This is a genomic window from Diaphorobacter sp. J5-51 (assembly GCF_001023515.1).
In the GTDB taxonomy this organism is placed as follows: Bacteria; Pseudomonadota; Gammaproteobacteria; order Burkholderiales; family Burkholderiaceae_C; genus Diaphorobacter; species Diaphorobacter nitroreducens.
The window spans coordinates 1-113,052 of record NZ_JSYI01000054.1 but is presented as its reverse complement, the minus strand read 5'-3'; the positions used below and the strand labels follow the sequence as shown (position 1 = coordinate 113,052).

Genomic DNA, 113,052 nt, shown 5'->3' with positions numbered 1-113,052 from the left:
ACGATCAGCGCCACGGTGATGGCCGCGAACGTGCCCTGGAAGGCGATGAACACGTATTCGGGAATGGTCGCCAGCGCACCAAAGGTTTCCTGGCTCACGCCCTTCAGGAAAAGCTTGGACAGGTCGCCCACGAATTGGCCCTCGCCGGAGAACGCGAGGCTGTAGCCATAGATGGACCACAGCAGCGACACCAGGGCAAAGATCACGAACACCTGCATCAGCACGGACAGCATGTTCTTGGTGCGGCCCAGCCCCCCGTAGAACAGGGCCAGGCCCGGGATGATCATCAGGATCACGAGCAGCGTGGAGGTCAGCATCCAGGCGGTGTCGCCCGAGTCCACCTTGGGCGCGGCGGGCGCCTCTGCCGCGGGGGTGGGTGCGGGTGCCGCAGCAGGTGCTGCGACGGGCTCGGCAGCGGGCGCGGGTGCGACGGCCACTGGCTCCGAAGCCGTTGCGGCCGCGTCGGGTGTCTGGGCCAGCGCGCCGGCGCCACCGGCCAGCAGGCTTGCACCGATCAGTAGGGAAGCAAATAGTTTTTTCATGGCAGATCTCTGGGTCGGGAGGGACGAATGCCTGTGCGGCGCGCGCTCACAGGGCTTCCTGGCCGGTCTCGCCGGTGCGGATGCGCACCACCTGCTCCAGGTGCGCCACGAAGATCTTGCCGTCGCCGATCTTGCCGGTGCGGGCCGCGCCTTCGATGGCCTCGATGACGCGTTCCACCAGCTCGTCGGCCACGGCGGCCTCGATCTTCACCTTGGGCAGGAAGTCCACGACGTACTCGGCGCCGCGGTACAGCTCGGTATGGCCCTTCTGGCGGCCGAAGCCCTTCACCTCGGTCACGGTGATGCCCTGTACGCCGATGTCCGACAGGGACTCGCGCACCTCGTCGAGCTTGAAGGGTTTGATGATGGCGGTGACCATTTTCATGATCGGTTCCTTGTCGAGAGTTAAAGGGTCTTGGTGAGGGAGACGATCAGGCGGGCCTTGTTGGCATCGCCGAAGAAGCCCTTCTTGTTGGCTCCAGCAACCGCCGCGGACAATGACAGGCCGGCGCCGAAGTCGTAGGCGCCGCCCACGCTGTAGTCCACGTAATTGGGCACGCCCAGGTCCTTGATGTCGCTGGCAAAGCGCGTGTAGCCCACGGACGCCTTCAGCGTGACGCTGGGCGCAACCTCCTGCGCAAACGCCAGGTTCAGGTAGCCCGTGTTGCGCCCGCGGTTGCTGGAGGTCTTGGCGCCCGCCCAGCCGAAGTAATCCTTGGACACGGTGTGCGAGTACTTGGCCGTGAACGGGCCGTACGTGGCCGCGCCGTACAGCTCGGTGGTGTTGCCGCTGGTGTTGCCCGGGTACACATACGTGAGCGCGCCCACATCCAGGTCCACCTCACCGGCCTTGAATTTGTAGCCGCCGTAGAAGTCGGCCTCGATGGAGTTGCCGGACAGCCAGTCCACGCTGGAGTTCCAGTTGCCCACGTAGAAGCCGCTGTCGCCAAAGCTGTAGTCGAACCCGCCCTGGATGGCCGGGTTCACGGCCTTGATGCGGTTCACGTCCTGGTCCTGGCCGCGGAACTTGTAGTTGCTGGTCAGCGACACATTGGCAGTGAGCTGGGCGCTGGCAAGGCCCGGTACGGCGACGGCCGCAAAAGCGAGGGTCAGGGTCTTGAGGGAAAAGCGGTGCATGGTTCCTCCAGTGTTGGGCGACGGTTGACACCCCCTCAATGCATGGACCGTGCCACCCCGAAATCCGCCCCGCGACGGCCTGCCGGGTACCATCCTGAGGCATACGTGCAGTCACAGGGGTTGCAGCCCGGCGCATTTCGCACCAGCCTGGTGCAGGGCGGCCCCCTGGCGCATCCGTCGCCATGGTTGCACGCACATGCCTGGGGAGATCCGTTGCGATGAGTCTTGCTTTGGTGCAAAGCCGCGCCCTGCTGGGCCTGCACGCGCCCGCCGTTACTGTGGAAGTACACCTGGCCAACGGGTTGCCCAGCTTCGCGCTGGTGGGCCTGGCCGATGTCGAGGTCAAGGAGGCGCGCGAGCGCGTGCGCTCCGCGCTGCAGAACGCCGGGCTGGAATTCCCGGCCAACAAGAAGATCACCGTGAACCTGGCGCCGGCCGATCTGCCCAAAGACTCCGGCCGCTTCGACCTGCCGATCGCGCTGGGCATCCTGGCCGCGAGCGGGCAGATCGACGCGGCCCGGTTGGACGGCTGGGAGTTCGCCGGCGAGCTATCGCTGTCGGGCCTGCTGCGCCCGGTGCGCGGCGCCCTGGCGACCAGCTTGGCGCTGCGCGCGCTGGCGCAGCCCGTACGCACGGTGCTTCCCCCCGGCAGCGCCGAAGAAGCTGCGCTGGTGCCGGGCACCGAGATCTACCGCGCGCACCACCTGTTGGACGTGGTGCGCCAGTTCGTGCCCGTGCCCCCGCCGAACGATGATGGCGCGGACGACGGCGGTTGGCAGCGGCTGCAACCCGCGCCGCCGGCCCCGGCCACCGATGGCCCGGACCTGGCCGACGTGAAGGGGCAGGCCGCGGCCAAGCGCGCACTGGAGATCGCTGCCGCAGGCGGGCACGGGCTGCTGCTCGTGGGGCCCCCGGGCTCGGGCAAATCCATGCTGGCCCAGCGTTTTGCCGGGCTGCTGCCCCCGATGGGGGTGGAGCAAGCGCTGGAGAGCGCGGCCATTGCCAGCCTGGCCGGGCGCTTCAGCCCCGCGCAGTGGATGCAGCGCACCACAGCCAGCCCGCACCACAGCTGCAGCGCGATCGCACTGGTGGGCGGGGGCTCGCCGCCGCGCCCGGGCGAGATCTCGCTCGCGCACGAAGGCGTGCTCTTCCTCGATGAATTCCCCGAATTCGCCCGCAGCGCCCTGGAAGCGCTGCGCGAGCCGCTGGAGAGCGGGCGCATCACCATCGCCCGGGCGGCGCAGCGCGCCGAGTTCCCGGCGCGCTTTCAGCTCGTGGCGGCCATGAACCCCTGCCCCTGTGGTTTTGCGGGCTCGCACCAGCGCGCCTGCCGCTGCACACCCGACCAGATCGCGCGCTACCAGGGCAAGCTCAGCGGCCCGCTGCTGGACCGCATCGACCTGCATGTGGAGGTGCCCGCGCTGCCGCCCGAGGAACTGCTGGGCGCCCCGCCCGGCGAACCCAGCGGCGCCGTGCGCGAACGCGTGGCCCGCGCGCACGAACGAGCGCTCCAGCGCCAGGGCAAGGCCAACCAGGCATTGCAGGGTCAGGAGCTGGAACAGATGGCGGCGCTGGACGCGCCGGCCGCGCGGTTCCTGCAGGCCGCGGCGGCGCGCCTGGCGTGGTCGGCGCGCAGCACGCACCGGGCCCTCAAGGTTGCACGTACTATTGCCGATCTATCGGGTTGCGAGACCGTGGGCGCCGCCCATGTGGCCGAAGCCGTGCAATACCGGCGCGCCCTGCGCGCACCGGCGTGACGCGCCACCGCTGCCCTTCCTTGTTTGAATCCTCCTGAAGATCCTATGAAAAACCTCAGCATCGGCACCCGCCTGGGAGGCGGCTTCGCCCTTGTCCTGCTGCTGATGGCCCTGATGACGGCCTTTGGCGTATGGCGCCTGCAGACCGTGGCGCAAGCCACCAACGAGATGACGCAGCAACCCTTGGCGGTAGAGCGCATGATCAGCGACTGGTACCGCTACGTGTACAGCGCGGCGCGGCGCACCTCGGCCATCGTCAAGAGCACGGACCCCTCGCTCGGCCAGTTCTTCGCGGCGGACACCGCCACCTCCACGCGCGAATCGGCCGAGCTGCAAAAGCGTATCGAGACGCTGCTCACCAGCGACGAGGAAAAGGCCCTGTGGGCCGACATCCAGAAGGCGCGCGTGACCTACCTGTCCTCGCGCGACCAGGCCGTGAAGGCCAAGGCCGAGGGCCAGCTGGAGGAGGCCGAACGCCTGCTCACCCAGGTGTACCTGCCCGCCACCGACCAGTACGTGGCGCTGATCCAGCGCCTGCTGGACATGCAACGCTCCCGCATCGACGCCACGGCGCAGGGGATCAATGTCACCTATGGGCAAAGCCGGCTGTGGCTGATCGTGCTGGGCGTGCTCGGCCTGGGCGCAGGCGCCCTGTGCGCATGGTGGCTCACACGCGGCATCACGCGGCCGCTGGCGCAGGCCGTGCAGGTGGCGCGCGCCGTGGCGGCCAACGACCTCACCAGCCGCGTGCAGGTCGATTCGCGCGACGAGACCGGCCAGCTGCTGCAGGCGCTGCAGGAGATGAACGCCAGCCTGTCGCAGGTGGTGGCGCGTGTGCGCTCGGGCACCGACGGCATCGCCACGGCGTCCAGCCAGCTCGACGCAGGCAACCAGGACCTGTCCTCGCGCACCGAGGAGCAGGCCAGCTCGCTGCAGGAAACCGCCGCCTCGATGGAGCAGCTGACCAGCACCGTGCGCCAGAACGCCGACAACGCGCGTCAGGCCAACCAGTTGGCCTCCTCCGCCGCGCAGACGGCCACGCAGGGCGGCCAGGTGGTGGCCGGCGTGGTGCAGACCATGGGCGCCATCAACGCCAGCAGCCGCAAGATCAGCGACATCATCGGCGTGATCGACTCGATCGCCTTCCAGACCAACATCCTGGCGCTGAACGCCGCGGTGGAGGCCGCACGCGCCGGCGAGCAGGGCCGCGGCTTTGCCGTGGTGGCCGGCGAGGTGCGCGCACTGGCACAGCGCAGCGCGGCTGCCGCCAAGGACATCAAGGGCCTGATCGGCGACTCGGTCGCCAAAGTGGAGGAAGGCTCCCACCAGGTCGAGGAAGCCGGCCGCACCATGGACGCCATCGTGCAGAGCGTGCAGCGCGTGAGCGACCTGGTGGCCGAGATCACCGCCGCCAGCCAAGAGCAGAGCGCGGGCATCGAGCAGGTGCACCAGGCCATCACGCAGATGGACCAGGTCACGCAGCAGAACGCCGCACTGGTGGAGGAAGCCACCGCCGCCACGGGCTCGCTCAAGGCCCAGGCTGGCCAGTTGGCCCAGGCAGTGAGCGTGTTCCGCGTGGAAGGCCTGCAGGCCGCCCAGACGGCAACGGCAGCGGCAGCGCCCGCCCCCCTCCGCCGGCCCGCACCGGCCACAACGACCACAACGACCAAGCCCGCCGCAGCAGCGCGCACGCTGGCGGCGCCCGCCCGCCCGCCGGCAGCGGCCAAGGCGGCCCCGGCCACCGCGCGCCACAGCGACGACGATTGGGAAGCCTTCTGAGCGCCCCGGGCGGGGATGCCCCATCCGCCCCGTTTTGCTACGTTATTTATAGCTGTTAGCGCTGATTTAACAAGCGCTACAGCCCAAAAATGCAGTAAAGCAACCAGGCGCAGCCCCGCTGCCGGGCGTCAAACGAACATGCCGCCCGATGCCTCGATGCGCTGCGCGTTCACCCAGCCCGTGCCCGGCTGCAGCAGCGCAGCGATCACTCCACCGATGTCGTCCGGCAGGCCCACGCGGCCCAGCGCGGTCTGGCCGGCGATGAAGGCGTTGAGCTGCGCGTTGTCGCGCACGGCGCCGCCGCCAAAATCCGTCTCGATCGCGCCAGGCGCCACCACGTTCACGGCAATGCCGCGCGCGCCCAGTTCCTTGGCCAGGTAGCGCGTCAGCACCTCCACCCCGCCCTTCATCGCCGCATAGGCCGCGTAGCCCGGTAGCGCGAACCGCGCCAGGCCCGACGACACGTTCAGGATGCGCCCGCCGTCGTTCATCAGCGGCAGCAGCTTCTGTGTGAGGAAAAACACGCCCTTGAGGTGGATGTTGACCATGTCGTCGAACTGCGCCTCGGTGGTTTCCATGAAGCTGGCATACCCGCCCACGCCCGCGTTGTTCACGAGGAAGTCGAAACGCTCGCGCTGCCAGTGCCGCGCCAGCACGTCGCGCATCTGGCCTGCGAAAGCGGTGAAGGTGGCGCTGGCCGCCACGTCCAGGGGCAGCGCCACGGCGCGGCGGCCGAGGGCCTCGATCTCTGCGACGACGGCCTGCGCCTCGGCGGCCTGGCTGCGGTAGGTCAGGATCACATCGGTGCCGGACCGCGCCACGTGCAACGCGGCATTGCGGCCCAGTCCCCGGCTGCCGCCGGTGATGAGGGCGATGGCCGGGCGGGCGGCCATGCCGGCGGTGGCCGTAGAGGAGGAAGAAGATGCGGCGTGGGTCATGGCGGGAACCTTTCAGTGAGGAGTGAGAAGCAGTGAGCGAACTCTATTGATCCGCGCTGCATCCATAAATCACTGAAAATTGATCGCATCGTTCTTTTGATACGAACAATGAGCCCGTTTGACCGCATGCACATCTTCGTCCGCGTGGCCGAGCTGGCCAGCTTCACGCAGGCCGCCGAAGCGCTGGGCATTCCCAAGGCCAGCGCCTCCACCGCCGTGCAGCAGCTCGAAACCCAGCTTGGCACGCGCATGCTGCACCGCACCACCCGGCGCGTCCAGCTCACGCAGGACGGGCAGGCCTATTACGAGCGGTGCAAGGATCTGCTGGCGGACGTGGACGAGCTGCAGTCCATGTTCCAGCACCCCGACGGCGCCGGCCTGAAAGGACGCGTGCGCATCGACATGTCCACCGGCATGGCGCGCAACGTGGTGGTGCCCCGCCTGCCCGAACTGCTGGCGCGCCACCCCGGTCTGGAGGTGGAGCTGAGCAGCACCGAGCGCCGCGTGGACGTGGTGCGCGAGGGCTTCGACTGCGTGCTGCGCACGGGCGCCGTGGTGGACAGCAGCCTGGTCGCGCGCCCGCTGGGGCTGGTGCGGCTGGTCAACTGCGCCAGCCCGGCCTATCTGCGCGCGCATGGCACGCCACGCTCGCTCGCCGACCTGCCGGGCCACCGGCTGGTGCATTTCGTGAACACGCTGGGCGCCCGCTCTGCAGGCTTCGAGGCCGTGGTGGATGGCGCACTCGTGCTCACCCCCATGCAGGGCGCCCTCACGGTGAACAATGCCGAGGCCTACATGGCCGGCTGCCTGGCGGGGCTGGGCCTGATCCAGGTGCCGCACCTGGGCGTGGTGGACCTGCTGGCGCGCGGCGATCTGGTCGAAGTGCTGCCGCAACTGGCCGCCCCGCCGATGCCGCTCACGCTGATGTACGCCAACCGCCGCAACCTGCCGCGGCGCGTGCGCACGGTGATGGACTGGCTGGCGCAGGTGGTGGCGGAGCATCTGGCGCAGGTGGCCGCCGCCTGAACGGCCTGGCCCCCACGTGTCCCTGGGCCGCTACACGCCCAGGTACTGCCGCCGCGCCGCGGCGTCGCCCGCCAGCTGCGCCATCCCGGCGCTGTACACGATGCGGCCCTGCTCCAGCACGCAGGCGCGGTCGGCCACGGCCTCGGCGAAGGGCAGGTTCTGTTCGCTCAGCAGGATGCCGATGCCCTGCGCCTTCAGCGCGCGGATGGTGCGCGCCATCTGCTGCACGATGACCGGCGCCACGCCCTCCGAGGGCTCGTCCAGCAGCACCAGCAGCGGCTGGCCCATGAGGGTGCGCGCCACGGTCAGCATCTGCTGCTCTCCGCCGCTCATGCGCCCGCCGGGGCGGTCGGGCATTTCGCCCAGGTTGGGGAACAGCGTGAACAGCCGCTCGGGCGTCCACAGCGGCGCGGGCGTGCCGTCCGGCCAGTGGCGGGGCTTTTGGCGGCCCACCTCCAGGTTCTCCAGCACTGTGAGGTCGGTGAAGATGCGCCGATCCTCCGGCACGTAGCCCAGGCCGCGCCGCGCGATGGCGTGCGGCGGCTGGCGGTCGATGCGCTGGCCCAGGAATTCGATGCGCCCGCTGCGCCGCTCCAGCAGGCCGGCAATGCCCTTGAGCGTGGTGGACTTGCCCGCGCCGTTGCGCCCCATCAGGGCCACCACCTCGCCGCGCCCCACGTTCAGCGACACGCCGTGCAGGATGTGGGCCGCGCCGTACCAGGCGTGCAGGTCTGCCACCTCCAGCAAGGGTGTTTTTGCTGCCAAAGCCTTGCTGGGCAAGCGCAAGGCGCTATCGTTTTGATTCGTCATGCGGACTCCAGCGCCAGCCCCGTGCCCAGGTAGGCGGCCTGCACCCGCGCGTCGTCCTGGATCTGCTGCGGCGTGCCTTCGGCCAGCAGCTGGCCGCGCACCAGCACGGCCACGCGGTCGGCCAGGCCGAAGACCACGTCCATGCTGTGCTCGGTGAACAGCACGCCCATGCGCCGCTCGCGCGCGATGCGCTGCACCAGCTGCATGAGCGCCAGGCGCTCGGCCGGTGCCATGCCGGCGGTGGGCTCGTCCATCAGCAGCAGCGCCGGGGCGTGCGCCAGCGCCATGGCCAGCTCCACGCGCTTGACATCGCCGTAGGCCAGCGCGCTGCACGGGCGCTGCGCCTGGGCAGCCATGCCCACCTGCTCCAGCAGCGCCAGGGCATCGTGCGGGCGGTGCGCATCGGCACGGCGCCACCAGCGCCAGGCGTGCCGGTCGTGCGACAGCAGCGCCATCTGCACGTTCTGCAGCACGGTGAAGCTGGCAAAGGTCTGCGCGATCTGGAAGGTGCGCCCCACGCCGCGCCGCCAGACGGCGCGTGGCGCCAGGCCGGTGATGTCCTGGCCCTGCAGCAGCACGCGCCCCGCATCGGGCAGGAGCTGCCCGCCCACCAGGTTGAAGGTGGTGCTCTTGCCCGCGCCGTTGGGGCCGATCAGCGCCAGCAACTCGCCGGCCTGCAGTGCGAACGACACGCCCTGCACGGCCTGCACGCCGCCGAAGGACTTGCGCAGCCCCTGGACCTGCAGCAGGCTCATGGCGCGCCCTCCTGTGCTTTGTTTTTGATAGCTGCTCGCGCTTTTCCCATCTGCGCAAACCCCGAAATTCCTTGAGGAAACAGCAGCACCAGCAGCAGCATGATGCCGCCCAGCAGCGCGCGCCAGTAGTCGGTACTGCGCGCTACGGTGTCGTGCAGCCAGGTGAACACGCCCGCACCCACCACCGGCCCGGCCAGCTGCTGCATGCCGCCCAGCAGCACCATCACCAGCCCGTCCACCGAGCGCGACACGCCCAGCGCATCGGGCGCCACGCTGCCTTTGGAAAACACGTACAGCGCCCCCGCCAGACCGGCCAGCAGCCCCGCCGCCACGAAGGCGGCCCACTGCACGCCGCGCACGTCGATGCCAATGGCGTCGGCCCGCAGCGCCGAGTCGCGCGCCGCGCGCAGCGCCCAGCCCAGCGGCGCAAACAGCATGCGCCGCAGCAGGTAGATGCCCGCCACGGCCAGCGCCAGCACCAGCCAATAGAAGCCCGCGCCCTGCGCGGCCCACTGCGGCGGCCACACGCCGGTGATGCCGTTGCTGCCGCCGGTGAAACCGTCCCACTGGTAGGCGATGGCCCAGGTGATCTGCGCGAACGCCAGCGTGAGCATGGTGAGCGACACGCCCGACAGGCGCACGCAGAACCAGCCGTACACCAGCGCACCGGCCGCCGCCACCAGCGGCCCCAGCAGCAGCGCCGTGCCCATGGGCCAGTCCAGCCAGCGCACCAGCAGCGCCGCGCCGTAGGCGCCCAGGCCGAAGTACGCCGCATGGCCAAACGAATGCAGCCCGCCCGGCCCCAGGATGCAATGCAGGCTGGCGGCGAACAGCGCGGCAATCGCGATGTCGGTCAGCAACACGGTGGCGTAGCTGCCCGGCTCCACCGCCAGCGGCAGCAGTGCCAGGGCCAGCACCAACGCGCACCAAGCGGCCGTGGCACCCTGCCCCGCCTGGCGCAGCGGCGCCTCGGGCGTGCCCACGCCACGCGCCACGGCCTGCGGGCGGCCCATCAGGCCCCAGGGCCGCCAGATGAGCACGGCCGCCATCACCAGGAATTCCACCACGAGCGTGAGCTGGGGAAAGGCCACCTCCACCCCCGCGACCTCGACCACGCCCAGCCAGATGCACACGGCCTTGAGCTCGGCAATCACCAGCGCCGCCACGAAGGCGCCGGGCAGCGAGCCCATGCCGCCCACCACCACCACCACGAAGGCGGCGCCGATGGTGAGCATGTCCAGTTCCAGGCTGGCAGGCTCGCGCGGCAGCTGCAGCGCGCCGCCCAGGCCTGCCAGCAGGGCCCCCAGCGCGAACACGCTGGTGAACAGCCAGGCCTGGTTCACGCCCAGCGCACCGACCATCTCACGGTCCTGCGTGGCGGCGCGCACCAGCGTGCCCCAGCGCGTGCGCGTGAGCAGCAGCGTGAGCAGCACCAGCACCAGCGGCCCCACGGCGATGAGGAACAGGTCGTAGGCCGGGAAGCGCCGGCCCAGCAGGCCCACCGCGCCCTCCAGGCCCGGCGCGCGCGGGCCGAACAGCTCCTGCGGCCCCCAGAGCCACAGCGCCGCGTCCTTGATCACCAGCACCAAGGCGAAGGTGGCCAGGAGCTGCAACAGTTCGGGTGCGCGGTAGATGCGGCGCAGCAGCAGCACCTCCACCGCCGCGCCCAGCAGGCCCACGGCCAGCGGAGCCAGCAGCAGCGCAGGCCAGAAGCCGAGGGCCTCGCCCAGACGCTCCACCAGGGCATAGGCCAGGTACAGGCCCAGCATGTAAAACGAGCCGTGCGCGAAGTTGACGATGCGCATCACCCCAAAGATCAGCGACAGTCCCGCCGCCACGAGGAACAACGTGGAAGCGCCCGCCAGGCCATTGAGCAGTTGGGCCAGCAGCCCCGAAACATCCATGTCAGTCGTCCATTGCCGCACAGGGCCACCGCAGCCTGCACGGGTGAAGCCCGCAGCCATAGCGCCCGGGTCGCCCCGCGGTAGCGGCCGCGCGTTCCCCCACGGGAAGGGCGCCGGCGCAGAGTCCGGCGGTCACTCGTCCTTGCGCAGCCGCTTCACCTCGGCGTCGCTGGGCTGGTACTTGGCGCCGTCGCGGTAGGTGAAGTCCACCATCACACCCTTGCCCATGCGCAGCGCGGTCTTGCCCACGTAGGCACCCATGGTGGACTGGTGGTCCTGCGTGCGGTAGGTGATGGGACCGAACGGCGTGGCCACCTGCAGGCCGCGGAAGGCGGCGATGAGCTTTTCGGTGTCGGCCGATCCGGCCTTGGCCAGCCCCGCCGCAACCGACTGGACGGCGTTGTAGCCCACCACCGAGCCCGCGCGCGGGTAGTCCTTGAAACGCTTCATGTAGGCGTCCAGAAAGGCCTTGTGCTCGGGGGTCTGGATGGCATACCAGGGGTAGCCGGTGACGATCCAGCCCTCGGGCGTCTCGCTCTTGAGCGTGTCCAGGTATTCCGGCTCGCCCGACAGCAGGCTCACCACGCTGCGGCCCGCGAACAGCCCGCGGGTGTTGCCCTCGCGCACGAATTTGGCGAGGTCGGCGGCAAACAGCACGTTGAAGATCGCATCGGGCTTGGCGTCTTCCAGCGCCTGGGCCACGCTGCCGGCGTCCACCTTGCCCAGCGGCGTGGCCTGCTCGGCAACGAACTCCACGTCCGGCTGCGCGGCCTTGAGCAACTGCTTGAACGTGGCCACGGCCGACTGGCCGTACTCGTAGTTGGGGTAAACGATGGCCCAGCGCTTTTTCTTCAGCGCCACGGCTTCGGGCACCAGCATGGCCACCTGCATGTAGGTGGAGGGGCGCAGGCGGAAGGTGTAGCGGTTGCCGTGCTCCCACACGATCTTGTCGGTGAGCGGTTCGGCCGCCAGGAAGAAGCGCTTCTTCTGCTGCGCGAAGTCGGTCAGCGCCAGGCCCACGTGCGACAGGAAGCTGCCCATGAGCACATCCACCTTCTCGCGCGCGATCAGTTCCTCGGCCGCGCGCACCGCGTCGCCGGGGGTGGCGTTGTCGTCGCGCGTGACCAGCCGCAGTTGCTTGCCCTGGATGCCGCCAGCCGCATTGATCTGCTCGACCGCCAGTTCCATGCCCTTCTTGTAGGGCTCCAGGAAGGCCGGCTGGGCCTTGTAGCTGTTGATCTCCCCGATCGTATAGGCCCCCTGCGCATAGGCGCCACCGGCAAACAGCAGGACGAGCAGGGGGGTGAAGGGCTTGTGCATGGTCGAATCCTTTGCCACAGGTCAGCTTCCGGGCAACGCAACTGTACCGCTGCCACGAGTTTGCCCGACAATGCGCGGGTTTGCCCGCATGGCAGGGGGCAGCCAACGCCCGCACGCGATGCTTGACGGGTGCCGTGGACACAGCGCAAATGTCGGCTTATGCCGAGAGCGCATATCAAAGCCGCGACACTAACGCCACCGGCCCTGCCCCCACGGCTCCCGTTCGCCCTGTTTTCGTTCATTTTTCTGGCACCCATCCATGAGCGCATTTCACGAAGAGCGTGTACTGACCGTACACCACTGGACCGACCGCCTGTTCTCCTTCACCACCACGCGCGACCCGGCGCTGCGGTTCTCCAACGGCCACTTCACCATGATCGGCCTGAAGGTGGACGGCAAGCCGCTGCTGCGCGCCTACAGCATCGTCAGCGCCAACTACGAGGAGCACCTGGAGTTCCTCTCCATCAAGGTGCCGGACGGCCCGCTGACCTCGCGCCTGCAGCACATCCAGGTGGGCGACTCCATCATCGTGGGCAAGAAGCCCACGGGCACGCTGCTCATCGACTACCTGCTGCCCGCCAAGCGGCTGTACCTGATGTCCACGGGCACGGGCCTGGCGCCGTTCCTGAGCGTGATCCGCGACCCCGAGACGTACGAGAAGTTCGAGCAGGTGATCCTGATCCACGGCGTGCGCCAGGTGGCCGAGCTGGCCTACCACGACTACATCACCAAGGAACTGCCCCAGCATGAGTTCCTGGGCGAGCTGATCACCAAGCAGCTCAAGTACTACCCCACGGTCACGCGCGAGCCCTTCCGCAACCAGGGCCGCATGCCCAACCTGATCGACAGCGGCAAGCTGGCCGCCGACCTGGGCCTGCCCGAACTCAACCCGCTGGACGACCGCGTGATGCTCTGCGGCAGCCCGGAGATGCTGGCCTCGCTCAAGGAACTGCTGGAAAAGCGCGACTTCGAGGAAGGCAACACCACGCGCCCCGGCGACTTCGTGATCGAGCGCGCCTTCGTGGAGAAGTGACGCACGCGGCCCTCGCCGCGTCGATTTGCTATCAAAATAGGAGCTATTGGCGCTTACCCACAGGCGATCCAACGCCAATCCCCCCTCAAAACGGCCTGCCCGCAAGCGCAGGCCGCTTTTATTTTCGTAGCACCTGGGTAGCCACTCTCGGCAAGCGCAGGCCCCTGCGCTCAATAGCCCCGGTCCACTACGCGCACCGGCTCCACGCCCGCGCGGCCGGCATCCGCCCCCGGGTCCACGCGCAGGCTCTTGCCCTGCACGCGCACGGCCGTGCCCTCGGCCAGCGGCTGGGCGCGCGTGAAGTTGCGCACCGAACCGTCATCCATGCGCACGCGCATCTGGTAGACCGTGGTGGTACGGGCGCGCTGCTCCACCTTGTGGCCCACGTAGCCGCCGCCCACGGCGCCCAGCACCGTGGCCGCGGTGCGGCCCGATCCCTTGCCGATCTGGTTGCCCAGCACGCCCCCCAGCACACCGCCGGCCACCGCGCCCACGCCCGTGGCCGGCGCGGCCTGCTCGACGGCGCGCACCGACTCCACCCGCCCGCAGGTGGCACACACCGGCGCCGCACTGCGCTGCGCCACGGCCCGCTGCAGCGGTTCGCCGCGCTGGGTTGGCACTGGCGAGGGCGATGCCCCCGGCTGTGGATAGCCCTGTGCATACGTCTGTGGGTCGTCCTGTGGATACGCCTGTGGAGAAGGCGGCGCTGCTGCGCGCCGGGCTGTGGGATTTGCTCCTGAATCGAGAGCTGCCATCGCTTGCTGAGACTGGGCTGGAGGCGCTTTTTCATTCAACACTTCCGCCTCGGGCGTGCGCGGCGCGGTGGCTGCCAGCGTGGCGGCCGGTCCGCCGGCCGCGGAGTCGCCAGCAGGCGGACCGCCGCGCAGGTTCTGCACCAGCAGCGTGCCGCCCAGTGCCAGCACACTCACGCCCAGCACGCCCACGGCGGCCCACAGCCATTTGAGCGAAGCCGCGGACGGGGCTGCGGCGGAGGAAGCAGAGGTGGAATGCATGTGCTCGTCCGGTTGCCAGAAGAAAAGCCGCGGGCTGCGCATGCAGCCGCCACGGCACCGGCGCCAAGGCTAACGCCGGCCCTGCTTCACAAAACCGCGCGCGGCGTAACGGACGTAATCAGCGGTCAACGCCCCGCCGGCGCGGGGGCGGCGGTACGCGTTTCGTGCAGCGCCCGCGCGCTGGCGGCCGAGAACAGCAGCACCGCGGACGAAAAGTAGATCCACATCAGCAGCACCACCAGCGAGCCCGCAGCGCCATAGGCCGACACCACCGCCGCGGTGGACAGGTACAGCGCCAGCAACTGCTTGCCCACCGTGAACAGCGTGGCGCCCACCACCGCGCCGAATACCAGGCAATGCGTGGGCGGCTTGGGGCCGCTGCCGATGCGCATCAGCCCCAAGAACAGCGCCACCGCCACGGCGAAGGCCACGGCCTCATTGACGATCTGCAGCAGCGTGCCCGAGCCGAACGGCAGCCGCGCGCTGGCCCAGGTGGCCAGCACGTTGATGGCCGTGGACAACACCAGCGACACCAGCAGCAGAAAACCGATGGCCAGCACATAGGCCAGGCCCCGCAGGCGCAGGGAGGCCATGCGCCACCACGCCTTGCGCTCGGGCGCGGGCTGACCGTGTGCCCACAGCCGCTCCAGCGCGCTCTGCAGCTCCACAAACACCCCCGTCGCGCCGGACAGCAGCAGCACGAAGCCGGCCACCGACGCGAGGCGCCCCTCGGCCGGCTCCTGCGCGCTGGCCAGCGCCAGGCGCACCACCTCGGCGCCGCGCTCGCCCATCACCCCGCGCACCTGGGCGATGAGATTGCTCTCCAGGTAGGCCTGGTCGATCCACCACCCGAGCACACCCACCAGCAGCAGCAACAGCGGCGCCAGGCTCAGCATGCCGTAGAACGACATCGCCGCGCTCATGCGCAGGCCGTCGGCGTCCAGCCACATCTGCACGGCGCGCACCAGCGGCGCAATGGGCTGCAACACCCGCTGCAGCAGTGGCTGGGCAAAAGATTGGAGGCTCTGCAGGGTCAGTGGCATGGCCCGATTGTGAACAGTGCGGGCCGGGCCCCCTGTCGGCGCAAGCCGATAGCCGGCCGCGCACCGGCTGCCACGGACCAGGTGGACGCTCTTACACTCCCCAGTCTTCACTCACCACGACAGACAAGCATGCAAACGCGTTGCGCCCTGGTCGGCATGCCGGGCTCGGGCAAATCCACGGTGGGCCGCCAGCTCGCCCGCCGTCTGGGGCTTCCCTTCGTGGACCTGGACCAGCGGCTGGAGCAGCGGCTGGGCACCAGCATCCGTGACTATTTCGACCAGCATGGCGAAGCGGCCTTTCGCGACCACGAGGCTGCGCTGCTGGCCGAGCTGGCCGCCCAGCCCGGCGGCATGGTGCTGTCCACCGGCGGCGGCGCCATGCTGCGCGAGGACAACCGCGCCACGCTGCGCCGCGGCTTTCCCCATGTGATGTACCTGCGCGCTTCGCCCGACGAGATCTTCAAGCGCATCAAGCACGACCGCACGCGGCCCCTGCTGCAGGTGGACGACCCGCTGGCCCGCCTGCGCGACCTCTACCGTGCGCGGGACCCGCTGTACCGCGAGGCCGCGCACTACGTCATCGAGACCGGCCGGCCCACGGTGCACACGCTGGTCAACATGATCATGATGCAGCTGGAGATGGCGGCGCCGGGCGACCCGGTGTAGCAAGCGCCCTTCCTCAGACATGAAAAAGGCCCCGCATGCGGGGCCTTGGTTCTCTTGCGGCGCAGAGGCTTACCAGCTGCGCACACGTCCGGTGTCGATGTGCACGAACTGCTCCCGGGCGTAGTAGCCCACGCCGCCCGCCCGCAGGGAGATGGCGGCGTCGCGCAAGTCGCTCAGGGACACGCCGGGCAGGCGCACGTCGATGGCCTTGCCGTCCATGTGCAGGCTGCGCCGCGCCACACCGCCGCCGCGCGTGGTGCGCAGCGTCTCGTTGGTGTGGGGGCTGCGGTAGCCGGAGATCACCTCGAACGGCTGCTGCGTCTGCAGCGTCTGCCGCACGCGGTGCAGCAGGTGGAACAGGTCCGGGTCCATCACGCCGACGTCGCCGCTGTAGTGGTCGCGCAGGAAGTGGTTGAGCGTGGGCAGCGCCGCGGGAACGAATTGTTCGCCCTGGGCGTAGACCAGCGCCAGCCGCTCATGGGTGTGCAGGTGGTTGAAGGCCAGGCGCCGCGCAAGGTCCTGCTCTTCGCTGAGCGACGCCAACGCCGCCTTGGGCAGCAGCACCGCGGCCGCAGCGGCGTGCGCGACGGCGGCGCCGCGCCCCAGGAATAGACGGCGGTGGGGGTTGTGCGGTGGAGCCATGCGCGAAAAACCTCGAAAAAGCGAAAAAACGCGCTATTTTGGACCGATCACCCCGGCAGCACTACCCGCGCGGACCGCATCGTAGGGTTTTGCCGAATGCTGGCGCAGCAGGCTGGCGAGCTTGCGGTCATGGCCGTACAGGTCGCCATAGAAGTGCGGACGGCCGTCCTGCACCACCACGGTGATGTGCGTGATGATGACCGGCACCGGATGCGGCAGCCGTACGAACACGGGCTTGGGCTGCGCCATGGCCGCACGGATGCGCTCCACGGTCCAGGTGGGATCGTCCTGCAACACGAACTGGGCGAGCGCCACCGGCTCCTCGACACGCACGCAGCCGTGGCTCAGGTCGCGCCGGCTGCGGCCGAACAGCGTGGGCGCCGAGGTGTGGTGCAGGTAGATGTTGTCGTTGTTGGGCAGCACGAACTTGATATCGCCCAGCGCGTTCAGCGGCCCCGGGCGCTGGCGTATGCGCGCCTGGCCTGCCAGCACGGCGCCCAGCATCTCGGGTGTGGCGTCGGTGCTCACGCCCGCCGCGCTGACGAACTCCATGCCCTGCCGTGCCAGGTAGCCCGGGTCGCGGCGCAGGCGCGGCACGGTTTCGCCGCGGGCGATGGACGGCGGGATGTTCCAGTACGGGCTGAATTCGATGGACTGCATGTCCTCATCGAACAGCGGCGTGCGCGTATCCAGCGCCTTGCCGACGATGACCGCCATCGACAGGCGCAGCGTGATCCTGCCGCCCGCGTACTCATAGGCGCGCAGGCGGTATTCGGGCACGTTCACGGCAATCATGCGCGGGCCTTGCAGCACGGGCGTCCAGCGCAGGCGCTCCATCTGCAGCGCGATCTGCTCGGCGCGTGCGGCCGGGGGCACATTCAGCGCCGCCAGCGTGGTCGCGCCCAGCACCCCGTCCGCCTCCAGCCCGTGGCGGCGCTGGAAGGCCGTGACGGCCTCGACCAATGCGGGGGTGTATTGCGCCGGCGCGGACGCTGCGGGCGGCTCGCCCGTGGGCTGCGGCGGCAGGTCGCCCAGCGCCACCAGCCGCTCGGCCAGCACGCCCAGGCCCTCCCAGGGCTGGCCCGGCGTGAGCTTGCGGCCCGGCAGCGCGGGCAGCGGCTGCGCCCAGGCAGGGTGAGCGCCCAGCGCGCGGTACTGCGCCAGCAGTGTGCGCAGCGCCGGGTACATGGGCACGCGAGGGATGGCCGCGTCCCGCGCCTGCTGGATCTGGCCGTCGGCCAGCGCGGCCTGCAGCGCGGCGCGCAGGTCGGGCTGGGGGCGGCGGGAGTGGTCGTAGCGCTCGTTGAGCCGTGCCGGGTCGATGCGCCCGCCGTGCAGCTCATACAGGTAGCGCTCCACGGCCTGCGTCAGCTCCTGGTCGAGCGCCACGGCGCAGGCGGCATCCAGGCCGCGGGCGGCTGCGGCCGCCAGCGCATCACTCAGGTGCTGCGCGCCATAGTCGGCCGGCTCCAGCCCATCGGCTGCGGCTTCGTTGAGCCAGCGCACCGCTTCATGCGCAGCCGGCAGGGGGCGCCCGTCAGCCGTCAGCCAGGACGGGTTCGCCCAGGCAACCAGCGGCATCCAGGCCGCCAGCAGCAGGGGTGCAGTGTGGTATGTCAGCAGGCGCAGGTTCATGGGTCGATCTTGGCATGGCCTGCGCCGACCAGGCGCTAAAGCCCCAGATTCGGCGCGAGCGCGCGCTCCACCTCGGCCAGGGGCACTCCGCTGCGCTGGGCCATGTCCTGCACCTGCGCATCGTCGATCTTGCCGACGCTGAAGTAGGTGCTCTCGGGGTGGCTGAAGTAAAAGCCGCTCACACTGGCCGCGGGCGTCATGGCGTAGCTGTCGGTAATGTCCATGTCCACGTCGGCCGTGCCCAGCAATGCAAACAGCGGCTTCTTCACCCGGTGATCGGGGCATGCGGGGTAGCCCGGCGCGGGGCGGATGCCCACGTACTTCTCGGCGATCAGTTCGTCGTTGGACAGCCGCTCGCCCGCCTGGTAGCCCCACCAGTCGGTGCGCACGCGGTGGTGCAGCCATTCGGCACCGGCCTCGGCCAGGCGATCGGCCAGGGCCTTGAGGGTGATGGCGCTGTAGTCGTCGTGGTCGGCCATGAACTCGGCCACCTTGGCATCCACGCCGATGCCGGCAGTGACGGCAAACGCGCCAATGTGGTCGGCCTGCGTGGGTGCGCCACCCTCCGGGCGAGGCGCGATGAAGTCGGCCAGGCAGCGACTGGGGCGCATGCGGCCCTCGGCGTCGGGCTGCTTCTCGGCCTGCTGGCGCAGGCCGTACCAGGTGAGCACGACCTTGTCGCGCGCGGCATCGGCGTACAGCTCGATGTCGTCATCGCGCACGGTGTTGGCGGGCCAGAAGCCCACCACGGCGTGGGCCGTGAGCCAGCGGCCCTCCACGATCTTCTTGAGCATGGCCTGTGCGTCGCGGAAGACGCGCGTGGCTTCCTCGCCCACCACCTCGTCCTGCAGGATGTCGGGGTACTTGCCAGCCAGGTCCCAGGTCTGGAAGTACGGCGCCCAGTCGATGAAGGGCACCAGCTCGGCCAGGTCGATGTTCTTGATCACGCGCCGGCCGATGAACTTGGGCGCCGGCGGCTGGTAATGCGCCCAGTCGATGCGCGTCTTGTTGGCGCGGCACTGCGCCAGCGGCCACACCGGCGTCTTCTTCTTGTTGGCATGCAGGTGGCGCACATGGTCGTAGTCGGCCTGCACCTCCGCCAGGTAGCTGTCCTTTTGCTCGCCCAGCAGGCTCTGCGCCACGCTCACGCTGCGCGAGGCATCGGGCACGTAGACCACGGGGCCCTGGTACTGCGGCGCGATCTTGACGGCCGTGTGCACGCGCGAGCAGGTGGCGCCGCCGATCAGCAATGGAATCTTCTTGATGCGGAAGTACTCGTCCTTGTCCATCTCGCCGGCCACGTACTGCATCTCTTCCAGGCTGGGCGTGATGAGGCCCGACAGGCCGATGATGTCCGCGCCTTCGGCCTTGGCGCGCGCCAGGATTTCATGGCAGGGCACCATCACGCCCATGTTGATGACCTCGAAGTTGTTGCACTGCAGGACGACGGTCACGATGTTCTTGCCGATGTCATGCACGTCGCCCTTCACGGTGGCGATGACGATCTTGCCCTTGCTGGACACGTCCAGGCCGGCGGCTTCCTGCTGGCGCTTTTCTTCCTCGATGTAAGGGATCAGGTGGGCCACGGCCTGCTTCATCACGCGGGCGCTCTTGACCACCTGCGGCAGGAACATCTTGCCCGCGCCGAACAGGTCGCCCACGATGTTCATGCCGTCCATCAGCGGGCCTTCGATCACGTGCAGCGGGCGGCCGCCGCCTTGCACCACGATCTGCTGGTAGGCCTCCTCGGTGTCTTCGACGATGAAGTCGGTGATGCCGTGTACCAGCGCATGCGACAGGCGCTCACCCACGGTTTTCGGGTGCTCGGGCGTGCCGCGCCACTCCAGCTTCTTGCTGTCGTCCTTGGCGGCGCCCTTGGCGGCCTCGGCGATCTCCAGCAGGCGTTCGGCCGCGTCGGGGCGGCGGTTCAACACCACGTCTTCCACACGCTCGCGCAGCTCGGGGTCGAGGTCGTCGTAGACGCCGACCATGCCCGCGTTGACGATGCCCATGTCCATGCCGGCCTTGATGGCGTGGTACAGGAACACGGTGTGGATCGCCTCGCGCACCGGCTCGTTGCCGCGGAAGCTGAACGACACGTTGGACACGCCGCCCGACACCTTGGCGCCCGGCAGATGCTGCTTGATCCAGCGCACGGCCTCGATGAAGTCCACGGCGTAGTTGGCGTGCTCTTCGATGCCCGTGGCGATGGCGAAGATGTTGGGGTCGAAGATGATGTCCTCGGGCGCCATGCCCACCTCGTCCACTAGGATGCGGTAGGCGCGCTCGCAGATCTCGGTCTTGCGTGCGAAGGTGTCGGCCTGGCCCTTCTCGTCGAAGGCCATGACCACGGCAGCCGCGCCGTAGCGGCGGATCAGCTTGGCTTGGCGCTTGAACTCTTCCACGCCCTCCTTCATGCTGATGGAGTTGACGATGCCCTTGCCCTGCAGGCAGCGCAGGCCGGCCTCGATGACCTCCCACTTGGAGCTGTCCACCATCACCGGCACCCGGGCGATGTCGGGCTCGGAGGCAATGAGGTTCAGGAAGCGCACCATCGCGGCCTTGCTGTCCAGCATGGCCTCGTCCATGTTCACGTCGATGATCTGCGCGCCGTTTTCCACCTGCTGACGCGCCACCGACAGTGCCTGCTCGTACTGGTCGTTCAGGATCATGCGCGCGAACGCCTTGGAGCCGGTGACGTTGGTGCGCTCGCCCACGTTGACGAACAAGCTCCCCTCGCCGATGAACACGGGCTCCAGCCCCGACAGGCGCATGGGCGGCACGGCGTGCGAAGGGACGGAAGATGCGGGGGCGGACGACGGCATGGGGCTCACCTGGATAACAAGAACAGACACATCAGGTGAGCGCCGTTGGTACACGCACGGCTGCATGCCGCGGTGGGCCCGAGCCTGACGCCGCCACGCGCGAGCCGCCTGTGCGGCCCCGGCCGGCGGGCGCTGCAGCGCTCCTCGGGAAAGCGTCGAATTCTACGCGGCCCACCTTTGGGGGGCAGGCATATGGATATACCCCCGCGTGCACTGTGCGCCCAGAACGTGGCCCCTACACGGGCCGGTGGTTGGTTCAAGCAAAAACAGACCGCAAGCCAATCACAACAAGCGCTGACAGCTATCAAACAAGGAGCATCAGCCCTGCTCCCGTAACAGTCGCAGCTTGCGGTACAGCGTGCGCGTGCTGACCCCCAGGGCGCGTGCCAATTCGCGACGCGACGCGGCCCCACCCGCCAGCGCCGCGCGCAGGGCCTCGGATTCGATGTCACGCAGGGTGGCATGGTCGGGCTGCTGCGCAGCGCGGGCCGGCGCCGCCGCGGGCGCATCGAACGAGAGCGCGCGCTCGATCGTATGGGCGGTCACCACCGCGCCGTCGGTCAGCAGCGCGGCACGTTCCAGCACGTTGCGCAGCTCGCGTACGTTGCCGGGGAAGGGGTGCTGCGCCAGCCGGCGCAGCGCCGCGGGCGCAAGCACCAGGCCCCGCCCTCCGGCCACGCGCTGCAGGAGCGATTCCGCCAGCAGCGGAATGTCCTGCGGGCGTTCGCGCAGCGCGGGCAGCTGGATGGGAAAGGTGCTCAGGCGGTAGTACAGGTCCTGGCGAAACCGCCCCTCGCGCACCATGGCACGCAGGTCGCGGTGGGTGGCCGCCACCAGTCGGATGTCCGCGCGGCGCAGCTCGGTGTGGCCCACGCGGCGGTAGGTGCCGCTTTCCAGCAAACGCAGCAGCTTGACCTGCATGGTGAGCGGGATGTCGCCCACCTCGTCCAGGAACAGCGTGCCGCCGTGCGCCGCCTCCACCAGGCCGGCGCGTGCGGCATGGGCGCCGGTGAAGGCGCCACGCTCGTGGCCGAACAGTTCGCTCTCGAACAGCGTCTCGGGCAGGCTGGCGCAGTCCACCACCACCAGCGGCCGCCCCGCGCGGGGGCTGGCCTCGTGCACGGCGCGCGCGGCCAGCTCCTTGCCCGTGCCCGACTCGCCCAGCAGCAGCACGCTGGCCTGCGACGGGCCCACGCGCGCGATCAGCTCCAGCACGGCCTGGAACGCGGGCGCGCGCCCGATCATGCCCGGCGCGCCCGGCTGCCCCTGGGCAATGCGCAGCGGCTCCATCTTCTCCAGAAAGTACTGGGGCTGGCCCGCCTCGTCGCGCAGCGGCACCAGTTCGATCTGCACGTATTCCTCACCCGCCGGGGTGTGGTGCAGGTGCAGCACGCGCTCACGCTGACCGCTGAAGAGCGAGCGCGCCAGCGGGCAAGTCTCGCCCGCCTGGTCGCACGGCACGGGTGAATGGTGCGAGACCGCATGGCAGGTGCGCCCCACCACCGGCGCGCCCTGGCCGAACTGGCGACGGTAGGCGCCGTTGGCGGCCACGATGCGGTAGCCGCGGTCGAACAGGATGTGCGGCTCGGGCAGCCCCTCCAGCCAGGAGGCAAGCAGCGCGGTCTGCGCCACCTGCGCCGGGGTGGGAGAAAGATCAGGAGTGTCGGCCATGGTGACATATGGTGTCACAAATGGCATGCATTGGCAGTGTTTCTGCCGTCCACCATGGCAGCGCTGACTCCTTGGGTGGATGTAAGCCTTTGTTCCACATGGAGATTTCGCACGCAGTGCCGCGCAGCCAGGCTGGCACGGCTCTTGAGTCAGGACAAGCAAGCGCGCGGTCCTTTGGCCGCGCCCATCGTGAAGGAATCGCCATGACTGCCCTGCCCGCCTCGTGCACCTGCGCTGCGCCCGACGCAGAACGCCGCACCCTGATCCACGCCACGGCCGCCGCCGGGGGTCTGGCCGCCGTCGGCGCGGCCGTGCCCCTGGTCAGCAGCCTGGCGCCCAGCGAACGCGCACGCTCCCTGGGCGCAGCCGTGGAGGTGGACATCGCCGGCTTGCCGCCGGGCGGCATGCTCACGGTGGAGTGGCGCGGCAAACCCGTCTGGATCGTGCGGCGCACGCCGGAGATGCTGCAGTCGCTGCAGGGGCTGGAGGCACAGTTGGCCGACCCCGCATCGGCCAAGGACCAGCAGCCCGACTACGCGCGCAATACCCACCGCTCCATCCAGCCGGAGGTCTTCGTGGCCATCGGCATCTGCACGCACCTGGGCTGCTCGCCCACGGCCGTGGCCCCGGGCGCGCCGCAGTCCGGCCTGGGCGCGGGCTGGCCCGGGGGCTTCTTCTGCCCCTGCCATGGCTCCACGTTCGACAACGCGGGGCGCGTGTACCGCAACAAGCCCGCACCGACGAACCTGGAGGTGCCGCCGCACCGCTTCCTGAGCGCCACGCGGCTGCTGATCGGCGAGGACAGCGCCAGCGCCTGATCGACCGCCCTTCGCCCAAGACCATCACAACCACGCCCCTTCCATGCCCGCCCCGCAGACCCAGCCCCCCGCTGCCGAACGCGACGTCTACGTCGACCTGTACGAAGCCAAGAAGAAGATCTACCCGCGCGCCATCGGCGGCGTGTTCACGCGCTGGCGCTGGGCACTGGTGCTGCTCACCCAGGGGGTGTTCTACGGCCTGCCCTGGTGGCAGTGGGGCGAACGGCAGATGGTGCTGTTCGACCTGGGCGCGCGGCGCTTTTACCTGTTCGGCCTGGTGCTGTACCCGCAGGACTTCATCTACCTCACCGGCCTGCTCATCATGTCGGCGCTGTCGCTGTTCCTGTTCACGGCGGTGGCGGGGCGGCTGTGGTGCGGCTTCGCCTGCCCGCAGACGGTGTACACCGAGCTGTTCCTGTGGCTGGAGCGCCTGACCGAAGGCGACCGCAGCGCGCGCATGCGGCTGGACAAGGGCCCATGGACCTTCGAGAAGCTGTGGCGCAAGACGCTCAAGCAGCTCGCCTGGGTGTCGGTGGCGCTATGGACCGGCTTCACGTTCGTGGGCTACTTCGTGCCCATCCGCCAACTGGGCGGCGAACTGCTGGCGCTGCACGGCACCTGGCAGATCTTCTGGGTGGGTTTCTACAGCTTCGCCACCTATGGCTTTGCGGGCTACATGCGCGAGCAGGTGTGCAAGTACATGTGCCCGTATGCACGCTTTCAGAGCGCGATGTTCGACAAGGACACGCTGATCGTCACTTACGACACCCAGCGCGGCGAGCCGCGCGCCGCGCGCAGCAAGAAGGTGGACGCCAAGGCCGCCGGCCTGGGCGACTGCATCGACTGCTCGCTGTGCGTGCAGGTGTGCCCCACGGGCATCGACATCCGCAAGGGCCTGCAGTACGAGTGCATTGGCTGCGGCATGTGCGTGGACGCCTGCAACACCGTGATGGACAAGGTGCAGTACCCGCGCGGGTTGATCCGCTACGCCACGCAAAACGGCATGCAAAACCGCTGGAGCAGCGCACAGATGCTGCGCCGCGTGCTGCGCCCGCGCGTGCTGTTCTACAGCGCCGTGCTGCTGGCGCTGTGCACGGCCATGCTGGCCAGCCTGGTCACGCGCGCGCCGCTGAAGGTGGATGTGGTGCGCGACCGCGCCGCGCTCTCGCGCGTGGTGGCGGGTGGGCAACTGGAGAACATCTACCGCGTGCAGGTCATGAATGCCACCGAGCAGCCCCAGCGCTACCGCATCACGGCCAGCGGCCTGCAGGGGCTGCAGGTGGCCTCGGAGCCCGAAGTGGAGATCGGCCCCGCCGAGTCGCGCTGGGTGGCGGTGCGGCTGCAGGTGCCCTATGGCGCCGCGCCCGCCGGTTCGCACACCGTGCACCTGGACGTACAGGCGCTGGGCGACCGGGCGCAGGTGTCGGAAAAGACCGTGTTCCTCGTGCCGCGGTAGGCGCGGCCGCAGATTACAAGCCAAAAGAGCTTTCAGCGCCCTTCTATCAAGCGCTGAAAGCTCCTTATTTCATAGCAACTTCGCTATCAATCCATGCGGATGTTGCGCTCCTTGATCAGCGCACCCCAGCGGGCCAACTCCTTGTCCAGGTGCGTGGCCAGCTGCTGCGGCGTGGTGCCGATGGGCTCGGCGCCGATGGTCTCGAACTTGGCCACGGTATCGGGCTGCTTCATGGCGTCGATCAGCGCGGCGTTGATCTTGTTCACGATGGCCGCCGGCGTGCCCGCGGGCGCGAACACGGCGAACCAGGGCGAGACCTCGTAGCCCGGCACGCCGGCCTCGGCGATGGTGGGGACGCCCGGCAGCGTGGCCGATCGCTTGGCGCTGGTCACGCCCAGCGCGCGCAGCTTGCCCGACAGGATGTGCGGGCGCGCCGAGGTGATGCTGTCGAACATCAGGTCCACCTGGCCGCCCAGCATGTCGGTCACGGCCGGGCCGCTGCCCTTGTAGGGCACGTGCAGCAGGTTCAACCCGGCCATGGAGGCGAACACCTCGCCCGCCAGGTGAATGGAGGTGCCGTTGCCGGCCGAGGCATAGGTGAGCTTGCCGGGGTCGCGCTTGGCATGGGCGATCACGTCGGCCACGGACTTGTCGGTCGTCTTGGCGGTGTTCACCACCAGCACGTTGGGCACGATGGCCAGCAGGCTGATGGGCGCGAAGTCCTTCACCGGGTCGTAGCTCAGGCGCGGGTACAGCGCCTTGTTGGTGGCCATGCCGATGGACGTGATCATGATGGTGTAGCCATCGGCCGGCGACTTGGCCACGGCGTCGGCGCCGATGTTGCCGCCCGCGCCGGGACGGTTCTCGATCACGAAGGGCTGACCCAGCGTGCGGCCGGCCTTCTCGCCCAGCGTGCGGGCAATCACGTCCATGGCGCCGCCCGGAGGGAAGGGCACGACCCACTTGATGGGCTTGGCAGGCCATTGGGCGTCGGGCTGCGCCATGGCGGCAGCGGGCAGCAGGCCGGCGGCGGCCAGGGTGCAGGCGCCCATCAGGGCAATGCGGCGGGAGAAAGTCATGGTGTGTCTACCTCAGGTCCAGGATGTCAGGCGGCGGCCACGCGGTCCATGCGTGCCTCGGGGCGCTGCTCGTCGGCCGACAGGGCCTTTTGCAGCACGAAGTCAAAGCGCACGCGGGTGAACGGCGCGCTGATGCCCAGCGATTCATAGCCGGCGGCGGGCGTGCCCGGCTCCAGCGTGACCACCAGGCCGTCGCGCGTGGCGAAGGCGAAGTCGTCGTCCAGGAAGCTGTCGCCCGGAATGTTGACCTGCGTGGTCAGCGTGCGCAGGCCGTCTGCCACCACCAGGAAGTGGATGTGCGCGGGTCGGTTGCCATGGCGGCCCAGGGCGTCGAACAGTTCGGCCGTGGGGCTGCCCGGCGGGATGGCGTAGCCCGGTGGGATGAAGCTGCGAAAGCGATAGCTGCCGTCCGCCCCCGTGCGGATCTTGCGGCGCAGGTGGTAGGGCGCCTGGTCGGGGTCGAAGTGCGAGTAGCGGCCCAGCTCGTTGGCGTGCCACACGTCCATCAGCGCGCCGGCCACGGGCTGGCCGTCGGTGTCGAGCACGCGGCCTTCCATCACCACCACCTCGCCGCGCGGCGGCTCCTCGCCCTCGTCCAGGCGCACCTCGCGCTCGGACAGCGGCGCGCCGGCCACGAACAACGGGCCCTCGATGGCGCGCGGCGTGCCCGCGGCGCGCTGAGCGCGCTCGTCGGCCTCGTCCATGCGGATGTCGATCAAGCGGTCAAAGCCCAGGCCGGCGGTGATCAGGCCCGTCTGGCCGCTGGCGCCCAGGCGCGTGAGCCAGCCCACGCCGGCCCAGAACTCGTCGGGCGTCACGTCCAGGTCTTCGATGGTGCGGAACAGGTCCGTGACGATGCGCTGCGTGATCTGGCGCACGCGGGCATTGCCCTCGGCCACGTGCACGGTGTTGACGATGTCCAGCAACTGCTGGGCGGTGTATTCGGCCATGTCTCTCTCCTGTGGGATGGAATGTGGGGTAAAGGGGGCCGCGCGTCAGTCGGCGGCGCCTTCCTGCACGATGGCCGACGGATGGTTGGCCAGCGGCGTCACGTGGATGTCCATGTAGGGGAACAGCGGCAGCTGCGACAGCAGCTGGTGCAGCTCGTCGTTGGACTGCACGTCGAACACGCTGTAGTTGGCGTACTCGCCCACCACGCGCCAGATGTGGCGCCAGCGGCCGTCACGCTGCAGGTCTTGCGAGTATTTCTTCTCGCGGGCCTTGATCTCGTCGGCCTGCGCGGCGGGCAGGTCGTGGGGAATCTTCACATCCATGCGAACGAGGAACAGCATCTGGGTTTCTCCTGGCAAAAAAAGGGGTTCAGGCGGGCTGCGCGCTGGCGCGGCCCAGGTCCACGTGCACGGGCGTGAGGCCCTGGCGTGCACGGTCGAAGCGGTCGAGCCGCTCGGGCACCACGGTGAGGCCGAAGCCCGGCCCGTCGGGCAACTGCAGCGCGAAGTCGGAAAGGACCATCTGCTGCTCCACGATGTCGTCCACCAGGAGCTGCGGGCCGAACAGCTCGCAGTTGTGGTGCGTGCCGCCCAGCGTGGCAAACACATGGGCCGAGGCGGCGCTGCCGACGGAGGTCTCCAGCATCGTGCCGCCGTACCAGCCGATGTCGGCGGCGCGCGCCACGTCGGCCACGGCGCGCGTGCGCAGCAGGCCGCCGTGCTTGGCGATCTTGAGCGAGAACACATGGCAGGCGTTATGGCGCGCCAGGCGCATCGCGTCCTGCGGCGTGCAGACGGTCTCGTCGGCCATCACCAGCGCGGTGTGGGGCAGCGTGGCGGTGAGCTGGCGCAGCGCCTCTTCGTTCCACTGGGCCACGGGCTGCTCGATCAGGCCCACGCCGGCATCGATCATCTCGGGCAGGTAGCGGCGCGCGGTGGCGCCGTCCCAGGCCTGGTTCACGTCCACCGTCATGCTGGCGCGGCCGTCCAGCGCGCGGGCGATGCGTGCCACGTGCGCCACGTCGTCCTGCGGCGCGCGCGCGCCGATCTTCAGCTTGAAGATGCGGTGGCGGCGCGCGGCCAGCATCTTCTCGGCCTCCTCGATGTCCTTGGCGGAGTCGCCGCTGGCCAGCGTCCACGCCAGGGGCAGGCTCTCGCGCTGCTTGCCGCCCAGCAGTTGCCACACGGGCAGGCCCAGGCTGCGCGCCACGGCGTCGATGGCGGCCTGCTCCACGGCGCTCTTGGCAAAGCGGTTGCCCTTGCAGGCCAGGTCCATGCGCTGCAGCAACTGCTCGAAGCGGCCCGCGTCCTGGCCGATCACGGCAGGCGCGAGGTAGCTGTCGATGGCATGCCGGATGCTCTCGGGCGATTCCTCGTTCCACGAGGGGCCGCCGATGGTCGCGGCCTCGCCGAAGCCGCTGGCGCCATCGCTCAGCCACAGCTGCACGATCACGGGGCTCTGGCGCTGGATGGCGCCGAACGAGAGCTTGTGCGGGCGGATCGTGGGGATGTCCAGGATGCGTGCCTGGATGCGTTCGATGCGCAGCACGGAAGCGGAAGGAGAAGTCGTCATGGAAAGCGGGCCGTGGCGAAAAAAGCGTTACGGGCCATGACCTTAGCGCTGCCATCGGGGCGAATCCAATGAGATATATTGCAGTTTTTGTTCGACGCCATCGAACAGTCACAGGTTTTAGGGTTAACCCTTAGAACGGATTGCACCCATGGAACTGCGCCAGTTGCGGTACTTCTTGAGCGTGGCCGAGACCGAGCACCTCACCCGCTCGGCGGATGCGCTGTTCGTCACGCAGTCCACGCTCTCGCACGGCCTGCGCCAGCTGGAGGCCGAGCTGGGCGTGCCGCTCTTTGACCGCCTGGGGCGCGGGCTGCGCCTGTCCCAGGCGGGCCACGCCTTTCGCGACCACGCAGCGCGCGCGCTGCAGGAGCTGGAAGCCGGGCGGCAGGCCGTGGCCGACATGAGCGCGCTGCAGACCGGCACGCTCCAGGTGGGCGTGATCCCCACCTTCCTCACGCGCTTCGTGCCCGACGCGGTGGCCGCCTTCAGCGCGCGCTACCCGGGCGTACAGCTCACCGTGCGCGACCTGCGCAGCGGCCAGATCGAGGAGCTGCTGATCGCCGGCCGGCTGGATCTCGGCATCGCCTTCCATCCGGCCAGCCGCGAGGAGATCGAGGCCGAGCCGCTGTTCGAAGAACGCATGCACCTGGTGGTGCACCAGGGCCATCCGCTGGCACGGCGGCGCAGCCTGCGGCTGGCCGAGCTGGCGGGCGTGCCGCTGGCGCTGCTGCCGGCCAGCTTCGCCACGCGCCGGCTGATCGATGCGGCCTTCGCCCAGGCGGGCGTGACGCCGCTGGTGCGCGTGGAGATGGAGTCGGTGGATGCGCTGCTGCAGGCCTGCCGCAGCGGGCCGCTGGCCACCATCGCCGCCGAGCATGCGGCCCTGCACGCGGGCCCCGACATGCGCGCCGCCGTGCTCACCGAGCCGCGCACCGTGCGCCGCGCCGGGCTGCTGTGGCGCCGCGGCGCCTCGCGCAGCGCGGCCGCGCGCGAGTTCGTGGCGCTACTGCGGCCCGCCATCGCACGCACCGCTGCTCCGCCTTCCCTGCAGGGCGGTGTTGCACAGCAAGAGTAAAAAATGGCTCTAGCGCTTACCAGTCAAGCGCAAGCAGCTATGAACTAAGGAGCACCTACCGCTACCCCGGCTGGCGCGGCAGCAGGCACGGCCTGCGCCGATGCCGGCAGGCCGAAGACGCGGTCGAACGCCCAATTGAAGGCGTAGGTGTAGACGAGGAAAAACAGCAGCAGGCCGGCCTCCATCACCGTGGCCTGCCACAGGCTCACGCCGAACCACCAGGCCATCAGCGGGATGAGGACCAACGCCAGCCCGCCCTCGAAGCCCACGGCGTGCACCACGCGCCGCAGTACGGAGCGGCCCTTGACGCGCTGGCGCGCCTCCCAGCGCTCGAACAGGGCGTTGAAGGTCACGTTCCAGGCGATGGCCAGCGCGGACGCGACGACGGCCATCACCCCCGAAGCGCCCGCGCCCTGGCCAATGGCCATGAAGAGCAGGCTGGAGACGATGATCGCGATGATTTCGTAAAGGGTGACAAAGACCACCCGGCGCTTCGGCCCCTGCAGGCCGACCGCATGTGTTGTTGCACTCATGCGGCGCAGTATAGGGAGTGAAATCTGAAGGAAAAAGTCATCTTTTTTCAGAAATATTGATAGATTGGCGCATGACCTTCACTTCCGACAACGTCCTCGTGTTCCTGGCCGTGCTGGACCGCGGCTCGTTCTCCGCCGCGGCGCGGGCGCTGTCGCGCGTGCCCTCGGCCGTGAGCATGGCCATCGCCCAGCTGGAAGCCGAGCTGGACATGCCGCTGTTCGACCGCAGCGGCCGAGAGCCGCGCCCCACGGCGGCCGCGCGTGCGCTGGAGCCGCAGGCACGCGCGCTGGCGGCGCAGCTGCAGCAGCTCAACACCCAGGCGCTGGCGCTGACCCAGGGGCTGGAGGAGCGCCTGACCCTGGCCATTGCACCCGAGCTGCTGGCCGCGCGCTGGCACGGCCCGCTGGCCACGCTGGCGCAGGACTACCCGCTGCTGCAAGTGGAGGTGCTGGCCGCGCCCCAGGCCGATGCGCTGGCCCTGCTGCATGCCGGGCGCGCCCAGCTCGCGCTGGTGTTCGAGCGCCCCAGTCTGGACGGGCGGGAAGACTTCCAGGAGGTGGGCAGCGAAACCCTGGTGGCCGTCATCGCGCCGCAACATCCGCTGCTGGCGCCGCGCGCGGCGGGTGCGGGCCCTGCAGGCCTGCGCGAGGAACACCTGGCCGGCACGCGCCAGATCGTCGTGGCCGGGCGCGACCTGGGGCAGACCGATGCGCGCTTCGTCTATGCGCGCCACCATTGGCGCACCGACAGCCACTTGGCCGCGCTGGGCTTGATCGAGGCAGGCCTGGGCTGGGGCTGGCAGCCGCGCGCGCTGGTGGCGCCGCGCATCGCCGCCGGCACGCTGGTGGAACTGCCCCTGGAGAACCTGAGCAACGGCGCCCAGTTGTGGGTGGACGTGGTCTGGTCGCGCGAGCGCCCGCTGGGCCTGGGCGCACGCCGCTTCGTAGAGTTGATGGCGCGCCAGCGGCCCGGCAGCAGCCCGGCGCCACAATAGCCAGGCACCGACCATCTTGAGGAGCGTTCATGCCCACCTACCTGCCACCCTTTGACATCGCCGACGACGCGCTGGCCAAGCAATGGCGCCAGTGGCAGCCCAAGGACTTCGCCCCGAACGGCGGCAACGGCAAGAACGACAAGAACGGCAAGCACGCCGACAAGGACAACGGCGCGCTGCGCCTGAAGGACTACGACCCTGGCGCCAAGCCCTTTTCCTGCGGCGACAAGGCGCTGGACAAGGCCCGCGTGGAGGAGCTGGCGCTGGAGCTGGACGCGCTGCAGGACCTGCTGTACGCCGACCGCCGCTACAAGCTGCTGGTGGTGCTGCAGGGCATGGACACCGCCGGCAAGGACGGCACCGTGCGCGGCGTGTTCGGCCGCATGAGCGCCCTGGGCGTGCATGCCGTGAGCTGGAAGGCGCCCACCGAGCTGGAGCGCGCGCATGACTACCTGTGGCGCATCCACCGCCAGGTGCCGGGCGCGGGCGAACTCACCGTGTTCAACCGCAGCCATTACGAGGACGTGCTGGTGCCCGTGGTGAACGGCTGGATCACGCCCGAGCAGCAGCGCCAGCGCTATGCGCACATCAACGACTTCGAGCGGCTGCTGGCCGAAACGGGCACGGTGGTCATGAAGTTCATGCTGCACATCAGCAAGGACGAGCAGCGCCAGCGCCTGCAGGAGCGCCTGGACGACCCCACCAAACACTGGAAGTTCGACATGGGCGACATCCAGGTGCGCGAGCAGTGGGACGCCTACCAGCGCGCCTATGAGGCCTTCCTGCCCGCGACGCACACCCCGTGGGCGCCGTGGACCATCGTGCCCGCCGACTCCAAGACGCACCGCAATCTGATGATCGCCAGCGTGCTGCGCGGCGTGCTGCAGCGGTTGGAACTGCGCTACCCACCGGGCGACCCCGCGCTGGAAAATTTCACAGTCAAATAGGGCTCTAGCGCTTGCGCGGCAAGCGCCAACAGCTCCTTTTAAAGGAGCAAATTTCACCAAGACGCGGGCATGGCAAGGTTATGCATCGAATGCATTAGATGGAAACATGGCGGCGTTGGACAGCCCTGGGCGACAGGCATAAAGTGCTTCGCTTGGTAGACATTCCCCAAGGAATTCCGCATGTCCAACACCCCCAACCCACCCCTTCCCACCCACGCGCTGCCGTCCTATCTGGACCCCAACCACCTCGGCCCCTGGGGGGTGTATCTGCAGCAAATCGACCGCGTCACCCCTTATCTGGGCAGCCTGGCGCGCTGGGTGGAGACGCTGAAGCGCCCCAAGCGTGCGCTGATCGTGGATGTGCCCATTGAGCTGGACAACGGCACCATCGCCCACTTCGAGGGCTACCGCGTGCAGCACAACGTCAGCCGAGGCCCGGGCAAGGGCGGTGTGCGCTTTCACCAGGACGTGACCCTGTCCGAAGTCATGGCCCTGTCGGCCTGGATGAGCATCAAGAACGCGGCCGTGAACGTGCCCTACGGTGGCGCCAAGGGCGGCATCCGCGTCGACCCCAAGACCCTGTCGAAGGCCGAGCTGGAGCGCCTGACGCGCCGCTACACCAGCGAGATCGGCATCATCATCGGCCCCTCCAAGGACATTCCCGCCCCCGACGTGAACACCAACGCCCAGGTCATGGCCTGGATGATGGACACCTATTCCATGAACGTGGGCACCACCGCCACCGGCGTGGTCACGGGCAAGCCCGTGGACCTGGGTGGCTCGCTGGGCCGCGTGGAGGCCACGGGCCGCGGCGTGTTCACCGTGGGCGTGGAGGCCGCGCGCCTGACCGGCATGGCCATCGAGGGTGCGCGCGTGGCCGTGCAGGGCTTTGGCAACGTGGGTGGCACGGCCGGCAAGCTGTTTGCCGAGGCCGGCGCCAAGGTGGTGGCGGTGCAGGACCACACCGGCAGCATCCACAACGACAAGGGTCTGGACGTGCCGGCGCTGCTGGCGCACGTGCAGCAAACCGGCGGCGTGGGCGGATTCGCCGGTGCCGAGCCCATGGCCAACGACGCCTTCTGGGGCGTGGCCTGCGACATCCTGATCCCCGCAGCGCTGGAGAGCCAGATCACCAAGGACAACGCGGGACGGATCCAGGCCAAGATGGTGATCGAGGGCGCCAACGGCCCCACCACCCCCGAGGCCGACGACATCCTCAACGACAAGGGCGTACTGGTGCTGCCCGACGTGATCTCCAACGCCGGCGGCGTGACGGTCAGCTACTTCGAGTGGGTGCAGGACTTCTCCAGCTTCTTCTGGACCGAGGACGAGATCAACGCCCGCCTGGTGCGCATCATGAAAGAGGCCTTCGCGGGCGTGTGGCAGGTGGCGCAGGAGAACAAAGTCACGCTGCGCACGGCGACCTTCATCGTGGCCTGCAAGCGCATCCTGCATGCGCGCGAGATGCGCGGCCTGTACCCCTGAAACGGCCCGCTCCGTGCGCAAGGCGGCCTGCGGGCCGCCTTTTTCTTTGCCTGCCCTTCCCGGCCCCGGCGCACGCGCATACGGGACATCGCGGATGACGCGCGCGCACCCCATTTTTATAATCGGCCGTGCAGACTGCCCTTGGCGGCCTGTATGCGCCCTTTTGTTCGGGCAGGCCGCAGTCCCTGTGGCCACCTGGAATCCCGAACCGTCTGCCGGGCGCGTCATCGCGCTGGCCATTCCTACGATGGCCAGTTTCATTGCTCTCCCTGCTGCCTGCGGCAGCGCCACGCCCATGCCTTCCCCGCGAGGGAGCGGCAGGGCGTTTCATCACACAAGGAGTCTCCCCTGGATGCGCATGTCCCAATGCCTGCCTCTCAGTTTTGCCACCCTCGCCGCCCTCGCCCTGCCGGCCACCGCGCAGTCGCAAGTGACCATCAGCGGCTATCTGGACACCGGCGTCTTTCGTGACTACGACAAGACCCGCAAGCTGGGGACGATCCAGCGCAGCCATCTGGCGGTGGCCGGCACGGAAGACCTGGGCGGTGGCCTCAAGGCCAACTTCCGCCTGAGCACACGCTTCGAGCTGGACACGGGGCAATCCGAAGGGGCGGGCAGCAAGCCCTTCTGGCATGACGAATCCACCGTGGGCCTGCAAGGCGGCTGGGGCCAGTTGCGCCTGGGCCGCGCCCTCAGCGCGATGTGGAGCCAGGAATGGAAGTTCGACGCCTTCTCCAACTTCAACCGCATTGCCTCCACCGCCTGGCACATGGCCCACTACTACACGCCGACCGACCGCGCCAGCAACAACGGGGCCGCGGAATACGGGCGCATGACCAACGGCATCTACTACGACTCGCCCACCTGGGACGGCTTCTCGTTCAATGCCAGCGCCGCGACCGAGCGCACCCAGGCACCCGGCCGCGACGGGCGCGGCGGCTCGGTGGCACTGAACTACGACCAGGGCCCGGTGGCCGCCATGGTGGGCTACGAGCGCAACGGCAGCGGTGACAAGGACCTGTTCCTGGGCGGTCTCTACCGCCTGGGCGCCGCCACGCTGATGATGGCCTACGACCACAGCCGCGCGGGGAGCAGCCCCGATACGTCGCGCATGGTGTCGGTGGGCGGCAGCTACGCCCTGGGTGTCACCACGCTGCGCGCCAGCTATGGCCGCCAGCGGCTGAACGACGGGGTGACCCACCACATGGCGTCACTGGGGGCGGAGTACCACCTGTCCAAGCGCACCATGCTCTACGCGAGCCTGGGGCACCAGCGCTACGAACACAACCCCTCGCGCACGGCGTTCGGCGTGGGCGTGGCCCACGCCTTCTGACGCTGCCTCAGAGCACGCGCTGCGCGCGCAGCGCCTGCAGTTGCGCGGCATCCAGCCCCAGCCGCTCGCGCAGCACCTCGTCGGTGTGCTGACCCAGTGCGGGCGGGGCATAGCGCAGGGTGACGGGCGTATCGGACAAGCGCAGCGGGCTGGCGGTGGTCACCACGCGGTTGACCACTTCGCCGGCCGGCGGCTGGGCGCCGGGGTAGCGCTGCTGCTCCACGCGCAGTCCGCGTGCGCGCACCTGCGCATCGTCGAACGCCTGGCCGACGTGGTTGATCGGGCCGCAGGGCACGGCCTTGTCCTCCAACAGCGCGATCCAGGCGGCCGTGGGCCGCGTGCGCGTGAGGGCGGCCATCAGGGGGATCAGCGTCTCACGGTGGGTCACCCGGCCGGCGTTGGTGGCAAAGCGTTCGTCGCCGGCCCAGTCCGTGCCCGCCGCTTCGCAAAAGCGCGCGAACTGCCCATCGTTGCCGATGGCCAGCAGCATGTTGCCGTCCTGCGTGGGAAAGTCCTGGTAGGGCACGACGCTGGGGTGGGTGTTGCCCTGGCGCTTCGGAATGTTGCCGGCGTTGAGGAAGCCCGCACCCTGGTTGGCCAGCACCGCCATGGCCACGTCCAGCAACGCCATGTCGATGTGCTGGCCGCGTCCCGTGCGGTGGCGCGCCTCGAGCGCGCCCAGGATGGCCGTGGTGGCATACATGCCGGTGAACAGGTCGATCACGGCCACGCCCACGCGCATCGGGCCGCCGCCAGGCTCGCCATCGGCATGGCCGGTGATGCTCATCAGGCCGCTCATGGCCTGGATCAGCAGGTCGTAGCCGGCCCGTGGCGCATACGGCCCGGTGTGGCCGAAGCCGGTGACCGAGCAGTAGATCAGGCGCGGGTTCAGGGCCGACAGGCTTTCGTAGTCCAGCCCGTAGCGCTTGAGGCCGCCGGTCTTGAAGTTCTCCACCACCACATCGCTTTGCATGGCCAGCTCGCGGATCAGCCGCTGCCCCTCGGGCGTGGCCATGTCCACGGTGACGGAGCGCTTGTTGCGGTTGCAGGCGGCGAAGTAGCAGGCGTGTTCGCTCGGCTGGCCGTCGGCATCGGGAAAGAACGGCGGGCCCCAGTGGCGCGTGTCGTCGCCATCGCCGGGCTTCTCGATCTTGATCACGTCGGCGCCCATGTCGGCCAGGTTCTGGGTGCACCACGGGCCGGCCAGCACGCGCGATAGGTCGAGTACGCGCAGATGGCCGAGCGCGCCGGCGCGGCCTGCGCCTGGGGAAGAGGAAGAATCAGGGGCGGTCATGGACAGGCGGTGGTTGCCGAGCGGAAGGCGCATGGTACGGCCCGCCCCGGCGCCGCGGCTTTGCATTTGTGAAAGCTGGCGTTCACGCAGGGCCGCCATGGTATCCAGCGCTTTCTACAATGCCGGCCATGGCCATGCATTTCGATCTTGTGGATCTGCGCCTCATGGTGCACATCGCCGACGCCAACAGCATGACGCGCGGCGCGGAACTCTCCTTCATCTCCCTGCCGGCGGCCAGCACGCGCATCAAGAACCTGGAAGAAAGCATCGGCACCAAGCTGCTGTACCGCACCAGCCAGGGCGTGACGCTCACGCCGCCGGGCCAGGCCTTCGTGTCCCACGCGCGCATGGTGCTCGGGCAGATCGAACACCTGCGCGGCGACATGCAGGAATACGTGCGCGGCATCAAGGGCCATGTGCGCGTGTTCGCCAACACCACCTCTCTGGGCGAATTCCTGCCGCCGGTGCTGCGGCACTTCCTGCGCCGCAACCCCGACGTGAACATCGACCTGCGCGAGCGCCTGTCGCACGACATCGTGCGCGCCGTGACCGAGGGGCAGACCGACATCGGCATCGTCGCCGGCCTGGTGCGCACCGAGAATCTGGAGACCCTGCCCTACCGCCGCGACCGGCTGGTGTTGGTGGTCCCCAAGGGCCATGCCCTCGACGGCGAGATGCAGATCGACTTTGCCGACACGCTGGAGCTGGACTACGTGGGGCTGCACGAATCCAGCGCCATCCATGCCTTCCTGCGCCACGCCAGCGACCAGCTGCACCGCCCGATCAAGCTGCGCATCCAGGTCGGCAACTTCGAGACGGCCTGCCGCATGATCGAGGCCGGCGTGGGCGTGGGCGTGCTGCCCGAGTCCGCCGCCAGCCGCCATGCGCAGGCCATGGACATCGCCATCGTGCCGCTGTCGGACGCCTGGTCGGTGCGCGAGATGCAGATCTGCGTGCGCAGCATGGAGGCCCTGCCCAGCTTTGCGCAGGAACTGGTGGACCTGCTGGTGGCCGATGCGCAGGGGCGGCTGCAGCTGGAGTGACCGCCGGAGGGGCAGCGGCCCGTGCGATCTTTGAATGAAATTGGCCTCTAGCCCTTGCTAGACAAGCGCTAACAGCTCACTTTTTTGAATCAAGCGTGGTCGGCGCAAGCCAGTACTTGAAGGTGCCGTGTGCGGTGGCCACGAGCTGGCCGTCCTCGTCCAGCAGCTGGCCCGCGCAACTGCACAGGCTGCGCGTGGCATGCACCACCCAGCCTTCGGCCAGCAGCGCGCCGCGCCCCGGGCGGTGAAAGCGACTGCTCATCTCCACCGTCACCGCGGTCTGCGAGGGCGCCTCGGGCAGCTCGCCCGCGGCGCGCGACATCACGGAATCCAGCAGCGCCATGACCACGCCGCCATGCGCAGCGGGTAACTGGTTGAGCAGTTCCTCGCGCAGGTGCGGCAGGCGCACCTGCACCTTGCCCGGCGGCGCCGGCACCTGCGCGGCGCCGATCAGGCGCATGAAGGCGCTGCGGTCCACCAGCGGCGGAGCCCCGCTCATGCGGCGCGCGCCTCACGCACCATGTTGCGCGCGATGATGATCTGCTGGATCTGCGTCGTGCCCTCGTACAGGCGGAACAGGCGCACGTCGCGGTAAAAGCGCTCGATGCCGTACTCGGCCATGTAGCCTGCGCCGCCCAGGATCTGCACCGCGCGGTCGGCCACGCGGCCGCACATCTCGGTGGCAAACATCTTGGCGCACGAGGCCTCGGTGGAGACGTTGTGCCCGTCGTCGCGGCGGCGCGCGGCGTCGATGGTCATGCACTCGGCGGCGTACAGCTCGGCCTGGCTGTCGGCCAGCATGGCCTGCACCAGCTGGAAGTCGCAGATGGGCTGGCCGAACTGCTTGCGCTCCAGGGCATATGCGAGTGCGTCGCGCAGGATGCGCTGGGCCACGCCCACCGCCACCGCGGCGATGTGGATGCGGCCCTTTTCCAGCACCTTCATGGCGGTCTTGAAGCCGCGGCCCTCCTGCAGGCCGATGAGGTTGGCCGCCGGCACCTTGACGTTGTCGAAGATCACGTCGCAGGTGTGGGCGCCGCGCTGGCCCATCTTTTTGTCGTACTTGCCAAAGCTGATGCCGGGCGTCTTGGCGTCCACGATGAACGAGGACACGCCGCCCGCGCCCTTGTCGGCCGGGTTGGTGCGTGCCATGAGCGTGAACATGCCGGCGTGCGGCGCATTGGTGATGTAGCGCTTGGTGCCGTTGACGATGTAGTGGTCGCCGTCCTTGATGGCCGTGGTGCGCAGCGATGCGGCGTCCGATCCCGCCTCGGGTTCGGTCAGCGCGAACGAGGCGATGACCTCGCCGGTGGCCAGCTTGGGCAGCCACTGGGCCTGCTGCTCGGGCGTGCCATCCATCAGGATGCCCTGCGAGCCGATGCCCACGGTGGTGCCGATGATCGAGCGGAAGGCCGGCGCCGTCTGGCACAGCTCGAACAGTACGCGGCACTCCTCCTCCATCGTCAGCTCCAGGCCGCCGAACTTCTCGGGAATGGTCATGCCGAACAGGCCCAGCTCGCGCATCTCCTGCACGATGGACTCGGGGATTTCATCGGTCTCGGCCACTTCGTTCTCGGCCGGCACCAGGCGTTCTCGCACAAAGCGGCGCACGCTGTCGAGCAGGGCTTCCAGGATGTCTGGGTCGCGGATCATGAGGGTTCTTTCTTCGGTATGCGGGTTCAGAGGGTGTCGGCGGTGCCGAGCACGGCGGTGGACTGGCTGGACAGCGTGCCGCCGTTGCCATGCACCACGGCGGTGTCATGACGCGATAGCTGGCGCGCGCCCGCCTCGCCACGCAGCTGGCGCACGGCCTCGATCAGCGCAAAGATGCCGTACATGCCCGGGTGCACGCACGACAGGCCGCCGCCGTTGGTGTTCACGGCCAGGCGCCCGCCGGGCGCGATGCCGCCGTTCTGCACGAAGGCGCCGCCCTCGCCCTTGGCACAGAAGCCCAGGTCTTCCAGGAACAGCAGGGTGTTGATGGTGAAGGCGTCGTAGACCTGGGCCATGTCCATGTCTTTGGCCTGCAAACCCGCCATCGCGAAGGCCTGGGCGCCCGACTGCGCTGCCGCGGTGGTCGTCAGGTCGGGCATGCAGGAGATCTGGCGGTTCCAGATCGCCGTGGCATTGCCCAGCACATAGACGGGCGGATTGGGCAGGTCGCGCGCGCGCTCGGCGCGGGTGAGCACCAGGGCGCCGCCACCGTCCGTCACCAGGCAGCAGTCGCGCACGGTGAGCGGGCTGGCGATGGGCCGGGCCGCCAGCACATCCTCGATGGTGAGCGGGTCGCGCATGAACGCCTCGGGGTTCTGCTGCGCCCAGGCACGTGCGGCCACGGCCACCTCGGCCAGTTGTTCGCGCGTGGTGCCGAATTCGTGCATGTGGCGCGCGGCGGCCAGCGCATAGGCGGACACGGGCAGCACCGGCTCATACGGGAATTCGTACGGCTGCGGGTCCAGGAAGCGGCGTGCGGCCACGCTTTCCTTGCGCCCGAAGGTGGCCGAGCGCTGCGCGCTGCCGTAGCACACCAGCACGGCCTTGCACTGCCCGGCCTCCAGCGCGCGGATGGCGGGCAGCAGGTGGGCGATGAAGCTGGAGCCACCGATCATCGTGCCGTCCACATAGGTCGGGTTGATGCCGAGGTGTTCGATCACCGGCATGGTCCACATGCTGGCGTTCACACTGCAGGTGGCCAGGCCGTCGATGTCCTGCATGGTCAGCCCCGCGTCGGCCACGGCCGCGTGCGCCGCGCGCACCAGCAGCGTCATGTCGTCCATGCCCGGCGCCTCGCCGCAGCCGTAGGTGGCGGCGCCGACGATGGCTGCGCGGCCGCGCAGCGGCCGGTTCACGGCGGCGGCGTCCAGGGGGGATTGCGGAACGCGGCTCATGCGGCACCCCCTTGCGCTGCGGGCTGGAACAGCACCAGGCCGCGCCCGTCCTTCTGCGCCACGCGGGCCTGCACCCGCTGGCCGATGCGCACGTCTTCGGGCGCCACGCCCTCCACGCGGCTCATCATGCGCACGCCTTCATCCAGATCGATCAGCGCGACGTTGTAGTTGCCCCCCGCGTCCGCCTTGCGTGCGATGGTGGTGGCGGAATACACGGTGCCCAGGCCGCTGGCGCGCACCCAGCGCAGCGGGCTGGCGCCGCAATGCGGGCACAGCTCGCGCGGCGTGAATACGTGGTTCTTGCACTGCGGACAGTGCTGCAGGCAAAAGCGGCCGGCATCCAGCTCGGCCTGGTAGTGGGTCTGTGCGCTCAGGTGCATGGGATTCTTCGAGTCTTCGGAGTACGAGGCACAGCATGCCCCGGCCACCGCATCACTTCAATTCGACAATCTGAAAGGGCGTCTTCGCCGCGGCATCACCCCGGCGTGATCCCCGCCGTCTTGATGACCTTGGCCCACTTGTCCAGCTCGCCGCGCAGGCGCTGGCGCATCTGCTCCTGCGTGCCGGGATCGGCCTCGGCGCCGGCGTCCAGCAGGCGCTGGCGCACGGCGGGGTCTTTCATCGCGGTGTTGAAGTCGGCGTTGATCTTGTCCAGCACGGCCTGGGGCGTCTTGGCGGGCGCGAACAGCGCGGCCCACGAATACGCCTCATAGCCCGGCAGGCCCGATTCCACGCCCGTGGGCACGTCGGGCAGCATGGCCGAGCGCTGGCGGCTGGCCACGCCCAGCACCTTCACGCGGCCGCTCTTGATGTGCTGCAGCGCCGTGGGTGCGTCGCTGAACATGAGCTGCACCTGGCCGCCCAGCAGGTCGTTCATCGCGGGGGCGCTGCCCTTGTAGGGAATGTGCTGCAGCTTGGTCCCCGCCTCCATGTTGAACAGCTCGCCCGCCAGGTGCGTGCCGCCCCCGTTGCCCGACGAGCCATAGGCCAGCGGCGTGCCCTTCTTGGCCAGCGCGATCAGCTCCTGGATGGTGTTGGCCGGCACCGAGGGGTGCGCCACGATGAACACGGGGAACATGGCCGCGAAGCTGATGGGCGCGAAGTCCTTCTCGATGTCGTAGGGCAGCTTGCCCATCAACGAGGGGTTGACCGAGTGGTGGATGGCACCCACGAAGAGGCCGTAACCGTCGGGTGCCTCCTTGGCGGCGGCCGTGGCGCCCACCACGCCGCCCGCGCCGGCGCGGTTGTCGATGACGGTGGGCGTCTTCCAGATCTCGGACAGCCTGTGGCTGAAGACGCGGGCGGTGGTGTCCACCGGGCCGCCGGGCGGGAACGGCACGATGAAACGCACGGGCTTGCTGGGCCAGGGGTCGGCCGCGAGCGCCGCCAGCGGATGGGCGGCGGCAAGCAGGCTGCCGGCGATGAAGTTGCGGCGGGAGGGGGTGGAATGCATGGTGTGTCTCCTATCGTTCAGGTGGTCAGGCCCAAGGCCTGGTCTTTCAGGGTGCGCTTGAGCACCTTGCCATTGGTATTGGTGGGCAGTTCGCTCAGGGCGACGATGTGGGACGGGCGCTTGTAGGGCGCGAGCAGCTCGCGCAAATGGGACTGCATGGCATCGGCATCCAGCGCGGCGCCGGGGCGCAACTCCACAAAGGCCACGATCTCCTCGTTGCCGTCCTCCACCGTGCGGCCCACCACGGCCGAGCGCTGCACGCTGGGGTGGGTGTTGAGCGCGGTTTCCACCTCGGCGGGGTAGACGTTGAAGCCCGAGCGGATGATCATTTCCTTCAGACGCCCCACGACGAACAGCGCGCCGTCGGCATGCATCTCGCCCAGGTCGCCGCTGGCGTACCAGCCACCTTCGCGCATCACCGCGGCCGTGGCCGGGTCGGTCACACGCACCTCGGCCTCGGCCACGGCGTAGCCGGCACTGGTGTCGGGCCGCTGCTCGCCCAGGCGCGTGAGGTGCACCGAACCCGCGTATTCCGACAGGCCGTAGCCGTGGTGCAGCGCCTGGCCGAAGGCGGCCTCCACGCGCTGCTTGAGCGCCAGGTCGAGCGGGCCCGCCCCGGTGTAGAGGTAGCGCAGCGCCGGCGCCTCGGGCCGCTGGATGCCGCGCTCCTGCAGATGCGCCAGCAGGCGCGAGAACAGCGCGGGCGGCCCCTGTAGCTGCGACACGCCATGGTGGGCCAGCGCATCCAGCAGGTCGTCGGGATCGAACTGCGGGCGCATCACGAGCTGCGCACCGGCCAGCAGCGAGCTGAGCAGCGCCGTGCCCAGACCGAAGATGTGGGTCATGGGCACAAAGGCGTAGCTGCGGTCCTGCGGACCCAGCGCACGCGATGCCCCCGACACGCGCGCAAAGTGGATCAGCGCATCGTGCGTGAGCATCACGCCCTTGGGCTGGCCCGTGGTGCCCGAGGTGAAGATCAGCGAGGCGACCGTATCGCGCAGCGCACCTGCCTCGGGCTGCGCGTCCTGGAGAACCGCGCCGTGCTGCATGCCCGGCAGCGCGGAATCGACCGCCGCGAAGCGCTGGGCATGCGCGGCGGCGCTGCGCGATGCCGCAGCCGTGAAGAACACCACGCGCGCATCGGCCTTGTCGACGAAGGCGTCGATCTCGGCCGGTGCCATGCGTGCGTTCACGCCGCAGGACCAGGCGCCCACGCGGCTGCAGGCCAGGATCAGCGCAGCATGCTCGGGGCAGTTCTCGGCCACCACCAGCACGCGGTCGCCAGGGCGCACATCCAGGGCCCGCAGTTCGGCCTCGGCCGTGTCGGTGTGCGCGCCCAGGTCGGCAAAACTCAGGCTGCGGCCGTCCGGCAGATGAATGAAGGGCCGCGCGGGCGCCTCGGCCAGCCAGCGGTCCAGCAGGTGATGGATGCGCTCTGCCATCTCAATCCACGGTGATGCCCTGGGTCACCGTGGCCCACATGGCGCGCTCTTGTGCGCCGCGCTCGGCCAGCTTTTGCGGCGCGCCGGTCCACTCGTCGTAGCCCAGTTCCTTGTAGCGCTTCTTCAGGTCTGGCTGCTGCAGCGCGGCATTGACGGCCTTGTTGAGCCTGGCCACCAGCTCGGGCGACATGCCCTTGGGGCCATAGACGCCATACCAGCCGCCGACGTCAAAGCCCTTGAGGCCCTCGATGCCCGACTCGGCGAACGTGGGCACGTCGGGCAGCGAGGCATTGCGCTGCGGCGAGGTGACGGCAATGGCGCGTACCTTGCCGCTGTGGATGTAGGTGCTGGCCGTGCTGATGATGTCCAGCATCATGTTCAGTTGCCCGCCGATCACGTCCGTCATCGCCGGGGCGTTGCCCTTGTACGGGATGTGGTTCATGTCGATGCCGCTGCGCTTGGCAAACAGCAGCGCGCCCAGGTGGTTGGAGCCGCCCACGCCCGCCGAGCCGTAGGCCAGCTTGCCGGGGCTGGCCTTGGCGGCAGCCACCAGCTCGCGCACGCTCTTGTAGGGCTCGTTGTTGTTGACCACCAGCACGTTGTAGTAGCTCAGGATGGGCGCCACGGGCGTCAGATCCTTGGCCGGGTCGAACGGCATCTTGGTCATCACGTTGGGGCTGATGGTGATGGTGGGGCTGGCGGCAAACCACAGCGTCAGGCCATCGGGCTTGGCGCGCACCACCTCGCTGCCGGCAATGGTGGCGTTGGCACCGGTCTTGTTCTCCACCATGACCGGCATGCCCAGTTCCCTGGACAGCGCCGGCGCAAACAGGCGCGCGCCCTGGTCCACGGGGCCGCCCGCGGCATAGCCCACGATGAGGCGCACGGGCTGGCCGTCCTGCGCGGCGGCGGGCAGCGCAAGGGCAAAAGGCGCCAGCGCCAGGGCGGCCAGGGCGAGGCGGCGGGGGGATGCGGTCATGAAAATGTCTCCTGTCAGTCTTGGGGGGCCGGGGGCTGCGTTGCACGCGCGAACTGCCCCGGCGGAACGGCCACGCACCCGTGGTGCGGCGCGTGAGCAACGGCCGCGATGGTGCCCCCCGGCGGGCCTGGTGTGAATCTGCTTTTGCCGAAGCCGGGCTTCAGGCCTGCTTGGAGAGGGTTTTCCCGCAGGCCCCGCAGCTAGCGGATTTACACCCGCTCAAACACCGCCGCAATCCCCTGCCCACCGCCGATGCACATGGTCTCCAGGCCGTAGCGGCCCTTGCGGCGCTGCAGCTCGTGCAGCAGCGTGGCCAGGATGCGCACGCCGGTGGCGCCTATGGGGTGGCCCAGCGAGATGCCCGAGCCGTTGACGTTGAGCTTGTGCTCGATGGCGTCCTGGTCCTGCCAGCCCCAGCCCTTGAGCACCGACAGCACCTGGCAGGCGAAGGCCTCGTTGAGCTCCACCAGGTCCATGTCGTCGATCTTCAGGCCCAGGCGCGCCAGCAGCTTTTGCGTGGCCGGCACCGGGCCGATGCCCATGTGCGATGGCTCGCAGCCCGCGGCCGCCCAGCCCACCAGCGTGGCCATGGGCGTGAGGCCCAGCTCGGCCAGCTTGTCCTCGGCCACGATCAGGCAGGCAGCCGAGGCATCGTTTTGCTGGCTGGCGTTGCCAGCGGTGACGGTGCCGTTCGGCATCAGCACGCGCAGCTTGGCCAGGCTCTCGGGCGTGACGTCGGCGCGAAAGCCCTCATCGCGGGCAAACGTGACCTGCTCGCCCTTGCGCTGCGGCACCTGCACGGGAACGATTTCGTCGGCAAAGCGGCCCGCCTCCCAGGCGGCCGCCGCGCGCTGGTGGCTGCGCAGCGCGAAGGCATCGGCCTCCTCGCGCGTAATGCCATAGTCGCGCGCCAGGTTCTCCGCCGTCTCGATCATTCCGGAGATCTTGCCGAAGCGCTCCACCGGCTGCGAGCGCTCGCGCCCGCGGTCCAGGCGGTCGTAAAAGCGCACATTGCCCGAACGCGCGCCCCAGCGCATGTCGGTGCTGTAGTACTCGATGTTGCTCATGCTCTCGACGCCACCGGCAATCACCACGTCGGCGGCGCCGCTTTGCACCATCATCGCGGCGGTGACGATGGCCTGCAGGCCGCCGCCGCAGCGCCGGTCCAGCTGCATGCCGGGCACCGATACCGGCAGCCCTGCCTGCAGCGCGGCCCAGCGGCCTACGCAGGGCACCTCGCTGTTGGCGTACGACTGGGCCATGACCACGTCGTCGATGCGGGCGGGGTCGATGCCGCTTCTCTCAACCACGGCACGCACGGTGGTGGCGGCCAGCTCCTCGACGGGCACGGGCCGCAGGCTGCCGCCAAAGGTGCCGACGGGGGTGCGGACGGGGGTGACGATGGCGGCTCTGCGCATGGTGTTGCTCCTTGAAATATGAATGAAAATGGCCGCTAGCGCTTATCTGACATGCGCTAATAGCTATCAAATTTGAAATACCGCGCCACAGCGGCGCAGCGTGTCGTGGGCCTGGCGCTCCAGGTCGGCGCGGTGTTCGGGGGCGGCAATGTCGATCAGCCGGCGCACGCGGCGCGACAGCGTCTGGCCGCGCAGGTCGGCCACGCCATGCTCGGTGACGATCAGGCCCGCGTCGCTGCGCGGCGTGCTCACCGGGCCCGAGAGCTGCGCCACGATGCGCGTCTTGCCCTTGGCGGTGGCGGGCAGCGCCACGATGGGCAGGCCGCCTTTGCTGCGGGCGGCGCCGCGCAGGAAGTCCACCGCGCCGCCCACGGCGCCCACGTAGCAGCCGGCGGCCACCTCGGCGTTGATCTGGCCGGTGAGGTCCACCTCGATGGCCGCGTTGATGGCGGTGAGCTTGTGGCTGGCGGCCAGCACCTCTGGGTCGTGCGTGTAGTCGGTGCCGCGCAGCTCGATCTGTGGGTTGCGGTGCGCCCAGCGGCGTAGCTTCTCGCCGCCCATGAGGATGCCGCCAATGCCCACGCCGGTGTCCAGGCTCTTCCTGGCGTTGGTGAGCACGCCGGCCTCGGCCAGGGCCGCAATGCCGTCGCCCACCGCGCCGCTGTGCAGGCCCAGGTCGCGGTGGCCGTGCAGCGCGGCCAGCACGGCCTCGGGCAGGTTGCCGATGCCCAGCTGCAGCGTGGCGCCGTCTTCCACCCACCCCGCCACATGGCGCGCAATGGCCTGCTCCACCGGGCCGGGCGCGCTGCGGCTCTGGTCCAGCGGCGGGTGCTCGGCGTCGATGAGCAGCGCGAAGTCGCTGGCCTGCAGGTGCAGGCCGCCGTGCGTCCAGGGCACGTCGGGGTGCACCTCGGCAATCACCACGCGCGCGCGCTCGATGGCGGCGGGCAGGTATTCCTGCACCAGCCCCAGGCTGTAGCGGCCCAGCGCATCGGGCGGCGACACCTGCAGCAGCACCACGTCGGCCGGCAGCACCCCCGCGCGGATCAGGCCCGGCAGATGGGAATAGTGGCTGGGCAGGATGTCCAGCACGCCGGCCTGGGCCAGGGCGCGGTGCGGCCCGCCCGCGGCATAGCCGAAGAAATCGATGGCGTCGGCCTGCCCGGGCTGCAGCGTGTCCGACGCGCCGATGCCCACGAACACGCGCAGCCGCCCGCCCTGCGCCAGCGCGTGGCGCTGCTGCACCACGGCGCGTGTGAGCGTCAGCGGCTCGGCCGTGGCCTGGCCCCACCACAGCGTGTCGCCGGGGCGGATCAGTGCCTGCAAGCGTTCGGCCAATGCGCTCATATCAGTCATCCATGGCGCAGCGCGCCACCCGCAACCCATGAAACTGGCGCGACGGCACCGGTCCGATGGCCGCGGAGCAGGCCATGCCAGCGGACGCCGTGGAGCGGGCTTCGCCCGGCCACTGGCGTCGTCCCCCTGGGGGGATGGCGCCGCAGGCGACACAGGGGGGAGTCATTTCGATTTATCCCAGTCGAAGCGCATGGGCTGCTTGTCCTTGAAGCGCTGCACCGCCTCTTGGTGGTATGCCGAGCCGCGGCACACAGACTGCGCATAGGACTCCAGCTCGGCGATGGTGCGCGCGTCGCTCTCGAAGGACTGGTTCATGATGGTCTTGGCCATGCCGATGGCAGCGGTGGAGGCCTCGCCAAAGCGCCGTGCCAGCGCCAACGCGGCCTCGGTCAGCGCGGTGGCGTCGTCCACGATGTCGAACACCATGCCCAGTTGCTTGGCTTCCTCGGCATCGACGGTGCGCGCGGTGAAGACCAGCTCCTTGGCCTTTTGCTGGCCCACGATGCGCGGCAGCAGGTGCATCGCGCCCAGGTCGGGGATCAGGCCGATGCGGCCGAACACCGCGCAGAACTTGGCGCGGCGCGTGGCCAGCACGAAGTCGGCCGCCAGCGCCAGGCTCAGGCCCGCGCCGAAGGCCGGGCCGTCCACCGCGGCGATCACGGGCTTTTCCAGGTTCACGAGTTCGGGGAACCACTGGTGCAGCTCGCGCATGCCCTTGCGAAAGGCCAGGCCGGTGCGGCTGGTGTCCAGCATGGCCGAGATGTCGCCGCCCGAGCAGAACGCGCCGCCCGCGCCGGTGAGGATGACCGCGTGCACCTGCGCGTCGTCGCGCATCTGCGCGATGGCGGCGGCCAGGGCTGGGCGCATGGCCTGGTTGAGCGCGTTGCGTGCCTCGGGACGGTTCAGGGTGATGGTGCCGATGCCGTCCTGCACGGAGGTCAACACGGGGGGTGCGCTCATGGCGTGCTCCAGGGTTTTTGATTCAGAACGAGCTCCAGCGCTTACCTATGAAGCGCCGGCAGCTCACTTTTTGATAGCTCACGCCAGTTCGGCGAAGCCGTGGCTCAGCACCACCTTGTCGCGTTCGAGCACACGGGCGCGCAGCTGCACCTGCGTCGGTTGGCCGGGCACGCGCCAGATCTCGGTCACCAACGTCTCGCCCGGGTACACCGGGGCGGCAAAGCGGATGTCCAGCGCCTTGAGGCGCGCGGGATCGCCGCCACAGCACTGGCGCAGCAGCGCGTGCGCCACCAGGCCGTAACTGGCCAGCCCGTGCAGGATGGGGCGCTCGAAGCCTGCCTTGGCGGCCACGGCCGGGTCGGCGTGCAGCGGGTTGTAGTCGCCCATCAGGCGATAGAGCAGCGCCGCCTCGGGGCGGGTGGGCTGGGTGTCGGTGAAGTCGGGCGCGCGGTCCTGCGGCGTGGGCTGCAGCGCGGGCAGCGGTGCGTCGCTGGGCTGGCCGCCGCCCTGCTGGCTGTAGCCGCCATCCCCGCGCAGAAAGGTCACCTGCTGCACGGTGGCCAGCAGCTCGCCGGCGGCGGTTTCCAGGCGCCGCTCGGTCACCATGATGGCGCCCTTGCCCTCGCCCTTGTCGGTCAGGTGCGTGATGCGGTTGTGGCCCACGACCTCGCCGCTCGCGGGCAGCGGGCGGTGCAGGCGCATGCGCTGCTCGCCATGCAGAAGCTTGACCCAGTCGATGCCCGTGTCCGCCTCGCGCGCCCAGAAGCCCGGGTAGCCCAGCACCACGGCCTGCGACGGCAGAGCGCGCAGGCCGCCTTCCAGCCCCTCGTAGACGAAGGGCAGCGCGCTGGCGTTCAGCGGATCGTTGCCCAGCCCGAGGCTGAGCGCGTAGAGCATGGTGTCGCGCTCGGTGTACGTCTGGCGGATCACGCCAAAATCGCGCGCCTTCAGGTGGTGATAGTCAATGGCCATCTCAGTTGTCCATAAGGTTGTGTATTGCCAGCGCGCCATGCAACTGGCGCGTCCCCAGGCCAGCGGCCACCGCGCAAGGGCCTGGGCTGGCCGCNCCGCCCCGCCGCGCTGGTGGCGTCCCCCTTCCCGCAGCGCGCAGCGATGCGAGAGAAGGGGGAAGGCGCGCAGCGCCTCAGGGGGTTGTTCCCTGCTTACACAGGATCCCAGGAGAACACGTCGCCCGAGCGCTCCATGGGCACGAACGAGGCCTTGAGCGCGGGCATGCCGTGCTCGGCGATGAACTCGGGCGTCCAGCCTTCGCTGCGGTGCACCGAGCGCAGGGGGCGCGGCTGGCTCATCAGGAAGATTTCGTTGTTGCGTACGGCGAAGACCTGGGCGTTCACGTCCTGGGCCTGGTCCGACAGCAGGTACACGGCCAGCGGGGCGATCTTGTTGGGCGTCATCTGCTGGATCTTGGCCACGCGCGCCTGCTGCTCGGGCGTGTCGGTGGGGATCGAGCCGATCATGCGGCTCCACGCAAAGGGCGCGATGCAGTTGGAGCGCACGTGGAACTTCTGCATGTCCAGCGCGATGGACTTGGACAGCGCCACCAGCCCCAGCTTGGCCGCGCTGTAGTTGGCTTGGCCGAAGTTGCCGATCAGGCCCGAGGTGGAGGTCATGTGCACGAAGGCGCCGCTCTCCTGCTCCTTGAAATGGTTGGCGGCCGCGCGGCTCATGTAGTAGCTGCCGTACAGGTGCACCTTGAGCACGGCGTCCCACTCGTCCAGGCTCATCTTGTGGAAGAAGCGGTCACGCAGGATGCCCGCGTTGTTGACCACGCCGTCGATGCGGCCGAAGTGGTCCAACGCGCACTGGATGATGCGGCCCGCCGCAGCGGCCTCGGCCACGCTGTCCATGTTGGCCACGGCCTGGCCGCCAGCGGCCTTGATCTCCTCGACCACCTTCTGCGCGGGGCCGGCGTCGGTGCCTTCGCCCGTGGTGGAGGTGCCGATGTCGTTCACCACCACCTTGGCCCCGGCGGCGGCCAGCGCCAGCGCCATGTCGCGCCCGATGCCGCCGCCAGCCCCCGTCACCACCACCACCTTGTCCTGCACCATCTTCTGCGCCATGTCTGTCGTCCTTTGTTTGCGATAGGAAATCAATGGCTGCGAGCATGACGGCAAAGGGCCGCCCGCGCTATTCGGCAATCGCAAGGGCGGGCTTCGGCCCCATGAAAGCGGCGCGAAGACCCCGGGGGCTTCATGGGCGACGAAGAGGCGCTTTCACAAACGCGGATTGCGCGGGTGTCGGCCAGACCGCACGATGGCGACCATGACCGAACCCACCATCGACACCGCCCAGCTCGCGCACCTGCAGACCTGGCAGGGCCAAAGCGAAACCCTGAGCGACACCCTCACGGCCACGCCCATCGCGGCGCTGTCGGCCACGCTGGACCGCGACGACCCTGCGCCCGCCCCCGGCACCACCGTGCCGCCGCTGTGGCACTGGCTGTACTTCCTGCCGCATGCGCGCCAGAGCGAGATCGGCCCGGACGGGCACCCCAAGCGCGGGGGTTTTCTGCCGCCCGTGCCGCTGCCGCGCCGCATGTGGGCGGGGGGGCGCCTGCGCTGGGAAATGCAGGGAGATGGTGCCAACCCGCTGCAGGTGGGCCAGCAGGTGCAGCGCACCTCCACCATCCAGTCCGTCAAGCACAAGGCCGGGCGCTCGGGTGAGCTGCTCTTCGTGCTGGTGGAGCACCAGTACCGCAACGCGCAGGGCCTGGCGCTCACCGAGGAGCACGACATCGTCTACCGCAGCGCCGCCCAGCCCGGCGACCCGGCGCCCACGCCGCAAAAGCCGCAGCTGGAGGGCCAGGCCGCCTGGTCGCGCACCATCGTGCCCGACGCCGTGCTGCTGTTTCGCTACTCCGCGCTCACCTTCAACGGCCACCGCATCCATTACGACCGCAAGTACGTGACCGAGGTCGAGGGCTACCCCGGCCTGATCGTGCACGGCCCGCTGATCGCCACGCTGCTGCTGGACCTGCTGCGCCGCAGCCTGCCCGGTGCGCAGGTGCTCACGTTCGACTTCCGCGCCGTGCGCCCCACCTTCGACCTGCACCCGTTCAGCGTGCACGGCAAGCCGTCGGCCGATGGCAAGACCGTGGAGCTGTGGGCCCAGGACCACGAGGGCTGGCTGACCATGCAGGGCACCGCCACGCTGGCCTGAAAACTACCAAATCCATAGCTGCTGGCGCTTACCACATCAGCGTCAGAGACCAAAAACACTTGAAAACCACCATGATCCACCAGCCCGACCAGTACCAGGAAATCCGCGACGCCGTGCGCGCCCTCTGTGCCCAGTTCCCCGACGAATATTTCCGCAAGATCGATGAGGCCCGCGGCTACCCCGAGGCCTTTGTCGACGCCCTGACCCAGGCCGGCTGGATGGCCGCGTTGATTCCGCAGGAGTACGGCGGCTCGGGCCTGACCATGGCCGAGGCCTCGGTCATCATGGAAGAGATCAACCGCAGCGGCGGCAACTCCGGCGCCTGCCACGGCCAGATGTACGTGATGAACGCCATCGTGCGCAGCGGCAGCGAAGCGCAAAAGCAGAAATACCTGCCCAAGATTGCCTCGGGCGAGCTGCGCATCCAGTCCATGGGCGTGACCGAGCCCACCACGGGCAGCGACACCACCAAGCTCAAGACCAGCGCCGTCAAGAAAGACGGCCGCTGGGTCATCAACGGCCAGAAGGTCTGGATCTCGCGCATCCAGCACAGCGATCTGATGATTTTGCTGGCCCGCACCACGCCCGCCGACCAGGTGAAAAAGCGCTCCGACGGCCTGTCGTGCTTCCTGATCGACCTGCACCAGGCGATTGGCAACGGCCTCACCGTGCGCCCCATCCTGAACATGGTCAACCACGAGACCAACGAACTGTTCTTCGACAACCTCGAGATCCCCGAGGACGCGCTGCTGGGCGAAGAAGGCAAGGGCTTCAAGACCCTGCTGGACGGCCTGAACGCCGAGCGCACGCTGATCGCCGCCGAGTGCATTGGCGATGGCTACTGGTTCATCGACCGGGCCAGCAAATACGCCAAGGAGCGCGTGGTGTTCAACCGCCCCATCGGCCAGAACCAGGGCGTGCAGTTCCCGATTGCCGATGCCTTCATCGAGCTGGAAGCCGCCAACCTGATGCGCTGGAAGGCCTGCGAGAAGATTGACGCCCACCAGAACGCGGGCGCCGAGGCCAACATGGCCAAGTACCTGGCGGCCAAGGCCAGCTGGGAAGCGGCCAACGTCTGCCTGCAGACCCACGGCGGCTTTGGCTTCGCGTGCGAGTACGACATCGAGCGCAAATTCCGCGAGACGCGCCTGTACCAGGTGGCGCCGATTTCGACCAACATGATCTACAGCTACGTGGCCGAGCACATCCTGGGCTTGCCCCGTTCGTTTTAAATGCAACACCCCCTGAGTCGCTGCGCGCCTTCCCCCTCTCTCGCTTTGCGGGAGGGGGACGACACCCTCGGTGCGGGGCGGCCCTTCCTCGGTGTCCCTGAGGTTGGGTTGCGCCGGTCGCAAGCGCCGCTCACCGCGCTCGTACAGGGAACGACTGACCCATGACAAAAACCATCCGCCCCCTTGACGGCATCACCGTCGTCTCGCTGGAACACGCGGTGGCCGCGCCGTTCTGCACGCGCCAGCTGGCCGACCTGGGCGCGCGCGTCATCAAGGTGGAGCGCCCCGGCAGCGGCGACTTCGCGCGCGGCTACGACCAGCGCGTGAAGGGCCAGTCGTCGCACTTCACCTGGATCAACCGCAGCAAGGAGAGCCTGGCGCTCGATGTGAAGCAGCCCCAGGCCAAGGCCGCGCTACTGCAGCTGCTCAAGACCGCCGACGTGCTGGTGCAGAACCTCGCGCCGGGCGCGGCCGCGCGCATGGGCCTGTCGTACGAAGCGCTCAAGGCGCACAACCCCAAGCTCATCGTGTGCGACATCAGCGGCTACGGCGCGGACGGCCCGTACCGCGACAAGAAGGCCTATGACCTGCTGATCCAGAGCGAGGCGGGGTTCCTCTCCGTCACGGGCACGCCCGAGACGCCATCCAAGTCCGGCATCTCGGTGGCCGACATCGCCGCGGGCATGTATGCCTACACCAACATCCTGTCGGCCCTGCTGCTGCGCGGCAAGACGGGCGAGGGCAGCCACATCGATGTGTCCATGCTCGAAGCCATGGGCGAGTGGATGGGCTATCCGATGTACTACGCCTTTGACGGCGCGCCGCCGCCGCCGCGTACCGGCGCATCGCACGCCAGCATCTACCCCTATGGCCCGTTCGTGGCGGGCGATGGCAAGACGGTGATGCTGGGCCTGCAGAACGAGCGCGAATGGAAGGCCTTTTGCGACGCCGTGCTGCAGCGCCCCGAAGTGGCCACGGACGCGCGTTTTGACAGCAACGGCCAGCGCAACGCCCACCGCGACGCGCTGCAGGCGCTGATCCTGCAAGAGTTCTCCACGCTCAGCGCCGCCCAGGTCGTCGAGCGGCTGGACCAGGCGGGCATCGCCAACGCCCGCGTGAACGACATGGCCGACCTGTGGGCGCACCCGCAGCTGGCCGCACGCCAACGCTGGAGCGAAGTGGATTCCCCCGTGGGCCGCATCCCGGCGCTGCTGCCGCCCGGCGTGAACAGCGCGTTCGATTACCGCATGGACGCCGTGCCTGCCGTGGGCCAGCACAACGCCGCCATCCTGGCCGAGCTGGGCTGGAGCGCCGAGCAGATCGACGCCCTGCAGGCACCGCAACCTCTTTGACGCAAAAACCATAGCTGCTAGGGCCTGTTCACACTATTTTTGCCAGATGCGTTGCGATCAAAAAGGGCCAGGCGCAAGGCGCCAAACGAAGCTGGGGTGCTACCCCAGCGAGGCTTGGCAACGCCGCGAATGGCCCTTTTTGATCGCAACCCGGAGGGAACGGAGTGAGAACCGCGCCATTCGTCGTTGCCCTCCTAGCCAAGGCCCCGGCCTTGGCGTCGTCACGCGCCTAGATTGGCGCGGTTTTCACGCCATTCGCACTGGCAAAAATAGTGTGAACAGGCCCTAGCGCTTGATACGCCTGCCCGGGAGCCCGAAATGAAGCAAGAAACCCAAGTCACCATCCATCCCCTGGCCCAGTTTGCCGCCACGCTGCAATGGAGCGACGTGCCCGCACCCGTGCAGCGCCGCACCGAAGACCTGTGGGTGGACTGGTTCGGCTCCGTGCTGGCCGGCTGCCGCGCGCGGCCCGTGGCCAGCATCACGCGCTTTGCCCTGTCGCAAGGCCCTGCCAGCGGCCCGGCCGAGGTGATCGGCCACGGCGCCACCAGCAGCCCCATGATGGCCGCGCTGGCCAACGCCGCGGCCAGCCATGTGGCCGAGCAGGACGATGTGCACAACGGCTCGGTGTTCCACCCGGCGGCCGTGGTCTTTCCGCCCGCGCTGGCCGTGGCGCAAAGCATCGGCGCCAGCGGCGCGCAGCTCATGGCGGCCTGCGTGGCGGGCTATGAGGTCGGCATCCGCGTGGGCGAATTCTTGGGCCGCAGCCATTACAAGGTGTTCCACACCACGGCCACGGCCGGCACGCTGGCGGCAGCCGCTGCCGTGGGGCGCCTGCTGGAGCTCACGCCCGCGCAGATGCAGCATGCGTTTGGCTCGGCCGGCACGCAGTCGGCGGGGCTGTGGGAATTTTTGCGCACCGCAGCCGACAGCAAGCAGCTGCACACGGCCCACGCCGCCGCGGCCGGCCTGATGGCCGCCTACCTGGCCCAGGACGGCTTCACCGGCGCGCAGGACATCTTCACCGGGCCGCAGGGCCTGGCCGCGGGCATGTCCAGCGATGCCAACCCGGCCAAGCTCACCGAGGGCCTGGGCACCCGTTGGGCCACGGCCGAGACATCGTTCAAGTGGCATGCCTCGTGCCGCCATACGCACCCCGCGGCCGACGCGCTGCAGCAGGTGATGCGCGAGCACGGCCTGGCGCCCGCCGACATCGCACAGGTGACCTGCCATGTGCACCAGGGTGCCATCGACGTGCTGGGACCGGTGGTCTCGCCCACCACGGTGCACCAGAGCAAATTCTCCATGGGCACGGTGCTGGCATTGGCCGCACGCTTTGGCCATGCGGGTTTGACCGAATTCGACGAGCAGTTCCTGGCCCCGGACACTGTGACCTTGCGCGAGAAGGTGCGCATGGTGCTGGACCCCGAGGTGGACGCCGCTTACCCGCAGCGCTGGATCGGCAAAGTCACCGTGCAGACGACCGACGGCCGCACGCTGGCCGGGCGTGTGGAAGAGCCCAAGGGCGACCCCGGCAACACCCTCTCGCGCGAGGAACTCACGGCCAAGGCCCTGCGCCTGGCCGCCTACGGCGGCGCGGTGTCCGATGCGCAGGCCCGGGCGGCCGTGCAGCGCCTGTGGCAAGTGCAGGAGTGGCCGCGCACGCAGCATCTGCTGGGCTGACCGGCGGTCCCGCCTGCGCCGCGGCCCATGATTCCCCCAGGGGCGCAGAAGACGCCCTCTTCACCACCACCGACAAGGAGACACACGCATGACCGCACGCTTCATCCCGATTTCCCGGCGCACCACCTTCGGCGCCATCGCCGCGGCCTGCGCGGCGATGGCCTTGGGCGGCCCTGCCGCCGCCAACACCTGGCCTGAAAAGAACGTCACCCTGGTCGTGCCCTACAGCGCCGGCGGCCCCACCGACGTGGTGGCGCGCCTGCTGGCCGTGCCCATGGGCCAGTCGCTGGGCCAGACGGTGGTGGTGGAGAACACCGTGGGCGCGGGCGGCACGCTGGCGCCCGCGCGCATCGTGCGCTCCAAGCCCGACGGCTACACCATCCTGATCCATCACATGGGCATGGCCACGGCCCCGGCGCTGTACAAGAAGCTGCCCTATGACCCGCTCAAGGACTTCGAGTACATCGGGCAGGTGCTGGACGTGCCCATGACGCTGCTGTCGCGCAAGGACTTCCCCGCCAACACCTTCCCCGAGCTGCTGGACTACGTGAAGAAGAACCAGGACAAGGTGTCGCTGGCCAACGCAGGCGTGGGTGCCGTGTCGCAGCTGTGCGGCATGCTGTTCATGCACCAGGTGGGCGTGAAGCTGACCACCGTGCCCTACAAGGGCGCCGGCCCGGCCATGAACGACCTGATGGGCGGCCAGGTGGACCTGCTGTGCGACCAGACCACGCAGACCGCCCCGGTGATCCGGGATGGCAAGCGCGCCAAGGTGTTCGGCGTGACCACGCCGCAGCGCCTGGCATCCATGCCCAACATTCCCACGCTGGACGAGCAGGGCCTCAAGGGCTTCGACGTGAAGGTGTGGCACGGCATGTACGCCCCCAAGGGCACGCCCAAGGACGTGATCGAGAAGCTCAACAAGGCGTTGAACGTGGCGATCAAGGACGAGAACGTGAAAAAGCGCATCGCCGAGTTGAGCTCCGACCTGGTCTCGCCCGACAAGGCCACGCCCGAAGGCCTGCGCAAGCACCTGGAAGCCGAGGTGGCGCGCTGGGACAAGGTCATCAAGGCCGCCGGCGTGAGCGCGGAGTAATCTCGCCCGGTTTGCCCCGGCTGGCACGCTACCGGCTGGGGCGCTTGCACCACAAGGCACCCCATGATCGACCGACTGGACCACCTCGTGCTCACCACCGCCCATGAAGCGCAGTGCGTGCACTTCTACTGCACCGTGCTGGGCATGGCGCTGCAGACCTTTGGCGAAGGCCGCAAGGCCTTTGTGTTCAACGGGCAGAAGATCAACCTGCACATCCAGGGCCGCGAGTTCGAGCCCAAGGCCCTGCACCCCCTGCCGGGCGCGCTGGACCTGTGCTTCATTGCGTCCATCCCGCTGGCGCAGGTGCAGCAGCGCCTGGCCGAGCACGGCATTGCCATCGAGTGCGGCCCGGTGCAGCGCACCGGCGCGCGCGGCCCCATCCGCTCGGTCTACGTGCGCGACCCGGACCACAACCTGATCGAAATCTCCGAATACGCCTGACCCGCGCTGTTCCCGCCTCCCTGCTTCCCATGACCGACTCCGTGCGCCACGCCTGCTCCTTCCTCTTCGTTCCCGCCACCCAACCCGAGCGGCTGCCCAAGGCCCTGGCCAGCGGCGCCGACCTGGTGATTGCAGACTGGGAGGACGCCGTGGCCCCCGCCGACAAGGAACGCGCCCGCACCGCCCTGGCCGACGCGCTGGCCGCCCTGCCGGCCCCGCAGCGCGCACGGCTGCTGGTGCGCATCAACAGCGAGGCAACCCCCTGGTTTGCGGCCGATCTGCAGGCGTTGGCACAACTCACCGCCCAGGGCTTGGCCGGCGCCGTGGTGCCCAAGGCCGAGCGCGCGCAGGCCCTGCAGGCCGTGGCCCAGGCCGCCGGCCTGCACGCCGCGCTGGTGCCGCTGGTGGAAAGCGTGGCGGGCCTGGCCGCCGCCGACGCGCTGGCTGCCGCGCCCCAGGTAGCGCGGCTGGCCTTCGGGCACCTCGACTTCCAGGTGGACGCAGGCATGGCCTGCGCCGAAGACGAACAGGAGTTGCTGCCCGTGCGCATGGCCCTGGTGCTGGCCTCGCGCCGCGCGGGGCTGGCCGCGCCCATCGACGGCGTGACGGTGGACACGCGCAATCCCGAGCGCATGGGCCGCGATGCCGAGCGCGCGCGGCGCATGGGCTTTGGCGGCAAGCTGTGCATCCACCCGGCGCAGGTACCGGTGCTCCATGCCGCCTTCGACCCCGATGAGGCTGCCGTGGCCTACGCGCAGCGCGTGCGGCAGGCGCTGGAGCAGGCGGGTGGCGGCGTGTGCGTGCTCGACGGCCGCATGGTCGATGCACCGGTCCTGGCGCAGGCCGAGCAGACCTTGCTGCGCCACGCACGGGCGCTGCAGCGCCTGGCGAGGGTCTGAAGGCCCGCTCCGGTTTCGTGCCTGCAGCTCTGCCGCGCGCCGGCACAATCACCGGCGTGCCCCTACCGTCATTCTTCCCTCGATGAGACTCTCCCGTACACAACCGCTGTGGGTCATGCTGCTCACGCTGCTGTCGGGCTTTGCGCTGAGCCAGGCTTACCGCACCACCACCGCCATCGTGGCCCAGGGCCTGCAGGCAGATTTCGGCCTGCAGGCTTCCTCGTTGGGGGCGTTTGCCGGACTGTTTGGTTTGTCGTTCGGCATTGCGCAACTGCTGATGGGCATCGCGCTGGACCGCTACGGCCTGCGCCGTACGGTGCTGGTGGCTGCGCCCCTGGGCATCGCTGGCGCGGCCCTGTCTGCGCTGGCGCCCAGCTATGGCTGGCTGATGGTCGGTCAGGTGCTGATCGGGGTGGGCTATTCACCCGCCTTCGTGGCCTGCACGCTGTTCATTGCGCGCTATTTCGCGGCCGACCGGTTTGCCTTTTTCTCGGGCCTGAGCATGGGCCTGGGCGGGCTGGGGTTGCTGTTCACCGGCACACCGCTGGCCTGGGTGGTGCAGCACTGGGGCTGGCGTGCCGGCTTTGGCCTGCTGGCTGGCCTGAGCCTGCTGTCGTGGCTGTTGATTTATGCGCTGGTGCATGAACCGGTACGTGCCGATACCGCACACCGTCCAGCCAGCAGCTGGGGGGAGGCGCTGACGGGCATGGGACGGCTCTTTACCGTGCCACACACCTGGGGCATCGTGATCCTCGGCATGTCGTGCTATGCGGCCTTTTTGTCGCTGCGCGGCCTGTGGCTGGGGCCTCTGCTGATCGACCGCTACGGTTTTTCGCTGGTGGACAGTGGCAACGTGGCGCTGGTGTTGTCGCTGATTGCGCTGTTCACCCCCGCCGCTTTCGGCCGCATGGACCCGGGCCCCGCCCGGCGCCGCACCTGGGTGGGCCGCGCTTCGCTGTCGATGGCCGGCCTGTTCGCCATCATGGCCTGGGTCAACAACGCCCAGGCCACGGTGGCGCTGATGATCGCGATGGGGCTGCTGTCAGGCTACAGCATCTTGCAGTATGCCGACGTGCGCTCGTCCTACCCCAACGAACAGACGGGGCGCGCCCTGTCGCTCTACACCATGGCCATGTTTCTGGGGGTGGCGCTGATGCAATCGCTGACCGGCGCCGTGGCCGGCTGGGCCACCAGCGCCGGGCTGGAGCCCTACCGCGCGGTGTTGCTGTGCATCGCCGCCTGGCTGGCGCTGGCGTCGCTGGCTTTCAGGCTGCTGCCAGCGTCCGCGCTGCTCCAGCAACGGTAACCAGGGCCGCGCGGGAGACTGCCCCGCGCAACGCGCTCAGCGCTGGCGCCACACGGCCCGCGCGCCGGACTGGCCCAGGCCTTCCATGACCGACTGCGTATGCGCGCCGGGCGCGCAGGCCTCGCCCGGCTCGTAGGCTGCACCATCAAAGCGGGGCGCGGGTGCCGCCTGTAGCACCCCCTGGCGTTCGGAATACACACCCCGCGCACGCATGTGCGGGTGCTGCGCCGCCTCAACGGGGCTGAGCACGACGCCAAAACAGGCGTCGGTGGGCTCCAGCAGCGCCTGCCAGTGCGCACGCGGCTGCGCCAGGAACAGCGCGGCCAGCCGCGCGCGGCGCACCGGCCAGGCGGCCTTGTCCCATTGCGACCCGGTGAAATCGGGGTCCTCGGCCAGCCCCAGCACCTGCAGCAGCAGGGTGTAGAACTGCGGCTCGATAGCGCCCACGGTGACGTAATGGCCGTCGGCGCAGACATAGGTGTCGTAGAAGGGCGCGCTGTCGTGGATGCTCTGGCCGCGCACATCGGCCACCAGGCCGCTCTGGCGCGCACTCAGCATCAGGTTCAGCATATGGGCCGAACCGTCCACGATGGCTGCGTCCACCACCGTGCCGCGGCCCGTGGCGCGCGCCTGCACGATGCCCGACAGCAGCCCCGTCATCAGGTACATGGCACCGCCGCCGATGTCGCCGAGCACGGCGAAAGGCGAGACGGGCCGCGCGTCCGCAGGACTGCAACCCCACAGCGCGCCGCTGACGGCGGCATAGTTCGTGTCGTGCCCCGCACGCGGTGCCAACGGTCCGCTCTGGCCCCAGCCCGTCATGCGCCCGTACACCAGGCGCGGGTTGACCGCCATGCACTCCTCGGGGCCCAGACCCAGGCGCTCCATCACGCCAGGGCGCATGCCCTCGATGAGCGCATCGGCCTCGGCCACCAGGGCCAGCACCAACTGGCGCCCCTCCTCGGTCTTGAGGTCGGCAAACACCGAGCGCTTGCCGCGATTGAGCAAGGCGCCGGTCGTCTCGCGGCCCTTCGTCTCGCGCACCACGGAAATGACGTCCGCACCCAGGTCGGCCAGGTGCATCGCACAAAACGGCCCCGGCCCCAGGCCGCCAATCTCCAGTACGCGCACGCTGTCCAGAACCTTCACGATGTCTCCTTGGTAGATGTTGTATGGGTGGCGGGCGCGGGTATCAGGTGAGGCCGGAGGCCCCGAGCACGCTCTCCACCGAGCGCACCAGCGTGCGCAGGCGCGGGCCCAGGTCTGTCTCCAGCCGGGCGTACATGGGGCTGAACACCGGCACCGAGACGGCGAACACCCAGAGTTCCCCGTCCTGCGGCTGCGACATGGGCACGGCGATGGATTCGATCTCGCGGTGCAGGTCGCCGTGGCTGCGGCAGAAGCCGTGGCGCGCAAAGTCGTCGCGCGCGTCCGTCAGGCGCTGCTCCAGCCACGCGGCGCGCTGCGGGTCGTTGCGCTGCAGGTCCTGCAGGTAGGCCTTGCGCTCATCCTCGGCCATGCCCAGCAGATAGGCGCGGCCCGTGGCCGTGCGCGACAGCGAGGTGGACACGCCGACTTCCTGGCGGAACACGGTGTTGCCCATGCCGTTGGCCAGCTCCACCAGGCACAGCTCGCGCTTGTAGCCCACCACCGCCTGCACCTGCCCTTCGGTCAGGTCGGCCAGCGCCTGCATGTGCGGGCGCGCAAACTGGCGCAGCGCCATGCGCGACAACACGGGCGACGACAACTGCAGCAGGCCCAGGCCGGGCACGTACTTGGACAGCCGCTCCGAATAGCGCAGCAGGCCCAGCTCGCACAGCGTGTCCGTCAGGCGAAACAGCGTGGGCTTGGGCAGACCGGTCAGGTCCATCAACTCCTTGGCGCTGAGTTCCTGGCACTTGCTGGAGAAGCACCGCAATATGGAAACGCCACGCACCAGGGCGCTGACCAGTTTGCCGTCCGGATCTGCGTTCACGTTCACATTGACCTCAAAAAGCTTGAGATTTTCACCTGTTTCAAAGTCAGGTCTGCGGCCACTGGAAGGGCATCGGCCTTTTCTCCAGGAAGCAGCGCACGGCCTCGCGGTGCTCGGGCGTGCCCATGGCCAGGGCCTGGGCGTTGGCCTCCTGCTCCAGCAGCGAGGGCAGGTCGCTCGCGGCCAGCGCGAGCGATCGCTTGATCAGGCTCAGCGCCACGGGCGATGCGCCCACGAAGCTGCGCGCAATCGCCTGTGCGCGGGCCTGCAGCGCCTCGGGCTCTACCAGTTCGGTGGCAATGCCCAGGCGCAGCGCCTCTTCGGCCGGCACCTCGCGGCCCGACAGCATGAGTTCGCGCGCACGCTGCACGCCTACCACGCGCGGCAGGGTGTAGAACGCCGCGCAGTCCGGCACCACGCCCACGCGGATGAACGACATGGCAAAGCGCGCGCGGGTGCTGGCGATGATGAAGTCCGCCGCCAGCGCCAGGCTGAAGCCCGCGCCATAGGCCGCGCCATCGACGGCAGCAATTACCGGCTTGTCCAGCAGCATCAGGTCCTTGAGCCAGTCGTGCAGGCTGGTCAGGCGCTGGCGCCAGCCGCCGTTGTCCAGCCCGCTGGCGGCGATGTTGGAGAGGTCGCCGCCCGAGCAGAAATGCGCGCCCGCGCCCGTCAGCACCAGCGCGCGGATGGCCGGGTCGGCCTGCACCTGGCGCACCACCGCGGCCATCTCCCCGCGCATGGCGGGGTCGAAGGCGTTGCGCTTGGCGGGGTTGCTCAGGGTCAGCGTGGCCACGCCGTCCTGCACCTCGAAAACGATGCGCTCGTATACCTGGCTCATGCCGCGCTCCGCGGCACGTACGACGCGCGCATGTCGCGCCCGCCGCGCAGCGACGAGCCACCATCCACGGGAATCACGGCGCCCGTCACGTAGCCCGCCTGCGGCGACGAGAGGAACAGCGCCATGTTCGCAATGTCATCGAGCGTGCCCATGCGCTGCAGCGGCACGGTGGCGACCGCGTTGGCCAATGCCTCGGGCGTGGGCGCCAGGCGCCGCATGCCCTCGGTGTCGCCAATCGGGCCGGGCGCGATGGCGTTCACGCGCACGCCCGTCTCGCCCCATTCCATGGCCAGCACGCGCGTCATCATGTCGATGCCGGCCTTGGCGGCGCAGGCATGCACCTGGTACATGGTGGGGTTCACGCCCTGCGGCGCCGAGATGTTGATGACGCTGGCGCCCGGTTTCTTAAGCATCGGGTACGCCAGGCGCAGCACGTGGAAGCTGCCGTTCAGGTCGATGTCGATCACGGTCTTGAAGCCGTTGGGCGACAGGTCGGCCGCGGGCGCGATGAAGTTGCCCGCCGCGCCGGAGATCAGCACGTCGATGTCACCGAATTGTGCGTGCGCCTGGCGCAGCGCGGCGTCCACCGCGGTGGGGTCGCGCACGTCGGCGCTGATGCCCAGCGCCTGCGCACCCAGCGCGCGCAGGCCTTCGGCCGCCTGCTGCACCTTGTCAGGCGAGCGGCTCATGACCACCACGTGGGCGCCCGCGCGTGCAAACGCCTGGGCGATGCCGAGGTTGATGCCGCTGGTGCCGCCGGCCACGAAGACGTGGCGGCCAGCGAAGGAGGAGGACTCAGCCATGGCGCCCTCCTTTCAGTCCAGCTGCAGCTTCTGGCTGCGGATCAAGTCGCCCCAGTCCTGCCGGTCGCGCTCCACGATCTTCGAGAACTGCTCGGGCGGCATGCCGCCGGGGCGGCCGCCCAGCTCGCGGTAGCGTTGGACCACGGCCGGGTCCTGCAGCACGGCGATGAGGTTGTCGGTGAGCTTCTTGACGACGGCCGGCGGCGTCTTGGCGGGCACGAAGAAGCCCATCCAGCCCACCTTGTCGAAGTCCTTCATGCCCAGCTCGGTCATGGTGGGCACGTCGGGCAGCTCGGGCTCGCGCGTGGCGCCGGTCACGGCCAGCGCACGCAGCTTGCCATTCTTCACATGGCCCAGCGACCCCGTGAGGTTGTCGAACATGAACTGGGTCTCGCCGGCCACGATGGCCATGGTGGCAGGCGCCGAGCCCTTGTAGGGCACATGCACCACGTCCACCCCCGCACTCTGGCGCAGCAGCTCGCCCATGAGGTGCGTGGTCTGGCCCACGCCCGCGGACGAGAAGGCCAGCTTGCCCGGCTCGCGCTTGGCCGTGGTGACAAGCTCCTTCAGGCTCTTGATGGGCGACTTCACCGGCACGACCAGCACGTTGGCGAACGAGATCATGTCGGTCAGCGCCACGAAGTCCTCGGCCTTGTAGGGGAGCTTCTGGTAGGCGGTGTAGTTGATGGCGTTCGAGCCGGTGTTGCCTACCAGCACGGTGTAGCCGTCCGGCTGCGCGCGCGCCACGAGGCTGCTGCCCAGCGAGCCGCCCGCGCCGGGCTTGTTGTCCACCACGATGGGCTGGCCCAGCCGCTCGCTGAGCTTTTGCGCCATGAAGCGCACGGGCGTGTCGGTGGTGCCGCCGGCCGCGCCGGGCACGACGAAGGTGATGGGGCGTGTGGGCCAGGCGGCGTCGGCCCGTGCGGGGTGCGACGCCGTCAGGGCGGCCAGGCCCAGCAAGGTGGTGGCGCCTGCGAGGCGCAGCGCGTGGCGGCGGTGAGAAAAAGGCATGGTTTGACTCCTGGGGTTCTTGCGGCGCCACGGCCGCTCTTTTGCTATGAATTAAATAGCTGTTTGCGCTTGATGGACGGGCGTTAGCGCCTCTTTTTCCTCAAACGCCTTTCCACACGGGTGCGCGCTTCTCGGCAAAGGCCGCAGCGCCCTCGCGCGCGTCCTGCGAGGCGAATACCGGCGCGGTGATGGCAGCCTGGCGCTCGAACATCTCGGCCTGCGACCAGTCGGCCGACTCCTGCGCCACGCGCTTGCTGGCGATCAGGGCCAGCGGCCCGTTGGCGGCCACGGCCTGAGCCAGCTCCAGGGCCGCTTCCAACGCCTGGCCGGGCTCGACCAGGCGGTTGACCAGGCCATAGGCCTGCGCGCGCTCGGCGCTGAACATGTCGCCCGTGAGGATGGCTTCCATGGCCACGTGGTAGGGCAGGCGCCTGGGCAGGCGCAGCAGCCCGCCGGCCGCGGCGGCCAGGCCGCGCTTGACCTCGGGAAGGCCGAATTGGGCCGTCTTGGCGGCGACGATCAGGTCGCAGGCCAGCACGGTTTCAAAGCCGCCGGCCAGGGCATAGCCCTCCACCGCCGCAATCAGCGGCTTGCGCGGGGGCTGCTGCGTGAGGCCCAGGAAGCCCCGCCCCGGCAGGCTGGGGCGCTTGCCCTGCAGAAAGCCCTTCAGGTCCATGCCGGCGCAGAACGTGCCGCCCGCGCCGGTGATGACGCCCACCTGCAGCGCGGGGTTGCGGTCCAGCTCGTCCAGCGCCGCCGCCATGGCCTCGGCCATCTCCAGCGTGGCGGCGTTGCGCGCCTCGGGGTTGCTCAGCGTCATGACCAGCACGTTGCCGCGCACTTCGACCCATACCGTGGATGCCATCACAAATTCCTTTCAGTTGTTCGCCGGGTTACATGGCCCGTGTCGCATGCAACCGGCACCTCAGCCCATTACTCCGAAGGCCGCGGAGCAGGCCACGCCAGCAGACGCCGTGGAGCCGGCTTTGCCGGGCCACTGGCGTCGTCCCCCTTCCCGGAGCGCGAAGCGCGCAGAGAGAAGGGGCTGAGGGGCGCGGCTCCGAGCCTGCCTGCGCAGGCTTGGACGTCCCCGAAGAGCTGTCGCCTCTGGCGGCTGCACGGAGGGGCGCTCCTCAGGGGGTTGTCACCTCGGCGCCATGCGGATGGCGCCATCGAGGCGGATGGTTTCGCCGTTGAGCATGGGGTTCTCCAGGATGTGCAATGCGGTCATTGCGTATTCCGAGGGGTGGCCCAGGCGCGCCGGGTGGGGCACGGAGGCGCCCAGCGACTGGCGCACGTTCTCGGGCAGCTTGGCCAGGATGGGGGTGTCGAACAGGCCGGGGGCGATGGTGCAGACGCGGATGAACTTGGACGCCAGGTCGCGTGCGGCCACGATGGTCATGCCGATCACGCCGGCCTTGGAGGAGGCGTAGGGAATCTGGCCGATTTGCCCCTCGTAGCCCGCCACCGACGCGGTGAGCACGCACACGCCGCGCTCGCCGTCGATCGGCTCGTTCTTGGCCATGGCAACGGCCGCCAGGCGCAGCGTGTTGAAGGTGCCGATCTGGTTCACGCGGATGATGTTGATGTACTTCTCCAGCGAGCCGGGGCTGCCGTCCTTTTCGATCAGGCGCACCGGGCCGCCGATGCCCGCGCAGTGCACCAGCGCGCGGAAGTTGCCGAAGGCCTCGGCCGCGGCGATGGCCTGGGCCATCTGTTCGGCGTCCGACACGTCGGCCTTCACATAGCGCAGGCGGCCGGCGTATTGTTGTTCCATGGTCTGGCCGCGCTCGTCATTCAGGTCCACGGCCACTACGTTCAGGCCACGCTCCAGCAGTGCGATGGCCGAAGCCTCGCCCAGGCCCGAGACTCCGCCGGTGACGAGGGCGGTCATTCCTTGTGTCAGCTTCATTTTTCTTTCCTTTTTTAATCTCTGGCGCCCGTCCATCAAGCGCCAGCAGCTATTGAATTGATAGTTACAGGCGTTCGATGATCGTGGCGTTGGCCATGCCCCCGGCCTCGCACATGGACTGCAGGCCGTAGCGCTGGCCACTGTCTTCCAGGGCGTGCAGCATGGTGGTCATGAGGCGGATGCCCGAGGCGCCCAGCGGGTGGCCCAGCGCAATGGCGCCGCCGCGCGGGTTCAGGCGCTCGCCGTCAGCCTTCAGCTCCTTCTGCCATGCCATGGGCACCGAGGCAAAGGCCTCGTTGATTTCGTAGTGGTGGATATCGTCCAGCTTCATGCGCGCCTTGGCCAGCACGCGCTGCGTGGCCGGGATGGGCGCGGTGAGCATGTACAGCGGGTCGTCGCCCACCACGTCGAAGGCCACGAAACGCGCACGCGGGCGCAGGCCCAGCTGCTGGGCACGCTGCTCGCTCATGATGAGCATGGCGCTGGCGCCGTCGGTCATCTGCGAGGCGTTGCCGGCCGTGGTGGCCCACTGGATCTGCGGGAACCGCGCGGACAGCTCCTCGTTCTCGAACACGGCCTTCAGGCCGGCGAGCTTGTCCACCGTGGTGCCGGCGCGGATGGTCTCGTCTGCCGTCACGCGGCCGGCAGGGGTGTCGATGCCCACGATCTCGCGCGCAAAGCCTCCGCTGGACTGCGCCGCGTGGGCACGCTGGTGCGAGCGCGCGGCATAGGTGTCCAGCGCGGTGCGGTCCAGGCCCCACTGGGCGGCCACCAGGTCGGCCGAGACACCCTGCCCCACCAGGCCGGGGGCGTAGCGGGCGTCAAAGCGCGGGCCGGTGGTGTTCTTGCCCATGCGCGAGCTGCCCATGGGCACGCGGCTCATGGACTCGACGCCGCAGGCGATCACGATGTCCTGCGTGCCCGCCATGATGGCCTGCGCCGCGAAGTGCACGGCCTGCTGGCTGGAGCCGCACTTGCGGTCGATGGTGGTGGAGGGCACGTGCGCAGGCAGGCCCGCGGCCAGCCAGGCCAGGCGCCCGGGCGTGCCCGCCTGCTCGCCGGCTTGGCTCACGCAGCCGCAGATCACGTCGTCCACCGTGCCGGGATCCAACTGGTTACGGGCGACCAGTTGCTCCAGCACCTGCGAGAGCAGGTCCACGGGATGCACCTCGGCCAGCGCCCCATCGGGCTTGGCCCGGGCCATGGGGCTGCGGATGGCATCGACGATGACGGGAATATTCATGCTAACTCCAGGTGTTTATGAGACAAATGATCCATTAAAAATGATTTTCAGCCGGTTTGAATGTGCTGAAGACCGTGTTTACCCGATGTGTTTTGGTCTGTACGCCTGAAAAAATCGTCTCACACAACATTTTTGTGAGACATGCATTTCGCATTTTTGGGTGACTCCAGTCCCCATGGCGGCGCACCGAGGAGCAACGGGGGACAGGTATGCAGGACTTCTTTGGCCGCGCGGCGGCAGCTCCCGACCGGGTGGTACTGGTCATGGCCGAGACAGGCGCGCGCTTCACCGCCGGCGAAGTGGCGCAACGCGCCCTGGCGATGGCGCAGTGGCTCCACACCCAGGGCCTGCAGGCGGGCGAGCGCTTCGCGGTGGTGCTGGAAAACCGCGTCGAGATCCTGGCGCTGGCGCTGGCGGCCCGGCAGGCCGGCCTGTATGCCGCCGTGCTGAGCACGCACCTGACACCGGCCGAGGTGGCCTACATCGTGCAGGACTGTGGCGCGCGGCTGGTGGTGGCGTCCGCCAAGACCCTGCCCCAGCTGGCCGAGTTGCAGGCCCACCATCCCCTGCCCTGCTGGACGGTGGACGAGGCCCCTGCGCAAGCCACGTCGGTGCAGGCCCCATCGCTACAGGCCGCGCTCGACGCCCTGCAGGGGCCGCCTGCGGACTTCGCCGACCGACCGCTGGGGCGCGATCTGCTGTATTCCTCGGGCACCACGGGCCGGCCCAAGGGCGTGCTCAAGCCCCTGTGGCCCGCCCATCTGCGCGGCCAGACCGACCCCGAGGCGCTGGGCACGGCGCGCATCATGGGCATGGGCGAAGAGACCGTGTACCTCTCGCCCGCGCCGCTGTACCACGCTGCGCCGCTGCGCTACACGCTGCGCGTGCTGGAGCTGGGCGGGCAGGCCGTGATCATGGAGCGCTTTGACGCCGAGACCGCCCTGGCCCTCATCGAGCGCTACCGCGTCACCCACAGCCAGTGGGTGCCCACCATGTTCGGCCGCATGCTCAAGCTGCCCGGGGCCGTGCGTCGGCGCTACGACCTGTCCAGCCACCGCGTGGCCATCCACGCCGCCGCGCCCTGCCCGGTGGATGTCAAGCGCGCCATGCTCGACTGGTGGGGCGACATCCTGATGGAGTACTACGCCGGCTCCGAGGGCTGCGGCACGACCATGATCGATTCGACCGAGTGGCGCCAGCGCCCCGGCTCGGTGGGCCGGGCCACCACGGGCCGGCTGCACATCGTGGACGACGAAGGCCGGGAGCTGCCCGCGGGCGGGATCGGCCAGGTGTATTTCTCGGGCGGCGGGCAGTTCACCTACCTGAACGACCCCGAGAAGACGCGCCAGGCCATCAACGACCGCGGCTGGGTCACGTACGGCGACATCGGCCACGTGGACGCCGAGGGCTACCTCTTCCTGAGCGACCGGCGCGCCGACCTGATCCTCTCGGGCGGCGTCAACCTCTACCCGCAGGAGATAGAAAACGCCCTGGCCCGCCACCCCGGCGTGCAGGAGGTGGCCGTGGTCGGCGTGCCCCACCCCGACTTCGGCGAGGTGCCGCTAGCGGCCGTGGTGCTGCACCCGGGCCAGGAGGCCACGCCGGAAACGGCGCGCGCCATCGCCGCGCGGGCCGCCGAGGTGCTGGCCCGGCTCAAGCTGCCGCAGCGCATGGTGTTCGTCGATGCGCTGCCGCGCCTGGAGACCGGCAAGCTGCTGCGGCGCCAGCTCAAGGAGCGGTTCCGCGAGCAACCGCAGGCCGGATTCGCCCTGCGGGACTCATAAAAAAGTAGCTGCTACCGCTTACCCCATAAGCCATGGAGCCATATTTCATTCACAAACCTTGGGAATTCAACAGCCATGCAAGACCTGATCCAGCGCACCATCTACCGCGAGGACCATGAACAATTCCGCGAGCAGGCGCGGCGCTTCTTCGACAAGGAAATCGTGCCCTTCCACGCCCAGTGGGAGCGCGACGGCATCGTGCCCAAGGAAGTCTGGCGCAAGGCCGGGCGCGAGGGCCTGCTCAACACCATGCTGCCCGAGCCCTACGGCGGCGGCGGCGACTTCGGCCACGCGGCCATCCTGATCGAGGAAGTTGCGCGCACGGGCGCCAGCGGCCTGGGCTTTCCGCTGCACTCGGACATCGTCGCGCCCTACATCCACGCCTACGGCAGCACCGAGCAGAAGGACCGCTGGCTGCCGCGCATGGCCGCGGGCGAGCTGATCGGCGCCATCGCCATGACCGAGCCCGGCGCGGGCAGCGACCTGAAGTCGGTGCGTACCACGGCCAGATTGGTGAAGGACAGCGAGGGCGACCACTACATTCTCAACGGCAGCAAGACCTTCATCACCAACGGCATCAACAGCGAGATCGTCATCGTCGTCGCCAAAACCAACCCCGAACTGGGCGCCAAGGGCGTATCGCTGATCGTGGTGGAGGAGGGCACGCCGGGCTTCAGCAAGGGCCGCAAGCTGGAGAAGATCGGCCTGATGGCGCAGGACACCTCCGAGCTGTTCTTCGACAACGTCAAGGTGCCCGTGGGCAACCTGCTGGGCGAGGAGAACATGGGCTTCAAATACCTGATGAAGGAGCTGGCGCAGGAGCGTCTGGTGGTCGCCGTGCGCGCCGCCGCCTCCATCGAGGCCTTCCTGCAGAAGACCGTGGACTACACGCGCGAGCGCAAGGCCTTCGGCCAGACGGTGTTCGAGTTCCAGAACACGCGCTTCAAGCTCGCCGAGGCCAAGGCCCAGGCCACCATGCTGCGCACCTTCGTCGACGAATGCATGAAGCTGCACATGCAGCGCAAGCTGACGCCCGAGCGCGCCGCCATGGTCAAGCTCAATGCCACGGCACTGCAGAACAAGCTGCTCGACGAGTTCCTGCAATTGCACGGCGGCTACGGCTACATGACCGAATACCAGGTGGGCCGCGCCTGGACCGATGCCCGCATCGGCCGCATCTACGGCGGCAGCGACGAGATCATGAAGGAAATCATCGCCCGCACGCTGTAGCACGAGGCATTCCCTTTCCACATAAAACCCAAGGAGACAACACCCATGGCATTCACCCGGCGCAAGACCCTGGGCCAATGGCTACCCCTGATCGCCCTGGCCGCCACGTGCGGCGTGGGCGCCGCACAGGCGCAGGACCATTACCCGAGCAAACCCATCCGCGTCATCGTGCCCTATCCGGCCGGCGGCGGCACGGACATCATTGCCCGCCTGATCGGCACGCAGCTGTCCCAGCGCCTGGGCCAGGCCGTGGTGGTGGAAAACAAGCCCGGGGCCAGCGGCATCCTGGGCAACGACACCGTGGCCAAGGCGCCCGGCGACGGCTACACGGTGCTCATGGGCATCACCACCGTGGTGCAGATCCCGGCGCTGTACAAGAAGGTGCCCTACAAGCTCAGCGACCTGGCCCCGGTGTCGCAGGTGGCCAAGTCGGCCGACCTGCTGATGGTGCCGCGCAGCTCGGGCGTGACTACGCTGCAGCAGTTCGTGGACAAGGCCAAGGCAGCCCCCGGCACGCTCAACTTCGGCAGCTACGGCAACGCCACCTCGTCGCACATGAACGGCGAGCGCTTCAAGCAAAAGGCCGGCATCGACATCACGCACATTCCCTACCAGGGCTCGGGCCCCGAGATGGCGGCCATGCTGGGCGGGCAACTATCGCTGGCCTTCGTGGACGCCACGGCCGCGTACCCGCACATCAAGTCGGACAAGATCAACATCCTGGCCATCACCGGCGCACAGCGCCACCCGGCCCTGCCCCAGGTGCCCACCATGACCGAAGCCGGTTACCCCGGCCTGGAAGCCAACGGCTGGTTCGGCATGTTCGTGCCCGCCACCACGCCCAAGGCCATCGTGGACAAGCTGGGCAGCGAGGTGAGTTCCATCGTCAAGTCGCCCGAGCTGAACAAGCGCCTGACCGAGATGGGCCTGATCCCCGTGGGGTCCCTGCCCGACGACTTCAAGGCCCAGATCGACAAGGACGCTGCCCACTGGAAGGCCGTGGCCGAGGCCGCCAAGATCTCGATGGACTGAGATGAAACGACGCCCCCCGAGTCGCTTCGCGCCTGCCCCCGCTCTCGCATTGCTGCCATGCGGGCAGGTGGACGCAGCCCTCGCTGCGGGGCGGCTCGGCGCGGCGCGGGCCTAGGCCGGCATAGGCCCTTGCTTGGTGGCGGCCCTGGCTTGGGGTGCACCGGTTGCATGGGCTGCGGGCGGTGCGTAGCGCTATGGATAACTGAGATGCCATACAGGCAAAGGAGACGCGCGATGAATCACGAAGCCCACCCCCTTGGATGGAACCGGCGCCACCTGCTGGCCCTGGCCGCCGCAACCGCGGCGGCAGGCCCGCTCGGCGCACGGGCGCAGGCCGCGCCCACCGGCTTCGCCACCCGCCCCGTGCGGGTGGTGGTGCCCTTTGCCGCCGGCGGCGCCACCGACGTGATCGCCCGGATACTGGGCGAGCGCATGGCGCAGCGCTTTGGCCAGTCGGTGGTGGTGGACAACAAGCCCGGCGCGGCCGGCCTGATCGTCGGCGAGATGGTCGCCAAGGCGCCGCCCGACGGCATGACGGCGCTGCTGGGCACCACCTCGTCGATGCTGACCAACAAGTACCTGTACAAGAAAACGCCCTACGACCCGCTGACCGAGCTGACCCCGCTGGTGCGCGTGTGCCTCGCGCCGATCGCCCTGGTGGTCACCGCCGACACGCCGGCGCAGAACCTGCAGGACTTCATGGCCTGGATCCGCTCCCAGAAGGGCAAGCTGACCTATGGCTCCTACGGCATCGGATCGCACGGCCAACTGGCCTGCACCACGCTCAGCGAGGTGGCCGGCGCCGACATGACGCATGTGGCCTACAAAGGTGAGGCGCCGATGGTGCAGGACCTGCTGGGCGGACAGATCAAGATCGGCATGGGCAGCCTGCTGTCGCTCAAGGCGCACGTCGACGCGGGCAAGCTGCGCGCGCTGGCCGTGACCGGCCCGCGTCGCGTGCCGCTGCTACCCGAGGTGCCCACCTTCACCGAGGCCGGCTACCCACAGGATGCGCTGTCGATTGTGGGTTGGTTGGCGATTGCCGGCCCCAAAGCCATGCCGGCCGACGTGGCGCGGCAATGGGCCCAGGCCGCCAACCACGCCGTGGCCAGCCGCGAGGGCCTGGCGCGCATCATCGCCGCCGGCTTCGTACCGGTGGACGACGACACGCCCGAGAAGTTCGCCCGCCTGTGGGCCCAGGAAGCCCCTGTCTGGGGCCGCCTGCTGCAAGCTGCAGGCGTCCAACCCAGCTGAGCAGCCCCGCTGGCGCCTAGGCGCTGGCGGATGCAGTGGAGCGGGCGATCAGCTTGAAGCTGCCCGTCGCCATGGCCACCAGCGTGCCGTCCTCGGCGCGCACTTCGCCGCGCACGAAGCTGATGGAGCGGCCGCGCCGCTCGCAGCGCGCGGTGGCAATCAGATCGCCCGTGCCCGCGGCGACGTAATGCAGCGTCAGGTCGATGGTGGCCACGCCATAGGCAGCCGGGTCGTGCGCGCGCGCGGCCGCAGCCAGCGTGCAGTCCAGCAGCGTAGCGATCGATCCGCCGTGGACCTCGCCGCGGCTGTTGGCCTGGTCCGCCTGGAAACGCATGCGCACCTGGGCCATGTCGTGGCCGATGCGCTCACCGCGCAGCGCCATGGCGCGGGCCATGGCCATGGGCAGGCCAAAGAACATGTCGGGGGCTTCGCCGGCGAAGGGGCTCAGGGGAATGTCGGCGGTGATGGAAGACGGTTGTTGCATGAAGGGGATTGTCAGTGGTTCATGGTGCACCCGCACGGCAGGGCCCAGGCACGGGCGGCCGCGCAAGCGGCCTATGCCGGCCGCGCCGCGCCGGCGCAACCGCGAGCGGGGGAAGCGGCGCAGCGGCTCAGGGGGTGTCAATCCACTCTTGCCCCCGTGGACTTGACCACGGCGGCCCAGCGCGTGATCTCGCGCTCGATGTGCGCCTGCAGCGCCTCGGGGGTGGAGCCCACGGGCTCGTAGCCGCCGGCGGCCAGTTGGGATTGCAGCTGGGGCTGGCGCAGCGCGGCGGCGATCTCGCGGCTCAGGCGCTGGGTGATCTCGGGTGGCGTGCCGGCTGGCGCGATCAGCGCATACCAGCCGGTCACGTCAAAGCCGGCCATGCCCTGCTCCTGCACCGTCGGCACCTCGGGCGCCAGGGCCGAGCGCTGCGGGCTGGTGACGGCCAGCGCATGCATGCGCCCGCCGCGGATGTGCGGCATGGAGGTGGAGATGCTGTCGAACGTGAGGTCGATGTCACCCGCCAGCATGGCGTTGACCACGCCGGCGCTGCCTTTGTAGGGCACGTGCGTCATCTTGACCCCGGCGATGCTGCTGAAGTATTCCGCCGCGAGGTGCCCGGTGTTGCCGTTGCCGGCCGAGCCAAAGGTCAGCTTGCCCGGCGCCGCCTTGGCGGCCTGGATCAGTTCATGGATGTTTTTTGCAGGCAGCTTGCCGCTGGCCGCCACCACCATGGGCAGGTTGGCCACCAGCGACACGGGGGCGAAGTCCTTGCGCGTGTCGTAGGGCAGCTTGGGGTAGAGGCTGTCGTTGATGGCATGCGCGGCCAGCACCATGAACACGGTGTAGCCATCGGGCTTGGCCCGCGCCACATACTGCGAGGCCAGCGTGCCGCCCGCCCCGGGTTTGTACTCCAGCACCACGGGCTGGCCCAGCTGCTGCTGCAACTGCATCGCCAAGGGGCGCCCCAGCAGGTCGGCGCTGCCACCAGGCGGGTAGGGAATCACGAGCTGGATCGGCTTGGCGGGCCAGGCGTCCGCGGCGTAGGCAACGGGCGCCAGCAGGGCGCTGGCGGTCAGGGCCATGCTGGCGAGCAAGGCGCGGCGCAGCCGCGAGGGACGAGGCAGTGACATGGCAGTCTCCGGGTGGTGAGAGGAAAGTCAGCCGGCGATGGGCTCCGCTTGCAGGTACTGCTCGCGCAGCGTGCGCTTGAGCACCTTGCCGATCTCGCTGCGCGGCAGGCGCTCGACCAGCCGCATGTCGGCCACGCGCTGGGTCTTGCCCACGCGGGTGTTGAGCCATTCGCGCAATTCTTCTGCGGTGGGCTGTGAACCCGAGCGCCCCACCACATAGGCCACGGGTGTCTCGCCCCACTGCTCGGAGGGCACGCCGACCACGGCGCACTCGGCCACCTGCGGGTGCTGGCACAGCACAGCCTCGATGTCGCTCGGGTAGACGTTGAAGCCGCCCGTGATGATCATGTCCTTCTTGCGGTCGCCCAGCACGATGAAGCCGTCCGCGTCCAGCCGGCCCACGTCGCCGCTGCGGATGTAGCGCCGGCCTTCCGCATCGAACCACTCGGCCTCGCGCGTCTTGTCCGGCAGGCGGTAGTAGCCGCTCATCATCCCGGCCGAGCGGCCGACGATCTCGCCCTGTTCGCCCGCAGGCAGTTCGCGCCCCTGCTCGTCGATGAACCGGATGTCGGCGCCCTCACCCGGGCGGCCCACGGTGTGCAGCTTGTGCGGAAAGTCATGGCAGTGCAGTTCGCAGCGCACGCCGCCTTCGGTCATGCCGTAGTACTCGATGAGCCGGCCCGGCCAGCGCCGCAGCACCTCGGCCTTGAGCGCGGCACTGAAGGGCGCGCTGGTACAGAACTTGTGTTGCAGCCGGCTCAAGTCCGTGCGGTCGAAATCCGGGCAGGCCATCAGGCGCTGGTACTGCACGGGCACCAGCATGGTGTGGGTGGCGCCGTGCTGCTGGGCCAGCGCAAGATAGCGCGTGGCATCGAACTTGCGCATCAGCACCAGCGTGCCGCCCAGCGCCAGCGTGGGCAGCGCCGCCACCAGCGTGGTGTTGGAATACAGCGGCGTGGCGCACAGCGAGACGGCATCCGGCCCGTAGCCGTTGGTGACTGCGCGCCGCACATGCGCCCAGCGCATGGCCCAGGACTGCACGATGCCCTTGGGCACGCCCGTGGTGCCCGAGGAATAGATCACGTTGAACGGCCAGTCGGGCGCGGGCGTGATCGGTGCCGGTGCGCCGTCGCCCTGGACCAGCCATTGCGACCAGGGCTCGCCCGCTTCGGGCGCATCGTCCAGGGCCACGCAACGCAGCGCAGCGCCCGCATGCAGCGGCCATTGCGCGGCCACCTCGCGGTCGCGCAGCACCAGGCGCGCGCCGCAGTTGTCCAGCATGGCGCTCAGGTGCTCGGCCGTGGCCGAGGGCGCCAGCGGCGCCACGGCCACGCCGGCGCGCAGAGCGCCCAGGTAGGCCAGCACATATTCGACCGAGGTGCCTGCGCAGATGGCCACCACATCGCCGGGTTGCATGCCGTCACGCTGCAGGCTGCGCGCCACGCGGTCCATGCCGGCGTGCAGCGCGGCGTAGTCCAGCCGCTGGTCCTCCAGGACCAGTGCGGTGTGGCCAGGGCGGTGCGCGGCCTGGCGTTCAATCAGTTCGGGCAGCGAGCCGAAGGGCTGGGCCAGCAGGTGTTCGATGTCTGGATGCATGGAATGGGAGAGCAGTGAAAAGACGGGGCGCGTGCCCCGCCCTGGTTATTCGAGGGACAGGCCCGCCGCCTTGACGATCTGTGCCCAGCTCTTGCGTTCCTGGGCGATGAAGGCGTCGTACTCGGCCGGCGTCTCGCCACCGGGCACGCCGCCCAGTTCGGCAAAGCGCTGGCGCACCTCGGGCGTTTGCATGGCCTTGCGCGCCGATTGCTGCAGGCGCTCGACCACCGCATCTGGCGTGCCGGTCGGCGCCAGCAGGCCGAACCAGGCCGTGACCTGCATGGGCACGCCGGCCTCGGCCATGGTCGGCACATCAGGCAGTTGCGCCGAGCGCTCGGCGCTGGTGATGGCCAGCGCGCGGAACTTGCCGGCCTTGATGTGCGGCATGGAGCTGGGCAGGTTGTCGATCATGAAATCCACCTGCTGCCCCAGCAGCGCCGTGACGGCAGGCGCCGCGCCGGGATAAGGCACCAGGGTCACTTCGATACCGGACTTCTGGCGGAACATCTCCGAGGACATGTGGGGGGACTGCCCCACGCCCGAGGTGGACACATTGAGGCGGCGCGTCTTCGCCAGGCTGACCAGCTCCTGCGCACTGCGCACGGGGGAGTCGGCATGCACCACGAGGATGTTGGGTACGGAGATCACGTTGGTGATGCCGCGCAGGTCGCTTTCCTTGTAGCTGAGCTGCTTGTAGAGGCTGAAGTTGATCGCCACCGGGCCGATGTTGCCCATGAGCAGCGTGTAGCCGTCGGGCTTGGCGCGCGCCACCTGCGCAGTGCCGATGCTGCCGCCGCCGCCACCCTTGTTCTCCACGACGATGGAAGTGCCCAGGTCCTTGGCCATCTTTTCGGCCAGCACGCGCGCCGCGATGTCGGTGGTGCCGCCCGCAGCGGCTGGCACGACGATGGTGATGGGACGCTCGGGCCAGGCAGCCCAGGTGGCCAGCGGAAGGGCGGTCAGGCAGAGGGCAAGCAGATGGCTGCGCAGGGGCATGTCGTGTCCTTGTCGTGTGCAATGGGGTTCACCACACGATAAGGGCAGGCTGACGGCGACGGCTCAGGGTTTCATGGGAGACACGCTTCGTGATTCAGCAACCCATGCTTAGGCAGGTTGAAAGGAGGGCGGGGACGCGTGTACACGTGGTGACTGCGGCCGCCGGCCGCACACGCCTGTCAAGCCGTGGCACGCTGCACGAATCGCGCAAGACGCTCCACGCCCTCACGCAGTCTGGCCCCGTCGGACACCGCGTGGCACCAGCGCAGCCAGCCTTCACCCTCGGGGCCGAAGGCCGCGCCCGGCGCCAGGCCCAAGCCGACCTCGCTCACCAGATGTTTGGCAAGCGCCAGGGAGTCGTCAAAGCCCGCCAGGCGGAAGAACACGTACATCGCCCCGCCGGCATCGGGCACTTCCACACCCGGCACGGCACGCAGCGCTTGCACCAGCAGCCGGCGGCTTTCCACGAGGCCCGCGCGCAGCTGCGCCACATGCGCCTCGCCCTGCTGTAAAGCCACCGTTGCGGCGCGCTGCACGGGCTCGAAGATGCACGAGAAGTTGTATTCAATGACCTTGCCCAGGTCGGCCTCCAGCGCCTCGGGCACCACCATCCAACCCGCGCGCCAACCCGTCATGCACCACGCCTTGGAACAACTGTTGACCGAGATGATGCGGTCGCCCGGTGCGTAGTGGCGCAGGAAAGAAGGTGCGCTGGCCAGCTGCGGGTCGTATACCAGACGCTCGTACACGTCGTCGCTCAGAATCCAGATGCCATGGCGGCGGCAGTGCGCGAGGATCGCCACCAGGCTTTCCTCATCGATGGTCCAGCCTGTGGGGTTGTTGGGTGAATTGAGGATGAGCATGCGCGTGCCCGGCGTGAGCGCATCCAGCAGCCGATCCAGCACAAGCGTCCAGCGCCCGCCCCGCACCGCCAGTGGCACGCGTTCAACCTGCGCGCCCAGGATGCGCGGCATCTCCAGCAGGTTGGGCCACAGCGGCGTGACGGCCACCACGCGGTCGCCCGGTGACAGCAGCATCTGGCAGGTAAGCATCAGCCCGGTATCGCCCGAAGCCACAGCGCCGATGCGCTGGGCGGACACCTCGCGTCCGTGCAGGTCCGACAGATATTGCGCGATGGCCTCGCGCAGGTAGGGCCGGCCCAGATTCTGCGAATAGAAGGTCTCGCCCGAAGCGAGCGACTGCGCCGCCGCATCCCGGATGAACTGCGGCGTGGGCTGATCGGACTCGCCAAACCAGAAGGGCAGCACGTCCGCGCGCCCCATGCCGGTGTTGGCGACTTCGCGGATCAGCGATCCGCCCAGGCTCTGGATGGCGGGCCGCGCCAGGGCGGGCAGGAGGGTATCGGTGGGCGAAGCGGGGTTGTGCATGCGGGTCAGATGGAAAGCGAAAAGGTATGGGAAACAGGGCGCTACGGGTCGTAGCGCGTCAGCACTCCACGATGTTCACCGCGAGGCCGCCGCGCGAAGTCTCCTTGTACTTGGTCATCATGTCCGCGCCGGTCTCGCGCATGGTCTTGATGACCTGGTCCAGGCTCACATGGTGCGTCCCGTCGCCATGCAGCGCCATGCGCGCGGCGTTGATGGCCTTCACCGAAGCCAGGGCGTTGCGCTCGATGCACGGGATCTGCACCAGCCCGCCCACCGGGTCGCAGGTCAGGCCCAGGTGGTGCTCCATGCCGATCTCGGCAGCGTTCTCCACCTGCGCGGGCGTGCCGCCCAGCACGGCGCACAGGCCCGCCGCGGCCATGGAGCAGGCCACCCCCACCTCGCCCTGGCAACCGACCTCGGCGCCCGAGATGGAGGCGTTCTCCTTGCACAGGATGCCGATGGCGCCAGCCGTGAGCAGGAAGTCGACCACGCCAGCCTCGGTAGCGCCGGGAATGAAGCGCCAGTAGTAATGCAGCACCGCCGGCACGATGCCCGCCGCGCCATTGGTGGGGGCCGTGACCACGCGCCCGCCGGCGGCGTTCTCCTCGTTCACGGCCAGGGCGAACAGGTTCACCCAGTCGATCACCTGCAGCGGGTCCTGCTGGGTGTCGGGCGCGTTCTGCAGCGCCTGGTGCAGCGCGGGCGCACGCCGGCGCACCTGGAAGCCGCCGGGCAGCACGCCGCCCACGCTGCAGCCGCGCGCCACGCAGTCCTGCATGGCGCGCCAGATGGCGAGCAGGCCGGCGTCGATCTCGGCGTCGGTGCGCCAGTGGCGTTCGTTCAGGCGCATCACCTGCGCGATCGAGCCGCCCTGCGCCGCGGCCTGCGCCAGCAGCTGTTCGCCACTGTGAAAGGGCAGCGGCAGCACCTCGGTATCGGGCGCGATGGCGGCCTGGCGCTGTGCGTCGGCGGCCGCCTCCTCGCTCACGATGAAGCCGCCGCCCACCGAGTAGTACACCTGTGCGGCCAGCGTGCCGCCCGCCGCATCGAAAGCCTCGAAACGCATGCCGTTGGCGTGCAGTGGCAGCGTGACGTCGGGCACCAGCAGCAGGTCGGCGGCCTCGTCGAATGCCACTTCGGGGCCGTCGGCCAGCGGCAGGCGGCGCCGGCTGCGGATGCGGGCGATGAGCGGCTCGATGGCGTCCACCTTCACGGTGTCCGGCGCATGGCCGGCCAGGCCCAGCAGCACGGCGCGGTCGCTCGCGTGCCCGCGCCCCGTGGCGCCCAGCGAGCCGTAGAGCGTGCTGCGCACGCGCGCCACATGCGCCAGCACCCCCTCGCGCGCCAGCCGCTGCGCGAACAGCCGTGCAGCGCGCATGGGCCCCACGGTGTGCGAACTGGACGGCCCGATGCCGATCTTGAACAAGTCGAAAACGCTGACGGCCATGGGCAAGACTCCAGAGGGCAAGGGTTACGGTCGTGCGCCATGCTGGCGCGGTCGCGATGGCAAGGGAATCGGGTGTTTCGCCCTAGCCAGGCCCCGTCGGTGCCGCAAGCGGCGCCGGCTGCACGCGCAGCGCCAGGCAGAAGGGCTGCACGCAGGGTGCGCGGCCTTCGTAGGGGCAGCCGGGCGCGCTGCAGGGGGGCTCGGCCGCACGGTCGTGTTCTTGCACACGCGACTGGCCGCTGGCCTGCAGCGCGGCCAGGGCCAGCCAGGGGTCGGTGCGCGCCTGCAGCGGGTCGCGCCCGTACACCACGGCGGCCGCACCGGGCGCCGGCGCCAGGTCCAGCGACAGCCACCCGCTGGTGCGCTGGCCCGCGGCGCCCGGGCCTTGCAGCACCAGCGCGAACAGTCCGGGCGCCAGCGCCTGTGGCGGTCCGGCAAAGCCCACCGACAGGGCCGCTGGCGCGGTGGGCGCAGACGGCAGCGCAGGCATTGCGGCAGCAGGCAGGCGCAGCGTGAGCGTGAAGCCGCGCGCACCGTCGGGCGTGTACACCATGCCTTGCGCCACGCGCGCAATCTGCAAAGCCGGCAGTCCGGTGCCGCCGGCCGCCGGGTCGGTACCGGCGGGCCACGGCTGGGCCGCCAGCACACGCGGCGCCGCGCCGCCTGCCGGGCCGAGTTGCTGCACCAGCGTATTCAACAGCCGCAGCAGCGGCGCCCCCACACCCTGGGCAGGCCACGGCGCAGGGATGGCCGCGGCGCGCGCAGAAGCGCCCTCGTCCGCCACGGCATCGGCGGAAAGAGCCGCAGGCCCGTGGGATGCGGCCGCTGCCCTGGACGGTGCAACCGCGCCGCCAGCCATCGCCTGCAGGCCCTGGCGTGCCTGATCGGAAAGGCTTACCCGCTCACGGCCTGCCGGCTCGGCAGGGATGGGGGGCAGCGCCGGCGGCAGCAGGTTTGGCGAAAACGGCACAGGGGGAGCGTCGGTCGGCGCGGAGCCTGCTGGCGCGGCCCCCGCCGGGGTGGGCGCTGCCGGCGCGGCCAGCAGCCAGTTCTGCCGCTGCAGCGCAGCCTCGGCCAGCACGCGCACGGCGGGTGCCAGCGGCGGACGGGGCGGGTCGATGGAGGAGGCCATGGCGCCCCAGTGTCGCAGAGCGCGAGCCCCGCGCCAACGGTGGCGGCCTCCCGAGGGGAGGCTTTTTGCTACTCAATTAATAGCTTCTACCGCTTGCTGGATAAGCGCTAGTGGCAATTTTGTTTCAAAACCCCGCGCGGAGCCTCATCCTTTGAGGCCCAGCCGCCGCGCGAGCTTGTGCAGGTTGCTGGGGTCCACGTCCAGCGTGCGCGCGGCCTGCGCCCAGTTGCCGCCATGCGCCACCAGAGCGGCATTCAGGACCTGGCGCTGGCAGGCATCCACCGCGTCACGCAGCGTGCCCGTGGGCGCGGCCAACGACAAGGCGCCGCCTGCCGCGGGTGCCATGGGGGTATCGCTGCGGGGCGTGGCCACGGGTTCGTCCAGCGCGTCCAGGTCCAGCAGGCCGGCCTCCAGCGTGACGATCTCGTTGCGGTCCACGCCGCGGCTCAGGGCCTTGAGCGCGGCGCGGCTGATCACGTGTTCCAACTCGCGCACGTTGCCCGGCCAGCGGTAGCGGCGCAGCGCGGCCTGCGCGTCAGGCGACAGGCGCAGGCTGCGCAGCCCCAGGCGGGCGCGGTTGAGCTCCAAAAAGCGGCCGGCCAGCACCAGCACGTCGTTGCCCCGCTCGCGCAGCGGGGGAATGGGCACGGGGTAGACCGAGAGGCGGTGGTACAGGTCGGCGCGGAAGGCCCCGCTGGCCACCTGCTCGCGCAGGTTGCGGTTGGTCGCCGCAATCACGCGCACGTGCACGCTGCGCGGGCGGTCGGCGCCCAGGCGCTGGATCTCGCCGTTTTGCAGCGTGCGCAACAGCTTGGCCTGCACGGACAGGGGCAGCTCCCCCACCTCGTCCAGGAACAGCGTGCCGCCCTCGGCGGCCTCGAAGCGGCCCGCGCGGTCACTCACCGCGCCCGAGAACGCGCCGCGCACGTGGCCGAACAGCTCGCTCTCGGCCAGAGACTCGGGCAACGCCGCGCAGTTCACATGCACCAGCGGTCGCGCGCGCCGCGGCGACTGGTGGTGCAGCAGCCGCGCGAACAGCTCCTTGCCCACGCCGGTCTCGCCCAGCAGCAGCACGGGCAGCTCGGACGCGGCCACCACGCTCAGCTCATGCAGCAGCCGCTTGAGCGCCGGGCTCTCGCCCACGATCTCCAGCTCGCCGGCGCCGCCGCGCTCGGGCGTCGCCAGGGCCAGGTCGCCTTCGGCCGGGCCGGTCGCGGCCATGCGCAGGGTGCGCAGTTCCTGCTCCAGCCGCGCCACGCGCACCACGGCCTCCACCAGCGGCACCCACTGGCCCAGCCGCTGGCGCGCGGCGGGTCCGAAAGTGCCGGTGGCCAGGGCATCCAGCGTGAGCACGCCCCAGGGCCGCCCCTCCACGTGCAGGGCCACGCCCATGCAGTCGTGCACGGGCAGCGGCTCGCCCACCAGGGTGTCGAGCAGGCCGTCGTAGGGGTCGGGCAACTGGCTGTCGTGCTCGAAGCAGGTCACCTCGCGCCGCGTGAGGATGGCCGCCAGCCGTGGGTGCTGGCCTACGGCAAAACGCCGGCCCAGGGCGTCGCTCACCAGCCCGGTGACGGCCACGGGGCGCAGACGCTCCTCCTCCAGTCGCAGCAGGGCCACGGCCCCGCAGCCGAACTGCGTGCGCAGCAGATCCACCAAGCGCTGCAGGCGCACGGCCTGGGGCAGCTCGGCCCCCAGGTCGGCGCACAGCAGCAGGGCAGAGGTGGCGGCCGCATGCGATGCCTCAACAATGGTCATAAAAACCCTTTAAAGGTGTTTTTTACCCAAATTGATATGGGTCTATTTTACCCACGATGGTGTAAACCCTTGATTTTCCATGGCAGCGCCGCTGGCCCAGGGATTGCGAGAGGGCAGGCATCTCTTACCGCGACTGTTCGACCATGCATCGTTACTCCCCCTCCCCCACGGTGTGCAGGGCCCGGCCCGCGCACCCTTGCGAGGGCGCAAGGAAAGTCCCCCCACCCTTCGCCCCGCTGCACCGCTTGATAAACACAATGACGGAGGCCCAACATGGGTAAGTACGCCAAGTATTGGTACACGCTGATAGGCGTGTTGATTGTCACCTTCAGCCTGCTGGGCTTCTACGGCGCAGAGGTCTACCGCACCGCGCCGCCGATCCCGGGGCAGGTGCTGGTGCAGGGCAGCGACAAGCCGCTCTACACCAAGGACGGCATCCTCGACGGCCAGACCGCCTGGCAGTCGGTGGGCGGCATGCAGCTCGGCTCCATCCTGGGCCACGGTGCCTACCAGGCGCCCGACTGGACGGCCGACTGGCTGCACCGCGAGCTGACAGCCTGGCTCGAACTGGCCGCGCAGAAGGACCATGGCAAGGCGTTTGCCGATCTGGACGTGGGCCAACAGGCAGTGCTGCGTGACCGGCTCAAGACCGAGTACCGCACCAACACCTACGACAAGGCCAAGGACACGATGGTGATCTCGCCGCTGCGCGCCGAGGCCATCGCCATGACCGCCCAGTACTACGACAAGCTGTTCAGCAACGACCCCTCGTTGCAGAAGACGCGCGAGAGCTACGCCATGAAGGAGAACACCCTGCCCAGCGCCGAGCGCCGCGCGCAGATGGCCGGCTTCTTCTTCTGGACCTCCTGGGCCGCCTCCACCGAGCGCTCCGCCGACCTGGGCGGCGGCAACGGCGCCACCTACACCAACAACTGGCCGCACGAGCCCCTGATCGGCAACCAGCCCACGGGCGAGAACATGGTCTGGTCGGTCATGAGCGTGGTCATCATGATGGCCGGCGTGGGTTTCCTGGTGTGGGGCTGGGCGTTCCTGCGCAAGCATGACGAGCAGGACCCCGTTCCTCCGGCCCATGACCCGCTCACGCGCGTGGCCCTGACGCCCTCGCAGCGCGCCCTGGGCAAGTACCTGTTCCTGGTCGTGGCGCTGTTCGTGTTCCAGGTGTTCATCGGCGGCTTCACCGCGCACTACACGCTCGAAGGCCAGACCTTCTACGGCATCGACCTCTCGCAGTGGTTCCCCTACGCGCTCACGCGCACCTGGCACATCCAGGCCGCGCTGTTCTGGATCGCCACGGGCTTCCTGGCCGCCGGCCTGTTCCTGGCCCCGGTGATCAACGGCGGCAAGGACCCCAAGTACCAGAAGCTCGGCGTGGACGTGCTGTTCTGGGCGCTGGTCGTGGTCTGCGTGGGCTCCTTCGTCGGCAACTACCTGGCCATCGCCCATGTCATGCCCCAGGAGTGGAGCTTCTGGCTGGGCCACCAGGGCTATGAGTACGTGGAACTGGGCCGCCTCTGGCAAACGGCCAAGTTCGCCGGCATCGCCTTCTGGCTGGTGCTGATGGCGCGCGCCATCTTCCCCGTGCTGCTGGCTCCCAACGGCCAGGACAAGAACCTGCTGGCGCTCCTGACCTGCTCGGTGGTGTGTATCGGCCTGTTCTACGGTACCGGCCTGTTCTACGGCGAGCGCACGCACATCTCGGTGATGGAGTACTGGCGCTGGTGGGTGGTGCACCTGTGGGTGGAAGGCTTCTTTGAAGTGTTCGCCACCACGGCACTGGCCTTCATCTTCTCGACCCTGGGCCTGGTGTCCTACCGCATGGCCACGGCCGCCAGCCTGGCCTCAGCGTCCCTCTTCATGCTGGGCGGCGTGCCCGGCACCTTCCACCACCTGTACTTCTCGGGCACCACCACTCCGGTGATGGCCGTGGGTGCCTCCTTCAGCGCGCTGGAAGTGGTGCCGCTGGTGGTGCTGGGCCATGAGGCCTGGGAACACTGGAGCCTGCAGCACAAGGCCCCATGGATGGCCAAGCTGCGCTGGCCGCTGATGTGCTTCGTCGCCGTGGCCTTCTGGAACATGCTGGGCGCCGGCGTCTTCGGCTTCATGATCAACCCGCCGATCTCGCTGTACTACATCCAGGGCCTGAACACTACGCCGGTGCATGCCCACGCCGCACTGTTCGGGGTCTATGGCTTCCTGGCCCTGGGCTTCACGCTGCTGATCCTGCGCTACGTGCGTCCGCAGATGCAGTTCAACGAACGCCTGATGAAGACAGGCTTCTGGTGGCTCAACGCCGGCCTGGTGCTGATGATTTCCACCAGCCTGCTGCCGATCGGCCTGTTCCAGTTCCACGCCAGCGTGACCCACGGCCTGTGGTACGCGCGCAGCGAGGAGTTCCTGCAGCAGCCGTTCCTGGAGACCCTGCGCTGGGTGCGCACCTTCGGTGACCTGGTGTTCATCACCGGCGCCCTGTGCGTGACCTGGCAGGTGGTGAGCGGCGTGCTGTTCGCCCCCCGCGCCCCGGCCGCCCCGAGCACCGGAGCCCTGGCAGGCGCCAACCGCTGACGCACCGCGGATACCGGGTGCGCCGCCCCGCGCGGCGCGCCCGGTCCCGCCCTCGGACCTTTTGAAGAACCGCCATGAACATCGACCGCTTCAAGCACGAGCACCGGGACATCCTGGGCCAGATCGCCACCCTGCGCCAGCTGGCACACAGCGGCGTGGAGCACAACGCGACGGCGATTGCGCAGGGCATCGTGGCCATGAGTTCCACCATCAAGCTGCACCTGGCCGTCGAGGACCGCCTGCTGTACCCCGCGCTGCGCCAGGGCGCCGACGCGGAACTGGCACGCCTGGGCGAACAGTTCCAGCGCGAGATGGGGGCGATTGCCGCGGCGTACATGGACTTCGCACGGCGCTGGAACACGCCGGAGCGCGTGCGCACCGACGCCGAGGGTTTCCGTGCAGATGCCAACACCGTGCTGCGCCATGTGTACGAACGCATGCAGCGGGAAAACCGCGACTTCTACCCGCGCATCGAGGCCGAGGAGGCCCTGGCGCATTAAGGCCCACTCTATTTTTCATAGCTGTAAGCGCTTACCTGTAGAGCGCTGCAGCTCGAAAACGTTTCCATCGGCAAGGCCTTAGGGGCACCTTGCTTTTCAGCCGGCCTTGTGCCGGCTTTTTTTGCGTCGCGCGGGCCCCTCCGCGGCTGCCGGCGGGCTTGTCGTTTTTGTGGGGCGATCGCCCGCACAATCACTGCCGTGATGTAACGTCTGCCTACATTTGCAGGGGTCCGCGTCCACGCGCCCCTGGCATCGACCACCACCACGCCGCACATGATGCACCCCGCCCACCGCCAGGAGTTCCGCCAGTCCCTCATCTGGTTCGCCGTGCTGCTGGTCAGCCTGTGGCTGTTGGAGACCCTGCCCGCGCCGGATGCCGCGCACGGCATGGCGGGCTACTTGCCGCTGCACACCGCGATGGAGGTCGTGTCCATCGGCGTGGCGGCAATGGTGTTCAGCATCAGTTGGGCCACGCAAAAGTACCGGCCCAATGGGCGGGTGCTGGTCCTCGGCCTGGGGCTGCTGGGCGTGGCGGTGCTGGACCTGACCCACAGCCTGTCCTACGCCGGCATGCCGGACTTCGTGACCCCCAGCGACCCGGAAAAGGCCATCAACTTCTGGCTGGCCGCGCGCGCGCTGGCGGCGCTGGCCCTGCTGTGGGCCGCGTTATGGCCCCACCGCTGGAATGAATGGCTGGGCCGCCGCTCGCGCTACGCGGGGCTGTTGTGGGTGGCGCTGCTGGTGGGCGCGGTGCACTACGTGCTGCTGGGGCATCCGCAGTGGCTGCCCCGCACCTTCACGCCCGAGGCAGGGCTCACGCCCTTCAAGGTCCGTTTCGAATACGCGCTGGCAACCGCGTACGTGCTGGCGGGGGTGGGCTTCCTCACGCAACTGCGCCATGCGCGCGAGTTCGGTCTGTCGCACCTGGCGCTGGCATCGTTCACCATGGCCATGAGCGAGATCTTCTTCACGCTCTACGCCAACGTGACCGATGTGTACAACGTCGCCGGCCACTTCTACAAGATCCTGGCCTATGGCTTCCTGTACCGCGGCCTGTTCGTGGAAACGGTGCAGATCCCGTACCTGGACCTGCGCGCCGCCGAGGCCCGGCAGCGGGCCACGCTGAACACGCTGCCCGACCTGCTGTTCGAGGTGGACCGCAAGGGGGTATACCTCGCGGTGCACGCCAACGAGACCAGCAAGCTCCTGACCCCGCTGCCCCAGTTGCTGGGAAAAACGCTGGACGAGGCGCTGCCGCCGGCGGCGGCCGCGCAGTGTTTCGAGGCACTGGCGGAGGCTGAACGCACGGGCATGAGCCGCGGCCAGCGCATCACGTTGCCGCTGCCCCTGGGCGAGCGGCATTTCGAGCTGTCCGTCTCCCGCAAATCCGCGGTCGCGGGCCAGCCCGACACCTTCCTGATGCTGTCGCGCGACATCACGCCCACCGTGGAGAACGAGGAGCGCATTCGCTCCGAGGCCGGCCTGAACGCCGTCCTGCTGGACCTGCAGCAGCACGACATCCACCAGCCCGAGGCAGACCTGCTGCGCCGCGGCCTGGCGCATGCCCAGACCCTGACCGGCAGCGCGCTGGCCGTGCTGTACTTCGTGCACGACGACGCCCGCGGCACCTCGCTGGCCGCCTGCTCGCACGAAAACGCCCCGCCCGACATGCCGCCGTGGGAAACCGCCCTGCGCGAACGCCGCGCCGTGGTGACGAACGCGCCGCACGATGCGGCGGCTGGGCGCGCACCGGGCGGCGCGACGGCCCGCTGGGCTTGCGTGCCCGTAGTGGAAGGCGGCAGGCCGCGCCTGCTGCTGGGCGTGGCCGGCAAGGCGCGGGACTATCACCCACGCGACGCACAGGCGCTGCAGACCGTGGCCGACGCCCTCTGGAAGCACACGGCCCAGCGCCGCCAGGAGGCCGTCATCCACCGCCTGTCGGAGGCGCTGGACCAGAGCCCCAGTCCGGTGGTCATCACCGACATCGACGCCAGCATCGTCTACGTCAACAAGGCCTTCAGCGAAGTCAGCGGCTACGGCGCACAAGAGGTGCTGGGCCGCAACCCGCGCGTGCTGCAGTCGGGACTGACGCCGCGGACCACCTATGCCGATATGTGGACCAAGCTGCCGCGCGGCCTGCCCTGGCAGGGCGAACTCATCAACCGCCGCAAGAACGGGCAGGTCTATACGGAAAACGCCTCGCTTTACCCCGTTCGCGACGTGTTCGGCGAAGTGACGCATTACGTCGCGCACATGGAGGACATCACGCAGCGGCGCGAGGCGGAGGAGCGCATCCGCGCCCTCTCCAACTACGACACGCTGACCGGCCTGCTCAACAAGAAAGCCTTCGACGAACAGTTGACGCAAGCCATCGACCGCGCCGACGCCAGCCACGAACGGGTGTCGGTGCTGTGGTTCGACCTGGACAACTTCAAGCTGGTGAACGAAACCCTGGGCCACGCGGCCGGTGACGAGTTGCTGTTGGAGATGGGCAACCGGCTGCGCGCCTGCCTGGCGCCGCACATTCCCGTGGCGCGCTATTCGGGCGACGCGTTCACGGCCATCGTGCCCCTGGCGGACCAGGCGGCGGTGGCGCTGCTGGCGCAGGATGCGCTGGCGCAGCTGCAGACCACACTGCAGATCCAAGGCCATGCCGTATCCGTCAGCGCGTCGGCCGGCATCGCCGTCTACCCCGACGACGCGCGCACCGCCAGCACCTTGGCGTCCGCCGCGGAAGTGGCGATGTACCGCGTCAAGCAGGACGGGCGCAACGGGCTGCGCTTCTTCGCACCCGAGATGCAGGCGCACACGCAGCGTTCGCTGGAGCTGGCCGCTGGCCTCAAGGACGCGGCGCACCGCGGCGAGCTGTTCCTGGTGTTCCAGCCCCAGCGCACGCTGGGCAGCGGCGCACTGGCAGGCGCCGAGGCCCTGCTGCGCTGGCGCCATCCGCGCTGGGGGCTGGTGTCTCCGGCCGAGTTCATCCCGATCGCCGAGCAAAGTGGCTCCATCGTGGCCATCGATTTCTGGGTGGTGGAGCAGGTGGCGCAGCAGTTGCGCGCCTGGGATGCCGCGGGCCTGCCGCCGCTGGTGGTGGCGGTGAACGTATCGGCTGCGCAGTTCGCGCGGCCGCACTTCGTCGAGGAGCTGGTGCGCATCCTGCAGCGCATGGACATTTCGCCCCAGCGCATCGAGGTGGAGTTGACCGAGGCCGTCGCGCTGAAAAACCCCGAACAGGCCGAGACCACCATCCGCCGCCTGCATGAGGTGGGCTTTCGCGTGGCGCTGGACGACTTCGGCACGGGCTATTCCTCCATGAGCTACCTCAAGCGCTACGCCATCGACAAGCTCAAGATCGACCAGTCCTTCGTGCGCAAACTCGCCCACCAGGCCAGCGACCAGGCCATCGTGACGGCCATCATCAAGATGGCCCACAGCCTGCGCATGGCCACCATTGCCGAAGGCGTGGAGACGGCCGAGCAGGCCGCGTTGCTGCAGGCCTGCGGCTGCGACGAAATGCAAGGCTACTGGTACAGCCGGCCGCTGGAGCCCGCCGCGTTCGAGGCCTTTGTGCGCAATGCGCAGGCTGGCGTCGAGTTGGCCTGACACGCGTCGCGCCGCACGCAACCCGGTTGCTACTGTTTTAATAGCTTCCAGCGCTTATCCCTCCAGCGCCAGAAGGCCAAAAGGCGTCAAACCCTCCACGGCGCCCCGATCCCCCGCCCAGCCTCTCGGGCGCGGGCCTGCTGCGGCCCCACCCCGTGGCGCGCGGGCCACAAGCCGCGCACCGCAGCCCCCCTCTGCACAGGCCCTTTTCTGCCCTGCGGTTTGTGCCTGATCAAACTACCTATAGTGTTTGATAGGTATTGTGAACACTATATGTAGTGTTTGAAGGGTTGCCATGACACCACCATCTCCGATCGTCGCCAGCCTGCCGCGCGACGTCATCCAACGCAACGGCGAGCGCACACCTTTCGATGCTGTGCGCATCCAGTCGGCCATCGCACGGGCCGGCCAGGCCACGGGCGAGTTCGGCGAGGACGAGGCCCGTCTGCTCACGGCGCAGGCCACCAAGGTGCTGATCCACCGCTTCCATGGCGAGGCACCGGCCATCGAGCAGATCCAGGACGTGGTGGAGCAGACGCTGATCGCCGCCAACCATCTGCAGACCGCGCGCGCCTACATGGCCTACCGCCAGCGCCACGCCACCCTGCGCGCCGACCGGCAGACGCTGGTGCATGTGGAAAGCTCCATCAACGAGTACCTCACGCGCGCCGATTGGCGTGTGAACGCCAACGCCAACCAGGGCTACTCGCTGGGCGGGCTGATCCTGAACGTGGCAGGCAAGGTGACGGCGAACTACTGGCTCTCGCACGTCTACGCACCCGAGATCGGCGAGGCGCACCGCAATGGCGACATCCACATCCACGACCTCGACATGCTCAGCGGCTACTGCGCGGGCTGGTCGCTGCGCACGCTGCTGCACGAGGGGCTGAACGGCGTGCCGGGCAAGGTGGAGGCGGGGCCCCCGAAGCACATGAGCTCCGCCGTGGGGCAGATCGTCAACTTCCTCGGCACGCTGCAGAACGAGTGGGCGGGTGCGCAGGCGTTTTCGTCCTTCGACACCTACATGGCGCCCTTCGTGCGCAAGGACGGCATGGACTACGCCGCCGTGCGCCAGTGCATCCAGGAGCTGGTCTACAACCTCAACGTGCCCTCGCGCTGGGGCACACAGACGCCGTTCACCAACCTCACCTTCGACTGGACCTGCCCCGAGGATCTGCGCGAGCAGGTGCCGGTGATCGGCGGCGTGGAGATGCCGTTTTGCTACGGCGAGCTGCAGGCCGAGATGGACGTCATCAACCGCGCCTACATCGACGTGATGACCACGGGCGATGCCAAGGGCCGCGTGTTCACCTTCCCCATCCCCACCTACAACATCACGCCCGATTTTCCGTGGGAGAGTGAGAACGCCGTCGCCCTGTTCGACATGACGGCCAAGTACGGCCTGCCGTACTTCCAGAACTTCATCAATTCCGAGCTGTCGCCCAACATGGTGCGCTCCATGTGCTGCCGGCTGCAGCTCGACCTGCGCGAGCTGCTCAAGCGCGGCAACGGCCTGTTCGGCAGCGCCGAGCAGACCGGCAGCCTGGGCGTGGTCACCGTCAACTGCGCACGCCTGGGCTATCTGCACGCGGGCGACGAGGCGGCCCTGCTGGCGGCGCTGGACCGCCTGCTGGAACTGGGCAAGCAGAGCCTGGAGGTCAAGCGCAAGCTCATCCAGCGCCTGATGGACCAGGGCCTGTTCCCGTACACCAAGCGCTACCTGGGCACGCTGCGCAACCACTTCAGCACGCTGGGCGTGAACGGCATCAACGAGATGGTGCGCAACTTCACCGGCGGCGCGCACGACATCACCAGCGACTGGGGTCACCAGTTCGCCCTGCGCCTGCTGGACCATGTGCGCGCGCGCATCGTGCAGTTCCAGGAAGAAACCGGCCACCTCTACAACCTGGAGGCCACGCCCGCCGAAGGCACCACCTACCGCTTTGCCAAAGAAGACAAGAAGCGCTGGCCCGCCATCCTGCAAGCCGGCACCGAGGCGCAGCCGTACTACACCAACTCGTCGCAGCTGCCCGTGGGCTTCACCGACGACCCGTTCGAGGCGCTGCAGCGGCAAGAGGCGCTGCAGGGCAAGTACACCGGCGGCACGGTGCTGCACCTGTACATGGGCGAGCGCATCTCCAGCGGCGCGGCCTGCCGCGAGCTGGTGAAACGGGCGCTCACCCACTTCCGCCTGCCCTACATCACCGTCACGCCCACCTTCTCCATCTGCCCCACGCACGGCTACCTGGCCGGCGAGCACAAGTTCTGCCCGCGCTGCGACGAGGAGCGCCTGGCCGCCAAGCGCGCGCGGCTGGCGGCGTGATTTGAATGAAATCAGCCTCTAGCGCTTATGCAACAAGCGCCAACAGCTATTGTTTTTGAAGTTCTTCCACCACCAACCAAGGAGTTTGTCATGACCCACTTTTCCGCCACCGAGAACACCGCCCTGGCCACCGCCATGCAGCTGACCGACGCCGAGCGCCAGCCCTGCGAGGTCTGGACGCGCGTCATGGGCTACCACCGCCCCGTAGCCAGCTTCAACACCGGCAAGCAGGGCGAACACAACGAACGCCAGTTCTTCAACGAGAAATGAGCAACCCCCTGTGGCGCTGCGCGCCTTCCCCCTTCTCTCGCCTCGCTGCGCGAGGCGGGAAGGGGGACGCCACCAGCGCGGCGGGGCGGCCCTTGCGCGGTGGCCCTGGCTTGGGTTGCGTCTCGGCATAGGCCGTGAGCCATAGACACCGTGAGCGAGCCGTCTGTATCCACTCCCCGCCTGCGCATTGGCGGGTTGACACCGCTGACCACCATCGACTTTCCCGGCAGGCTGGCCGCCGTGGTGTTCTGCCAGGGCTGCCCCTGGCGCTGCGGCTATTGCCACAACGCCGGGCTGCTGGACGCGGCCGCACCCGCGCCGCACCGCTGGAGCGAAGTGGAGCAACTGCTGCACACGCGCCGCGGCCTGCTGGACGGCGTGGTGTTCTCGGGCGGCGAGCCCACGCTGCAGGCCGCCCTGCCCGACGCCCTCGCGCGCGTACGCGCCCTGGGCTTTGCCACCGGCCTGCACACGGCCGGCATGTACCCCGAGCGGCTGCAGGCCCTGTTGCCGCTGCTGGACTGGGTGGGCCTGGACATCAAGGGGCCGCCGGCACATTACGACGCCATCACCCGCACGCCGGGCAGTGGCGACCGCGCCTGGGAGTCGCTGCGCTGCGTGCAGGCCAGCGGCGTGGACTACGAGTGCCGCACCACCTGGCACGCGGGACTGTTCGACACGGCGGCCCTGCAGGCGCTGGCCGAAGACCTGGCCGCACAAGGCGTGCGCCAATGGGTGCTGCAGGAATGCAGCACGCCCGCCAGCGTGCCCTGGGCCCGGACGGCGCCGCCCACGCAGTGGCCGCTGCCCACCAGCCTGCGGTGCGCCTGATCAGCCGGCCGCGGCCCCGGCGCCGCACACCCGCAGCACTTCGGCGCCGTACGCCTCCAGCTTTTTCGCACCCATGCCGCTGATGCCCTGCAGATCCTCTAGCGTGGACGGGTTGCGCTCGGCAATGGCGGCCAGCGTGGCGTCGTGGAAGATCACGTAGGCCGGCAGGTTGTGCTCGCGCGCCACCTCGGCGCGCCAGGCCTTAAGGTTGATGAAACGCACCTGGGCATCCTGTCCCAGGTTGGCCGCTGCCACCGGCGGGGCGCTGCCGCGGCGCGGCTTCTTGGGCCCGGCTGCGGCCGTGGCCTCGCGCAGCAGCACGCTCTGCTCGCCACGCAGCACGGGACGCGAACCCTCGGTCAGCGCCAGCGTGTCAAAGCTGTGGCCGCCCTCGGTCGTGACCTTGTGCAGCCCCACGGCGCCGGCGGCCAGCAACTGGCGCAGCACGCCGCGCAGCTGCGCTTCGGAATACTGTGCGCCCAGGCCGAAGGTGGAGAGTTTTTCATGGCCGAACTGCTGGACCTTGTCCGTGGCCTTGCCGCGCAGGATGTCCATGATGTGGCCCGTGCCGAAGGTCAGGCCGCTGGCCTCGTGCACGCGGTAGATGGTGGACAGGAGCTTGCGCGCGGCATCCGTGCCGTCCCACACGGCCGGCGGATTCAGGCAGTTGTCGCAATTGCCGCAGGGTTCGGACGCCTCGCCGAAGTAGCCCAGCAGCCGCACGCGCCGGCAGTCCGTGGCCTCGGCCAGGGCCAGCAGCGCATCCAGCTTGCCGCGCATCACGGCCTTGAACTCTTCGCCCGCGGGGCTCTCGTCGATCATGCGGCGCTGGTTCACCACGTCCTGCAGGCCGTAGGCCATCCAGGCGTCGGCGGGCAGACCGTCGCGGCCCGCGCGGCCCGTCTCCTGGTAGTAGCCCTCAATGTTCTTGGGCATGTCCACATGGGCGACAAAGCGCACGTCGGGCTTGTCGATGCCCATGCCGAAGGCGATGGTGGCCACCATCACGATGCCGTCCTCGCGCAGGAAGCGGTCCTGGTTCTGCTGGCGCACCTCGGCGGGCAGGCCCGCGTGGTAGGGCAGCGCCGTCAGGCCCGCATCGCACAGCGCCTGGGCCAGTTCCTCCACGCGCTTGCGGGACTGGCAATAGACCACGCCGGCCTCGCCCAGGTGCTCGCGGTCGATGAAGCGCATGAGCTGCGTGAGCGGCTCCTTCTTTTCCTCGATGCGGTAGCGGATGTTGGGCCGGTCGAAGCTGCTGACGAACTGCCGCGCCTGCTGCAGCCGCAGGCCCTGCACGATGTCCTCGCGCGTGACCGCGTCGGCCGTGGCCGTGAGGGCGATGCGCGGCACGCCCGCATAGCGCTCGTGCAGCACCGCGAGCTGGCGGTACTCGGGCCGGAAGTCGTGGCCCCACTGGCTCACGCAGTGCGCCTCGTCGATGGCGAACAGCCCCAGTTGCCCGCGCGCATGCAGACCGTCCAGCAGCGTGAGAAAGCGGTCGGTGGTCACGCGCTCGGGCGCGGCGTACAGCAGCGTGATCTCGCCGCGCGCCAGGCGCCGCTCCACGTCCTGCGTCTGCTGCCAGTCCAGCGTGGAGTTGAGGAAGGCTGCCTCCACGCCCGCCTCGTGCAGCGCGCCCACCTGGTCGTGCATCAGCGCGATCAGCGGCGACACCACGATGGTCACGCCCTGGCCCTGCCGCTGGCGCACGATGGCAGGCACCTGGTAGCACAGGCTCTTGCCGCCGCCCGTGGGCATGAGCACCAGCGCGTCGCCGCCGGCGATCACGTGGTCGATGATGGCCTGCTGCGGGCCACGGAACTGCTCGTAGCCAAAGACGTCGTGCAGGACGAAATGCGCGGGGGACAAACCGGTGGACTCTCTTTTTGATAGCTGTCAGCGCTTATTGGATAAGCGCCAAAGGCACTTTTGGCCTATAAAACGCGGCCATGCGGAGGGCCCCACCATGGCGCAAAGCCCGTTATTGTGCGCCCGCCACCGCGGGCGGCGCCGGCTTCCTACAATCGGCCCCATGACCCTGCCCCACTACACCCGCGCGCAAGCGCTGCCCGCCATCCTGGAACAACGCATCGCCATCCTCGACGGCGCCATGGGCACGATGATCCAGCGCTTCAAGCTGACCGAGGCGCAGTACCGGGGCGAGCGCTTCAAGGACTTTGCGCGCGACGTGAAGGGCAATAACGAGCTGCTGAGCCTCACGCGCCCCGACGTGATCCGCGACATCCATGAAGGGTATCTCGCGGCCGGCGCCGACCTGATCGAGACCAACACCTTCGGCGCGACCTCGATCGCGCAGGACGACTATGGGCTAGCCGAGCTGGCCTACGAGATGAACCTGGAGAGCGCCAAGCTCGCGCGCGCGGCCTGCGACAAATTCAGCACGCCCGACAAGCCGCGCTTCGTCGCCGGTGCCCTCGGCCCCACGCCCAAGACCGCCAGCATCAGCCCCGACGTGAACGACCCCGGCGCGCGCAACATCACCTTCGAGCAGTTGCGCGCGGCCTACCTGGAGCAGACCCTGGCGCTCATCGAGGGGGGTGCCGACGTGATCCTGGTCGAGACCATCTTCGACACCCTCAACGCCAAGGCCGCGCTGTTCGCCGTGGACGAGGCCTTCGAGCAGACCGGCCAGGTGCTGCCGATCATGATCAGCGGCACCGTCACCGACGCCTCGGGCCGCATCCTGAGCGGCCAGACCGTGACCGCTTTCTGGCACAGCGTGCGCCATGCGCACCCGCTGTCGGTGGGCCTGAACTGCGCACTGGGCGCCACGCTGATGCGCCCCTACATCCAGGAACTGGCCAAGGCCGCGCCAGACACCTTCATCAGCTGCTACCCCAACGCGGGCCTGCCCAACCCGATGAGCGACACGGGCTTCGACGAGACGCCCGAGGTCACCAGCCGCCTGGTGCACGAATTCGCCGCCGAGGGCCTGGTCAACATCGTGGGCGGCTGCTGCGGCACCACGCCGGACCACATCGGCGCCATTGCGCGCGCCGTGGCGCCGGTGGGTACGCGCCGGCTGTTCCAGACCGAAGCCGCCTAGAGCGCCCGCCGCATGCGCCCAGCCACCGACTGAGAGGACCCGGCGACATGCAACCTAGCCCCCGCACTTCTTTCCCGGCAACTCCCCGCCGGGCCACCGCCACGCTGGCCCTGTGCGTGGCCGCGTGCCTTGCCGTCACCGGCTGCGCCACGCCACCCCCGCCCCCGGTGGCGCCCGACCCCGCCCTCGATGCGCGCGCCCGTTACGACGCCGACCTGCAGGACTGCCGCGACCGCGCGCAGCAGGTGGGCGTGCTCAGCGAGACGCTGGACGCCGTGGTCCAGGGCGCGCTGGTGGCGGCGTTTCTCGCCTGGGGACTCGGGCGCAGCGACACCGGCGTGCGCGACTGGGCTCTCACGGGCGGCGCACTCGCGGGCGGCTCGCAGGGACTGCAGGCGCTGGAGCGGCGGCGCCAGCTGGTCGCGCACTGCATGGCCGTGCGGGGCCACCGCATCAGCCCGCTGGCAGTGGCCGGGCCGCAGCCGGGCGCGGCGCCGTCCGTGCCCGTGGCACCGGAGGCGCCCCCGCGGCCAACGGGCGCCGATGCCTACAGCGCCGAGCGCCTGGCACGCGAGCAAGCCTGCCATGCCCAGCCCGTGGCCGCGCTCGCCGCCAAGGGGCCGGGCTTTGAGACCTACAGCGTGCCGTGCAGCAACGGCGACGCGCTGGCGATCCGCTGCGAGTTCGGCAACTGCCGCGTGCTGCGCTGAGAGAACTCCTGTTTTCATAGCTGTTCGCGCTTGCCAGTTGGGCGCTATGGGCCTATTTGGCTTTGAACGTCGCCCTCTTCCGCGCTCACCCTCTTACCCGGACGGCGCAAGGCTCCTAGACTGGTCCCACGACAACACGGAGGCCACGCACCATGGACTGGACCACCCACCAGGTCTTCAACCAATACCCCGAGCTGAGCGACTACCACCCGCTGGCCACCGACGCAGCGCTGTGCGAGGCGCTGGAGCGTGCGGGCGCCGGCTGGGCGCACCCGGCGCTCGACGCCTACGCCGCACGGCTGGGCATGGCCGAGACCTACGCCCTGGCCGAGCAGGCCAACCGCCACACGCCGCAGTTGCAGCGCTTTGACACGCGCGGGCAGCGCATCGACGCGCTGGAGTTCCACCCCGCGTGGCACCAGCTCCTGGCGCTGTACCGCGGCGAGGGGCTGATCTCCCGGCCCTTCCAGGACGAGCGACCGGGCCGCTGGGCCGCATGGGCGGCGGGCTTTTACCTGCACGGCCAGGTGGAACAGGGCACGCTGTGCCCCGCCACGATGACGCAGGCCGCCATCCCGCTGCTGCGCAAGGAGCCCGCGCTGTGGCAGTCGCTGCAGTCCCGGCTCTACAGCACCGCCTACGACCCGCGCGACCTGCCCGTGGCGGACAAGGCCAGCATCTGGCTGGGCATGGGCATGACCGAGAAGCAGGGCGGGTCGGACGTGCGCGCCAACACCACCGTGGCGACACCCATCGGCACGGGCGGGCGCGGCGGCGAATACCGGCTGCGCGGACACAAGTGGTTCTTCTCGGCGCCGCAGTGCGACGCGCACCTGGTGGTGGCGCGCACCGGCGAGGGCGGCCAATCATCTTCCAACCTGGCCTGCTTCTACGTGCCGCGCTGGCGCCCGGACGGCAGCCGCAACGCCGTGCGCGTGCAGCGCCTGAAGGACAAGGTGGGCAACCGCAGCAACGCCAGCAGCGAGGTGGAGTTCGAGGACGCCTGGGGCCTGCTCATGGGCGAGGAAGGCCGGGGCATCCCCACCATCATCGAGATGGCCAGCTACACGCGCCTGAACTGCGTGGTGGGCAGCGCCGCCATCCTGCGCCAGGCCACCGTGCAGGCCATCCATTACGCGCGCCGGCGCCACGCCTTCGGCAAGGCCCTGGCCGAGCAGCCGTTGATGCGCGCCGTGCTGGCCGACCTGGCGCTGGAGAGCGAGGCCGCGCTGCACCTGGCCATGCGACTGGCCCAGGCGTACGAGGACGACGGCACGCCCGCCCAGCGTGCCTGGAAGCGCGTGATGACGCCGGCCGCCAAGTTCTGGGTCTGCAAGCGCGCGGTGGAGCTGACCGGCGAGGCCATGGAGGTGCTGGGCGGTAATGGCTATGTGGAGGACGGCGTGATGGCGCGCCTGTTCCGCGAGGCGCCCGTCAACTCCATCTGGGAAGGCTCGGGCAACGTGATGTGCCTGGACGTGCTGCGCGCCCTGCAGCGCGAGCCCGAAGCAGCACACGCTTTGCTGACCGAGCTGCACGCCGCGGCGCAGGGCGAGCCGCGCATTGCCGCTGCCGCGCGCGAGCTGCAGGCCCTGTTGGCCACACCGGCTGAGCAGTTGGAAGGCCTGGGCCGCGTGCTGACCCAGCGCCTGGTGCTGCTGGCCCAGGCCTGCCTGCTGCGCCAGCAGGCCCCCGCGGCCGTGGCCGATGCGTTCGTCGCCACGCGGCTGGCGGACAGCGGGGCCGGCCGCGTGGCGGGCGCCATCGACACGCGCGGCCTGGATGTGGCGGCGGTTCTGGCGCGCGCGTTTCCGGGATAGTGGACGGGGCCTTCAGAGAAAAACGGCTTCTAGCGCTCGTCCACCAAGCGCAAGCAGCTATTTTTACAATAGCAAAACTGCTTCACCTGGCGCGCTGCGCCACAATGCACCATGCTGACCTTCCAAGACATCCAGCACGCCGCTGAGCGCCTGCGCGGCCAGGTACTCGAAACCCCCTGCGTCGAATCGCGCACGCTCTCGCAGATCGTGGGCGCACAGGTGTTCCTCAAGTTCGAGAACCTGCAATTCACCGCCTCGTTCAAGGAACGCGGCGCCTGCAACAAGCTGAGCCAGCTCACTCCCCAAGAACGCGAGCGCGGCGTGGTGGCCATGAGCGCGGGCAACCATGCCCAGGGGGTGGCCTACCACGCGCAGCGCCTGGGCCTGCGCGCCGTGATCGTCATGCCGCGCTTCACCCCCGGTGTGAAAGTGGAGCGCACGCGCGGCTTTGGTGCCGAGGTGGTGCTGCACGGCGACACGCTGGAGGAAGCCCGCCAGCACGCCTACCAGTTGGCGGAGCAGCAGGGCCTGACCTTCGTGCACCCCTACGACGACGAGGCCGTGGCCGCCGGCCAGGGCACGCTGGTGCTGGAGATGCTGGCCGCCCAGCCCGACCTGGATGCGCTGGTGGTTTCGGTGGGCGGCGGCGGGCTGCTGGCCGGCATGGCAACGGCGGCGCGGGCCATCAAGCCGAACCTGGAGATCATCGGCGTGCAGACGGCGCGCTTCCCGGCCATGGTGAATGCCATCAAGGGCACGCACCACGCGCAGGGCGCGTCAACCATCGCCGAGGGCATCGCCGTGGGCCAGCCCGGAAAGATGACGCAGGAGGTCATTGGCCGGCTGGTGGATGACCTGCTGCTGGTGGACGAAGGCGACATCGAGCAGGCGGTGCTGATGCTGCTGGAGATCGAAAAGACGCTGGTGGAAGGCGCGGGGGCCGCCGGGCTGGCCGCGCTGGTGCGCCACCCCGAGCGCTTTCGCGGCAAGAAGGTGGGGCTGGTGCTCAGCGGCGGCAACATCGACCCGCTGCTGCTGGCGGCCATCATCGAGCGCGGCATGGTGCGCTCCGGCCGGTTGGCGCGCATCATGGTCAGCGCACGCGACGTGCCCGGCGTGCTCGCCCGCATCACCGCCCTCGTGGCCGAAGCGGGCGCTAACATCGAAGAGGTGCACCACCAGCGCGCCTTCACCGTGCTGGCCGCGCAGAACGTGGAGATCGAACTGGTGCTGCAAACGCGCGGCAAGGCCCACATCCAGCAGGTGCTGGACCTGCTGCGCGCCGTGCAGATGGAAGCCGAGTTGCGCTGAGAGCGCCATGCCGCACGCGCGTGCGGGTAAGGCCCGTGCACGCGCGGGGGCGTTGTGGCTACACTTGTCCCCCATCAAGGCACCAGACCCCACAGGAGACCGAACCCATGGCCCATGACCACCCCATCGCCCCCAACGCCGCCGACGTCGAGGCCGCCACGGCCACCGATGCCGCCGAGTCCGTGGTGCATCTGATTCCCGTCGTGATCCCTGCGGTGGGTGCGGCCATGATCTTCCTGCTGGCCTTCATTGCGGTGTACATGGCCTGAACGCACCGCCCGCTCGCCACCCAGCCCCGCCTCTGCGGGGCTTTGTTTTTTGGTGATCGCGTTTTGCACCGACGCCATGACACGCATAACGTCATGTGTTTTTTGCATGATTTAACCCCCTGTCCGACAGACAAATCGGGGGCGTCTTCATAAAATCGTCACCCCAGCCGACCTGTGCAGGGGTGCCACCGCGGTACCCCCGTTTCGCCAGCCGACTGAGTCCCAGCGGTTTTTTCAAAGGCAGCGCGCAGATCGGTTCAGCGCGGGCCTGTGCGTCGTGACCCGGTTCGCTTCCTTTGAAAAGACTGTTTTTCAACTTCAAAGAAGCCTTCCCGATGAACGCACCCACCATGCCCGTCCTGGACATCCAGGCGCCCGCATACGTCAAGAACGCCAAGCTGATCGCCTGGGTGGCCGAAATGGCCGCGCTGTGCAAGCCCGCCCGCATCCACTGGTGCGACGGTTCGCAGCAGGAGTACGAGCAGTTGTGTCAGCAACTGGTGGACGCCGGCACGTTCAAGAAGCTGAACCCCGCCAAGCGCCCGGGCAGCTACCTCGCGTGGTCCGACCCGTCGGACGTCGCGCGCGTGGAAGACCGCACCTACATCTGCTCGGAGAAAAAGGAAGACGCCGGCCCGACCAACAACTGGATGGCCCCGGCCGAGATGCGCGCCACGCTGCAGCCGCTATTTGACGGTTGCATGGCCGGCCGCACCATGTACGTGGTGCCCTTCTCCATGGGCCCTCTGGGCTCGCACATCGCCCACATTGGCATCGAACTGACCGACAGCGCCTACGTGGCCGTGAACCAGAAGCTGATGACCCGCATGGGCAAGGCCGTCTATGACGTGCTCGGCACCGACGGCGAGTTCGTGCCCTGCATGCACACCGTGGGCGCCCCGCTGGCCGCAGGCCAGAAGGACACCACGTCCTGGCCCTGCAACCCCCAGGTCAAGTACATCGTCCACTACCCCGAGACCCGCGAGATCTGGTCCTACGGCTCGGGCTACGGCGGCAACGCACTGCTGGGCAAGAAGTGCCTGGCGCTGCGCATCGCCTCGACCATGGGCCGCGACCAGGGCTGGCTGGCCGAGCACATGCTGATCCTGGGTGTGACCAACCCCGAGGGCAAGAAGTACCACGTGGCCGCCGCTTTCCCCAGCGCCTGCGGCAAGACCAACTTCTCCATGTTGGTGCCGCCGGAAGCCGGCTTCGCCGGCTGGAAAGTCACGACCATCGGTGACGACATTGCCTGGATCAAGCCCCATGCCGACGGCAAGATGTACGCCATCAACCCCGAGGCCGGTTACTTCGGCGTGGCCCCCGGCACCAACATGCACACCAACCCGAACTGCATGCGTTCGCTGGACAAGGACGTGATCTTCACCAACGTCGCCCTCACCGACGATGGCGATGTATGGTGGGAAGGCATGGAGAAGGACACCGGCAAGCTCCCGGACCACCTCATCGACTGGCAGGGCAAGGACTGGACACCGCAGATCGCCAAGGAAACCGGCGCCAAGGCCGCGCACCCCAATTCGCGCTTCACGGTGGCCGCCACCAACAACCCGGCCCTGGACCCCGAGTGGGACAACCCCGCCGGCGTGGCCATCGACGCCTTCATCTTCGGCGGCCGCCGCTCCACCACCGTGCCGCTGGTGACCGAGGCCCGCAGCTGGATGGAAGGCGTTTACATGGCCGCGACCATGGGCTCCGAGACCACCGCCGCCGCCTTTGGTGCGCAGGGCGTCGTGCGCCGCGACCCGTTCGCCATGCTGCCGTTCTGCGGCTACAACATGAGCGACTACTTCCAGCACTGGCTCGACATGGAACACAAGCTGGAGGAGTCCGGCCACCAGCTGCCCAAGATCTTCTGCGTCAACTGGTTCCGCAAGGGCGAGGACGGCAAGTTCGTCTGGCCCGGCTATGGCGACAACATGCGCGTGCTCAAGTGGATGCTGGACCGCATCGAGGGCACGGCGCAAGGCGAGCCGACCATGTTCGGCATTGCTCCGCAGTACGCCGAGATCAACTGGACCGGCCTGGACTTCAGCACCGAGCAGTTCAAGACGGTGACCAGCATCGACAAGGCTGCCTGGGCCGAAGAACTGAAGCTGCACACCGAGCATTTCGACAAGCTGGCCTACCACCTGCCTCAGGAACTGCTGGCTACCAAGGCCGCGCTGGAGAAGCGTCTGGCGGCCTGACCGCCCTGCCTCGGCTCGGCATGAATTCAGCCGGGCCTACACACACAACCCCGCGACCACATCTGTGGCGCGGGGTTTTTTCATGAATGTGCCCCGGACGAAGCTGCCGCGCACATAGCAAAAAGGGCACCCGAAGGTGCCCTGTTGTCGGTTGGCGCGGGGTCGCCGCGCGGCCGTTCAGCGGTAACGGCGCAGGTCGTCCACCGCGATGCCGTTCATCGCACGGCTCAGGTCGGCCATGATGCGGGCGTCGCGCAGTGCGGCATTCCAGGTGCGCTCGTCCTCTGCCGCACGCCGGTACGCATCCGACCAAGCCTTGGCAGCGGCACGCAGGCCCAGCACCGCGCTGCGCGCAGGTGCCGCCAGCAACGCCATTCCCGCGAAAGCGATCACCCACATCACCATCCAGCCGGCCAGCATGTGGCCATCGTTCCAGGTGTCCATGACCTGGTTGGCCACGACAAGCAGCGCGGCGACCAGCGCCGCCAGCAGCAGCGACGTTGCGCCGCGGGTGCCGTCAAAGCGGGCAACGGTTTGCTTCAGATGGCTTGCGGCCTCTTCAATGCGTGCAATGCCGTGGTGCTGGACAGGAACATCGATGTGTACAAACTTCGTCATGATGCGACTCGTACGCCACTGTTGGCGAAATTGCCGGGCGGTGCAGCAATACTAGGGTTTACCCTGGTTTGTGTCTAATTTATATGTTGAATCACCCATATTCATCCGTGTGATGATTGCGGCATGCAGCCATTGAACTTTCGCACGCTGGATCTCAATCTGCTGCGCGTCTTTGACGAGGTCATGGCCGAGCGCAACCTGACCCGCGCCGCCGAGAAACTGGCCATCACACAGCCCGCCGTGAGCAACGCACTGCGCCGGCTGCGCGAGGTGCTGGGCGACGAGCTGGTCACGCGGCGCGGCCACGGCGTGGAGCCCACGCCGCGGGCACTGGCCCTGTGGCCCGCCGTACGGCACGCATTGGCACAGTTGCAGGAGACACTTTCCCCCGGGCGCTTTGACCCGGCGTCCGCTCAGACGACCTTCGTTCTGGCGATGGCCGACGCCACGGGTGCCACGCTGATCCCGCCACTCATCGAGATCGTGGAACGCGAGGCCCCCGGCGTCTCGCTGCGCGTGGTGCCGCTGACCACGCGCGACCCGCGCCGCCTGCTGGACGACGAGAGCGCCGACATGGCCGTGGGCTACTTCCCCGCCGTGCTGGCCGACCTCACGGCGCGGGCGCAGTCGGACAACGTGGTGGCGCACGAAAGCACCCGCCTCTACGATGGCCAGTACGTGTGCGTGATGCGCGCGGACCACCCGCTGGCCGCCGTGCCGATGACGCTGGACCTGTACTGCGCCGCGCGCCACCTGCTGGTGAGCTTCTCGGGCAAGCCCTTCGGCTTCATCGACGGGGCATTGGCCGCGTTGGGACGTGAACGCCGCATCGTGCTTACCGTGAACCAGTTCTTCACCGCGGGACGGGTGGTGGCCACCACGGACCTGCTCACCGTGCTGCCGCGCCACTTCGTCGGCGTGGCCAGCGTGCGCGACGAACTGGTGTGGCGCCCGCTGCCCATGACGCTGCCGCCCGTGCACGTGGACGCACTGTGGCACCGCCGGCGCAACCACGACCCCGCCCACCGCTGGCTGCGCGAGGCGATTGCGCGCGCCGCGCGCAACACGCCCGCCCCCATCCACCGCCAGGATTGACCCCACCCACTCACCCATGAAGCTGCAACTGCTGTCCGACCTGCACCTGGAAGCCCACCCGCATTTCACCCCCAGCCCCGCCGTTGGCGCCGATGTCCTGGTGTTGGCCGGCGACATCGGCTCTTACCAGGCCGGCTCGCTGCTGTCGGACGACGACTTCGGCCTGGCGCGCTTCTCCCCTCTGCCGCAGTACGCCGGATGGCCCACGCCAGTGGTCTTCGTCCCTGGCAACCATGAATACGACATGCAGGACTTCGACGCCGCGCATGCGCGCCTGCGCCGCATCTGCGACCGGCTGGGGCTGATCTGGCTGGAGCGTGAGAGCATGGTGCTGCAGGGGGTCCGCTTCGTTGGAACGACGCTGTGGAGCGACTTCGACGCGCTGGCCGACCACGCGGCGATCACCGACCCGGGCCAGCGACTGCAGCGGCGCGAGAAGGCGTTCCGCGCGGCCAATTTCTATCTCTCCAAGACTGGCAGCACCCGCCAGGGTGTGCCCTTCCTGGCCGCCGAGTTGCGCGAACAGGCCCTGGTTTGCCAGTCTTGGTTACGCAACGCGCTCGCACAGCCCTTTGCGGGCACGACGGTGGCCGTCACGCACTTCGCGCCCAGTCTGCTCAGCGCCGATCCGCGCTACGGCCTGGTGCCGGGCACAGCGGGGTTTTGCAATGCGCTGGACGACTGCCTGCCCCACGCCCAGCTGTGGCTGCACGGCCATCTGCATGCCCCCAGCGACTACCTGGTGCGCGGGGCCCGCGTGGACGGCACGCCCTGGAGCTGCCGCATAGTGGCCAACCCGCTGGGCTATGCCCGCAAGGGGGAGCAGGCAACCTTTCAGCCGCACTGCGTGCTCACCGTATGATGCGTGCGGGCCCTGCGCCCGCCACCGCGCACCGCATCAAAAATATGACTGAAGTCAAGACAACAGGCGCCAGCGCGGATTAGTCTGATTTCTCGTTTCCGGAGCACTTCGAATGAACATCCTGCTTGCTGTCGACGGCAGCATCTACACCAAGAAAATGCTGGCCTACCTAGCCGCTCACGACGAGATGCTGGGCAGCTCGCACACCTACACGGCCATCACCGTGCAGCCCCAGTTGCCTCCCCGCGCGCGCGCCGCGCTCGGCAAGGAAGTCGTGGACAAGTACCACGCTGAGGAAGGCGAAAAGGTGCTGTCGCCCGTCGTGAAGTTCATGGCGCGTCATGGCGTGCAGCTCAAGACCATGACCAAGGTGGGCCCGGCGGGCGAGACCATCGCCAAGGTGGCCGAGTCCGGCAAGTACGACCTGATCGTCATGGGCACGCACGGCCACGGCTCGCTGGGCAAGCTGGTGATGGGCTCGGTCAGCACGCAGGTGCTGGCCAACTGCCAGGTGCCGGTACTGCTGGTGCGCTGATCAGGCCACCCGCATGGCGGGGCCGCTCGCCAGGCCGCTCAGGCAGGTGTCCGCGGCCCAGTCGATGATGCACTCGTCCGCATAGCCGCGGTCGCGCAGCATGCCGAGCATGGGATCGGCATTGCGCGCCAGCAGCGCACACAAGATCACATCGGGCGGCAACTCGCGCCGCAGCTGTCCCTGGGCCTGCGCCTCGACGATCCAGCCGAGGATGCAGGCATGCACCTCCTGCATCGATGCCCGGTAGGCGTCGCAGGCGCGCAGCGCCTGGGCCAGCGCGGAGTTGCGGCTGGGCAGCAGCGGCACCTCGTCGGCCAGTTGCAACTGCAGCGTCCAGCACAGCAGCGCGTGCAGGCGCTGCATGGCGCCCAGTTCGGCCGGCAGCGCCGCCAGAAAGCGCTGCAGGCGCTCCACTACATGCACCATGGCGGCCGAGCACAGGTCGTCCTTGCCGGCAAAGTGTTTGTACAGGCTGGCCTTGGCAATGCCTACGGCCGCGGCGACCTCGTCCACGGTCATGGTCTCGAAGCCTTTTTCGCCCAGCAGGCGGCTCGCGGCCTCCACGATGGCATCCTCGCGCGCCCGGAGCATCTGCTCCTTGAAGGACGGACGGGGCGGCTGCAACGTGTTCATGCGGGCGATGTTAGCGAGCCTTCACCCCGCGCAGGCCGATAACCCTAAAGACCCCCATCCGCGTGTGCCGTCAGGCCGACAGGTACTGCGCCGCCGCGCTGGTGAGCGCATCGGCCAGCGCATCCAGCACTTCCGACTCCAGGTTCCATGAGTGCCAGTACAGCTGGATGGGCAGCGTATGGCCCGGCGCCAGGTCCACCAACCGGCCCTGCTGCAGCCAGGGACGTGCGAGCAGCTCGGGCACCACGCTCACGCCCCAGCCCGCGGCCACGGCGCGCACCTGGCCCTCCGAACTGGGCACGAACACGCGGCTGAGCGACACGCGTTTCAGGCCAAAGGTGCGCGTGACGAACTCGGCCTGCATATCGTCCTTGCGGTTGAACGAGACGAAAGGCACGTCGCGGAAGTTGTGCGCCGTGAGTCCTTGCGGCAGTTGTCGGCGCGCCAGCTCCGGCGCGGCCACGGCGACGTACTGCATCGCGCCCAGCGGCACCATGCGGCAGCCGCGCAGCGCGCTCTTCAACGTCGTCACGCAGCCCATCACCTGGCCCGAGCGCAGCCACTCCTGCGTGAAGTCCTGGTCGTCGGCAATGATCTCCAGCGGCAGGCGCTGGCGCACCAGGTCGCCGAGCGCGTCCACCGCCCAGGTGGCGATGCTGTCAGCGTTGATGGCGATGGCGATGCGCTCTTCCTCGCGGCCGCCGCCGCGCCCGCTGGGCATGAGGTCCTGCAGATCGCGCTCCAGGTCGGCGCGCAGCAGGCGCAACTGCTTGGTGTGCTTGAGCAGCAACTGCCCGGCCGAAGTGGGCTTGAGCGGCCGGCTGCGCACGATGAGCACCGAGCCCACCTGCGCCTCCAGCGCACGCAGGCGCTGCGACACGGCGGACTGGGTGATGTTCAGGCGGCGCGCGGCGCGCTCGAAACCGCCCTCTTCGACGATGGCGGCCAGGCATTCCAATGCGGCGGGGTCAAATGTGCTCACGGTCCGTATCCATTAGTCATTCTGATGAATTCCGAAGAAGTTTAATCACGCTTTTGTTTTTCATTGGGCCGCAGCACACTGCGCGCCATGAAAACCATCGTCCTGGGCGCCGGCATCATCGGCATTAGCACCGCCTGGCATCTGCGCGAGCGCGGGCATGAAGTCACTGTGGTCGACCGCCAGCCCGACGCGGCGCTGGAGACCAGTTTTGCCAACGCGGCGCAGATCTCGGTGAGCTACTGTGAGCCCTGGGCCAACCGCGAGGCGCCATGGAAGGCCCTCAAGTGGATGTTCGACAAGGAAGCGCCGCTGCTGTTTCGCCCCCAGCTCGACTGGGAGCAATGGCGCTGGTGCCTGAAGTTCCTGGCGCAGTGCAACGACACGGCCTTCGCACGCAACGTGCAGCAGATCGTGGCGCTGGGCGCTTACAGCCATGCCGCACTCAAAGAGCTGGTGCGCGTCACAGGCATCGAGTACCACCGGCTGGAACGCGGCATAGCGCACTTCTACACCGACCAGAAGTCCTTTGACGACGCGGCCCACGCCGTGGAACTGATGCGCCGCTTCGGCGTGCAGCGGCGCGTGGTCAGCCGCGACGAGCTGCTCGCCATCGAGCCGGCCTTCCGCGCTTACGGCGACCGCATCACCGGCGGCACCTACACCAGCACCGACGAGAGCGGCGACGCGCGCGTATTCACCCAGGCGCTGGCCCGCCGCTGCGCCGAGCGCGGCGTGCAGTTCCTCTACGGTCACGACGTGCTGCGCCTGAACCGCTCCGGCGACGCTATTGAATCAATAGCTATTCGCGCTCGCCAGGAAAGCGCTACAGGCCAAAAAGACCAAATACTGAAAGCCGATGCCGTGGTCGTTGCATGCGGCAGCTACAGCGCACCGCTGCTGCGGGGCGTGGGCGTGCACCTGCCCATCTACCCCGGCAAGGGCTATAGCGCCACGTTCCCGCTGCTCAAACCGGAGGGCGCGCCCATGGTTTCCACCATCGACGACGGCAAGAAGATCGCCATGAGCCGCCTGGGCAACGTGCTGCGCGTGGCCGGCACCATCGAGCTGGGCGGCTACGACCTGTCGCTGGACAGCCCTGTGGCGCGCGCACGCTGCCACATGCTGTCGCGCCGCATTGAGACCATCCTGCCCGGCGTGTGCGACACGCGCACGCCCGAGGAAGGCGGCGATCCACAGTACTGGACCGGCCTGCGCCCCGCCACGCCCACCAACATCCCGTTCATCGGCCGTACACCGCTGCACGGCCTGTGGGTGAACGCCGGCCACGGCACGCTGGGCTGGACGCATGGCGCTGGCTCGGGCAAGGCCATGGCCGAGCTGCTGAGCGGCGAGCGGCCAGCCATGGACTTCGCCTTTCTGGGCGACGACACGCCCGCTGCCGCCTACGGGGCGCCGCGCCTGGCCTGAGCGGCTCGCACCTCAGCGTTTGCGCTGCACCAGCAGGTTGCGCTTGGCATCCTCGGGGTAGGCGAAGGTCACCGCGCCGGCCTGCACCTTGCCCATCACCAGCATGTTGGGGGTGATGGCCTCTTTCTCCTCGGCCGAGAAGGGCCGCTCGTAGGTCGCCACCACGCCGTAATACACGCGCTGCAGGTTCTCCAGCGAATGCTTGAGGGCCGTGCCGTTGACCTGCCCGTCGCGGATGCCCAGCAGTGCATACATCAGCAGGTAGGCCGCGTCGTACCCTTGCGCCGCCGCCATCGGCACGGCCGGGCGGCCTTTGAAGGCGCGCGCGTAGGTGCTCAGGAACGAGGCGCGGCGTTCGTTGCTGGGTTCGGCGATGAAGGTCTGCGCCGTCAGCGCCCCCTCGGCGGCGTCCTTGCCGCCCTGGATGAAGAACGGGAACGACAGCGTCCAGCCGCCGACCTGCGGCACCTTCCAGCCCAGCTCCTTGCGACCTTGGGCAATGACGGCGTTCTCCGGCCCTACGGTGTAGCTGAAGATGACCTGTGCGCCCGCATCGCGCGCGGCCTGCAACTGGGGCGCCAGGCTCTTCACGCCCAGAGGGAAGTTGGTCGCGTACACGGGCGTGAGCTGGTGCGCGGCGAGCGCCGCTTCCACGTCCTTGCGCCCGGCCTGGCCGTAGCCCGTGTCGTCGGCAAAGAGGGCCACGCGCGTCCAGCCGCGGCGCAGGATGTCCTCCACCACGAAGGGCGCCTGGATGTTGTCGGGGGCCGAGGTGCGGAAGATGAAGCTCTGCGCCGCCGGATAAGTGCGTGTCACGGGGGTGCCCGTGGCGCACGGCACGATCAAGGGCAGCTTCGCCTGCTGGAACACGTCCAGCGATTTCATCGCCACGCCGGTGTTGCAAAAGCCCAGGGCAGCCACCACGCCTTCTCTGGCCAGTTCCTGCGAGCGTTGACGGCCGGTGTCGGGCGAGCCCTGGTCGTCCTTGACCACCAGCTCCACAGGCCGGCCCAGGTAGCCGCCCACGGCGTTGAACTGCTCCACCGCGAGCTGGATGCCCTGCAGCATGGGCGTGCCGAAGTCCGACGACGGCCCCGAAAAGGGGCCGATGACCCCCACCTTCACGGGCTGGGCGCCCGCCATGCCCGCCAACGCCCACAGCGCCAGCGCCCCTGCCCAGTGTCTGGGTCTCATGGCCATCATCGTGTCTCCGCAATGTTGTGAAAAACACTCCAGCCTAACCAAAAGCGCGGGCGCGCGATGTGGTTTATTGCGCAGCGGTGCGCGGTCGCGGTCAGGGGCGGGTAAGCGATTTGCGGTGAGGGACCGCGCACGCGTTCAGTGCAGCACTGGCGCCGGGCCGGCCAGGAAGTCCAGCAGCGCCGCCTCGAAACCCTCGGGGTCTTCAAGCTGCGGCCAGTGGCCCACGCCGGGCAGCAGCACGGCGCGCGCATCGGGCAGCACATGGGCCAAGGCGAGCAGTGCCTCGGGCGGAGTGCAGCGGTCGTGCTCACCCCCGATGAGCAGCGCGGGCACCTGCAGGCGCACAAGTTCCGGCGCACGCCGCGCGAAAGCCGTCAGGGCCTCCAACGCACGGCGGTAGGTGGCGGGCGGCACGCGGCCCATGGCGTGCCGTGCAAGCTGCAGCCCCTCGGGCAGCGCGCCGGGGCCGGCGTCGCGCGCCACGGTAGGGTCGGCCAGCCGGGCCATGTCCCGTCCATCGTCCAACCCCGCAAGGCGCGGCGCCACCCACACGGCGGTGGCGGCCTCGTCCAGCGCCGGGCCGCCGGCACACAGCACCAGCCGCCGCACGCGCAGCGGTGCCCGCACGGCGATCTCCAGCGCGAGCATCGCCCCCAGGCCGTGGCCGACCAGCACCACCTGCTCGCACCGCAGGGCATCGAGCAACAGCAGCGCACGCTGGGCCAGGCCCTTGAAGTTGTAGGGCTCCACCGGCGCACTGCCGCCATAGCCCGGCATGTCCCATGCCACGGCGCGGTAGCCCGCGGCGGCCAGGGTTTCCAGCGTCGGGGCAAAGCCCAGGTGATCGCCATCGGCATCGTGCAGCAGCAACACGGTAGGGCCGGAGCCGAGCAGGGAAAAGCGTGGAAGAAGAGACATCGCAGGGTCCAGGGCCGCAGGGCATGCGCGCTGCAGGCGCGCAGGTGCAGACTGATAATAGCCCTCCCATTGCCCTACGCGGCGCGCCCAGGGCGCCGCCCCCTTCGTGAACAGCCGCCTGCCCCACCCGCCCTCCAGCCAACCTCCCGTCTTCACGCCACGCGAGTTCCGCGACGCGCTGGGCATGTTCGCCACGGGCGTGACCATCATCACGGCGCGCGGGGAAGGCGGCGCGCTGATCGGCATGACGGCAAACTCGTTCAACTCGGTGTCGCTGGAGCCGCCGCTGGTGCTGTGGAGCCTGGGGCACAAGACGTCGTCGCTGCCCGCTTTTTCCCGTGCCACGCACTACGCCATCAATGTGCTGACGGTGGAACAGCGCGCCCTGGCCGAGCAGTTCGCCACGCGCGGCATCGACCGCTTCGCCGGCGTGGCCTACCGCCTGGGACGGAGCGGCGTGCCGGTGCTGGACGGCGCGGCGGCCGTGTTCGAGTGCTTCAACCGCAGCCAGTACGTGGAGGGCGACCACACGATCTTCGTCGGCCAGGTGGAGCGCTGCAGCCACCGGGAAGGCGCCTCGCCCCTGCTGTACCACGGCGGCGTGTTCTATACCGAGCACGCGCTGGGCCGCCTGTCGGCCAGCGCGGCGGGCCCGCTGGACAAGTAGCCGCCAGGGCTGTGGCCCGGGCGCTTGCCCCAAGTGCTTACTTGGCCGCCGTGTCGGGCAGCTCGATCTTGACTTCGAGCACTTCCAGGTCGTCCTGGCGCTCGAAGTTCACCTTCAGATCCTCGGCATTGATCTTCACGTACTTGGAGATCACCGCCACCAGTTCGCGCTGCAGTGCGGGCAGGTAGTCGGGCTGGCCGACGCCGCGGCCGCTGCGCTCATGCGCCAGGATGATCTGCAGGCGCTCCTTGGCCACCGAGGCCGTCTTTTTCTTCTCCCCCAGCAGGAAGGACAGCAGGGACATGGCCATTACCTCCCGCCGAAGATGCGCTTGAAGAAGCCGGGCTTGGCCGCCTCGATGAAACGCAGGGGCTTGTCCTCGCCCAGGAAGCGCGCAACCACGTCCTTGTAGGCCTCGGACACATCGGTGCCCGACAGGTGGATGGCGGGCAGGCCCTGGTTGGAGGCCTGCAGCACGCTCTCGGACTCGGGGATCACGCCGATGAGCTTGATGCGCAGGATGTCTTGGATGTCCTCCAGGCTCAGCATCTGTCCGTCTTCCACACGATGGGGGTTGTAGCGCGTGATCAGCAGGTGTTCCTTGACGGGCTCGCCGCCTTCGATGGCGCGCTTGGTCTTGCTGCTGAGCATGCCCAGGATGCGGTCGGAGTCGCGCACGCTGGAGACTTCGGGGTTGGTGACCAGCAGCGCCTCGTCGGCGAAGTGCATGGCCATCAGCGCACCGCTTTCGATGCCGGCGGGCGAGTCGCAGACGATGTAGTCAAAGCCCATGTCGGCCAGGTCCTTGAGCACCTTGCCCACGCCGTCCTGCGTGAGCGCGTCCTTGTCGCGCGTCTGGCTGGCGGCCAGCACGAACAGGTTCTCGCACTGCTTGTCCTTGATGAGGGCCTGGTTCAGGTTGGCCTCGCCCTGGATCACGTTGATCAGGTCATACACCACGCGGCGCTCGCAGCCCATGATGAGGTCCAGGTTGCGCAGGCCGACGTCAAAGTCGATGACGGCGGTCTTGTGGCCGGCGAGCGCCAGGCCCGATGCGAAGGCGGCACTGGTGGTGGTCTTGCCCACGCCCCCCTTGCCGGAGGTCACGACGACGATTTTGGCCATGTTCTGAGAGGTCCTTGCGTTGCGGTCTGTGGAGTAAGAAAGGGAAATACGGTCACAGCGGCTCGATGAGCAGCTTCTCGCCGTCCAGCCGCACCTGGGCCGGCTTGCCGCGCACGTTGTCGGGCAGCTCGGTCTCGGTGGTGCGGTAGATGCCTGCCACGGAGACCAGTTGCGGCTCCATGCAGGTGCTGAAAATCCGGGCGCTGGTGTCGCCGCGCGCGCCGGCGATGGCCCGCCCGCGCAGCGGTGCGTACACGTGGATGTTGCCGTCGGCGATCACCTCGGCGCCAAAGCTGACCACGGCCATCACCACCAGGTCCGAGCCGCGGGCATACACCTGCTGGCCCGAGCGCAGCGGCTTGTCCACCACCACGGTCCCCGGCGCCGGCGCGGGCACGGGGACCTCGCGCACGACCTCCACCTCGCGGATGACTTCGTGGACCACCTCGCGGGGAGTGTTCTCACGCGGCGCCTGCATGCGGGGGGGCGGCGCGTCGGGGGCGGCAATCAGGCCCGCGTCGTGCGCGTCCTGCCTCTGCGCGCTGCTGCCGCCGCGCACGGCCACGGGCTGCGTGCGGTGGCTGCGCAGCGTCTTGACCAGCGCGGCGAAGTCGATGGGCTGCGGCTCGTCCTGCACGGCCGAGAGGTCGATCAGCACCGGGTCGTTGTCGAAAAATTCGGGGTCGTCGGCCCTGCGGGCAGCCAGCTCGGCGGCGATGCTGGCCACGTCGGTGGTCTTGAGCACCATCGCCACCACGGGCAGCTGGGCACTCTTGAGGTCTAGGTGGGTGCGGGCCTGGCCCGCCGTATCAACGGCCATGAAGCGGTTCGGATGGGAAAAAAGACGCCGCGCACGGGCGCCGCCTCGAAGCCGCAAAGTGTACCTGCGCTGCGCCGCTGCCACCGTATCAGGACGTGCAGCGAACCCAGGCGCACCCCAGGCCTGGGCCGCCGCGGACCTGGCTTCGCCAGTCCACCGGCTGCGCCCCCCTTCCCGCCGCGCAGCGCGGCGAGAGAAGGGGAAAGGCGCGCCAGCGCCGCGGGGGGGATGCTCAGAACTTCGGAATGCGGATGCGGCTGATCATCAGCGAGCCCGACAGTGCGAACAGCAGCACCAGCGGGTGCAGCGTGAAACCGCCGATCGTCACCGACCCCAGCCACAGCTGGCCGCGCACCGCGCCCACGCTGGCGGCCACGGCCATCAGCCCCACGAGCACGATGGAGGTGGGAATCGGCGTGCCCTCGAAGTACTTGACCTTGCCCGACGGGCCCTCGGCCAGCGTTTCGGCCGTGATGTTGAAGCGCGCCAGGCGCGACACACCGCAGGCCACGAAAAAGGCCAGCACCACGCGGTCGTACAGCCCCTGCATGCCGCAGGCGTAGGCGATGATGGCGGGCGCCACGCCAAAGGAGATCACGTCGGCCAGCGAATCCAGCTCGCGCCCCATGGCCGAGCTTTTCTGCCGCCAGCGCGCGACGCGGCCGTCCAGCACGTCGAACACCAGCGCCGCCAGCACCAGCGCACAGGCGAAGTACACATGGCGCACGTCCGACGTTTCCAGATAGGTCATCGACGAGAACAGTGCCCCGACGCCGCACACCGCGTTGCCCAGCGTGAACCAGTCCGCGAGGTGGAACTCGCGAATCATCGAAAAGCGTTTGTGGGGAGATGTAATGGATGCCTCCCTCCCCACGGGGAAGTCGATCGCAG

At 69.0% G+C, this 113,052-nt stretch carries 100 protein-coding genes and 1 riboswitch (1 of these 101 only partly in view); of the genes, 42 read left to right on the top strand and 58 right to left on the bottom strand.

Going from position 1 to position 113,052, the window contains the following annotated elements; translation table 11 throughout:
- The 3 genes in view from OX89_RS07860 to OX89_RS07850 are tightly spaced (at most 46 nt apart) and all read right to left on the bottom strand, a layout consistent with a single transcriptional unit that may run on beyond the window.
- Positions 1–542 carry the start of an ammonium transporter gene (locus OX89_RS07860; RefSeq protein WP_047350191.1) on the bottom strand. It extends 880 nt beyond the left edge of the window, so only the first 542 of its 1,422 coding nucleotides appear in the window; its start codon is at positions 540–542; the stop codon falls past the left edge of the window.
- A 46-nt stretch (positions 543–588) separates the two neighbouring features.
- The gene (gene glnK / locus OX89_RS07855; RefSeq protein ID WP_011803632.1) at positions 589–927 is read right to left on the bottom strand and encodes a P-II family nitrogen regulator; all 339 of its coding nucleotides are present in this window, start codon (positions 925–927) and stop codon (positions 589–591) included.
- A gap of 20 nt (positions 928–947) precedes the next feature.
- Complete coding sequence (locus OX89_RS07850; protein WP_047350190.1) at positions 948–1,679, bottom strand: TorF family putative porin; 732 nt, start codon at positions 1,677–1,679, stop codon at positions 948–950.
- 218 nt (positions 1,680–1,897) lie between these two features.
- Between OX89_RS07850 and OX89_RS07845 the strand changes: the two genes are divergently transcribed.
- Positions 1,898–3,436 (top strand): YifB family Mg chelatase-like AAA ATPase, encoded by a 1,539-nt coding sequence (locus tag OX89_RS07845; protein WP_012655283.1) that lies wholly within the window; start codon positions 1,898–1,900, stop codon positions 3,434–3,436.
- Positions 3,437–3,481: 45 nt separating this feature from the next.
- Positions 3,482–5,215 (top strand): methyl-accepting chemotaxis protein, encoded by a 1,734-nt coding sequence (locus tag OX89_RS07840; RefSeq protein ID WP_047350189.1) that lies wholly within the window; start codon positions 3,482–3,484, stop codon positions 5,213–5,215.
- Between the two features lie 128 nt (positions 5,216–5,343).
- Here the strand turns inward: OX89_RS07840 and OX89_RS07835 are convergent, their stop codons facing one another.
- Positions 5,344–6,153 (bottom strand): SDR family NAD(P)-dependent oxidoreductase, encoded by an 810-nt coding sequence (locus OX89_RS07835; RefSeq protein ID WP_047350188.1) that lies wholly within the window; start codon positions 6,151–6,153, stop codon positions 5,344–5,346.
- Positions 6,154–6,261: 108 nt separating this feature from the next.
- Between OX89_RS07835 and OX89_RS07830 the strand changes: the two genes are divergently transcribed.
- Positions 6,262–7,179 (top strand): LysR family transcriptional regulator, encoded by a 918-nt coding sequence (locus OX89_RS07830; RefSeq protein ID WP_084002035.1) that lies wholly within the window; start codon positions 6,262–6,264, stop codon positions 7,177–7,179.
- Between the two features lie 30 nt (positions 7,180–7,209).
- Here the strand turns inward: OX89_RS07830 and OX89_RS07825 are convergent, their stop codons facing one another.
- The 4 genes from OX89_RS07825 to OX89_RS07810 form a co-directional block, all read right to left on the bottom strand.
- A complete protein-coding gene (locus tag OX89_RS07825; protein ID WP_047350187.1) occupies positions 7,210–7,989 on the bottom strand; it encodes an ABC transporter ATP-binding protein in 780 nt (259 codons plus the stop codon).
- Positions 7,986–8,744 (bottom strand): ABC transporter ATP-binding protein, encoded by a 759-nt coding sequence (locus OX89_RS07820; RefSeq protein ID WP_047350186.1) that lies wholly within the window; start codon positions 8,742–8,744, stop codon positions 7,986–7,988. Before OX89_RS07820 ends, OX89_RS07825 begins: the two co-directional genes overlap by 4 nt.
- A complete protein-coding gene (locus OX89_RS07815; protein WP_047350185.1) occupies positions 8,741–10,648 on the bottom strand; it encodes an ABC transporter permease in 1,908 nt (635 codons plus the stop codon). Before OX89_RS07815 ends, OX89_RS07820 begins: the two co-directional genes overlap by 4 nt.
- Before the next feature lie 132 nt (positions 10,649–10,780).
- Positions 10,781–11,968, bottom strand: coding sequence for an ABC transporter substrate-binding protein (locus tag OX89_RS07810; RefSeq protein WP_047350184.1), 1,188 nt, complete (start codon positions 11,966–11,968; stop codon positions 10,781–10,783).
- A gap of 259 nt (positions 11,969–12,227) precedes the next feature.
- Here OX89_RS07810 and OX89_RS07805 point away from each other — a divergent pair, with 259 nt between their 5' ends.
- Positions 12,228–13,001 (top strand): ferredoxin--NADP reductase, encoded by a 774-nt coding sequence (locus OX89_RS07805; protein WP_047350183.1) that lies wholly within the window; start codon positions 12,228–12,230, stop codon positions 12,999–13,001.
- Between the two features lie 170 nt (positions 13,002–13,171).
- Here OX89_RS07805 and OX89_RS07800 read toward each other — a convergent pair whose 3' ends face one another.
- Together OX89_RS07800 and OX89_RS07795 are read right to left on the bottom strand one after the other, a co-directional pair.
- Positions 13,172–14,014 carry a glycine zipper 2TM domain-containing protein gene (locus tag OX89_RS07800; protein ID WP_047350232.1) on the bottom strand — a complete coding sequence of 281 codons (843 nt, stop codon included), beginning with the start codon at positions 14,012–14,014 and terminating at the stop codon, positions 13,172–13,174.
- A gap of 125 nt (positions 14,015–14,139) precedes the next feature.
- Entirely contained in the window at positions 14,140–15,057 is a 918-nt protein-coding gene (locus OX89_RS07795) for a YihY/virulence factor BrkB family protein (RefSeq protein ID WP_157497364.1), read from the bottom strand.
- Between the two features lie 129 nt (positions 15,058–15,186).
- On the opposite strand from OX89_RS07795, the gene OX89_RS07790 reads away from it, so the two are divergent.
- Positions 15,187–15,723 (top strand): shikimate kinase, encoded by a 537-nt coding sequence (locus OX89_RS07790; protein ID WP_047350182.1) that lies wholly within the window; start codon positions 15,187–15,189, stop codon positions 15,721–15,723.
- Positions 15,724–15,792: 69 nt separating this feature from the next.
- Here OX89_RS07790 and OX89_RS07785 read toward each other — a convergent pair whose 3' ends face one another.
- The 4 genes from OX89_RS07785 to OX89_RS07770 all read right to left on the bottom strand — a co-directional run bounded on the left by OX89_RS07785 (position 15,793) and on the right by OX89_RS07770 (position 22,496).
- A complete protein-coding gene (locus tag OX89_RS07785; protein WP_047350181.1) occupies positions 15,793–16,365 on the bottom strand; it encodes a DUF882 domain-containing protein in 573 nt (190 codons plus the stop codon).
- Positions 16,366–16,398: 33 nt separating this feature from the next.
- Positions 16,399–18,000 (bottom strand): murein L,D-transpeptidase, encoded by a 1,602-nt coding sequence (locus OX89_RS07780; protein WP_047350180.1) that lies wholly within the window; start codon positions 17,998–18,000, stop codon positions 16,399–16,401.
- Between the two features lie 35 nt (positions 18,001–18,035).
- Positions 18,036–20,825: a methionine synthase gene (gene metH, locus OX89_RS07775; RefSeq protein ID WP_234305528.1), complete on the bottom strand. Its 2,790-nt coding sequence runs from the start codon at positions 20,823–20,825 to the stop codon at positions 18,036–18,038.
- 30 nt (positions 20,826–20,855) lie between these two features.
- Positions 20,856–20,977: riboswitch (S-adenosyl-L-homocysteine riboswitch) on the bottom strand.
- A 166-nt stretch (positions 20,978–21,143) separates the two neighbouring features.
- Positions 21,144–22,496 carry a sigma-54-dependent Fis family transcriptional regulator gene (locus tag OX89_RS07770; RefSeq protein WP_047350179.1) on the bottom strand — a complete coding sequence of 451 codons (1,353 nt, stop codon included), beginning with the start codon at positions 22,494–22,496 and terminating at the stop codon, positions 21,144–21,146.
- 203 nt (positions 22,497–22,699) lie between these two features.
- On the opposite strand from OX89_RS07770, the gene petA reads away from it, so the two are divergent.
- Positions 22,700–23,314, top strand: a complete 615-nt coding sequence (gene petA, locus OX89_RS07765) for a ubiquinol-cytochrome c reductase iron-sulfur subunit (RefSeq protein ID WP_011803614.1) — start codon at positions 22,700–22,702, stop codon at positions 23,312–23,314.
- Positions 23,315–23,357: 43 nt separating this feature from the next.
- Complete coding sequence (ccoG, locus tag OX89_RS07760; protein WP_047350178.1) at positions 23,358–24,770, top strand: cytochrome c oxidase accessory protein CcoG; 1,413 nt, start codon at positions 23,358–23,360, stop codon at positions 24,768–24,770.
- An 86-nt stretch (positions 24,771–24,856) separates the two neighbouring features.
- Here ccoG and OX89_RS07755 read toward each other — a convergent pair whose 3' ends face one another.
- The 4 genes from OX89_RS07755 to OX89_RS07740 are packed head-to-tail and all read right to left on the bottom strand — an operon-like array spanning position 24,857 to position 28,372.
- Positions 24,857–25,849 (bottom strand): tripartite tricarboxylate transporter substrate binding protein, encoded by a 993-nt coding sequence (locus OX89_RS07755; RefSeq protein ID WP_047350177.1) that lies wholly within the window; start codon positions 25,847–25,849, stop codon positions 24,857–24,859.
- 26 nt (positions 25,850–25,875) lie between these two features.
- A complete protein-coding gene (locus OX89_RS07750) occupies positions 25,876–26,799 on the bottom strand; it encodes a dioxygenase (protein ID WP_047350176.1) in 924 nt (307 codons plus the stop codon).
- A gap of 45 nt (positions 26,800–26,844) precedes the next feature.
- Positions 26,845–27,141 carry a muconolactone Delta-isomerase gene (gene catC / locus OX89_RS07745; protein WP_047350175.1) on the bottom strand — a complete coding sequence of 99 codons (297 nt, stop codon included), beginning with the start codon at positions 27,139–27,141 and terminating at the stop codon, positions 26,845–26,847.
- A gap of 28 nt (positions 27,142–27,169) precedes the next feature.
- Complete coding sequence (locus tag OX89_RS07740) at positions 27,170–28,372, bottom strand: muconate cycloisomerase family protein (RefSeq protein WP_047350174.1); 1,203 nt, start codon at positions 28,370–28,372, stop codon at positions 27,170–27,172.
- A 148-nt stretch (positions 28,373–28,520) separates the two neighbouring features.
- Here OX89_RS07740 and cynR point away from each other — a divergent pair, with 148 nt between their 5' ends.
- Positions 28,521–29,447: a transcriptional regulator CynR gene (gene cynR, locus OX89_RS07735; RefSeq protein WP_047350173.1), complete on the top strand. Its 927-nt coding sequence runs from the start codon at positions 28,521–28,523 to the stop codon at positions 29,445–29,447.
- A gap of 44 nt (positions 29,448–29,491) precedes the next feature.
- Here the strand turns inward: cynR and OX89_RS07730 are convergent, their stop codons facing one another.
- A complete protein-coding gene (locus OX89_RS07730) occupies positions 29,492–29,980 on the bottom strand; it encodes a PACE efflux transporter (RefSeq protein ID WP_047350172.1) in 489 nt (162 codons plus the stop codon).
- 71 nt (positions 29,981–30,051) lie between these two features.
- Between OX89_RS07730 and OX89_RS07725 the strand changes: the two genes are divergently transcribed.
- From OX89_RS07725 to OX89_RS07710, 4 genes are all read left to right on the top strand, one after another.
- Positions 30,052–30,975: a LysR family transcriptional regulator gene (locus tag OX89_RS07725; protein ID WP_047350171.1), complete on the top strand. Its 924-nt coding sequence runs from the start codon at positions 30,052–30,054 to the stop codon at positions 30,973–30,975.
- 29 nt (positions 30,976–31,004) lie between these two features.
- Positions 31,005–31,922 carry a phosphate--nucleotide phosphotransferase gene (locus tag OX89_RS07720; RefSeq protein ID WP_047350170.1) on the top strand — a complete coding sequence of 306 codons (918 nt, stop codon included), beginning with the start codon at positions 31,005–31,007 and terminating at the stop codon, positions 31,920–31,922.
- Between the two features lie 180 nt (positions 31,923–32,102).
- Positions 32,103–33,407: a Glu/Leu/Phe/Val dehydrogenase gene (locus OX89_RS07715; RefSeq protein ID WP_012655257.1), complete on the top strand. Its 1,305-nt coding sequence runs from the start codon at positions 32,103–32,105 to the stop codon at positions 33,405–33,407.
- Positions 33,408–33,759: 352 nt separating this feature from the next.
- Positions 33,760–34,740 (top strand): porin, encoded by a 981-nt coding sequence (locus OX89_RS07710; protein ID WP_047350169.1) that lies wholly within the window; start codon positions 33,760–33,762, stop codon positions 34,738–34,740.
- A gap of 7 nt (positions 34,741–34,747) precedes the next feature.
- Here OX89_RS07710 and OX89_RS07705 read toward each other — a convergent pair whose 3' ends face one another.
- The gene (locus OX89_RS07705) at positions 34,748–36,034 is read right to left on the bottom strand and encodes a CaiB/BaiF CoA-transferase family protein (protein WP_047350229.1); all 1,287 of its coding nucleotides are present in this window, start codon (positions 36,032–36,034) and stop codon (positions 34,748–34,750) included.
- Positions 36,035–36,162: 128 nt separating this feature from the next.
- Here OX89_RS07705 and OX89_RS07700 point away from each other — a divergent pair, with 128 nt between their 5' ends.
- On the top strand, positions 36,163–37,077 hold the full coding sequence (locus OX89_RS07700) for a LysR substrate-binding domain-containing protein (RefSeq protein ID WP_041838923.1): 915 nt from the start codon (positions 36,163–36,165) through the stop codon (positions 37,075–37,077).
- A 76-nt stretch (positions 37,078–37,153) separates the two neighbouring features.
- Here OX89_RS07700 and OX89_RS07695 read toward each other — a convergent pair whose 3' ends face one another.
- The 12 genes from OX89_RS07695 to OX89_RS07640 all read right to left on the bottom strand — a co-directional run bounded on the left by OX89_RS07695 (position 37,154) and on the right by OX89_RS07640 (position 49,654).
- Positions 37,154–37,576, bottom strand: coding sequence for a PaaI family thioesterase (locus OX89_RS07695; RefSeq protein WP_011803600.1), 423 nt, complete (start codon positions 37,574–37,576; stop codon positions 37,154–37,156).
- Positions 37,573–38,730: an acyl-CoA dehydrogenase family protein gene (locus OX89_RS07690; RefSeq protein WP_012655252.1), complete on the bottom strand. Its 1,158-nt coding sequence runs from the start codon at positions 38,728–38,730 to the stop codon at positions 37,573–37,575. Before OX89_RS07690 ends, OX89_RS07695 begins: the two co-directional genes overlap by 4 nt.
- 26 nt (positions 38,731–38,756) lie before the next feature.
- Positions 38,757–39,965, bottom strand: coding sequence for a thiolase (locus OX89_RS07685; protein WP_047350168.1), 1,209 nt, complete (start codon positions 39,963–39,965; stop codon positions 38,757–38,759).
- On the bottom strand, positions 39,962–40,345 hold the full coding sequence (locus tag OX89_RS07680) for a Zn-ribbon domain-containing OB-fold protein (protein ID WP_012655250.1): 384 nt from the start codon (positions 40,343–40,345) through the stop codon (positions 39,962–39,964). Before OX89_RS07680 ends, OX89_RS07685 begins: the two co-directional genes overlap by 4 nt.
- A gap of 95 nt (positions 40,346–40,440) precedes the next feature.
- Positions 40,441–41,418, bottom strand: a complete 978-nt coding sequence (locus tag OX89_RS07675; protein WP_047350167.1) for a tripartite tricarboxylate transporter substrate binding protein — start codon at positions 41,416–41,418, stop codon at positions 40,441–40,443.
- A gap of 17 nt (positions 41,419–41,435) precedes the next feature.
- Positions 41,436–42,860 (bottom strand): class I adenylate-forming enzyme family protein, encoded by a 1,425-nt coding sequence (locus OX89_RS07670; protein ID WP_047350166.1) that lies wholly within the window; start codon positions 42,858–42,860, stop codon positions 41,436–41,438.
- 1 nt (position 42,861) lies between these two features.
- A complete protein-coding gene (locus tag OX89_RS07665; RefSeq protein ID WP_047350165.1) occupies positions 42,862–43,839 on the bottom strand; it encodes a tripartite tricarboxylate transporter substrate binding protein in 978 nt (325 codons plus the stop codon).
- A 209-nt stretch (positions 43,840–44,048) separates the two neighbouring features.
- A complete protein-coding gene (locus OX89_RS07660; protein WP_047350164.1) occupies positions 44,049–45,257 on the bottom strand; it encodes an acetyl-CoA C-acetyltransferase in 1,209 nt (402 codons plus the stop codon).
- 66 nt (positions 45,258–45,323) lie between these two features.
- Positions 45,324–46,604, bottom strand: a complete 1,281-nt coding sequence (locus tag OX89_RS07655) for an acetyl-CoA hydrolase/transferase family protein (RefSeq protein WP_369799264.1) — start codon at positions 46,602–46,604, stop codon at positions 45,324–45,326.
- Between the two features lie 171 nt (positions 46,605–46,775).
- Positions 46,776–47,573, bottom strand: a complete 798-nt coding sequence (locus tag OX89_RS07650) for an enoyl-CoA hydratase/isomerase family protein (RefSeq protein WP_047350162.1) — start codon at positions 47,571–47,573, stop codon at positions 46,776–46,778.
- Positions 47,574–47,651: 78 nt separating this feature from the next.
- Positions 47,652–48,545, bottom strand: coding sequence for a MaoC family dehydratase (locus tag OX89_RS07645; protein WP_047350161.1), 894 nt, complete (start codon positions 48,543–48,545; stop codon positions 47,652–47,654).
- Positions 48,546–48,736: 191 nt separating this feature from the next.
- On the bottom strand, positions 48,737–49,654 hold the full coding sequence (locus OX89_RS07640) for an SDR family NAD(P)-dependent oxidoreductase (protein ID WP_011803589.1): 918 nt from the start codon (positions 49,652–49,654) through the stop codon (positions 48,737–48,739).
- 193 nt (positions 49,655–49,847) lie between these two features.
- Between OX89_RS07640 and OX89_RS07635 the strand changes: the two genes are divergently transcribed.
- From OX89_RS07635 to OX89_RS07600, 8 genes are all read left to right on the top strand, one after another.
- Positions 49,848–50,753 (top strand): MaoC family dehydratase N-terminal domain-containing protein, encoded by a 906-nt coding sequence (locus tag OX89_RS07635; protein WP_047350160.1) that lies wholly within the window; start codon positions 49,848–49,850, stop codon positions 50,751–50,753.
- 71 nt (positions 50,754–50,824) lie between these two features.
- Positions 50,825–51,985: an acyl-CoA dehydrogenase family protein gene (locus OX89_RS07630; RefSeq protein ID WP_047350159.1), complete on the top strand. Its 1,161-nt coding sequence runs from the start codon at positions 50,825–50,827 to the stop codon at positions 51,983–51,985.
- 161 nt (positions 51,986–52,146) lie between these two features.
- Positions 52,147–53,337, top strand: coding sequence for a CaiB/BaiF CoA-transferase family protein (locus tag OX89_RS07625; RefSeq protein WP_047350158.1), 1,191 nt, complete (start codon positions 52,147–52,149; stop codon positions 53,335–53,337).
- 318 nt (positions 53,338–53,655) lie between these two features.
- Positions 53,656–55,020: an MmgE/PrpD family protein gene (locus OX89_RS07620; RefSeq protein WP_047350157.1), complete on the top strand. Its 1,365-nt coding sequence runs from the start codon at positions 53,656–53,658 to the stop codon at positions 55,018–55,020.
- Between the two features lie 88 nt (positions 55,021–55,108).
- The gene (locus OX89_RS07615) at positions 55,109–56,116 is read left to right on the top strand and encodes a tripartite tricarboxylate transporter substrate binding protein BugD (RefSeq protein WP_047350156.1); all 1,008 of its coding nucleotides are present in this window, start codon (positions 55,109–55,111) and stop codon (positions 56,114–56,116) included.
- A gap of 63 nt (positions 56,117–56,179) precedes the next feature.
- Complete coding sequence (locus OX89_RS07610; RefSeq protein WP_047350155.1) at positions 56,180–56,557, top strand: VOC family protein; 378 nt, start codon at positions 56,180–56,182, stop codon at positions 56,555–56,557.
- 29 nt (positions 56,558–56,586) lie between these two features.
- Positions 56,587–57,456: a CoA ester lyase gene (locus OX89_RS07605; protein WP_047350154.1), complete on the top strand. Its 870-nt coding sequence runs from the start codon at positions 56,587–56,589 to the stop codon at positions 57,454–57,456.
- A gap of 82 nt (positions 57,457–57,538) precedes the next feature.
- Complete coding sequence (locus OX89_RS07600) at positions 57,539–58,762, top strand: MFS transporter (protein WP_047350153.1); 1,224 nt, start codon at positions 57,539–57,541, stop codon at positions 58,760–58,762.
- 36 nt (positions 58,763–58,798) lie between these two features.
- On the opposite strand, the gene OX89_RS07595 is transcribed toward OX89_RS07600, so the two are convergent.
- From OX89_RS07595 to OX89_RS07560, 8 genes are all read right to left on the bottom strand, one after another.
- Positions 58,799–59,911 (bottom strand): CaiB/BaiF CoA-transferase family protein, encoded by a 1,113-nt coding sequence (locus OX89_RS07595; protein ID WP_011803581.1) that lies wholly within the window; start codon positions 59,909–59,911, stop codon positions 58,799–58,801.
- 43 nt (positions 59,912–59,954) lie between these two features.
- On the bottom strand, positions 59,955–60,743 hold the full coding sequence (locus tag OX89_RS07590) for a helix-turn-helix domain-containing protein (protein WP_084002033.1): 789 nt from the start codon (positions 60,741–60,743) through the stop codon (positions 59,955–59,957).
- Positions 60,744–60,783: 40 nt separating this feature from the next.
- Positions 60,784–61,578, bottom strand: a complete 795-nt coding sequence (locus OX89_RS07585) for an enoyl-CoA hydratase/isomerase family protein (RefSeq protein WP_047350152.1) — start codon at positions 61,576–61,578, stop codon at positions 60,784–60,786.
- Positions 61,575–62,381, bottom strand: a complete 807-nt coding sequence (locus OX89_RS07580) for an SDR family oxidoreductase (protein ID WP_047350151.1) — start codon at positions 62,379–62,381, stop codon at positions 61,575–61,577. Before OX89_RS07580 ends, OX89_RS07585 begins: the two co-directional genes overlap by 4 nt.
- Positions 62,382–62,393: 12 nt before the next feature.
- Positions 62,394–63,392, bottom strand: a complete 999-nt coding sequence (locus OX89_RS07575; protein ID WP_047350150.1) for a tripartite tricarboxylate transporter substrate binding protein — start codon at positions 63,390–63,392, stop codon at positions 62,394–62,396.
- Positions 63,393–63,492: 100 nt separating this feature from the next.
- Positions 63,493–64,257, bottom strand: coding sequence for a crotonase/enoyl-CoA hydratase family protein (locus tag OX89_RS07570; protein ID WP_047350149.1), 765 nt, complete (start codon positions 64,255–64,257; stop codon positions 63,493–63,495).
- A 279-nt stretch (positions 64,258–64,536) separates the two neighbouring features.
- Positions 64,537–65,304 (bottom strand): SDR family NAD(P)-dependent oxidoreductase, encoded by a 768-nt coding sequence (locus tag OX89_RS07565; RefSeq protein ID WP_047350148.1) that lies wholly within the window; start codon positions 65,302–65,304, stop codon positions 64,537–64,539.
- 64 nt (positions 65,305–65,368) lie between these two features.
- Positions 65,369–66,547, bottom strand: coding sequence for a thiolase family protein (locus tag OX89_RS07560; RefSeq protein WP_047350147.1), 1,179 nt, complete (start codon positions 66,545–66,547; stop codon positions 65,369–65,371).
- A 209-nt stretch (positions 66,548–66,756) separates the two neighbouring features.
- On the opposite strand from OX89_RS07560, the gene OX89_RS07555 reads away from it, so the two are divergent.
- From OX89_RS07555 to OX89_RS07540, 4 genes are all read left to right on the top strand, one after another.
- Positions 66,757–68,331 carry an AMP-binding protein gene (locus tag OX89_RS07555; protein WP_047350146.1) on the top strand — a complete coding sequence of 525 codons (1,575 nt, stop codon included), beginning with the start codon at positions 66,757–66,759 and terminating at the stop codon, positions 68,329–68,331.
- A gap of 75 nt (positions 68,332–68,406) precedes the next feature.
- Positions 68,407–69,561: an acyl-CoA dehydrogenase family protein gene (locus OX89_RS07550; protein ID WP_047350145.1), complete on the top strand. Its 1,155-nt coding sequence runs from the start codon at positions 68,407–68,409 to the stop codon at positions 69,559–69,561.
- Between the two features lie 45 nt (positions 69,562–69,606).
- Positions 69,607–70,593, top strand: a complete 987-nt coding sequence (locus tag OX89_RS07545) for a tripartite tricarboxylate transporter substrate binding protein (protein ID WP_012655225.1) — start codon at positions 69,607–69,609, stop codon at positions 70,591–70,593.
- 234 nt (positions 70,594–70,827) lie between these two features.
- Positions 70,828–71,847, top strand: coding sequence for a tripartite tricarboxylate transporter substrate binding protein (locus OX89_RS07540; RefSeq protein WP_047350144.1), 1,020 nt, complete (start codon positions 70,828–70,830; stop codon positions 71,845–71,847).
- A gap of 16 nt (positions 71,848–71,863) precedes the next feature.
- On the opposite strand, the gene OX89_RS07535 is transcribed toward OX89_RS07540, so the two are convergent.
- From OX89_RS07535 to norR, 8 genes are all read right to left on the bottom strand, one after another.
- Positions 71,864–72,331, bottom strand: a complete 468-nt coding sequence (locus OX89_RS07535; protein ID WP_012655223.1) for a PaaI family thioesterase — start codon at positions 72,329–72,331, stop codon at positions 71,864–71,866.
- Between the two features lie 137 nt (positions 72,332–72,468).
- Complete coding sequence (locus tag OX89_RS07530; protein ID WP_012655222.1) at positions 72,469–73,464, bottom strand: tripartite tricarboxylate transporter substrate binding protein; 996 nt, start codon at positions 73,462–73,464, stop codon at positions 72,469–72,471.
- 27 nt (positions 73,465–73,491) lie between these two features.
- Entirely contained in the window at positions 73,492–75,060 is a 1,569-nt protein-coding gene (locus OX89_RS07525; RefSeq protein ID WP_047350143.1) for a class I adenylate-forming enzyme family protein, read from the bottom strand.
- A 45-nt stretch (positions 75,061–75,105) separates the two neighbouring features.
- On the bottom strand, positions 75,106–76,056 hold the full coding sequence (locus OX89_RS07520; RefSeq protein WP_047350142.1) for a tripartite tricarboxylate transporter substrate binding protein: 951 nt from the start codon (positions 76,054–76,056) through the stop codon (positions 75,106–75,108).
- 179 nt (positions 76,057–76,235) lie between these two features.
- Entirely contained in the window at positions 76,236–77,444 is a 1,209-nt protein-coding gene (locus tag OX89_RS07515; RefSeq protein WP_047350141.1) for a pyridoxal phosphate-dependent aminotransferase, read from the bottom strand.
- Positions 77,445–77,502: 58 nt separating this feature from the next.
- Positions 77,503–78,891: an L-serine ammonia-lyase gene (locus OX89_RS07510; protein ID WP_047350140.1), complete on the bottom strand. Its 1,389-nt coding sequence runs from the start codon at positions 78,889–78,891 to the stop codon at positions 77,503–77,505.
- 82 nt (positions 78,892–78,973) lie between these two features.
- On the bottom strand, positions 78,974–80,023 hold the full coding sequence (locus OX89_RS07505) for a hypothetical protein (protein WP_047350139.1): 1,050 nt from the start codon (positions 80,021–80,023) through the stop codon (positions 78,974–78,976).
- A gap of 144 nt (positions 80,024–80,167) precedes the next feature.
- Positions 80,168–81,778, bottom strand: coding sequence for a nitric oxide reductase transcriptional regulator NorR (gene norR, locus OX89_RS07500; RefSeq protein WP_047350138.1), 1,611 nt, complete (start codon positions 81,776–81,778; stop codon positions 80,168–80,170).
- A gap of 273 nt (positions 81,779–82,051) precedes the next feature.
- Here norR and OX89_RS07495 point away from each other — a divergent pair, with 273 nt between their 5' ends.
- The 6 genes from OX89_RS07495 (at position 82,052) to OX89_RS07470 (ending at position 91,888) form a co-directional block, all read left to right on the top strand.
- Entirely contained in the window at positions 82,052–84,361 is a 2,310-nt protein-coding gene (locus OX89_RS07495) for a nitric-oxide reductase large subunit (protein WP_047350137.1), read from the top strand.
- 74 nt (positions 84,362–84,435) lie between these two features.
- On the top strand, positions 84,436–84,861 hold the full coding sequence (locus OX89_RS07490) for a hemerythrin domain-containing protein (RefSeq protein ID WP_047350136.1): 426 nt from the start codon (positions 84,436–84,438) through the stop codon (positions 84,859–84,861).
- Between the two features lie 273 nt (positions 84,862–85,134).
- Complete coding sequence (locus OX89_RS07485; RefSeq protein ID WP_047350135.1) at positions 85,135–88,464, top strand: EAL domain-containing protein; 3,330 nt, start codon at positions 85,135–85,137, stop codon at positions 88,462–88,464.
- 295 nt (positions 88,465–88,759) lie between these two features.
- Positions 88,760–90,787: a ribonucleoside triphosphate reductase gene (locus OX89_RS07480; RefSeq protein ID WP_047350134.1), complete on the top strand. Its 2,028-nt coding sequence runs from the start codon at positions 88,760–88,762 to the stop codon at positions 90,785–90,787.
- 90 nt (positions 90,788–90,877) lie between these two features.
- Positions 90,878–91,057, top strand: a complete 180-nt coding sequence (gene nrdD, locus OX89_RS07475; RefSeq protein ID WP_047350133.1) for an anaerobic ribonucleoside-triphosphate reductase — start codon at positions 90,878–90,880, stop codon at positions 91,055–91,057.
- A 150-nt stretch (positions 91,058–91,207) separates the two neighbouring features.
- The gene (locus OX89_RS07470) at positions 91,208–91,888 is read left to right on the top strand and encodes an anaerobic ribonucleoside-triphosphate reductase activating protein (RefSeq protein WP_047350132.1); all 681 of its coding nucleotides are present in this window, start codon (positions 91,208–91,210) and stop codon (positions 91,886–91,888) included.
- Here OX89_RS07470 and recQ read toward each other — a convergent pair whose 3' ends face one another.
- The gene (gene recQ / locus OX89_RS07465; protein WP_047350131.1) at positions 91,889–93,760 is read right to left on the bottom strand and encodes a DNA helicase RecQ; all 1,872 of its coding nucleotides are present in this window, start codon (positions 93,758–93,760) and stop codon (positions 91,889–91,891) included.
- A 163-nt stretch (positions 93,761–93,923) separates the two neighbouring features.
- Here recQ and OX89_RS07460 point away from each other — a divergent pair, with 163 nt between their 5' ends.
- The 6 genes from OX89_RS07460 to OX89_RS07440 all read left to right on the top strand — a co-directional run bounded on the left by OX89_RS07460 (position 93,924) and on the right by OX89_RS07440 (position 101,275).
- Positions 93,924–94,958: a homocysteine S-methyltransferase family protein gene (locus tag OX89_RS07460; protein ID WP_047350130.1), complete on the top strand. Its 1,035-nt coding sequence runs from the start codon at positions 93,924–93,926 to the stop codon at positions 94,956–94,958.
- Positions 94,959–95,005: 47 nt separating this feature from the next.
- Positions 95,006–95,668, top strand: coding sequence for a hypothetical protein (locus tag OX89_RS07455; protein WP_047350129.1), 663 nt, complete (start codon positions 95,006–95,008; stop codon positions 95,666–95,668).
- A 152-nt stretch (positions 95,669–95,820) separates the two neighbouring features.
- Positions 95,821–97,488 carry an isovaleryl-CoA dehydrogenase gene (locus tag OX89_RS07450; protein ID WP_047350128.1) on the top strand — a complete coding sequence of 556 codons (1,668 nt, stop codon included), beginning with the start codon at positions 95,821–95,823 and terminating at the stop codon, positions 97,486–97,488.
- Between the two features lie 111 nt (positions 97,489–97,599).
- Positions 97,600–98,799, top strand: a complete 1,200-nt coding sequence (locus tag OX89_RS07445) for a threonine ammonia-lyase (protein ID WP_047350127.1) — start codon at positions 97,600–97,602, stop codon at positions 98,797–98,799.
- Between the two features lie 107 nt (positions 98,800–98,906).
- Positions 98,907–99,068, top strand: a complete 162-nt coding sequence (locus tag OX89_RS18820; protein ID WP_012655207.1) for a hypothetical protein — start codon at positions 98,907–98,909, stop codon at positions 99,066–99,068.
- A gap of 335 nt (positions 99,069–99,403) precedes the next feature.
- A complete protein-coding gene (locus tag OX89_RS07440) occupies positions 99,404–101,275 on the top strand; it encodes a phosphoenolpyruvate carboxykinase (GTP) (protein ID WP_011803548.1) in 1,872 nt (623 codons plus the stop codon).
- A 177-nt stretch (positions 101,276–101,452) separates the two neighbouring features.
- On the opposite strand, the gene OX89_RS07435 is transcribed toward OX89_RS07440, so the two are convergent.
- Positions 101,453–101,893, bottom strand: a complete 441-nt coding sequence (locus tag OX89_RS07435) for a hypothetical protein (RefSeq protein WP_047350126.1) — start codon at positions 101,891–101,893, stop codon at positions 101,453–101,455.
- Positions 101,894–102,016: 123 nt separating this feature from the next.
- On the opposite strand from OX89_RS07435, the gene OX89_RS07430 reads away from it, so the two are divergent.
- The 3 genes from OX89_RS07430 (at position 102,017) to OX89_RS07420 (ending at position 104,385) form a co-directional block, all read left to right on the top strand.
- Positions 102,017–102,988: a LysR family transcriptional regulator gene (locus OX89_RS07430; RefSeq protein WP_047350125.1), complete on the top strand. Its 972-nt coding sequence runs from the start codon at positions 102,017–102,019 to the stop codon at positions 102,986–102,988.
- Between the two features lie 16 nt (positions 102,989–103,004).
- Positions 103,005–103,850, top strand: coding sequence for a metallophosphoesterase (locus OX89_RS07425; protein WP_047350124.1), 846 nt, complete (start codon positions 103,005–103,007; stop codon positions 103,848–103,850).
- 112 nt (positions 103,851–103,962) lie between these two features.
- Entirely contained in the window at positions 103,963–104,385 is a 423-nt protein-coding gene (locus tag OX89_RS07420) for a universal stress protein (RefSeq protein ID WP_047350123.1), read from the top strand.
- Here the strand turns inward: OX89_RS07420 and OX89_RS07415 are convergent, their stop codons facing one another.
- Complete coding sequence (locus OX89_RS07415; RefSeq protein ID WP_011803543.1) at positions 104,386–105,018, bottom strand: TetR/AcrR family transcriptional regulator; 633 nt, start codon at positions 105,016–105,018, stop codon at positions 104,386–104,388. It abuts the gene before it with no gap.
- Between the two features lie 70 nt (positions 105,019–105,088).
- Positions 105,089–106,000, bottom strand: a complete 912-nt coding sequence (locus OX89_RS07410) for a LysR family transcriptional regulator ArgP (RefSeq protein ID WP_011803542.1) — start codon at positions 105,998–106,000, stop codon at positions 105,089–105,091.
- Between the two features lie 87 nt (positions 106,001–106,087).
- Between OX89_RS07410 and OX89_RS07405 the strand changes: the two genes are divergently transcribed.
- Complete coding sequence (locus OX89_RS07405; RefSeq protein WP_047350227.1) at positions 106,088–107,428, top strand: D-amino acid dehydrogenase; 1,341 nt, start codon at positions 106,088–106,090, stop codon at positions 107,426–107,428.
- Positions 107,429–107,440: 12 nt separating this feature from the next.
- On the opposite strand, the gene OX89_RS07400 is transcribed toward OX89_RS07405, so the two are convergent.
- On the bottom strand, positions 107,441–108,631 hold the full coding sequence (locus OX89_RS07400) for an ABC transporter substrate-binding protein (protein WP_011803540.1): 1,191 nt from the start codon (positions 108,629–108,631) through the stop codon (positions 107,441–107,443).
- A gap of 135 nt (positions 108,632–108,766) precedes the next feature.
- Positions 108,767–109,549, bottom strand: coding sequence for an alpha/beta fold hydrolase (locus OX89_RS07395; RefSeq protein WP_047350122.1), 783 nt, complete (start codon positions 109,547–109,549; stop codon positions 108,767–108,769).
- Positions 109,550–109,655: 106 nt separating this feature from the next.
- Between OX89_RS07395 and OX89_RS07390 the strand changes: the two genes are divergently transcribed.
- Positions 109,656–110,216 (top strand): flavin reductase family protein, encoded by a 561-nt coding sequence (locus OX89_RS07390; protein WP_047350121.1) that lies wholly within the window; start codon positions 109,656–109,658, stop codon positions 110,214–110,216.
- A gap of 37 nt (positions 110,217–110,253) precedes the next feature.
- Here the strand turns inward: OX89_RS07390 and minE are convergent, their stop codons facing one another.
- The 4 genes from minE to pssA form a co-directional block, all read right to left on the bottom strand.
- Positions 110,254–110,520: a cell division topological specificity factor MinE gene (gene minE, locus OX89_RS07385; protein WP_047350226.1), complete on the bottom strand. Its 267-nt coding sequence runs from the start codon at positions 110,518–110,520 to the stop codon at positions 110,254–110,256.
- A 5-nt stretch (positions 110,521–110,525) separates the two neighbouring features.
- The gene (gene minD / locus OX89_RS07380) at positions 110,526–111,341 is read right to left on the bottom strand and encodes a septum site-determining protein MinD (RefSeq protein ID WP_011803536.1); all 816 of its coding nucleotides are present in this window, start codon (positions 111,339–111,341) and stop codon (positions 110,526–110,528) included.
- A gap of 52 nt (positions 111,342–111,393) precedes the next feature.
- The gene (gene minC, locus OX89_RS07375) at positions 111,394–112,161 is read right to left on the bottom strand and encodes a septum site-determining protein MinC (RefSeq protein WP_011803535.1); all 768 of its coding nucleotides are present in this window, start codon (positions 112,159–112,161) and stop codon (positions 111,394–111,396) included.
- Positions 112,162–112,393: 232 nt separating this feature from the next.
- Positions 112,394–112,990, bottom strand: coding sequence for a CDP-diacylglycerol--serine O-phosphatidyltransferase (pssA, locus tag OX89_RS07370; protein ID WP_199856225.1), 597 nt, complete (start codon positions 112,988–112,990; stop codon positions 112,394–112,396).
- Positions 112,991–113,052: the final 62 nt, after the last annotated feature.

What these genes read in the sequence shown, in the direction of transcription:
- ccoG (WP_047350178.1), top strand. Translation starts at nt 23,358, where the DNA reads ATGCCCGCCCCGCAGACCCAGCCCCCCGCTGCCGAACGCGACGTCTAC.
- OX89_RS07665 (WP_047350165.1), bottom strand. Translation starts at nt 43,839, where the DNA reads ATGACCGCATCCCCCCGCCGCCTCGCCCTGGCCGCCCTGGCGCTGGCG.
- OX89_RS07515 (WP_047350141.1), bottom strand. Translation starts at nt 77,444, where the DNA reads ATGCACAACCCCGCTTCGCCCACCGATACCCTCCTGCCCGCCCTGGCG.
- OX89_RS07635 (WP_047350160.1), top strand. Translation starts at nt 49,848, where the DNA reads ATGGCGACCATGACCGAACCCACCATCGACACCGCCCAGCTCGCGCAC.
- OX89_RS07615 (WP_047350156.1), top strand. Translation starts at nt 55,109, where the DNA reads ATGACCGCACGCTTCATCCCGATTTCCCGGCGCACCACCTTCGGCGCC.
- OX89_RS07570 (WP_047350149.1), bottom strand. Translation starts at nt 64,257, where the DNA reads ATGGCATCCACGGTATGGGTCGAAGTGCGCGGCAACGTGCTGGTCATG.
- OX89_RS07800 (WP_047350232.1), bottom strand. Translation starts at nt 14,014, where the DNA reads ATGCATTCCACCTCTGCTTCCTCCGCCGCAGCCCCGTCCGCGGCTTCG.
- OX89_RS18820 (WP_012655207.1), top strand. Translation starts at nt 98,907, where the DNA reads ATGGCCCATGACCACCCCATCGCCCCCAACGCCGCCGACGTCGAGGCC.
- OX89_RS07690 (WP_012655252.1), bottom strand. Translation starts at nt 38,730, where the DNA reads ATGATCCGCGACCCAGACATCCTGGAAGCCCTGCTCGACAGCGTGCGC.
- OX89_RS07730 (WP_047350172.1), bottom strand. Translation starts at nt 29,980, where the DNA reads ATGAGTGCAACAACACATGCGGTCGGCCTGCAGGGGCCGAAGCGCCGG.
- OX89_RS07810 (WP_047350184.1), bottom strand. Translation starts at nt 11,968, where the DNA reads ATGCACAAGCCCTTCACCCCCCTGCTCGTCCTGCTGTTTGCCGGTGGC.
- OX89_RS07675 (WP_047350167.1), bottom strand. Translation starts at nt 41,418, where the DNA reads ATGCATTCCACCCCCTCCCGCCGCAACTTCATCGCCGGCAGCCTGCTT.
- OX89_RS07660 (WP_047350164.1), bottom strand. Translation starts at nt 45,257, where the DNA reads ATGCGCAGAGCCGCCATCGTCACCCCCGTCCGCACCCCCGTCGGCACC.
- OX89_RS07510 (WP_047350140.1), bottom strand. Translation starts at nt 78,891, where the DNA reads ATGGCCGTCAGCGTTTTCGACTTGTTCAAGATCGGCATCGGGCCGTCC.
- OX89_RS07480 (WP_047350134.1), top strand. Translation starts at nt 88,760, where the DNA reads ATGACACCACCATCTCCGATCGTCGCCAGCCTGCCGCGCGACGTCATC.
- OX89_RS07695 (WP_011803600.1), bottom strand. Translation starts at nt 37,576, where the DNA reads ATGAGCGGGGCTCCGCCGCTGGTGGACCGCAGCGCCTTCATGCGCCTG.
- OX89_RS07600 (WP_047350153.1), top strand. Translation starts at nt 57,539, where the DNA reads ATGAGACTCTCCCGTACACAACCGCTGTGGGTCATGCTGCTCACGCTG.
- OX89_RS07455 (WP_047350129.1), top strand. Translation starts at nt 95,006, where the DNA reads ATGCAACCTAGCCCCCGCACTTCTTTCCCGGCAACTCCCCGCCGGGCC.
- OX89_RS07420 (WP_047350123.1), top strand. Translation starts at nt 103,963, where the DNA reads ATGAACATCCTGCTTGCTGTCGACGGCAGCATCTACACCAAGAAAATG.
- petA (WP_011803614.1), top strand. Translation starts at nt 22,700, where the DNA reads ATGACTGCCCTGCCCGCCTCGTGCACCTGCGCTGCGCCCGACGCAGAA.
- OX89_RS07460 (WP_047350130.1), top strand. Translation starts at nt 93,924, where the DNA reads ATGACCCTGCCCCACTACACCCGCGCGCAAGCGCTGCCCGCCATCCTG.
- OX89_RS07620 (WP_047350157.1), top strand. Translation starts at nt 53,656, where the DNA reads ATGAAGCAAGAAACCCAAGTCACCATCCATCCCCTGGCCCAGTTTGCC.
- OX89_RS07850 (WP_047350190.1), bottom strand. Translation starts at nt 1,679, where the DNA reads ATGCACCGCTTTTCCCTCAAGACCCTGACCCTCGCTTTTGCGGCCGTC.
- OX89_RS07670 (WP_047350166.1), bottom strand. Translation starts at nt 42,860, where the DNA reads ATGGCAGAGCGCATCCATCACCTGCTGGACCGCTGGCTGGCCGAGGCG.
- OX89_RS07400 (WP_011803540.1), bottom strand. Translation starts at nt 108,631, where the DNA reads ATGATGGCCATGAGACCCAGACACTGGGCAGGGGCGCTGGCGCTGTGG.
- minE (WP_047350226.1), bottom strand. Translation starts at nt 110,520, where the DNA reads ATGTCCCTGCTGTCCTTCCTGCTGGGGGAGAAGAAAAAGACGGCCTCG.
- OX89_RS07705 (WP_047350229.1), bottom strand. Translation starts at nt 36,034, where the DNA reads ATGACCGCCCCTGATTCTTCCTCTTCCCCAGGCGCAGGCCGCGCCGGC.
- OX89_RS07770 (WP_047350179.1), bottom strand. Translation starts at nt 22,496, where the DNA reads ATGGCCGACACTCCTGATCTTTCTCCCACCCCGGCGCAGGTGGCGCAG.
- OX89_RS07450 (WP_047350128.1), top strand. Translation starts at nt 95,821, where the DNA reads ATGGACTGGACCACCCACCAGGTCTTCAACCAATACCCCGAGCTGAGC.
- OX89_RS07750 (WP_047350176.1), bottom strand. Translation starts at nt 26,799, where the DNA reads ATGGCCGAATACACCGCCCAGCAGTTGCTGGACATCGTCAACACCGTG.
- OX89_RS07550 (WP_047350145.1), top strand. Translation starts at nt 68,407, where the DNA reads ATGCAAGACCTGATCCAGCGCACCATCTACCGCGAGGACCATGAACAA.
- OX89_RS07580 (WP_047350151.1), bottom strand. Translation starts at nt 62,381, where the DNA reads ATGGCTGAGTCCTCCTCCTTCGCTGGCCGCCACGTCTTCGTGGCCGGC.
- minD (WP_011803536.1), bottom strand. Translation starts at nt 111,341, where the DNA reads ATGGCCAAAATCGTCGTCGTGACCTCCGGCAAGGGGGGCGTGGGCAAG.
- OX89_RS07700 (WP_041838923.1), top strand. Translation starts at nt 36,163, where the DNA reads ATGGCCATGCATTTCGATCTTGTGGATCTGCGCCTCATGGTGCACATC.
- OX89_RS07805 (WP_047350183.1), top strand. Translation starts at nt 12,228, where the DNA reads ATGAGCGCATTTCACGAAGAGCGTGTACTGACCGTACACCACTGGACC.
- OX89_RS07440 (WP_011803548.1), top strand. Translation starts at nt 99,404, where the DNA reads ATGAACGCACCCACCATGCCCGTCCTGGACATCCAGGCGCCCGCATAC.
- OX89_RS07540 (WP_047350144.1), top strand. Translation starts at nt 70,828, where the DNA reads ATGAATCACGAAGCCCACCCCCTTGGATGGAACCGGCGCCACCTGCTG.
- OX89_RS07430 (WP_047350125.1), top strand. Translation starts at nt 102,017, where the DNA reads ATGCAGCCATTGAACTTTCGCACGCTGGATCTCAATCTGCTGCGCGTC.
- OX89_RS07780 (WP_047350180.1), bottom strand. Translation starts at nt 18,000, where the DNA reads ATGAACCTGCGCCTGCTGACATACCACACTGCACCCCTGCTGCTGGCG.
- OX89_RS07435 (WP_047350126.1), bottom strand. Translation starts at nt 101,893, where the DNA reads ATGACGAAGTTTGTACACATCGATGTTCCTGTCCAGCACCACGGCATT.
- OX89_RS07740 (WP_047350174.1), bottom strand. Translation starts at nt 28,372, where the DNA reads ATGACGACTTCTCCTTCCGCTTCCGTGCTGCGCATCGAACGCATCCAG.
- OX89_RS07585 (WP_047350152.1), bottom strand. Translation starts at nt 61,578, where the DNA reads ATGAGCCAGGTATACGAGCGCATCGTTTTCGAGGTGCAGGACGGCGTG.
- OX89_RS07790 (WP_047350182.1), top strand. Translation starts at nt 15,187, where the DNA reads ATGCAAACGCGTTGCGCCCTGGTCGGCATGCCGGGCTCGGGCAAATCC.
- OX89_RS07555 (WP_047350146.1), top strand. Translation starts at nt 66,757, where the DNA reads ATGCAGGACTTCTTTGGCCGCGCGGCGGCAGCTCCCGACCGGGTGGTA.
- OX89_RS07835 (WP_047350188.1), bottom strand. Translation starts at nt 6,153, where the DNA reads ATGACCCACGCCGCATCTTCTTCCTCCTCTACGGCCACCGCCGGCATG.
- OX89_RS07610 (WP_047350155.1), top strand. Translation starts at nt 56,180, where the DNA reads ATGATCGACCGACTGGACCACCTCGTGCTCACCACCGCCCATGAAGCG.
- glnK (WP_011803632.1), bottom strand. Translation starts at nt 927, where the DNA reads ATGAAAATGGTCACCGCCATCATCAAACCCTTCAAGCTCGACGAGGTG.
- OX89_RS07505 (WP_047350139.1), bottom strand. Translation starts at nt 80,023, where the DNA reads ATGGCCTCCTCCATCGACCCGCCCCGTCCGCCGCTGGCACCCGCCGTG.
- OX89_RS07560 (WP_047350147.1), bottom strand. Translation starts at nt 66,547, where the DNA reads ATGAATATTCCCGTCATCGTCGATGCCATCCGCAGCCCCATGGCCCGG.
- OX89_RS07520 (WP_047350142.1), bottom strand. Translation starts at nt 76,056, where the DNA reads ATGCCCCTGCGCAGCCATCTGCTTGCCCTCTGCCTGACCGCCCTTCCG.
- catC (WP_047350175.1), bottom strand. Translation starts at nt 27,141, where the DNA reads ATGCTGTTCCTCGTTCGCATGGATGTGAAGATTCCCCACGACCTGCCC.
- OX89_RS07630 (WP_047350159.1), top strand. Translation starts at nt 50,825, where the DNA reads ATGATCCACCAGCCCGACCAGTACCAGGAAATCCGCGACGCCGTGCGC.
- OX89_RS07495 (WP_047350137.1), top strand. Translation starts at nt 82,052, where the DNA reads ATGGGTAAGTACGCCAAGTATTGGTACACGCTGATAGGCGTGTTGATT.
- OX89_RS07490 (WP_047350136.1), top strand. Translation starts at nt 84,436, where the DNA reads ATGAACATCGACCGCTTCAAGCACGAGCACCGGGACATCCTGGGCCAG.
- OX89_RS07710 (WP_047350169.1), top strand. Translation starts at nt 33,760, where the DNA reads ATGCGCATGTCCCAATGCCTGCCTCTCAGTTTTGCCACCCTCGCCGCC.
- OX89_RS07645 (WP_047350161.1), bottom strand. Translation starts at nt 48,545, where the DNA reads ATGGCCATTGACTATCACCACCTGAAGGCGCGCGATTTTGGCGTGATC.
- OX89_RS07725 (WP_047350171.1), top strand. Translation starts at nt 30,052, where the DNA reads ATGACCTTCACTTCCGACAACGTCCTCGTGTTCCTGGCCGTGCTGGAC.
- OX89_RS07845 (WP_012655283.1), top strand. Translation starts at nt 1,898, where the DNA reads ATGAGTCTTGCTTTGGTGCAAAGCCGCGCCCTGCTGGGCCTGCACGCG.
- OX89_RS07650 (WP_047350162.1), bottom strand. Translation starts at nt 47,573, where the DNA reads ATGAGCGCACCCCCCGTGTTGACCTCCGTGCAGGACGGCATCGGCACC.
- OX89_RS07830 (WP_084002035.1), top strand. Translation starts at nt 6,262, where the DNA reads ATGAGCCCGTTTGACCGCATGCACATCTTCGTCCGCGTGGCCGAGCTG.
- OX89_RS07820 (WP_047350186.1), bottom strand. Translation starts at nt 8,744, where the DNA reads ATGAGCCTGCTGCAGGTCCAGGGGCTGCGCAAGTCCTTCGGCGGCGTG.
- OX89_RS07825 (WP_047350187.1), bottom strand. Translation starts at nt 7,989, where the DNA reads ATGACGAATCAAAACGATAGCGCCTTGCGCTTGCCCAGCAAGGCTTTG.
- OX89_RS07405 (WP_047350227.1), top strand. Translation starts at nt 106,088, where the DNA reads ATGAAAACCATCGTCCTGGGCGCCGGCATCATCGGCATTAGCACCGCC.
- OX89_RS07680 (WP_012655250.1), bottom strand. Translation starts at nt 40,345, where the DNA reads ATGCACCTGAGCGCACAGACCCACTACCAGGCCGAGCTGGATGCCGGC.
- OX89_RS07815 (WP_047350185.1), bottom strand. Translation starts at nt 10,648, where the DNA reads ATGGATGTTTCGGGGCTGCTGGCCCAACTGCTCAATGGCCTGGCGGGC.
- OX89_RS07605 (WP_047350154.1), top strand. Translation starts at nt 56,587, where the DNA reads ATGACCGACTCCGTGCGCCACGCCTGCTCCTTCCTCTTCGTTCCCGCC.
- OX89_RS07785 (WP_047350181.1), bottom strand. Translation starts at nt 16,365, where the DNA reads ATGGCTCCACCGCACAACCCCCACCGCCGTCTATTCCTGGGGCGCGGC.
- metH (WP_234305528.1), bottom strand. Translation starts at nt 20,825, where the DNA reads ATGCCGTCGTCCGCCCCCGCATCTTCCGTCCCTTCGCACGCCGTGCCG.
- OX89_RS07525 (WP_047350143.1), bottom strand. Translation starts at nt 75,060, where the DNA reads ATGCATCCAGACATCGAACACCTGCTGGCCCAGCCCTTCGGCTCGCTG.
- OX89_RS07625 (WP_047350158.1), top strand. Translation starts at nt 52,147, where the DNA reads ATGACAAAAACCATCCGCCCCCTTGACGGCATCACCGTCGTCTCGCTG.
- OX89_RS07425 (WP_047350124.1), top strand. Translation starts at nt 103,005, where the DNA reads ATGAAGCTGCAACTGCTGTCCGACCTGCACCTGGAAGCCCACCCGCAT.
- OX89_RS07545 (WP_012655225.1), top strand. Translation starts at nt 69,607, where the DNA reads ATGGCATTCACCCGGCGCAAGACCCTGGGCCAATGGCTACCCCTGATC.
- pssA (WP_199856225.1), bottom strand. Translation starts at nt 112,990, where the DNA reads ATGATTCGCGAGTTCCACCTCGCGGACTGGTTCACGCTGGGCAACGCG.
- norR (WP_047350138.1), bottom strand. Translation starts at nt 81,778, where the DNA reads ATGACCATTGTTGAGGCATCGCATGCGGCCGCCACCTCTGCCCTGCTG.
- OX89_RS07395 (WP_047350122.1), bottom strand. Translation starts at nt 109,549, where the DNA reads ATGTCTCTTCTTCCACGCTTTTCCCTGCTCGGCTCCGGCCCTACCGTG.
- OX89_RS07565 (WP_047350148.1), bottom strand. Translation starts at nt 65,304, where the DNA reads ATGAAGCTGACACAAGGAATGACCGCCCTCGTCACCGGCGGAGTCTCG.
- OX89_RS07715 (WP_012655257.1), top strand. Translation starts at nt 32,103, where the DNA reads ATGTCCAACACCCCCAACCCACCCCTTCCCACCCACGCGCTGCCGTCC.
- OX89_RS07530 (WP_012655222.1), bottom strand. Translation starts at nt 73,464, where the DNA reads ATGTCACTGCCTCGTCCCTCGCGGCTGCGCCGCGCCTTGCTCGCCAGC.
- OX89_RS07575 (WP_047350150.1), bottom strand. Translation starts at nt 63,392, where the DNA reads ATGCCTTTTTCTCACCGCCGCCACGCGCTGCGCCTCGCAGGCGCCACC.
- OX89_RS07445 (WP_047350127.1), top strand. Translation starts at nt 97,600, where the DNA reads ATGCTGACCTTCCAAGACATCCAGCACGCCGCTGAGCGCCTGCGCGGC.
- nrdD (WP_047350133.1), top strand. Translation starts at nt 90,878, where the DNA reads ATGACCCACTTTTCCGCCACCGAGAACACCGCCCTGGCCACCGCCATG.
- OX89_RS07685 (WP_047350168.1), bottom strand. Translation starts at nt 39,965, where the DNA reads ATGAGCCGCGTTCCGCAATCCCCCCTGGACGCCGCCGCCGTGAACCGG.
- OX89_RS07795 (WP_157497364.1), bottom strand. Translation starts at nt 15,057, where the DNA reads ATGCCACTGACCCTGCAGAGCCTCCAATCTTTTGCCCAGCCACTGCTG.
- OX89_RS07415 (WP_011803543.1), bottom strand. Translation starts at nt 105,018, where the DNA reads ATGAACACGTTGCAGCCGCCCCGTCCGTCCTTCAAGGAGCAGATGCTC.
- OX89_RS07755 (WP_047350177.1), bottom strand. Translation starts at nt 25,849, where the DNA reads ATGACTTTCTCCCGCCGCATTGCCCTGATGGGCGCCTGCACCCTGGCC.
- OX89_RS07640 (WP_011803589.1), bottom strand. Translation starts at nt 49,654, where the DNA reads ATGGCGCAGAAGATGGTGCAGGACAAGGTGGTGGTGGTGACGGGGGCT.
- OX89_RS07655 (WP_369799264.1), bottom strand. Translation starts at nt 46,604, where the DNA reads ATGAGCGCATTGGCCGAACGCTTGCAGGCACTGATCCGCCCCGGCGAC.
- OX89_RS07720 (WP_047350170.1), top strand. Translation starts at nt 31,005, where the DNA reads ATGCCCACCTACCTGCCACCCTTTGACATCGCCGACGACGCGCTGGCC.
- cynR (WP_047350173.1), top strand. Translation starts at nt 28,521, where the DNA reads ATGGAACTGCGCCAGTTGCGGTACTTCTTGAGCGTGGCCGAGACCGAG.
- minC (WP_011803535.1), bottom strand. Translation starts at nt 112,161, where the DNA reads ATGGCCGTTGATACGGCGGGCCAGGCCCGCACCCACCTAGACCTCAAG.
- OX89_RS07485 (WP_047350135.1), top strand. Translation starts at nt 85,135, where the DNA reads ATGATGCACCCCGCCCACCGCCAGGAGTTCCGCCAGTCCCTCATCTGG.
- OX89_RS07535 (WP_012655223.1), bottom strand. Translation starts at nt 72,331, where the DNA reads ATGCAACAACCGTCTTCCATCACCGCCGACATTCCCCTGAGCCCCTTC.
- OX89_RS07840 (WP_047350189.1), top strand. Translation starts at nt 3,482, where the DNA reads ATGAAAAACCTCAGCATCGGCACCCGCCTGGGAGGCGGCTTCGCCCTT.